The sequence below is a fragment of the Kribbella italica genome, assembly GCF_014205135.1.
Taxonomy (GTDB): domain Bacteria; phylum Actinomycetota; class Actinomycetes; order Propionibacteriales; family Kribbellaceae; genus Kribbella; species Kribbella italica.
In genome coordinates this window covers 5,230,254-5,344,311 of record NZ_JACHMY010000001.1, presented here as the reverse complement: position 1 = coordinate 5,344,311, position 114,058 = coordinate 5,230,254, and the positions used below count along the sequence as shown (strand labels likewise).

The 114,058-nt window shown below is 68.8% G+C and carries 109 protein-coding genes and 3 tRNA genes (1 of these 112 running past the window's edge); 86 read left to right on the top strand and 26 right to left on the bottom strand.

Annotated elements, in window-relative coordinates; genetic code table 11:
* Nucleotides 1-15 precede the first annotated feature (15 nt).
* Nucleotides 16-432, bottom strand: coding sequence for a MarR family winged helix-turn-helix transcriptional regulator (locus tag HDA39_RS24900; protein WP_184798937.1), 417 nt, complete (start codon nt 430-432; stop codon nt 16-18).
* Nucleotides 433-525: 93 nt separating this feature from the next.
* Here HDA39_RS24900 and HDA39_RS24895 point away from each other — a divergent pair, with 93 nt between their 5' ends.
* The gene (locus HDA39_RS24895) at nt 526-1,401 is read left to right on the top strand and encodes an LLM class flavin-dependent oxidoreductase (RefSeq protein ID WP_184798935.1); all 876 of its coding nucleotides are present in this window, start codon (nt 526-528) and stop codon (nt 1,399-1,401) included.
* Between the two features lie 144 nt (nt 1,402-1,545).
* On the opposite strand, the gene HDA39_RS24890 is transcribed toward HDA39_RS24895, so the two are convergent.
* From HDA39_RS24890 to HDA39_RS24880, 3 genes are all read right to left on the bottom strand, one after another.
* Nucleotides 1,546-2,439 carry an aldo/keto reductase gene (locus HDA39_RS24890; protein ID WP_184798933.1) on the bottom strand — a complete coding sequence of 298 codons (894 nt, stop codon included), beginning with the start codon at nt 2,437-2,439 and terminating at the stop codon, nt 1,546-1,548.
* A gap of 9 nt (nt 2,440-2,448) precedes the next feature.
* The gene (locus tag HDA39_RS24885; protein WP_184798931.1) at nt 2,449-3,147 is read right to left on the bottom strand and encodes an RraA family protein; all 699 of its coding nucleotides are present in this window, start codon (nt 3,145-3,147) and stop codon (nt 2,449-2,451) included.
* Between the two features lie 70 nt (nt 3,148-3,217).
* A complete protein-coding gene (locus HDA39_RS24880) occupies nt 3,218-3,748 on the bottom strand; it encodes a P-loop nucleotide/nucleoside kinase family protein (protein ID WP_184806523.1) in 531 nt (176 codons plus the stop codon).
* Between the two features lie 142 nt (nt 3,749-3,890).
* Between HDA39_RS24880 and HDA39_RS24875 the strand changes: the two genes are divergently transcribed.
* Nucleotides 3,891-4,739, top strand: a complete 849-nt coding sequence (locus HDA39_RS24875; RefSeq protein ID WP_184798929.1) for a class I SAM-dependent methyltransferase — start codon at nt 3,891-3,893, stop codon at nt 4,737-4,739.
* 168 nt (nt 4,740-4,907) lie between these two features.
* A complete protein-coding gene (locus HDA39_RS41885) occupies nt 4,908-5,942 on the top strand; it encodes an FG-GAP repeat domain-containing protein (protein ID WP_202893117.1) in 1,035 nt (344 codons plus the stop codon).
* A 48-nt stretch (nt 5,943-5,990) separates the two neighbouring features.
* Here the strand turns inward: HDA39_RS41885 and HDA39_RS24865 are convergent, their stop codons facing one another.
* The 3 genes from HDA39_RS24865 to HDA39_RS24855 are packed head-to-tail and all read right to left on the bottom strand — an operon-like array spanning nt 5,991 to nt 8,252.
* Nucleotides 5,991-6,368 (bottom strand): VOC family protein, encoded by a 378-nt coding sequence (locus HDA39_RS24865; protein ID WP_184798927.1) that lies wholly within the window; start codon nt 6,366-6,368, stop codon nt 5,991-5,993.
* Between the two features lie 10 nt (nt 6,369-6,378).
* Nucleotides 6,379-7,218: a TrmH family RNA methyltransferase gene (locus HDA39_RS24860; RefSeq protein WP_184798925.1), complete on the bottom strand. Its 840-nt coding sequence runs from the start codon at nt 7,216-7,218 to the stop codon at nt 6,379-6,381.
* A 38-nt stretch (nt 7,219-7,256) separates the two neighbouring features.
* Entirely contained in the window at nt 7,257-8,252 is a 996-nt protein-coding gene (locus HDA39_RS24855; protein WP_184798923.1) for a LacI family DNA-binding transcriptional regulator, read from the bottom strand.
* A 138-nt stretch (nt 8,253-8,390) separates the two neighbouring features.
* On the opposite strand from HDA39_RS24855, the gene HDA39_RS24850 reads away from it, so the two are divergent.
* Genes HDA39_RS24850 through HDA39_RS24835 form a run of 4 tightly spaced genes read left to right on the top strand, consistent with a single transcriptional unit; the run spans nt 8,391 to nt 13,220 of the window.
* Complete coding sequence (locus HDA39_RS24850) at nt 8,391-10,205, top strand: glycoside hydrolase family 127 protein (protein ID WP_184798921.1); 1,815 nt, start codon at nt 8,391-8,393, stop codon at nt 10,203-10,205.
* Between the two features lie 2 nt (nt 10,206-10,207).
* Complete coding sequence (locus HDA39_RS24845; protein ID WP_184798919.1) at nt 10,208-11,509, top strand: extracellular solute-binding protein; 1,302 nt, start codon at nt 10,208-10,210, stop codon at nt 11,507-11,509.
* On the top strand, nt 11,506-12,384 hold the full coding sequence (locus HDA39_RS24840; protein ID WP_184798917.1) for a carbohydrate ABC transporter permease: 879 nt from the start codon (nt 11,506-11,508) through the stop codon (nt 12,382-12,384). Before HDA39_RS24845 ends, HDA39_RS24840 begins: the two co-directional genes overlap by 4 nt.
* Nucleotides 12,385-12,386: 2 nt before the next feature.
* Entirely contained in the window at nt 12,387-13,220 is an 834-nt protein-coding gene (locus HDA39_RS24835) for a carbohydrate ABC transporter permease (RefSeq protein WP_184798915.1), read from the top strand.
* A gap of 464 nt (nt 13,221-13,684) precedes the next feature.
* Here the strand turns inward: HDA39_RS24835 and HDA39_RS24830 are convergent, their stop codons facing one another.
* Nucleotides 13,685-14,020 (bottom strand): hypothetical protein, encoded by a 336-nt coding sequence (locus HDA39_RS24830; protein WP_337925880.1) that lies wholly within the window; start codon nt 14,018-14,020, stop codon nt 13,685-13,687.
* 185 nt (nt 14,021-14,205) lie between these two features.
* On the opposite strand from HDA39_RS24830, the gene HDA39_RS24825 reads away from it, so the two are divergent.
* The 5 genes from HDA39_RS24825 to HDA39_RS24800 all read left to right on the top strand — a co-directional run bounded on the left by HDA39_RS24825 (nt 14,206) and on the right by HDA39_RS24800 (nt 18,823).
* Complete coding sequence (locus HDA39_RS24825) at nt 14,206-15,252, top strand: helix-turn-helix domain-containing protein (protein ID WP_202893116.1); 1,047 nt, start codon at nt 14,206-14,208, stop codon at nt 15,250-15,252.
* 62 nt (nt 15,253-15,314) lie between these two features.
* Entirely contained in the window at nt 15,315-15,929 is a 615-nt protein-coding gene (locus tag HDA39_RS24820; RefSeq protein WP_238356139.1) for a YdcF family protein, read from the top strand.
* Between the two features lie 241 nt (nt 15,930-16,170).
* Nucleotides 16,171-16,569: a hypothetical protein gene (locus tag HDA39_RS24815; RefSeq protein ID WP_184798913.1), complete on the top strand. Its 399-nt coding sequence runs from the start codon at nt 16,171-16,173 to the stop codon at nt 16,567-16,569.
* 492 nt (nt 16,570-17,061) lie between these two features.
* A complete protein-coding gene (locus HDA39_RS24805) occupies nt 17,062-17,895 on the top strand; it encodes a type IV toxin-antitoxin system AbiEi family antitoxin domain-containing protein (protein WP_184798911.1) in 834 nt (277 codons plus the stop codon).
* Entirely contained in the window at nt 17,888-18,823 is a 936-nt protein-coding gene (locus HDA39_RS24800; RefSeq protein WP_184798910.1) for a nucleotidyl transferase AbiEii/AbiGii toxin family protein, read from the top strand. Before HDA39_RS24805 ends, HDA39_RS24800 begins: the two co-directional genes overlap by 8 nt.
* Nucleotides 18,824-19,108: 285 nt before the next feature.
* Here the strand turns inward: HDA39_RS24800 and HDA39_RS24795 are convergent, their stop codons facing one another.
* Both HDA39_RS24795 and HDA39_RS24790 read right to left on the bottom strand, forming a co-directional pair.
* Nucleotides 19,109-20,365: a TerC family protein gene (locus tag HDA39_RS24795; protein ID WP_184798908.1), complete on the bottom strand. Its 1,257-nt coding sequence runs from the start codon at nt 20,363-20,365 to the stop codon at nt 19,109-19,111.
* 29 nt (nt 20,366-20,394) lie between these two features.
* Nucleotides 20,395-20,958, bottom strand: coding sequence for a helix-turn-helix domain-containing protein (locus tag HDA39_RS24790; RefSeq protein ID WP_184798906.1), 564 nt, complete (start codon nt 20,956-20,958; stop codon nt 20,395-20,397).
* A gap of 39 nt (nt 20,959-20,997) precedes the next feature.
* Here HDA39_RS24790 and HDA39_RS24785 point away from each other — a divergent pair, with 39 nt between their 5' ends.
* Together HDA39_RS24785 and HDA39_RS24780 are read left to right on the top strand one after the other, a co-directional pair.
* A complete protein-coding gene (locus HDA39_RS24785) occupies nt 20,998-21,522 on the top strand; it encodes a GNAT family N-acetyltransferase (RefSeq protein WP_184798904.1) in 525 nt (174 codons plus the stop codon).
* A gap of 25 nt (nt 21,523-21,547) precedes the next feature.
* Nucleotides 21,548-22,042 (top strand): GNAT family N-acetyltransferase, encoded by a 495-nt coding sequence (locus HDA39_RS24780; protein WP_184798902.1) that lies wholly within the window; start codon nt 21,548-21,550, stop codon nt 22,040-22,042.
* Between the two features lies 1 nt (nt 22,043).
* Here HDA39_RS24780 and HDA39_RS24775 read toward each other — a convergent pair whose 3' ends face one another.
* A complete protein-coding gene (locus HDA39_RS24775) occupies nt 22,044-22,904 on the bottom strand; it encodes a M23 family metallopeptidase (RefSeq protein ID WP_337925879.1) in 861 nt (286 codons plus the stop codon).
* A 568-nt stretch (nt 22,905-23,472) separates the two neighbouring features.
* Between HDA39_RS24775 and HDA39_RS24770 the strand changes: the two genes are divergently transcribed.
* The 14 genes from HDA39_RS24770 (at nt 23,473) to rpmG (ending at nt 35,996) form a co-directional block, all read left to right on the top strand.
* Complete coding sequence (locus HDA39_RS24770; protein WP_337925878.1) at nt 23,473-24,450, top strand: amino acid ABC transporter permease; 978 nt, start codon at nt 23,473-23,475, stop codon at nt 24,448-24,450.
* Between the two features lie 5 nt (nt 24,451-24,455).
* Nucleotides 24,456-25,208: an amino acid ABC transporter ATP-binding protein gene (locus HDA39_RS24765; RefSeq protein ID WP_184798898.1), complete on the top strand. Its 753-nt coding sequence runs from the start codon at nt 24,456-24,458 to the stop codon at nt 25,206-25,208.
* The gene (locus HDA39_RS24760; protein ID WP_184798896.1) at nt 25,208-26,152 is read left to right on the top strand and encodes an ABC transporter substrate-binding protein; all 945 of its coding nucleotides are present in this window, start codon (nt 25,208-25,210) and stop codon (nt 26,150-26,152) included. The genes HDA39_RS24765 and HDA39_RS24760 overlap by 1 nt, the downstream gene beginning before the upstream one ends.
* 9 nt (nt 26,153-26,161) lie before the next feature.
* On the top strand, nt 26,162-27,151 hold the full coding sequence (locus tag HDA39_RS24755; protein WP_184798894.1) for an ABC transporter substrate-binding protein: 990 nt from the start codon (nt 26,162-26,164) through the stop codon (nt 27,149-27,151).
* Nucleotides 27,152-27,163: 12 nt separating this feature from the next.
* Nucleotides 27,164-28,219: an NADPH-dependent FMN reductase gene (gene ssuE, locus HDA39_RS24750; protein WP_184798893.1), complete on the top strand. Its 1,056-nt coding sequence runs from the start codon at nt 27,164-27,166 to the stop codon at nt 28,217-28,219.
* Nucleotides 28,216-29,277: an LLM class flavin-dependent oxidoreductase gene (locus HDA39_RS24745; protein ID WP_184798891.1), complete on the top strand. Its 1,062-nt coding sequence runs from the start codon at nt 28,216-28,218 to the stop codon at nt 29,275-29,277. Before ssuE ends, HDA39_RS24745 begins: the two co-directional genes overlap by 4 nt.
* Nucleotides 29,274-30,590, top strand: coding sequence for an NtaA/DmoA family FMN-dependent monooxygenase (locus tag HDA39_RS24740; RefSeq protein ID WP_184798889.1), 1,317 nt, complete (start codon nt 29,274-29,276; stop codon nt 30,588-30,590). Before HDA39_RS24745 ends, HDA39_RS24740 begins: the two co-directional genes overlap by 4 nt.
* Nucleotides 30,591-30,598: 8 nt before the next feature.
* On the top strand, nt 30,599-32,536 hold the full coding sequence (locus tag HDA39_RS24735; protein ID WP_420488802.1) for an FAD/NAD(P)-binding protein: 1,938 nt from the start codon (nt 30,599-30,601) through the stop codon (nt 32,534-32,536).
* Complete coding sequence (locus HDA39_RS24730) at nt 32,526-33,635, top strand: LLM class flavin-dependent oxidoreductase (protein WP_184798885.1); 1,110 nt, start codon at nt 32,526-32,528, stop codon at nt 33,633-33,635. Before HDA39_RS24735 ends, HDA39_RS24730 begins: the two co-directional genes overlap by 11 nt.
* Nucleotides 33,632-34,390: a DUF1684 domain-containing protein gene (locus HDA39_RS24725; RefSeq protein ID WP_184798883.1), complete on the top strand. Its 759-nt coding sequence runs from the start codon at nt 33,632-33,634 to the stop codon at nt 34,388-34,390. Before HDA39_RS24730 ends, HDA39_RS24725 begins: the two co-directional genes overlap by 4 nt.
* Complete coding sequence (locus HDA39_RS24720; RefSeq protein WP_184798881.1) at nt 34,387-35,430, top strand: LLM class flavin-dependent oxidoreductase; 1,044 nt, start codon at nt 34,387-34,389, stop codon at nt 35,428-35,430. The genes HDA39_RS24725 and HDA39_RS24720 overlap by 4 nt, the downstream gene beginning before the upstream one ends.
* Nucleotides 35,431-35,566: 136 nt before the next feature.
* Nucleotides 35,567-35,639, top strand: a tRNA-Thr gene (locus tag HDA39_RS24715).
* A gap of 50 nt (nt 35,640-35,689) precedes the next feature.
* Nucleotides 35,690-35,763, top strand: a tRNA-Met gene (locus HDA39_RS24710).
* A 65-nt stretch (nt 35,764-35,828) separates the two neighbouring features.
* On the top strand, nt 35,829-35,996 hold the full coding sequence (rpmG, locus tag HDA39_RS24705) for a 50S ribosomal protein L33 (RefSeq protein WP_131361122.1): 168 nt from the start codon (nt 35,829-35,831) through the stop codon (nt 35,994-35,996).
* 60 nt (nt 35,997-36,056) lie between these two features.
* Here the strand turns inward: rpmG and HDA39_RS24700 are convergent, their stop codons facing one another.
* Nucleotides 36,057-36,794: a (2Fe-2S)-binding protein gene (locus tag HDA39_RS24700; RefSeq protein ID WP_184798879.1), complete on the bottom strand. Its 738-nt coding sequence runs from the start codon at nt 36,792-36,794 to the stop codon at nt 36,057-36,059.
* A gap of 100 nt (nt 36,795-36,894) precedes the next feature.
* On the opposite strand from HDA39_RS24700, the gene HDA39_RS24695 reads away from it, so the two are divergent.
* The 9 genes from HDA39_RS24695 to HDA39_RS24655 all read left to right on the top strand — a co-directional run bounded on the left by HDA39_RS24695 (nt 36,895) and on the right by HDA39_RS24655 (nt 47,480).
* Nucleotides 36,895-37,317, top strand: a complete 423-nt coding sequence (locus HDA39_RS24695) for an FAS1-like dehydratase domain-containing protein (protein ID WP_184798877.1) — start codon at nt 36,895-36,897, stop codon at nt 37,315-37,317.
* Complete coding sequence (locus HDA39_RS24690; RefSeq protein ID WP_184798875.1) at nt 37,314-37,721, top strand: MaoC/PaaZ C-terminal domain-containing protein; 408 nt, start codon at nt 37,314-37,316, stop codon at nt 37,719-37,721. The genes HDA39_RS24695 and HDA39_RS24690 overlap by 4 nt, the downstream gene beginning before the upstream one ends.
* Complete coding sequence (locus HDA39_RS24685) at nt 37,718-38,755, top strand: UDP-N-acetylmuramate dehydrogenase (RefSeq protein ID WP_184798873.1); 1,038 nt, start codon at nt 37,718-37,720, stop codon at nt 38,753-38,755. The genes HDA39_RS24690 and HDA39_RS24685 overlap by 4 nt, the downstream gene beginning before the upstream one ends.
* 146 nt (nt 38,756-38,901) lie before the next feature.
* Nucleotides 38,902-40,908, top strand: coding sequence for a PPC domain-containing protein (locus HDA39_RS24680; protein ID WP_184798871.1), 2,007 nt, complete (start codon nt 38,902-38,904; stop codon nt 40,906-40,908).
* A gap of 153 nt (nt 40,909-41,061) precedes the next feature.
* Nucleotides 41,062-42,354, top strand: coding sequence for an ABC transporter substrate-binding protein (locus HDA39_RS24675; RefSeq protein WP_184798869.1), 1,293 nt, complete (start codon nt 41,062-41,064; stop codon nt 42,352-42,354).
* The gene (locus HDA39_RS24670) at nt 42,354-43,283 is read left to right on the top strand and encodes a carbohydrate ABC transporter permease (RefSeq protein WP_184798867.1); all 930 of its coding nucleotides are present in this window, start codon (nt 42,354-42,356) and stop codon (nt 43,281-43,283) included. Before HDA39_RS24675 ends, HDA39_RS24670 begins: the two co-directional genes overlap by 1 nt.
* On the top strand, nt 43,276-44,106 hold the full coding sequence (locus HDA39_RS24665) for a carbohydrate ABC transporter permease (RefSeq protein WP_184798865.1): 831 nt from the start codon (nt 43,276-43,278) through the stop codon (nt 44,104-44,106). Before HDA39_RS24670 ends, HDA39_RS24665 begins: the two co-directional genes overlap by 8 nt.
* Before the next feature lie 112 nt (nt 44,107-44,218).
* A complete protein-coding gene (locus HDA39_RS24660; RefSeq protein WP_184798863.1) occupies nt 44,219-45,106 on the top strand; it encodes a MurR/RpiR family transcriptional regulator in 888 nt (295 codons plus the stop codon).
* A 160-nt stretch (nt 45,107-45,266) separates the two neighbouring features.
* Nucleotides 45,267-47,480: an FAD-dependent oxidoreductase gene (locus tag HDA39_RS24655; protein WP_184798861.1), complete on the top strand. Its 2,214-nt coding sequence runs from the start codon at nt 45,267-45,269 to the stop codon at nt 47,478-47,480.
* A gap of 2,323 nt (nt 47,481-49,803) precedes the next feature.
* On the opposite strand, the gene HDA39_RS24650 is transcribed toward HDA39_RS24655, so the two are convergent.
* A complete protein-coding gene (locus HDA39_RS24650; RefSeq protein ID WP_238356136.1) occupies nt 49,804-51,132 on the bottom strand; it encodes an NsdA family TPR-like regulatory protein in 1,329 nt (442 codons plus the stop codon).
* Nucleotides 51,133-52,555: 1,423 nt separating this feature from the next.
* Between HDA39_RS24650 and HDA39_RS24645 the strand changes: the two genes are divergently transcribed.
* Complete coding sequence (locus HDA39_RS24645; RefSeq protein WP_184798859.1) at nt 52,556-53,065, top strand: hypothetical protein; 510 nt, start codon at nt 52,556-52,558, stop codon at nt 53,063-53,065.
* Nucleotides 53,066-53,142: 77 nt separating this feature from the next.
* Here HDA39_RS24645 and HDA39_RS24640 read toward each other — a convergent pair whose 3' ends face one another.
* The 3 genes from HDA39_RS24640 to HDA39_RS24630 all read right to left on the bottom strand — a co-directional run bounded on the left by HDA39_RS24640 (nt 53,143) and on the right by HDA39_RS24630 (nt 58,023).
* Nucleotides 53,143-54,516 carry a TrpB-like pyridoxal phosphate-dependent enzyme gene (locus HDA39_RS24640; protein WP_184798856.1) on the bottom strand — a complete coding sequence of 458 codons (1,374 nt, stop codon included), beginning with the start codon at nt 54,514-54,516 and terminating at the stop codon, nt 53,143-53,145.
* 1,117 nt (nt 54,517-55,633) lie between these two features.
* Nucleotides 55,634-56,689: an adenosine deaminase gene (locus HDA39_RS24635; protein WP_184798854.1), complete on the bottom strand. Its 1,056-nt coding sequence runs from the start codon at nt 56,687-56,689 to the stop codon at nt 55,634-55,636.
* A gap of 140 nt (nt 56,690-56,829) precedes the next feature.
* Nucleotides 56,830-58,023: a pyridoxal phosphate-dependent aminotransferase gene (locus HDA39_RS24630; protein ID WP_184798853.1), complete on the bottom strand. Its 1,194-nt coding sequence runs from the start codon at nt 58,021-58,023 to the stop codon at nt 56,830-56,832.
* A 280-nt stretch (nt 58,024-58,303) separates the two neighbouring features.
* Here HDA39_RS24630 and HDA39_RS24625 point away from each other — a divergent pair.
* The 5 genes from HDA39_RS24625 (at nt 58,304) to rplA (ending at nt 61,170) form a co-directional block, all read left to right on the top strand.
* Nucleotides 58,304-58,376: transfer RNA gene (locus HDA39_RS24625), tRNA-Trp, on the top strand.
* 55 nt (nt 58,377-58,431) lie between these two features.
* Nucleotides 58,432-58,674, top strand: coding sequence for a preprotein translocase subunit SecE (gene secE / locus HDA39_RS24620; RefSeq protein ID WP_020388149.1), 243 nt, complete (start codon nt 58,432-58,434; stop codon nt 58,672-58,674).
* 347 nt (nt 58,675-59,021) lie between these two features.
* Nucleotides 59,022-59,903 carry a transcription termination/antitermination protein NusG gene (gene nusG, locus HDA39_RS24615; protein ID WP_420488801.1) on the top strand — a complete coding sequence of 294 codons (882 nt, stop codon included), beginning with the start codon at nt 59,022-59,024 and terminating at the stop codon, nt 59,901-59,903.
* A 9-nt stretch (nt 59,904-59,912) separates the two neighbouring features.
* Nucleotides 59,913-60,344, top strand: coding sequence for a 50S ribosomal protein L11 (gene rplK / locus HDA39_RS24610; RefSeq protein ID WP_184798850.1), 432 nt, complete (start codon nt 59,913-59,915; stop codon nt 60,342-60,344).
* Nucleotides 60,345-60,450: 106 nt separating this feature from the next.
* Nucleotides 60,451-61,170: a 50S ribosomal protein L1 gene (rplA, locus tag HDA39_RS24605; RefSeq protein WP_184798848.1), complete on the top strand. Its 720-nt coding sequence runs from the start codon at nt 60,451-60,453 to the stop codon at nt 61,168-61,170.
* A gap of 69 nt (nt 61,171-61,239) precedes the next feature.
* Here the strand turns inward: rplA and HDA39_RS24600 are convergent, their stop codons facing one another.
* A complete protein-coding gene (locus HDA39_RS24600; protein WP_184798846.1) occupies nt 61,240-62,085 on the bottom strand; it encodes a methionyl-tRNA formyltransferase in 846 nt (281 codons plus the stop codon).
* Nucleotides 62,086-62,121: 36 nt separating this feature from the next.
* Complete coding sequence (locus HDA39_RS24595) at nt 62,122-63,150, bottom strand: alpha-hydroxy acid oxidase (protein WP_184798844.1); 1,029 nt, start codon at nt 63,148-63,150, stop codon at nt 62,122-62,124.
* Between the two features lie 215 nt (nt 63,151-63,365).
* On the opposite strand from HDA39_RS24595, the gene srmL reads away from it, so the two are divergent.
* Both srmL and HDA39_RS24585 read left to right on the top strand, forming a co-directional pair.
* Nucleotides 63,366-64,484 carry a PheS-related mystery ligase SrmL gene (srmL, locus tag HDA39_RS24590; protein WP_184798842.1) on the top strand — a complete coding sequence of 373 codons (1,119 nt, stop codon included), beginning with the start codon at nt 63,366-63,368 and terminating at the stop codon, nt 64,482-64,484.
* A 40-nt stretch (nt 64,485-64,524) separates the two neighbouring features.
* Nucleotides 64,525-65,721 carry an MFS transporter gene (locus HDA39_RS24585; RefSeq protein WP_184798840.1) on the top strand — a complete coding sequence of 399 codons (1,197 nt, stop codon included), beginning with the start codon at nt 64,525-64,527 and terminating at the stop codon, nt 65,719-65,721.
* On the opposite strand, the gene HDA39_RS24580 is transcribed toward HDA39_RS24585, so the two are convergent.
* From HDA39_RS24580 to HDA39_RS24565, 4 genes are all read right to left on the bottom strand, one after another.
* A complete protein-coding gene (locus HDA39_RS24580; RefSeq protein ID WP_184798838.1) occupies nt 65,714-67,102 on the bottom strand; it encodes a GntP family permease in 1,389 nt (462 codons plus the stop codon). The two genes, HDA39_RS24585 and HDA39_RS24580, sit on opposite strands and share 8 nt — an antisense overlap.
* 105 nt (nt 67,103-67,207) lie before the next feature.
* On the bottom strand, nt 67,208-67,837 hold the full coding sequence (locus HDA39_RS24575) for a bifunctional 4-hydroxy-2-oxoglutarate aldolase/2-dehydro-3-deoxy-phosphogluconate aldolase (protein ID WP_184798836.1): 630 nt from the start codon (nt 67,835-67,837) through the stop codon (nt 67,208-67,210).
* 158 nt (nt 67,838-67,995) lie between these two features.
* Entirely contained in the window at nt 67,996-69,579 is a 1,584-nt protein-coding gene (locus HDA39_RS24570) for an N-acyl-D-amino-acid deacylase family protein (RefSeq protein ID WP_202893113.1), read from the bottom strand.
* Nucleotides 69,579-70,886: a type III PLP-dependent enzyme domain-containing protein gene (locus tag HDA39_RS24565; protein ID WP_184798834.1), complete on the bottom strand. Its 1,308-nt coding sequence runs from the start codon at nt 70,884-70,886 to the stop codon at nt 69,579-69,581. Before HDA39_RS24565 ends, HDA39_RS24570 begins: the two co-directional genes overlap by 1 nt.
* A gap of 149 nt (nt 70,887-71,035) precedes the next feature.
* On the opposite strand from HDA39_RS24565, the gene HDA39_RS24560 reads away from it, so the two are divergent.
* From HDA39_RS24560 to rplL, 6 genes are all read left to right on the top strand, one after another.
* The gene (locus HDA39_RS24560; RefSeq protein ID WP_184798832.1) at nt 71,036-72,052 is read left to right on the top strand and encodes a sugar kinase; all 1,017 of its coding nucleotides are present in this window, start codon (nt 71,036-71,038) and stop codon (nt 72,050-72,052) included.
* Complete coding sequence (locus HDA39_RS24555; RefSeq protein ID WP_184798830.1) at nt 72,049-72,783, top strand: IclR family transcriptional regulator domain-containing protein; 735 nt, start codon at nt 72,049-72,051, stop codon at nt 72,781-72,783. The genes HDA39_RS24560 and HDA39_RS24555 overlap by 4 nt, the downstream gene beginning before the upstream one ends.
* Before the next feature lie 15 nt (nt 72,784-72,798).
* A complete protein-coding gene (locus HDA39_RS24550) occupies nt 72,799-73,203 on the top strand; it encodes a RidA family protein (RefSeq protein ID WP_184798828.1) in 405 nt (134 codons plus the stop codon).
* A 51-nt stretch (nt 73,204-73,254) separates the two neighbouring features.
* The gene (locus HDA39_RS24545) at nt 73,255-74,442 is read left to right on the top strand and encodes an MFS transporter (RefSeq protein ID WP_184798826.1); all 1,188 of its coding nucleotides are present in this window, start codon (nt 73,255-73,257) and stop codon (nt 74,440-74,442) included.
* 234 nt (nt 74,443-74,676) lie between these two features.
* A complete protein-coding gene (gene rplJ / locus HDA39_RS24540; protein ID WP_184798824.1) occupies nt 74,677-75,300 on the top strand; it encodes a 50S ribosomal protein L10 in 624 nt (207 codons plus the stop codon).
* 67 nt (nt 75,301-75,367) lie between these two features.
* The gene (rplL, locus tag HDA39_RS24535; protein ID WP_184798822.1) at nt 75,368-75,754 is read left to right on the top strand and encodes a 50S ribosomal protein L7/L12; all 387 of its coding nucleotides are present in this window, start codon (nt 75,368-75,370) and stop codon (nt 75,752-75,754) included.
* A 79-nt stretch (nt 75,755-75,833) separates the two neighbouring features.
* Here rplL and HDA39_RS24530 read toward each other — a convergent pair whose 3' ends face one another.
* Both HDA39_RS24530 and HDA39_RS24525 read right to left on the bottom strand, forming a co-directional pair.
* Nucleotides 75,834-76,568 (bottom strand): acyltransferase family protein, encoded by a 735-nt coding sequence (locus HDA39_RS24530; RefSeq protein ID WP_184798820.1) that lies wholly within the window; start codon nt 76,566-76,568, stop codon nt 75,834-75,836.
* Nucleotides 76,565-77,809, bottom strand: a complete 1,245-nt coding sequence (locus HDA39_RS24525; RefSeq protein ID WP_184798817.1) for an acyltransferase family protein — start codon at nt 77,807-77,809, stop codon at nt 76,565-76,567. The genes HDA39_RS24530 and HDA39_RS24525 overlap by 4 nt, the downstream gene beginning before the upstream one ends.
* A 179-nt stretch (nt 77,810-77,988) precedes the next feature.
* Here HDA39_RS24525 and HDA39_RS24520 point away from each other — a divergent pair, with 179 nt between their 5' ends.
* The 14 genes from HDA39_RS24520 (at nt 77,989) to HDA39_RS24455 (ending at nt 97,912) form a co-directional block, all read left to right on the top strand.
* Nucleotides 77,989-78,936 carry an ATP-binding cassette domain-containing protein gene (locus tag HDA39_RS24520; RefSeq protein ID WP_184798815.1) on the top strand — a complete coding sequence of 316 codons (948 nt, stop codon included), beginning with the start codon at nt 77,989-77,991 and terminating at the stop codon, nt 78,934-78,936.
* A complete protein-coding gene (locus HDA39_RS24515) occupies nt 78,933-79,706 on the top strand; it encodes an MlaE family ABC transporter permease (RefSeq protein ID WP_184798813.1) in 774 nt (257 codons plus the stop codon). Before HDA39_RS24520 ends, HDA39_RS24515 begins: the two co-directional genes overlap by 4 nt.
* A gap of 1 nt (nt 79,707) precedes the next feature.
* The gene (locus HDA39_RS24510; RefSeq protein WP_184798811.1) at nt 79,708-80,535 is read left to right on the top strand and encodes an ABC transporter permease; all 828 of its coding nucleotides are present in this window, start codon (nt 79,708-79,710) and stop codon (nt 80,533-80,535) included.
* Nucleotides 80,532-81,851, top strand: coding sequence for an MCE family protein (locus HDA39_RS24505; protein WP_184798808.1), 1,320 nt, complete (start codon nt 80,532-80,534; stop codon nt 81,849-81,851). The genes HDA39_RS24510 and HDA39_RS24505 overlap by 4 nt, the downstream gene beginning before the upstream one ends.
* The gene (locus tag HDA39_RS24500; protein WP_184798806.1) at nt 81,848-82,882 is read left to right on the top strand and encodes an MCE family protein; all 1,035 of its coding nucleotides are present in this window, start codon (nt 81,848-81,850) and stop codon (nt 82,880-82,882) included. The genes HDA39_RS24505 and HDA39_RS24500 overlap by 4 nt, the downstream gene beginning before the upstream one ends.
* Nucleotides 82,879-83,892 (top strand): MCE family protein, encoded by a 1,014-nt coding sequence (locus tag HDA39_RS24495; protein WP_184798804.1) that lies wholly within the window; start codon nt 82,879-82,881, stop codon nt 83,890-83,892. The genes HDA39_RS24500 and HDA39_RS24495 overlap by 4 nt, the downstream gene beginning before the upstream one ends.
* Nucleotides 83,889-85,088: an MCE family protein gene (locus HDA39_RS24490; protein WP_184798803.1), complete on the top strand. Its 1,200-nt coding sequence runs from the start codon at nt 83,889-83,891 to the stop codon at nt 85,086-85,088. The genes HDA39_RS24495 and HDA39_RS24490 overlap by 4 nt, the downstream gene beginning before the upstream one ends.
* Complete coding sequence (locus HDA39_RS24485; protein ID WP_184798801.1) at nt 85,085-86,317, top strand: MCE family protein; 1,233 nt, start codon at nt 85,085-85,087, stop codon at nt 86,315-86,317. Before HDA39_RS24490 ends, HDA39_RS24485 begins: the two co-directional genes overlap by 4 nt.
* Complete coding sequence (locus HDA39_RS24480) at nt 86,314-87,606, top strand: MCE family protein (protein WP_184798799.1); 1,293 nt, start codon at nt 86,314-86,316, stop codon at nt 87,604-87,606. Before HDA39_RS24485 ends, HDA39_RS24480 begins: the two co-directional genes overlap by 4 nt.
* Nucleotides 87,603-88,094 (top strand): hypothetical protein, encoded by a 492-nt coding sequence (locus tag HDA39_RS24475; RefSeq protein WP_337925877.1) that lies wholly within the window; start codon nt 87,603-87,605, stop codon nt 88,092-88,094. Before HDA39_RS24480 ends, HDA39_RS24475 begins: the two co-directional genes overlap by 4 nt.
* Entirely contained in the window at nt 88,094-88,717 is a 624-nt protein-coding gene (locus tag HDA39_RS24470; protein WP_184798797.1) for a hypothetical protein, read from the top strand. The genes HDA39_RS24475 and HDA39_RS24470 overlap by 1 nt, the downstream gene beginning before the upstream one ends.
* 258 nt (nt 88,718-88,975) lie before the next feature.
* On the top strand, nt 88,976-92,461 hold the full coding sequence (gene rpoB, locus HDA39_RS24465) for a DNA-directed RNA polymerase subunit beta (RefSeq protein WP_184798792.1): 3,486 nt from the start codon (nt 88,976-88,978) through the stop codon (nt 92,459-92,461).
* 68 nt (nt 92,462-92,529) lie between these two features.
* The gene (locus HDA39_RS24460; RefSeq protein WP_184798790.1) at nt 92,530-96,390 is read left to right on the top strand and encodes a DNA-directed RNA polymerase subunit beta'; all 3,861 of its coding nucleotides are present in this window, start codon (nt 92,530-92,532) and stop codon (nt 96,388-96,390) included.
* Between the two features lie 223 nt (nt 96,391-96,613).
* Entirely contained in the window at nt 96,614-97,912 is a 1,299-nt protein-coding gene (locus tag HDA39_RS24455; protein WP_184798788.1) for a nuclear transport factor 2 family protein, read from the top strand.
* Nucleotides 97,913-97,978: 66 nt separating this feature from the next.
* Here the strand turns inward: HDA39_RS24455 and HDA39_RS24450 are convergent, their stop codons facing one another.
* Nucleotides 97,979-99,340 carry a DUF1501 domain-containing protein gene (locus tag HDA39_RS24450; protein ID WP_184798786.1) on the bottom strand — a complete coding sequence of 454 codons (1,362 nt, stop codon included), beginning with the start codon at nt 99,338-99,340 and terminating at the stop codon, nt 97,979-97,981.
* 60 nt (nt 99,341-99,400) lie between these two features.
* A complete protein-coding gene (locus tag HDA39_RS24445) occupies nt 99,401-101,176 on the bottom strand; it encodes a DUF1800 family protein (protein WP_184798784.1) in 1,776 nt (591 codons plus the stop codon).
* Between the two features lie 455 nt (nt 101,177-101,631).
* Here HDA39_RS24445 and rpsL point away from each other — a divergent pair, with 455 nt between their 5' ends.
* The 21 genes from rpsL to rplF form a co-directional block, all read left to right on the top strand.
* The gene (gene rpsL, locus HDA39_RS24440) at nt 101,632-102,006 is read left to right on the top strand and encodes a 30S ribosomal protein S12 (protein ID WP_012923692.1); all 375 of its coding nucleotides are present in this window, start codon (nt 101,632-101,634) and stop codon (nt 102,004-102,006) included.
* A complete protein-coding gene (gene rpsG / locus HDA39_RS24435) occupies nt 102,006-102,476 on the top strand; it encodes a 30S ribosomal protein S7 (protein WP_184798782.1) in 471 nt (156 codons plus the stop codon). The genes rpsL and rpsG overlap by 1 nt, the downstream gene beginning before the upstream one ends.
* Before the next feature lie 99 nt (nt 102,477-102,575).
* A complete protein-coding gene (gene fusA / locus HDA39_RS24430; protein WP_202894053.1) occupies nt 102,576-104,657 on the top strand; it encodes an elongation factor G in 2,082 nt (693 codons plus the stop codon).
* A gap of 72 nt (nt 104,658-104,729) precedes the next feature.
* Nucleotides 104,730-105,923 carry an elongation factor Tu gene (gene tuf, locus HDA39_RS24425; RefSeq protein ID WP_184798778.1) on the top strand — a complete coding sequence of 398 codons (1,194 nt, stop codon included), beginning with the start codon at nt 104,730-104,732 and terminating at the stop codon, nt 105,921-105,923.
* Nucleotides 105,924-106,303: 380 nt separating this feature from the next.
* Nucleotides 106,304-106,612 carry a 30S ribosomal protein S10 gene (gene rpsJ / locus HDA39_RS24420; protein WP_012923688.1) on the top strand — a complete coding sequence of 103 codons (309 nt, stop codon included), beginning with the start codon at nt 106,304-106,306 and terminating at the stop codon, nt 106,610-106,612.
* A gap of 14 nt (nt 106,613-106,626) precedes the next feature.
* The gene (gene rplC, locus HDA39_RS24415) at nt 106,627-107,283 is read left to right on the top strand and encodes a 50S ribosomal protein L3 (protein WP_184798776.1); all 657 of its coding nucleotides are present in this window, start codon (nt 106,627-106,629) and stop codon (nt 107,281-107,283) included.
* Nucleotides 107,280-107,975: a 50S ribosomal protein L4 gene (gene rplD, locus HDA39_RS24410; protein WP_184798774.1), complete on the top strand. Its 696-nt coding sequence runs from the start codon at nt 107,280-107,282 to the stop codon at nt 107,973-107,975. Before rplC ends, rplD begins: the two co-directional genes overlap by 4 nt.
* Entirely contained in the window at nt 107,972-108,277 is a 306-nt protein-coding gene (rplW, locus tag HDA39_RS24405; RefSeq protein WP_184798772.1) for a 50S ribosomal protein L23, read from the top strand. The genes rplD and rplW overlap by 4 nt, the downstream gene beginning before the upstream one ends.
* A complete protein-coding gene (gene rplB, locus HDA39_RS24400) occupies nt 108,277-109,110 on the top strand; it encodes a 50S ribosomal protein L2 (RefSeq protein ID WP_184798770.1) in 834 nt (277 codons plus the stop codon). The genes rplW and rplB overlap by 1 nt, the downstream gene beginning before the upstream one ends.
* A 17-nt stretch (nt 109,111-109,127) precedes the next feature.
* On the top strand, nt 109,128-109,409 hold the full coding sequence (gene rpsS, locus HDA39_RS24395; RefSeq protein ID WP_077019233.1) for a 30S ribosomal protein S19: 282 nt from the start codon (nt 109,128-109,130) through the stop codon (nt 109,407-109,409).
* Between the two features lie 51 nt (nt 109,410-109,460).
* Nucleotides 109,461-109,937 carry a 50S ribosomal protein L22 gene (gene rplV, locus HDA39_RS24390; RefSeq protein WP_184798768.1) on the top strand — a complete coding sequence of 159 codons (477 nt, stop codon included), beginning with the start codon at nt 109,461-109,463 and terminating at the stop codon, nt 109,935-109,937.
* Nucleotides 109,937-110,788: a 30S ribosomal protein S3 gene (gene rpsC / locus HDA39_RS24385; RefSeq protein ID WP_184798766.1), complete on the top strand. Its 852-nt coding sequence runs from the start codon at nt 109,937-109,939 to the stop codon at nt 110,786-110,788. Before rplV ends, rpsC begins: the two co-directional genes overlap by 1 nt.
* 3 nt (nt 110,789-110,791) lie before the next feature.
* A complete protein-coding gene (gene rplP, locus HDA39_RS24380) occupies nt 110,792-111,211 on the top strand; it encodes a 50S ribosomal protein L16 (protein ID WP_184798764.1) in 420 nt (139 codons plus the stop codon).
* Entirely contained in the window at nt 111,211-111,507 is a 297-nt protein-coding gene (gene rpmC, locus HDA39_RS24375; RefSeq protein ID WP_184798762.1) for a 50S ribosomal protein L29, read from the top strand. The genes rplP and rpmC overlap by 1 nt, the downstream gene beginning before the upstream one ends.
* A complete protein-coding gene (gene rpsQ, locus HDA39_RS24370; RefSeq protein ID WP_184798760.1) occupies nt 111,504-111,800 on the top strand; it encodes a 30S ribosomal protein S17 in 297 nt (98 codons plus the stop codon). The genes rpmC and rpsQ overlap by 4 nt, the downstream gene beginning before the upstream one ends.
* Nucleotides 111,801-111,906: 106 nt before the next feature.
* Entirely contained in the window at nt 111,907-112,275 is a 369-nt protein-coding gene (gene rplN, locus HDA39_RS24365) for a 50S ribosomal protein L14 (RefSeq protein ID WP_077019238.1), read from the top strand.
* A 1-nt stretch (nt 112,276) separates the two neighbouring features.
* A complete protein-coding gene (rplX, locus tag HDA39_RS24360) occupies nt 112,277-112,684 on the top strand; it encodes a 50S ribosomal protein L24 (RefSeq protein ID WP_184798758.1) in 408 nt (135 codons plus the stop codon).
* Nucleotides 112,684-113,265 carry a 50S ribosomal protein L5 gene (gene rplE / locus HDA39_RS24355; RefSeq protein WP_184798756.1) on the top strand — a complete coding sequence of 194 codons (582 nt, stop codon included), beginning with the start codon at nt 112,684-112,686 and terminating at the stop codon, nt 113,263-113,265. The genes rplX and rplE overlap by 1 nt, the downstream gene beginning before the upstream one ends.
* A 1-nt stretch (nt 113,266) precedes the next feature.
* On the top strand, nt 113,267-113,452 hold the full coding sequence (locus tag HDA39_RS24350) for a type Z 30S ribosomal protein S14 (protein ID WP_012923674.1): 186 nt from the start codon (nt 113,267-113,269) through the stop codon (nt 113,450-113,452).
* A 94-nt stretch (nt 113,453-113,546) separates the two neighbouring features.
* Nucleotides 113,547-113,954, top strand: a complete 408-nt coding sequence (gene rpsH, locus HDA39_RS24345) for a 30S ribosomal protein S8 (RefSeq protein ID WP_184798754.1) — start codon at nt 113,547-113,549, stop codon at nt 113,952-113,954.
* Between the two features lie 27 nt (nt 113,955-113,981).
* On the top strand, nt 113,982-114,058 hold the beginning of the coding sequence (gene rplF / locus HDA39_RS24340; protein ID WP_184798752.1) for a 50S ribosomal protein L6. Its footprint extends 466 nt past the window's final position; 77 of the gene's 543 nt are visible here — the first part of the coding sequence; it begins with the start codon at nt 113,982-113,984; its stop codon lies off the right edge, out of view.

The following is a 114,058-nucleotide window of genomic DNA, read 5'->3' as shown; positions in this document are numbered from 1 at the left end:
TCTCACCTGAGACGCTCAGGACTCAGTGATCACGCCGATCGCCGCGACCACGGCCTTCCGCTGGGTCGCCGGAAGTCCGGCCGTCAGTTCGGCGATCCGATCCGTGTACGCCGTGTGCGCCTGGTGCGCGAGTTCGGTCCCCGGCGCGCTCAGCGCGATCCGGCAGGCCCGTCGATCCGCGGGGTCCGGCTGCCGCTCGACCAGCTCCCGCCGTTCGAGCCGGTCGACCATGCTGGTCAGGCTCGATCGCTCGATGCTCATGATCCGGCTCAGCTCGGTCATGCCGAACGGCCCGGCGAGCAGCACGCAGAGCAGGTGCGCCTGCTGCGGTGTCAGACCGAGCGGCCGGCTCGACTCGGCGTACAGGTCCTGGAGCTTGTGCATCAGCTGGACCAGCGAGCCGACCAGTTCGGTGTCCTGCGCAACGGCCATGCCTCCATCGTAGTCCGCTCCTCGGATTGTCGGGAGAGCTGATATTTCGGTGTACTACTATTTAGATCTACGAACTACTTGGGAGGAACCGCGATGACCGTCAGATTCGGAATCGGTGCCCCGTCGGCGCTGCCCGCGCTGCTCCGCACGGCCGAGCAGGCCGATCGGGACGGGCTCGACCACCTGTCGATCGCCGATCACCCGTACGGCGCTCGCGCGCTCGACGCGTACGCCGCGATCGGGTGGGTGCTGGCGCGGACCGAGCGGATCTCCGGCCTGGTCAACGTCACCAACCTGCCGTTGCGCCCGGCACCGATCCTGGCCCGGACGGCGTCCACGCTGGCCGCGCTGTCCGGCGATCGACTCGTGCTCGGCCTCGGAGCCGGCGGCGCACCTGACCTGATCACCGCGATGGGCGGCCGGCAGCAGACGCCGCGCGAGGCCGTCGACGCGTTCGAGGAGGCGATGGTGCTGATCCGCTCGCTGACCACGGCCGGTCCGGCGGTAACGTCGGCGGGACCGCACTACCCGGTGACGGGGATCCCGCCGGTCGCGGCGCCGGGGCTGCAGATCTGGACGGGCTCCAACGGTCCGCGCTCGCTCGCGGCGACCGGGCGACGGGCGGACGGCTGGATCCCGGGCCACGCGGCGGACTGGCTCAGTTCGGCGTACCGGCAGGCGCGTCCGATCGTCGACGCGGCGGCGCTCGAGGCCGGTCGCAAGCCGTCGGACGTCGCGACGATCTACAACTTCCCGGGCGCGATCACCGACCACCCGCTGGACCGCACCCGCGACGACGAGGGCCGGTGGATCGGCGGATCGGCCGGCCAGTGGGTCGAGGAACTGACCGGCGCGGTACTGGAGCACGGTGCGGCGGGATTCACCTACTTCCCGCGCGGCAGCAACGCGGACGAGCCGGTCCGCTGGGCGCAGGAGATCGTCCCCGCCGTACGCGCCGCGATCTCCTGAGGGGGCGGAACTCGGCCGCAGAGCGCCCCGCGGCTGACGGACGTCCACCACCTTCCAACCTCGCCCGGCCGGGCGCCTTCACGCTCGAGCCCGGCCCGCTCGGGCCGAATTCAGGTGGTTAGAAAGTGGTGGACGTTCACCCCGTCAGCTCAAGGCCGCCAGTTCTTCCGCCGACAGCTCGATCGCGCCCGCTGCGACGTTCTCCTCCAGGTGCTCCGGGTTCCCCGTGCCGGGGATCGCGAGCACGTGCGGCCCCTGGTGCAGCGTCCACGCGAGGCGGATCTGCTGCTCCGACGCGTCCTTGGCCGCGGCGATCCGGCGTACGGCGTCGGAGTGGTCGGTCGTCGCCGTCCCTTCCCGCGAAGGCCCGGCGATCGCGAAGAACGGAACGTACGCGACCCCGCGCTCACCGCAGATCGGCAGGAACGTGTCGTCCTCGCGGTGCGTGTCGAGCGCGTACGAGTTCTGCACGCAGACCACCGGCGCGATCGGCTGCGCCTCGTCCAGGTGGTCCAGCCGGATGTTGGACAGCCCGAGATGCCGGATCAGCCCGGCGTCGACCAGGTCGGCGAGCGCGCCGAAGCGTTCGGCGATCGAGTCCTCGCCCGGCTTTTTGATGATCCGCAGGTTGACCACGTCGAGCGCGTCCTTGCCAAGCTGACGCAGGTTGAGCTCGACCTGCTCGCGCAGTTCGGCTGCTGTCGTCGCCTGGTAGAAACCACGCTCAGCGGCGGATCCCGGCCCGACCTTGGTGGTGATCACCAGGTCCGCCGGGTACGGCGACAACGCCTCGCGGATCAGCTCGTTGGCGTAGCGGACCGGCCCCTCGCCGACCCCCATCGTGCCGCCGGGAGAGGCGTAGAACGCTGCGGTATCGATGTGGTTGACGCCGAGCTCGACGGCCCGGCGCAGCACCCGGATCGCGACGGCGCGATCCGGGTTCGGGGTTGTGCGCATCGCGCCGAACCCCAGTCGGTTGATGGTGAAGTCGCCCAGCTTCCAGGTACCCGCGGCAGCCGCGGAGAGGTTTTCAGGCATCCGCCCACCCTATTCCTCGATCGCGCCACGCTTGGCTCGCAAGTGCGCCCGGAACGTCAGCGTGGGGTCGGCCGCGCGCGCCGTCAGGTACTCGTCGAACCCGACCTGCTCGCGTAACGACGTACCGGCCGCGATCAGGGCCGACTGCCGCCGTTCGGTGTCGCGGATCGACTCCGCCAGCGCGAACAGCTCGTCGACCTGCGCGGCCGGAACGAAGACGATGCCGTCGTCGTCGGCCAGTACGACGTCTTCGTTGCTCACGGCCCATTCCCCGACCGTTGCCGTCGTCAACGCGTCGGCAGGCAACGGATCGAGCCGCAGGGGTCCCGTCGGCAACGACCCGAGGCTGTAGACCGGCAGCCCGATCGCCCGGATGTCGGCCGAGTCCCGATGCAGCCCCCACACCACGAGCCCGGCGAGACCGGCGTTCTTCGCCTCCAGTACGACGAGGTCGCCGACGCAGGCCTCGTCCAGCCGCCCGCCGTTGTCGGCGACGAGGACGTCACCCGGCTCGGCCTGCCCGAACGCCTCCAGGAAGATGTCGACGCTGCCGACGTGCTGAGCCGGAAGCACCCGCCCGGCCAGCCGCCCCGGCAGAGCGGCTGTCAGCCCCACGCACCGCACCGCCACCTTCGCGCGGACACACGCGTCGGCGACGTGCGCCGTGGTCAGTTCGGCGAACCGCGCCGTCAACTCGTCGGGCTTCATCAACTGCCTCCCCAGGGTCGAGCACCGACCCTAATCACGCGATCGATACGCCACCAGATACCCGCCGTACTCAGCGGGCCAAGAAGGTCAGGATCTCCGGCACGTCAGGGGAGTAGCCGTCGCTGGTGTCGACGGTGAGCGTCGGGACCGGCAGCGCGATCGGGTCGAACGACTCGTGCACGGTACGACGCCGCTGTTCGTCGTACTGGCTGTCCTCGTGCGCCGCCCGCGACGGCGTGCTGCCGGAACGAGCGGCCATCCGCGCGAACGCGACCTCGGCGGGGACCATGCAGTGCACGATCCGGAACTCGGCCTGCCCGATCAGCGGCGTCAGCCCGGGCTTCCAGAGCCGGTCCTGGAAGGCGGCCTCGGCAACGACCGACGAACCGCGTCCGACCAGCAGGCCGAGGACGTCGAAGAACGTCGCCAGCGTGCGCATCGTCAGCGGGTCGGACGGCCCGGGAACGAAGTCGGGGGTGGCGTGCGCCATCCCCTCCTTGATCTCGTCCCGGCAGATCGCCGGGCACCCCACGCCCGCCGCGAGCCGGTGGGCCAGCGTCGTCTTGCCGGTTCCCGGCGGTCCACTCACCACGATCACCATCGGAAGCACCGCCGCACCCTAGCGCCTCGGCCGTCCACCTGCTTGTTGCCTGCAGCAATAAAATGTCTCGATATGCAAGACGTAGGGTCTCAAAGAGCAAGATTTACGGTTAGTCTGAGCGGGAGACAAGGGAGTCCACACGATGAGCAACGTCTATACCCACGGCCACCACGAATCCGTTCTCCGGTCACACCGCTGGCGCACCGCCGCGAACTCGGCCGGCTACCTGCTGCCGCGCCTGCGGCCCGGTCTGAGCCTGCTCGACGTCGGCGCCGGTCCCGGCACGATCACCGCCGAGCTGGCCGCGCTGGTCGCGCCCGGCCGGACCACCGCACTCGAGGCGAACGAGTCCGCCCTCGACATCACCCGCGCGACCTTCGCCGAGCGCGGGCTCGCGCCGCGTGCTCCGGGCGACGTCGTCGCGGGGTCGGCCGGCAGCCCGGCGATCGAGGTCGACTTCGTCGTCGGCGACGTGCACCGGCTCGATCTTCCCGACGACTCGTACGACGTCGTGCACGCCCACCAGGTCCTGCAGCACGTCGCCGATCCGGTCCAGGCGCTGCGCGAGATGCGCCGGGTCTGCAAGCCCGGCGGGATCGTCGCGGCGCGCGACTCCGACTACCACGCCTTCACCTGGTACCCGGAGCTGCCGGAGCTCGACGAGTGGATGGAGCTGTACCAGCGGCTGGCCCGCGCCAACCAGGGCGAGCCGGACGCCGGTCGCCGGCTGCTGTCATGGGCCCGCGAGGCTGGGTTCGAGCAGGTCGAGGCGACGGCGAGCAACTGGACCTTCGCGAACGTCGAGGACCGCGACTGGTGGGGTGGGATGTGGGCTGACCGCGTGCTGCAGTCCGCGATGGCCGACCAGGCGCGGGCGTCCGGCGTACCGGAGGCCGCGCTGGAGCGGATCTCGGCCGCTTGGCGGGCCTGGGCCGCGGCGCCGGACGGCTTCCTCAGCCTGCTGCACGGCGAGATCGTCGCGATCGCCTGACCATAACCAAGCGTGATGCGGGTGTCCGCTGGGCAGAAAGTTGCTCACTCGGTGTAACGGTCGGCGCGGACCGTCGATAGAGGGGTGTTGGCGGTACGCCGGCCGGGGGCCCTGGGGAGGGAAGGGCCGGCGCAACGGCCGCCTCTGATGTCCGAGGGGGACAACTTCATGCGTTACAGATCCGCAGCTCTGGGGCTGGCGGTGGCGGCTCTGGCTGCCGTCGGCCTCACCGCACCGGCTTCGGCCCGTACGACGGAGAGTTCGGCCGTCGCCGCCACCAAGGTCGTCACGTCGGCGATCAAGTGGGGGCAGAACGGCGACATCGCCGTCCCGCGCTCGTACGTCGGCGACAGCAAGCTCGAGCTCGCCGTGTTCCGGCCGAGCAACGGGACCTGGTACATCCGCGGCTGGACGAACATCAAGTTCGGCCAGGCGGGGGACATCCCGGTCCCGGCCGACTACAACGGGGACGGCCGCGCCGAGCTCGCCGTGTTCCGCCCGTCCAACGGGTACTGGTACATCCGCGGCGTCGGCCAGTTCGTCTGGGGCCGGGCCGGCGACGTACCGGCCGCGTCGAACTACGTCGGCGACAGCCGCGCCGAGGCCGCCGTCTGGCGCCCGTCGGTGGGCCGCTGGTTCATCCGGGGAGCCGCTCAGATCTCCTGGGGTGCGAACGGCGACATCCCGGCGCCCGCCGACTACGTGGGCGACAGCCACAGCGACCTCGCGGTGTTCCGGCCGTCGCTGGGCCGGTGGTTCATCCGCGGCGCGTCGCAGATCTCGTGGGGTGTGAAGGGTGACGTGCCCGTTCCCGCCAACTTCGTCGGCAGCGCGAAGGCGGAGCTGACCGTCTTCCGCCGGGGCGCGTGGTTCACGCGCGGAGGCAGCACGCTGACCTGGGGCCAGAACGGCGACCGGGCCTACCCGGGCAACTACGCCGGCACAACGGCCACCGACCACACGGTCTGGCGCCCGTCGAACGGGACCTGGTACTTGCGGTACGTGGTCACGGTGAACCCGCCCAAGCCGCCGCCTCCGCCGCCGACCAGGCCGGGCTGCGACCCGTCGTACCCGACGGTGTGCATCAAGCCGCCGCCGCCGGATCTCGACTGCCCGCAGATTCCGTACCGGAACTTCCGGGTCGTCGGCGCTGACCCGCACCGGTTCGACGCGGACAACGACGGGATCGGCTGCGAAAGCTGATCCTTGCCCCAGGCAACCGGCCCCCGAGTAGCAGATCGGGGGCCGGTTTCACTTCCCCGCGAAGACCACCAGATACCCGTCCGGATCCCGCACCCACAACTCCCGATGCCCCGCGTTCGGGTTGTCGTGCACCCCGGTCTGCACCTCCGAGGCAACAACCCGCGACGCCACCGCCTCCAGATCATCCACCGCGAACCACACCGCGAACCCGTTCCCCAACGGCACGTCCGGATCCCCGAAGACCCCGTGATGATGCCCGACCTCCAGCTTGTGCAACTGCAGCACCAACTGCCCGTCGACGTTCACCCGCTCGTACTCCGGCCCGCCGTGCGCACTCGCCCCGCCCAGCACCCCGCAGTACCAAGCACTGCTCTTCTCCACATCGCGCACCGCCAGCAACGGCTGCGGTCTCACCGAAAGCGTCATGCCAACGACGCTAAGCGGTCCCGCCCGCGGAAGTCTTGGACGAATGGGCACGCTGCCGCGAAGCCTCGTACAGCACCGCCGTCGCCGCGTTCGCCGCATTCAGCGAACTGGCCGCCCCACCCATCGGAATCCGCACCAACTCGTCAGCCAGCTCCTTCCACGCCGCCGACAGCCCGGAAGTCTCGTTCCCCACGAGCAGCAACGTCGGCTGCGTGAAGTCGAAGTCGTACACATCCACCGACCCGTGCTCATCGGTGCCCACCACAACAATCGGTACGCCGCCCGCCCGCTGCTCCGCGACCCACTCCATCACCTCACGCTGCGACGGCACCCGCACGGCAGGCAACGCGAACAACGAACCCGTACTGGCCCGCACCGCCTTCGGGTCGTACACATCAGCCGCATGCCCGGTCACGATGAACCCGTCCGCCCCGAACGCGTCCGCCGACCGGATGATCGACCCGATGTTGCCCGGCCCGGTCGGCCGGTCGAACACCACGCCGAGAAACGAACGCCCGACCGCGATCCGCGACAACTCGTCCGGCGGCATCGCCACCACGGCAACGATCTCGGCCTCGGTCTTCTCCGTCAGCTCCGCGAGCAGCTCCGGCTCCATCAGCACCCGCTCGGCCTGCCGCTGACTCTGCAGCAACTCCCGCGCCCACTGCGAGGGCACCCGCGACGCGTCCTGGATCAGCACGTTGACCGTCCACCCGTGCTCGACCGCGAGGCTGATCGGCCGCACGCCCTGAACGATGAACTCGCCGGCGCGCTGCCGCTTGTTGCGATTGCCGAGCAGCGCCTGCCACACCTGGAACCGAGCATTCCGACTACTGACCCGCGTCGCCATAGTGCCCAACAGTACGAGGGGGACTCACGACGGGAGTCTCAGGTCCCGAGCGTCGACTCCCGCGGCACCAGTTCCATCGGCATCGACACCAGTCCCGACGGCGCGGCTCCACCGATCATCTCCAGCAGCAACTGCGCCGTACGCCGCCCCAACTCCTCCAGCCGCAGGTCGACTGTCGTGAGCGGCGGCCGGCTCGCCAGCGCCATCACGCTCCAGTTGTCGAACCCGGTCACCGCGACGTCGTCCGGCACCGCCCGTCCGAGCTCCCGCAGCCGGTCGCACACCCCGCGCGCGATCTGATCGCTTCCGCACGAAATCGCGTCCACCTCACCGGTCCGCAGCAGTACGTCGACCGCGTGCCGCCCCCAGCGCTCACTCCACTCCCCGTGCAGCGGTTCGCCGATCAACGCGTCGCCCGCCGCGGCGACAGTCGCCGCAGCCCGAACCACCGCACTGCGATGCGTCGCCGGCCCGGTCACGTGCGCGATCCGCCGCCGTCCCAGCGACAGCAGATGCCGTACGGCGGACGCAGCCCCGCCGTGATCGTCCATCACCACGGAGGTGCCCGCGGGATCGCTGGACGGACTGAACGCGTAGACCACCGGCATCGGTACGTCGATCGGCGCCCGCGGCTCGGTCCGCCGGCCGGTGACGATGATCCCGTCGACCCGCCGGGCCACCAGGGACTTCAGGTAGTGCGACTCGCGCAGCGCGTCGTCCCGGGTGTCGCACAGCACGAGCGCCATCTCGCCCGCGCTCAACGCGTCCTCGGCGCCGAGCATGATCGGGATGCTGAACCGCCCCGAGCTGTCGGTCGTAATCAGCCCGACCGTGTAGCTGCGCCCCGACGACAGGGCCCGGCCGCGGCTGTCCGGCGTGAAGCCGAGCTGCTCCGCCGCCCGCCGTACGCGCTCGCGGGTCTCCTCGCGGAGCTGGCCGGTGTCGTTGAGCGCCTTGGACGCCGTACTGGTCGAGACGCCGGCCAGGGCGGCGACGTCGGTGATCCGCGGCACGACCGGTCCCCGTGACGCCATCTGCCACCCTCCCAGCATTTCCGGACTTTCCGTCAGAGTACCGGATCGGCACCTTGCGACCCCTTGACCGAGCGTCGAAGGGTCCTTACGGTCGATAAGGAAAACGTGTTCCGTCCGTTTCTGCGAGGAGCCGCTTTGATGCCGAAGGACCAGCTCTCCCCTGCCGCCACCACCCGCGCCGTGCTCCGGCCGATCGGCCTCGGCCGGGCCCGGATCACCGGCGGCTTCTGGTCACCACGCCAGCAACGCAACGCCGAGAACGCGATCCCGCTCGGCCAGGACCAGCTCGAAAGTGCCGGCAACCTGCAGAACCTGCGGCTGGCCGCGGGCATCGGCGAGGGTGAGGCGATCGGTCCGGTCTTCGCCGACTCCGACGTCTACAAGTGGCTCGAGGCCGTCGCCTGGGAGTACGGGCGCAACCCGTCCGAGGACCTGCTCCGCCGCCAGCGCGAACTGACCGCGGTGGTCGCCGGCGCCCAGCGTGACGACGGCTACCTCGACTCGGTCGTGCAGCTGCGCGAAGGCGACCAGGGTCGCTACCAGAAGCTTGTCTGGAGCCACGAGCACTACTGCGCCGGGCACCTGATCCAGGCCGCCGTCGCGCAGGTCCGCTGCACCGGCGACACCGGGCTGCTCGACGTCGCCGTGAAGCTTGCCGATCACCTGGTGAGGACGTTCGGCGACGACGGGATCCGCGACGTCGACGGCCATCCGGTGATCGAGATGGCCCTGGTCGAGCTCTACCGCGAGACCGGTACGGCGGCGTACCTGGACCTCGCGCGCTGGTTCGTCGAGGTGCGCGGTCACGGGATCATCGCCGGCCACGGCCACGAGCCGACGTACTTCTCCGACCGCCGTCCGGTGCGCGAGGCAACGACGGTCGAAGGGCACGCCGTACGGGCCGTGTACCTCGCGGCCGGCGCGGCCGACGTCGCGGTCGAGACCGGTGACACCGAGTTGCTCGAGGCACTCAAAGTCCAGTTCGCGCACATGTGGGACACGAAGACCTACGTCACCGGCGGCCTGGGCGCGCGCTGGGAGGGTGAGGCGTTCGGCGACGAGCACGAGCTGCCGCCGGACCGTGCGTACGCCGAGACCTGCGCCGCGATCGGCGGGATCCAGTGGGCCCATCGGATGCTGCTGGCAACCAATGACGCCTTTTACGCCGACGCACTGGAACGGATGCTCTACAACGGATTCCTCGCCGGTGTCTCGCTCCAGGGCAGCGAGTACTTCTACGTGAATCCCTTGCAGCACAGGGGAAGCGCGCATGCCGACGGCAACCGGAGTCCGGCGCACGGCCGGCGGGGGTGGTTCGACTGCGCATGTTGCCCGCCCAACATCATGCGGACGCTCGCGAGTCTCGACGGCTACCTGGCGACCACCACGGCGGACGGTGTGCAGCTCCACCAGTACGCCGAGTCGGCGATCACCACCGACACCACCGAACTCCACGTGGCAACCACCTACCCCTGGAACGGCACCGTTCGCATCACCATCCCCAAGACCCCACCAACTCCCTGGACCCTCTCCCTCCGCATCCCCACCTGGTGCGAGAACGCCACTGTTGACGGCAAGCCGGTCGACCCCGGCCAGTACGCCGCCATCACCCGAACCTGGTCGCCCGGCGACACCGTCGAGCTGCAACTCCCGCTCACGCCTCGCACTGTCACCGCGGCGCCGCGCGTCGACGCCGTACGAGGTTGTGTCGCGATCGAGCGCGGCCCACTCGTCTACGCCGTCGAACAGGTCGACCAGGACGCGAACGTCGACGACCTCCACCTGCTCGACGCGCCGATCGCGGCCCACCACGAGCCGGACCTGCTCGACGGCGTCACCGTGCTCACCACCCAAGGCCGCGTCGACTCGCCGACGCACATCACGGCCGTCCCGTACTACGCCTGGGCCAATCGCGAGATCGGTGCCATGCGGGTCTGGCTGCCGCGTGGCTGACCATGCTGACCAGGAGGCGATTCCTCGGTACGGCGGCCGCGCTCGCCGGGATCTCGGGCTGCAGCTCGGTCCTGCCTGAGCCGGATGTCGCGGCGCCCGGCTTCGGCACGGGCGCCACCGGGACGGTGAAGGTGTGGTGCAGGGCCGCGACGCAGACCGGTCTGACCAGCCTGGTGGAGAAGTTCAACGCGTCGCAGGACCGGCTGCGGGTAGAGCTGACGCCAGTGCTCGACGCGCAGTACGTGACCAAGCTGGCCACCGCGATCCGCGGCCGCGGCGTACCGGATCTGGTCGACATCGACGACATCAACTCGATGCTGTTCATCTACCGCGACGCGTTCACCGACCTCACCGAAGCGCTGCAGGCGCTGGACTTCCGGGCCAAGCTCAGCCCCGGGCACCTGCGGCTGGCGACCCGCTCCGGGCGTGCGTACGGCGTACCGTACCTGGCCGACAACTCGATGTTCTGGTTCAACACCGAGCTCTGCGACCGCGCGGACGTCGATCCCGACCAGGCGGTCACGTCGTACGACGAACTGCTCGCCGCCGCGCGCCGGCTGCGCAAGCTCGGCGACGACATCTACGCGTGGAGCTTCCCGGCGAACAGCCCCGGCGCCCTCGGGTTCGTCGTCCAGCCGATGGTCTGGGCGGCCGACACCGACCTGATCCGTGGCGAGGTCGGGCAGCAGGAGGGCAACATCGTCGGCAACGACGTCGTCCAGCGGATGCTCGAGCTGCACCGGCAGCTGTGGGTCGACGGACTGGTGCCGAGGGCAAACTTCTCCGACGACGCCTCGCGCTGGGGGAGCGACTTCCGGGCCGGTGCTGTGGGGATCTTCCCGTCGAACTACAGCGTCGTCGTCTCCGGTTCCGACGAAGCCTTCCATGCCAAGGTGACGCCGCGGCTGCTCTCCGGGCCGGACGGCGGGTCGGCGTTCTTCGACGGCGGCGACAACATGTGCATCCCGCGCGGCGCCGAGAACGCGTCCGGTGCGTGGGAGTTCGTCCGGTTCGCTTTGGATCTGCCGCAGCAGAGCGACCTGCCCGCGGGCGGGTACACACCGGTGCGGTCCGACGTCGCGACGCCGGAGTTCGCGAAGAAGTTCCCGCTCGCCACGCTGCCGCTGGAGCGGATCGAGGAGGGCTACGCGCCGACCACCCTGTCGTACAACCTGCTCTACAACCAGCCGGACGGGCCGTGGCTGCAGATGTTCCGCCGGGCCGTGTTCGACGGCGAGCTGGAGGCCGCGATGTCCGAAGCCCAGGAGTCGTACGACCGGATCCTCGCGCAGGGGCAGGCATGAACCGCGCGTCGCTGACCCACCCGCCGCGGACGGGGTTGCTGCTGGTCGCGCCGGCGGTGCTGTTCGTGGGAGTGTTCGTCCTGGTGCCGTTGGGTTTCGCGGTGGTGATCTCGCTGACCAACTGGCCGCTGATCGGTGACGTGCGGTTCAGCGGGGTCAAGAACTACACCGCGATCGTCTCCGACGCGGCGTTCGCCAAGTCCGTGCTGTACACGCTGCTCTACACGGTGATCGTGACCGGCCCGATCCTCGTGCTCGGCTACGCGCTCGCCGTCCTCGTACGACGTAAGCGTCGCGGCTCGACGCTGCTCCGGACGGTCTTCTTCCTGCCGTTCGTGGTCGGCCTGTCGACGCTCAGCTTCGTCACCGTCCTGGAGGCCCAGCCGGAGAGCGGCGCGATCAACATCCTGCTCCGCGGTCTGGGCATCACCGACGGTACGACGGCCTGGCTGGTCGACGGTCCGCTGGCCACCGGGCTGATCTGCGTGCTGGTGATCTGGGGCGTCTCCGGGCTGACGATGATGCTGCTGATGGCCGGGATGCAGGCGATCCCACGCGAGTTCTACGAGTCGTCGGAGCTGGACGGCGCCGGTTGGTGGCAGCAGGAACGCGAGATCACCATCCCGATCCTGCGCCGGACGATCGCGATGGCGGTCATCATCTCGGTCGTCGGCTCGCTGCTCGCGTTCTCGCAGTTCTACATCCTGACCCGCGGCGGACCGGGCACGGACACCACGACGGTCGTCCAGTACATCTACAACCGCGCCTTCGTCCAGCTCCAGCTCGGCGCCGCCACCGCGCTGTCGGTCGTGCTGGTGGTCGTCGTCGGCCTGGTCACCGCGGCGCAGTTCTGGCTGCTCCGGGAGAGGGACTGACGATGCCGCGTCTCAAGAACGTCTTCTACGTCGTCGGCGGCCTCGGCGCGTTGCTGGTCTTCGCCGTACCGTTGCTCTGGGCCCTCTTCCGCTCGGTCCAGCCGAACGACGTGATCGTCGCCGCACCGGACCGCGCGACCTTCTTCCAGCTCACCTGGGACAACTTCCGCACGCTGATCGAGGGCCCGGGCAACCTGTTACGGGCCGTTGGCAACAGTCTGGTCGTTGCCCTCAGCACCGCCGTACTGACCGCTCTCCTCGCAACCCTGGCCGGCTACGGCTTCGCCAAGTTCCGCTTCCGCTCCGGACCGGTCCTGTTCGCGCTGGTGGTCGTGTCGATGATGATCCCGTTCCAGGCGATCCTCACCCCGCTCTACCTGCAACTCAACGTCATGCGCCTCACCGACAGCCTGTTCGGCCTCGTCCTCTTCTACACCACCGTCAACCTCCCCTTCGGCGTCTTCGTCATGCGCAACTCCTTCTCGTCCGTCCCCGCCGAACTCGAAGACTCCGCCCACGTCGACGGCTGCGGCACCCTCCGCATGATCGCCTCGGTCCTCCGCCCCCTGATCACCCCCGGCGCAGCCACCGTCGCCCTCTACGCCTTCCTCGCCGCCTGGACCGAGTTCCTGGGAGCCCTCACCTTCCTCACCAAGGACGAGCTCTACACCCTCCCGGTAGCCCTCGTGAACGTCCAAGCCGGCGCCTACGGCGAAGTCAACTTCGGCTCCCTGGTAGCAGGCTCAGTCATCGCCATGATCCCCTGCGTGGTCTTGTACGTCGGCCTCCAACGCTTCTACGTCACCGGCTTGGCCTCGGGAGCCGTCAAAGGCTGACTTCCCCCACGCGCTGCCACGCACGGGTGAGTGCTTTCTCCCACGCGGTGCTACGCCCGCTCCTTCGTCGCGTGCTCCGCGCCGCTCCCGCCCGCCCGGTTGTGAGTGCGCGTGCTGGCGCCCGCTTCTCGTGCGCGCTGGCGCGCTGAAGTGCCGCGCTATCGCGCGAGCACGCGCTGGCGCGCTGAAGTGCCGCGCTATCGCGCGAGCACGCGCTGGCGCGCTGAAGTGCCGCGCTATCGCGCGAGCACGCGCTACCGCGCAGAGAAGCTCTTCGCCGCTGGCGTCCCACGGGCTTGCCCGGCGATGCGGCCCGGGTGCTCTCCACCGCCCGCTCGTCGTGGAACGGCCGACCCGACGCGCGCAGGGCAACGCCGGACCGGCCGGCCTTCAGGTCCCTGCTCGAGTGGTGAGGCGGCACAGGGCGCGGCACTCGAACAGGGATCGTTCCTGGGCTCCCCGGCTCAGAGGGACGGACTGGCAACGACGACGCGTGCGCCGGTCGTCCGCTCGAAGGTGTCCTTCACGTTGTGTGTCACCGCCAGTGCCGCGAAGTGCAAGCGGCTGGGGATGACGACGGCGGTGACCTCGTAGCGATTCACCGCATCGATCAGAGCCTCGAACGCCGCCGGACTGGTGTCGTTCTCTTCGACGTACACCGTGCCCATCGCAAACCCCTCGGTCCGAGCGAAGGTCTCCAGTTGGTCCTTGATGTCTGCCAACTCGCCGTCGGTCATGAGGAGGTGTTTCAGCACGTACCCGAGCAGCAGGGGCCGGGTGTAGTCGACTGGGCAGGGCACGCGGATCACTCCTTCGGATTGGGTTCGGGATCAGCCTGCGGTGCAGGCCGATTTACCCCAATGACCGGCTGTGGAACTTCCGTGGCACCTGCGCTGCGCACGAGCCTGATTCCTGCTTTGATTGCGGTCGGAGAGGAGTTCGGTGCGGAGCGTCATCACGTGGACTGGGTTCGAGGCCAGGGCATTTGCGTCTGGCCCTGCGGTTCAGCGTGCGCGCATTCGCCGAACACCTCGGAGTCGCGATCCGGACAGTGTCCAAGTGGGAGGCCGCAGGTCTCTCGCGCCAGCCGCGACCGGACATGCAAGCTGCGCTGGACACGGTGCTCGCTCAGGCCGATGCCGAGGCTCGCGCCCGCTTCGAAACTCTTCGGACAAGTGACGGGCAGCCCCGACCGCGACCGCTGACCCGGTGGGACAACGAGTCCTGGGTCGACGACCTGGATCGCGCCCGCCTTTACGCGGATCGGCAGAACTTCGGACTGGCATCTCGCTTGGTCGAGCGGTGGCTGGGGCGTGCGGCTCAGACAGAGCTTGACCAGGCCGGCCTGTACCTCCAAGCGCGTTCTCTGGTGCTCTTGGGCAACCTGCAGCGCGATCAGGGCGAACTCACCGGGCCCGGCTCAGCGAGATCGGCGTACAAGAAGGCGCTTGCTACCTTCGCCGCCCTCAAAGCGGCACCTCGGGTGGGCCAGACCGAACTGCTCCTCACAGTCGTCGCCGAGATGTCGGGCGAGATCGAGCAGTCCGCACGCAGCTACCAGGAACTCGCCGACGACGAGCGTCTCAACCCGCTCGACCGTGCGCGAGCACGGCTCTGGATCGGGACCGCCCTGGCGAAGTCCCCGCAGTTCGGCGACGAGAGGGCCGCTGCCGCACTGGCAGCGATCGGACGTGCGATCGGCGACTTCGAGACCCTGGACGAGCCGGACGAGTGGGGAGTCGCCCATCAGAAGCTCGCATTGGCGCATCTCGCTGCCGGCAATCCGGACACGGCTCATCGCTCGATGGACGTTGCCGTCGCGAACAGCCGCGACGACTCCCCACTGCAGCGCGTCAAACTCGATACTGCTCGCGCGCATATCCTTCTGGCGGACAAAGCGACCCGAGGTAGCGCCGTCGCGCTGTTGGAGCGATCGCGGATCCATGCGATGAAGCACAAACTCATTCATCAAGTCGCCAGCATTGACCGCATCAGAGCCTTGGCCGACAACACCAGCGGGGTACGTCGATGATGGAGGCAAGAATCAACACGCCCGGAAACGTTCCGACGGATGATCAGCTCAAGGATGCCCAGTTGATCTGGGACTACCACCAGATGCACCACCAGCTCAGACCGGTTGACGTCGGTATCGGACTCGGCAGTCACGACCTGGGCGTCGCGACTTTCGCCGCCGACCTCTATCACCGGGGCTTCTTCCCGTCACTCGTCTTCACAGGAGCGACCAGCCGTACGACGGCAGCGCGGTTCCCTCGCGGCGAAGCGGTTCACTACCGCGAACATGCCATCGAACTCGGCGTACCGGACTCTGCGGTGCTGGTCGAACCACGAGCGACCAACACCGGCCAGAACATCGCCTTCACGCGCGAAGTCCTCGCTGACAGGATGGCGTCGGTCGGCTCGGTCCTGCTGATCTCCAAGCCGTACATGGAGCGCAGAGCCTTCGCGACCTGTCAGAAGGTGTGGCCGGAGGTCGAGGCCGTTTGTGCCTCAGAGTCGATCGAGTTCGCCGACTACCTCGACAGCATTGGAGACTCGAGTTTGGTTCTCGACATGCTTGTCGGGGACCTGCAGCGGGTGATCGAGTACCCGGCACTTGGCTTCGCTGTCGAGCAGGTCGTGCCTGATGACGTCAGCGCCGCCTACGGACGCCTGATCGAGGCCGGCTACGTCAGCCGCCTGATCAGGTGAGGTCACAGCAGCCGTTCACACCTGTGCGATTCGCCATCTGAACTGCTTCCACGGCTGTCGACCCTGCATCTAGTCGGGGCATTGGGGACGATGCTGGCCGAAACCAACAGGCCGGCGGCAGGCACCGATCGAGCGCTAGCGAGCGAGAAGTCCGCGCTGGACGACGGTGGCCGGCCACAAGCAAGGCCTCCGATGCGGACAAAAGGTCAAATCGTGCTGGTGACTGTGATGTGGTGAGAGAGTGATCGATGAAGAGTGGGCGGCGGTGCCGAGATCCATCAAGTTGATCGTCTGTGGCGCTGCGGTTGTCTTTTCCTACGGCACTGTCGTGCACGCCGTTGCCATCGCCGACCGTGGACTCGATGCCTACGAGCGGTACCCGATGTGGCTGGCGCTGTACTTCACGCTCTTGGTCGTCTTCGATGCAGTCGCGGCGTTACTTCTGCTGTTGGGCCGGCGCATCGGCCTCGTTCTTGGCTGTGCAGTCCTGGCCACCGACGCCGCAGCGAATGGATACGCCAACTACGTCTTCGATCCGGGCAGCGGTGGCGCTGCTGGCCGGGTCTTCCAAGCTTTCATCACCGTATTGGCGATCGGTCTTCTCACGACAGCGCCACGTGTCTGGCCGTGGCTGCGGTGAATTTGAGGTGCCGAGCGAGCCGTTCTCAAGCGCAGCGCGCCGATGTACCGCGCTACCGCGCGGGTGTACAACAGGAGACGCCTGTTGCGCTGGGTGTGGTTGGGTGCCCGGCTCATGGGCTGATCCCGCAAGCACGTCGTCCCGCAGCTCCGGTCCTAAACCGGCCCATGGCTGACTACTTGCAGGTTTCGGCGGCTACGCCGACGCGTGATGACGCGGTGCGCCTTGCGGGATAGACCGTGAGCTCTGGTCTTGCCGCCGGTGCGCAGGTCGTTGGGCCGGTCATCTCGGTGTTCTGGCACAACGGGGCCTACGGCGAAGGCGCGGAGTGGCAGGTGCTCGAGCACCCGCCGCGCTGAATCCCGCCCCAAAGGCGTCCAGTAGCGCCGGACATGTGCATCGGTCGATCTTGGAAAGTAACATTAGAAGCGGAAGGCGCTTCAAAAGTAACGCCTAGAGTGTTACTATCCAAGTAGTTGGGAGGTGAGACAGATGCTTGCACTAGACGTGTTGGAGACGTTGGAACTACTCGGGTCCGGTCAATGGGGACTGGTGACCACCGCCCAAGCCTCCGAGGTCGGTGTTTCCAAGATGCGGCTGTCGCGGCTCGCCGACCGTGGCACTCTGCAGCGTGTCCGGCATGGCGTCTACTCGCTCCCTTCGGCCGACACAGGGCCACTGCAAGGCCTGCGGGCGGCATGGCTTTCCGCTGGCGGCCGGTCGGCGGCAGATCAGCCGCTGACCGTAGTTTCTGGTGAGTCAGCCGCAGCCGTGCACGGACTAGGTGACCTGCTGCCGGCCAAGTACGAATTCTCTTCTGCGGTGCGTCGGCAAACCACGCAGCCGGACACCCGGTATCGCAAGCGCGATCTGTCCGATGGAGACGTCGTCTGGGTCGAGGGGTTGCCGGTGACCAGTGTTGCGCGGACCGTCGAAGACCTCGCTGCAGGCGGTACCGATTTCGATCACCTCGCGGCTGTGGTCCGTGATGCGTTCACCAAGGGCACCGCTGCCGACCGTCTCGCCCAGGCGCTCGAGCCATCGGCAGACCGCTTCGGATCACCCGATGGTGATGCGCTGCTCGTCGCTCTGCTGGAGACAGCCGGCTACCGACCTGACGCGAGGGTGCTGGAGTTGGTCGCTCCCGATCTGCAGGAGAAGCTTCTCCAAGCGGTCACGCCCCGGCTCGACGATGTCGTCAGTCGGGCTGTTGCCGAACAACTCCGCGAGGTGAGGCGCGAGGCCGCGCGGTATCAGCTGGCGACGCAGAAACACCTGACACCAGATGTCGACCGTCGGCAGAGTAAGGAGGCCGACGATGGCTGAACCTTTGACGCTACTGGAAGCGAGCCGTCTCAGGGTGGCCCTGGGGGCAAGGCTGGCGAACGAGGCCAGAAGTCGCGGCGTCGCGGCCGACCCGGTTCGCAAGCAGTACATCTTCACGATCTTCCTCAGCCGGCTCTTTCAGGACCAGGACGCACCCTGGGTGCTCCTAGGTGGCAACGCCCTGCTGATTCGGATCGGCAGTGGTCGCTTCACTCAAGACATCGACCTGGCTCGCCAGACGGCGTGGGACAGCGCGGAAGCTGCCCTATCGGAACTCCGGCTACTCTCCAGCCGACCGCACCGCGGGGATCCGTTCGAGTTCGACCTGCATTCACTGACCACCAATCGGGAACCCGACGCCTACGGGTACGGTGCGGAAACCGCCAAAGTGAAGGCACGGGCGCTGCTGGGCGGACAGGTGTTCGAGACGTTCAGCATCGACCTCACCACCCGCCGGCATGTTGATGCTCCGGTAGATCAGGTGGCCCTGAAGCCGATTATCGAGCACGAGACTCTGCAGGACCTGCCCTCGGTCCCCACTGTCCCGATCGAGAATCATCTCGCCGACAAGATCTGCGCCCTCTACGAGCGACATGGTCAGAGCGGCGACAAAGCATCGAGCCGGTACCGTGACCTGGCCGACATCGTGCGGATCGTCAGCGCTGTTCCCTTCGATGCTGCACGGCTGGTCACGGTCCTCCAGCGAGAAACCGGTCGACGCCAGATGTCACTGCCTCGCAGCGTCGAGGTGCCCGGTGAGGAATGGGGCGTCGACTTCCCTCGAGCGGCTGCGGAGTTCGCGGAGTATTCACGCGAGTACTGGGATCTGAACGCGGCGCTGAGCTTCTGCGGCGCCTGTCTTGACGAGGTCCTCAACGGCGACCGGGCCAGCGGCACGTGGGATCCGGACCGCAACTCATGGCAGTAGCGAAGTAGGACGCATGGTGCGTGCGGTAGCGCGCACCCCGACCGAAGGCCGGCTGCCCTCGCTGGGCAGCGGTGGCCGTCCACAGGCCGGCCGCTTTCAACGAAGCGCGCCAGCGCGCACTCAAGCGGGCGAAGCACGCGTGCTCGTGCGCCAGCTCGCACTGCCTTCAAAGAAGCGCGTCAGCGCGCACTTGAAGCGGGCGCAAGCACGCGCACCCACCAACGGGCGGGCGGGAGCAGGCGCCGTGCGAGCGCCAGCGAGCCTAGGCGGCTGCGTGGGATGTGCTCAGCTCTTCTGCTGCGGCCCGTAGAGCGGGGTCGGGTCTGGCCCGAGGACCTCGTCGGCGGGGTGTTGGCCGCTGGCGATGGCGGCGTCGTGGCTCAGGGCGGCTCGGCCGCAGAGTTCCAGGAGTTCGGGCTCGTTCTTGACGATCTGTTTGGCTTTGGGGCCGAGTTCGATGATGTGGTCGCGGGACTCGATCAGGCGGCGGTAGATGCGTTCGCGTTCGACGGGGTCGTCGGTGTACTCGGAGTCCAGGTACGCCGTGGCGTCGCGGCGGGCGTTGGCCATGGCGGTTTGGGTTCGGCCTCGGGTGCTGAGGAGGGAGGCGAGGACGGTGATGACCAGGACCACGAGGATGACCAGCAGCGAGAGGCCGGTGCTGATTTCGGCGACCTCGATGTGTTCGCCGTCGTTGATGAACGGGACGTTGTTCTCGTGCAGGGCGTGCAGGACGAGTTTGACGCCGATGAAGCCGAGGATCGCGGCGAGGCCGAAGGACAGGTAGATCAGGCGGTCCAGGAGGCCGTCGAGCAGGAAGTAGAGCTGGCGCAGGCCGAGCAGGCTGAAGGCCGTGGCGGTGAAGACGATGTAGACGTTCTGGGTCAGGCCGAAGATCGCCGGGATCGAGTCCAGGGCGAACATCAGGTCGGTGCCGCCGATCGCGACCATCACCAGCAGCATCGGGGTCATCGCGCGCACGCCGTCCACCACCGTGAACAGCTTGTCGCCGTCGTAGTACTCGGTCGTCCGGAACAGTCGCCGGCTCAGCCGGACGATCACGTTCTGCGCCGAGTGTGACTCCTCGGTCGACGGCCGCAGCATGTTGCCGGCGGTCAGCAGCAGGGCCAGGCCGAACAGGTAGAACACCCAGGCGAACGTGTTGATCAGCGCCGACCCGAGCAGGATGAACCCGGTCCGCGCCACCAGCGAGAACATGATGCCGAACAGCAGCACCTTCTGCTGGTCCTCCCGCGGCACCCGGAAGCTGGTCATGATGATCAGGAAGACGAACAGGTTGTCGACCGACAGCGCCTTCTCGGTCACGTACCCGGCGAAGTACTCCGAGCCCGCCGCGGTCCCGCCGAGGACGAACGTGCCGACGCCGAACAGCAGCGCGATCCCGACGTACACGCTGGACCAGAGCGCGGCCTCGCGCAGTTGCGGCACGTGCGCGCGGCGGACGTGGAAGAAGTAGTCGAAGGCGAGCAGCCCCAGGATGCCGGCGATGGTCAGGATCCAGACCAGCGGTGAAACCTCCATGGACGTACTCAACCACGACCGGACCCCGGTCAGGAACGAGTCTTCACAAGTGCCACGAGATAGCGACAGAGCGCCGCCGAAGGATTGTGGAACGTGGTCGGCGACGGTACGCCGAGCTCGAGGCAGTCACCGGCTTCCAGCTCGTGCACGAGCTCGCCCTCGTGGAAGCGCAGCCGGCCGGCCAGCACCCACAGCTGCTGGGTCTTGAAGATGTACGCGTCGGCCGGGTACGAGACCGAGGCGCCCGGCGGGAGCTCGACCTCGACCAGTTCCAGCGGCGAGTCGGTGCCGGGGGAGACCGCGCGGCGGCGGTAGCCCGTCGCGGGGTCGGTCCACACGGGCTGTTCGGCCGTACGCCGTACGCGATCGCCGTCGGACTGCTCGGCGCGGGCGACCAGCTCCGACAGGGTCATGCCGAGCGCACCGGACAGCCGCCCGAGCAGTACGGCGGTCGGCTGCGCCTCGCCGCGCTCGATCTTGCCGATCATCGCGCGGGAGACGCCGGAGCGCTCGGCCAGCGCGTTCACCGACAGGTCCCGGTCGTGCCGGGCGGCCTGCAGGGTCGCGGCCAGGGAAGCGGAGAGCTGGTCCATGCTTGCCACTATAGCGGCAGCTGTGGCTACTATGGTGGCATGAGGATCAGGGATGCGGTGCCCGAGGAGGACGCGTCCGCCTGTACGGCGATCTACGCGCCGTACGTCCGCGAGACGGCCATCACCTTCGAGGTCGATCCGCCGAGCGAGGCGCAGGTGGTCGAGCGCATCATCGCCGCCCAGAAGAGCCACGCCTGGCTGGTGCTGGAGGACGACGCCGGGCGGATCGTCGGGTACGCGTACGGCGGGCCGATGAAGGAGCGGGCGGCGTACCGGTGGTCGTGCGAGGTGAGCATCTACCTCGAGCTCGGCCGACGTCGTACCGGTGGTGGACGCGCCTTGTACGAAGCCCTCTTCGAGCGCCTGACCGAGCGCGGATTCCGGACGGCGATCGCCGGCATGACGTTGCCGAACGACGCCAGCGTCGGCCTGCACGCCGCCCTCGGCTTCGCGCCGATCGGCACCTACCGCCGGATCGGCTGGAAGAACGGCGCCTGGCACGACGTCGCGTGGACCCAGCGAACGCTCGCCGTCGCCGAGGATCCGCCGGAAGAGACGGTCTGACCTCTCGTCATCTGAAGATGGAGGTGTGAGCGACAAGCGTGTGACCGTACGCCGGGCGGTCGAGGCCGACGAAGCCGCCCTGCTCGAGATCGAGCTGACGGCGTGGGATGCGAGTTCCGGGTTTCCCTCGTTGACCGCGGGCGACCGGACGACCTTCTTCGCCGAACGCTGGGGGCCGGAGGCGTTCATCGTCGCCGAGCTGGACGGGCGCGTGGTGGGCTACATCCGGCTGCAGGAGAAGTACCCGTTCCCCGAAGGTGCGGGCGTGCTGTCGATCAACGGGCTCGCGGTCGCGCTCGACGCGCGCGGGCAGGGCGTCGGGTCGGTGCTGATGGAGGCCGTCGCCGCAGAAGGAAAACGCCGTGGCGCCCGCAAGATCGCCTTGCACGTGCACGGTGTGAACACCGCCGCAAGGCGTCTGTACGAGCGCCACGGTTACGTCGTCGAAGGAACTCACCCACGAGAGTTCCTGATCGACGGCCAGTACGTCGACAGCCTCGACCTGGCCCTGTTCCTCTGAGTTACGGGTTGACCCCGTGGTCCCGCAGCCACGGCTCCGGGTCGACCTGGTCGCTGCCGCCGAGCAGGACCTCGAAGTGCACGTGCGGGCCGGTCGTGTTGCCGGACATCCCGATCGAACCGACCTGGGTCCCGGCCGCGACCACGTCGCCGACGTTCACGGTGAACTCCGACATGTGCCCGTACGACGTGACGGTGCCGTCGCTGTGGCGGACCTTCACCTGACGCCCGTACGCGCCGGCGAACTCCGCCTGGATGACCTCACCCGGCAGCACCGAGCGCACCGGCGTACCCGTCGGGGCAGCGAAGTCGAGGCCGGTGTGGTTGCTGGCCCAGCGGCTGCCGCCCTGCCCGAAGTGCGCGGTCAGGTGGTACCCGGTGGTCGGCAGCGTGATCCGCATCGAGGTCGCGGCGGCGCGCTCCTCGGCTTCGGCCTTGGCCTCCGCCTGCTGCTCGGCCTTCGCCTCGGCGGCGGCCTTCGCGAGAGCCGCGGCCTTCGCGGCGGCGGCTGCCTTGGTCGCGGCGGCGGCCTTCTTCGCAGCGGTCGCCTTGGCGGCGGCCAGCGCGAGCGCACGCCGCTCGGTGATGGTCGCGTTCGCGGCCAGCTGGGCGGCACGGGCCTTGGCGACCTGCGCCGCCTTCGCCTCCTGCGCCGCCTTCTGGGTCGACGACAGCGAGAGCTCGAAGCGGGAGAGGTCACGGGAGCCCAGGTCACGCCGGTCGATCCGAGCGGCGGTGAGGGCCTCGGCCTGCGCCGGGTTGAGCGAGCTGCCGGCCGAGGCCGGGCTCGTCGGGGCGGCGAGGCCGGCGGCGGCGGTGCCGGCCGCGGCGGCCAGTGCCGCGGTCAGGCCGACCAGCTGCACGGCACGCCCGGGGCGTTGCAGGCGAAGCTGACTTCGCCGGGTGGAACGGTGCTTGGCCACCCGACGGGGAGCGACCGGGCGACGAGGTGCCGGCCGTTCTGCTTCCGGCACGTCATGGTGAGGGGACACGGGGAGGGGCCTTCCAAGTCGAGTCGCCGCCACGGAGACCCGCGGCAGCCGACCGCCACGGAACCCGCGGCAGCCCATCGACCATAACGACGAGATCACGGACACCTCAAACGCACGTTGCGACCAGATGACCGAATCTGGCTACGCAGAGCGACCGGCGATCGTCCCGGAGTCGCCTCCGAGCGTGAATCCGACCGGTGGGTAGTTGAACATCGTAGTGACCAGCGTCACGGGCGTCATGGCGCCGACCAGCCCTCCGGATCGGCTATGGAGCGTCCATCATATGAGAACTTAGTCGACCGACTTACTTCACATTCGATACTGGTTTGACGAAGCCGACCGATCTCTACGGCGTCCTCTCTCCGGGGACGTCTGCCGCGCTGTGTCCGCAGGCCGGACACGCGTTCGTTGCCGCCTACCCACCGCCCTGGAGTAGACCGTGTCCCTGAGTCCGTTGACGTCGGCCCGCGCGGCCGACCCCCCTGACGCCGAGCTCCTGGCCGACGCCGACCTCCCGGTCGTCGGCCACCGGCACCCGTGGCGATGGGTCGGCGTCGCCGTCGTCCTCACCCTGCTGGCGATGTTCGTGCACGGCCTGGTCACCAACCCCGGCTGGGACTGGCCGACGTTCTTCGCGTTCTTCACCACCCGGACGGTTCTGTCCGCCCTCTGGGTGACGATCCAGCTGACCGTGTACGGCACGGTGCTCGGCTTCGCGCTCGGCGGCGTGGTCGCCGCGATGCGGCTGTCCGGCAGCCCGTTCCTGCAAGTAGTTGCCTGGGGCTACATCTGGGCGTTCCGCTCGATCCCGCTGATCGTCCAGCTGCTGTTCTGGTTCAACCTGGCCTACCTCTACAACGAGCTCAGCCTGGGCATCCCGTTCGGCCCGGAGTTCGTCAAGTTCAGCACCAACAACCTGTTCGGCCCGCTCGGCGCCGCCGTCCTCGGACTGGCTCTGCACCAGGCCGCGTACGCCGCGGAGATCATCCGCGGCGGCATCGTCTCGGTCGACCAGGGCCAGACCGAGGCGGCGGCCGCGCTGGGTATCCCGCGGCTGCGGCAGTTCTTCCGGATCGTGCTGCCGCAGGCGATGCGGGCGATCCTGCCGAACGGCGCGAACGAGGTGATCAGCCTGTTCAAGGGCACGTCGATCGTGTCGGTGATGGCGATCCCCGAGCTCTTCTACCAGGTCCAGGTGATCTACGGGCGCAACAGCCGGGTCGTGCCTTTGCTGATGGTGGCAACGGTCTGGTACATCGTGCTGACCACGCTGCTGTCGGTCGTCCAGTTCTACGTCGAGCGGCACTTCGCCCGCGGGACGACGCGTGAGCTGCCACCGACCCCGATCCAGCGCGTACGGCGGACGTGGCAGGGCCTGACCGTCCGGGCGGCGGCACGATCGGGGGCCGGCGGATGACCGTGATGGTGGATCTCAAGGGCGTGCACAAGTCGTTCGGCCCGTTGGAAGTGCTCAAGGGCGTCGACCTGGAGGTGAAGGCGGGCACCGTCACGGTGATCCTCGGGCCGTCCGGCTCCGGCAAGTCGACGCTGCTGCGGTCGATCAACCACCTGGAGAAGGTGGACCGCGGCCTGGTCCGGATCGACGGCGAGCTGATCGGCTACCGCCGCCGCGGCAACAAGCTGCACGAGCTGCGTGAGCGGGAGATCCTGCACCAGCGCTCCCAGGTCGGTTTCGTCTTCCAGAACTTCAACCTGTTCGGCCATCTGACGGCGTTGCAGAACGTCGTCGAGGCACCGGTCTCGGCACAACGCCGCAAGCGCAAGGACGTCGAGCCCGAGGCCCGCGCGCTGCTCGAGCGGGTCGGCGTCGGCGACAAGGCCGACGTCTACCCCCGGCAGCTGTCCGGCGGGCAGCAGCAACGGGTCGCGATCGCCCGCGCGCTGGCGCTGCGGCCGAAGGTGTTGCTGTTCGACGAACCGACCAGCGCGCTCGACCCGGAGCTGGTCGGCGAGGTCCTCGACGCGATCTTGGAGCTCGCTCGCGACGGCTCGACGATGGTCGTCGTCACCCACGAGATCGGGTTCGCCCGGGAGATCGCCGACACCGTCGTGTTCATCGACGGCGGCGTGATCGTCGAGTCCGGCCCGCCGTACGACGTCCTGGACAACCCCACCCACGAGCGCACCCGCGCCTTCATCTCCAAGGTCCTGTGATGAGACTCCTGCTCGCGGCCACGGCCGCTGTCGCCACTGTCCTGGTCGCCGGGTGCGGCGCCGAGCCGCAGACCGAGAACGCCGCGGTCTCCGGGGTGAACACCTCCGCCGACCAGCAACGCGTCACCACCACCAAGAACGAGGCGGCCGCCGCGCTGATCCCGGCGAAGGTCCGGGAGCGCGGCACGCTGATCGTCGGCGCCGGCTTCGGCAGCGGCAACCCGCCGCTCGGGTTCCTGGCCGACGACAACAAAACACCGATCGGGATCGAGGTCGACATCGCCCACCTGGTCGCGGGCGCCCTCGGGCTGACGCCGGAGATCCAGGTGACCAGCTGGGAGAACCTGTTCATCGGCCTGGACTCGGCCAAGTACGACGCCGGCTTCTCCAACATCACGGTGACCGAGAAGCGCAAGCAGAAGTACGACTTCGCGACGTACCGCAAGGACGACATCGCGTTCGAGGCCAAGAAGGGCGGCGACTGGAAGGTTGTCGAGGGCAAGGACGTGGCCGGCAAGACGATCGCGGTCGGCTCGGGCACCAACCAGGAGAAGATCCTGGTCGACTGGAACGACGCGAACTCCGAGGCCGGGCTGCCGGCGGCCACGATCAAGTACTTCAACAACCAGCCGGACACCTACTTGGCGCTCAGCTCCGGCCGGATCGACGCCTACCTCGGGCCGAACCCGTCGATCGCGTACCACGTGAAGACCGGCGGGGACACCGAGACGATCGGCAAGTTGTCCGGCGCCGGGCCGTCGCTGCAGGGGCTGATCGCGGCGACGACCAAGAAGGACAGTGGCCTCGCGCCGGCGTACCAGGCGGCGCTGAACGCGGTGATCGCCGACGGCAGCTACGCCAAGGTCCTGGAGCGCTGGAACGTCTCGACCGAGGCGATCGCCAAGTCCGAGCTCAATCCGCCCGGCCTCCCGCTGACGAGCTGAGGAACCACCATGAACAAGAAGACAGCATTCGTTGCCGTGGTCGCCCTGCTGGCGCTGGCCGGCTGCGCGGACCCGGTCACCGAGCCCGCCGCCGGGCCGCCCGCTGCGGGTGGAGCCGCACCGGTCAAGTTCGACACGTCGGCCGACCAGGAGCGGCCGACGCCGGCGAAGGTGGACAGCATCGCGGCGGAACTGCCGGCCGCGATCCGCGAGAGCGGCAAGCTCGTGGTCGGCAGCGGCTCGGCCGGGGGCGGGCTGCCGCCGCTGGGGTTCACGGCCGACGACAACAAGACACCGATCGGTGTCGACATCGACATCGCGCACCTGGTCGCGAGCGTGCTCGGGCTGCAGGTCGAGGTCCAGACCACGAGCTGGGAGAACCTGTTCCTCGGCATCGACTCCGGCAAGTACGCCGTCGGGATCTCGAACATCGGCGTCTCGGAGCTGCGCAAGGAGAAGTACGACTTCGCGACGTACCGGCTCGGTCTGCACGCCTTCGAGGCGAGGAAGGGCTCGGGCCTGACGGTCAAGGAACCGAAGGACATCGCCGGCAAGACGGTCGCGGTCAGCTCCGGCACCCTGCAGGAGGCGATCCTGCTGGACTGGAACAAGCAGAACGTCGCGGCCGGGCTGAAGCCGGCGACGCCGAAGTACTACCAGTCCGCGACCGACTACTACCTGGCGCTGGAGTCCGGCCGGATCGACCTGTACCTGGGGCCGAACCCGACGTCGACGTACCACGTGGCGACGGCCGGCAAGACCGAGATCGTGGGCACGGTCTCGTCCAGCTACCCGGTGCAGGGGCTGGTCGGTGTCACCAGCAAGAAGGGTGCCGGGCTGGCCAAGCCGGTCGCCGACGCGCTGAACGCGGCGATCGCCGACGGCAGCTACGCGAAGGTGCTGGCCAAGTGGGGCCTGCCGGCCGAAGCCGTGCAGAAATCGCTCGTGAACCCGCCCGGCCTTCCCAAGACGGCGCAATCAACGACAGGGCAGAAGTAGAAGGGCTTTTGAATGGCGACCATCGCAACCATTTCGAGCAGTCCCTCTGAGGTTTCCCGCACCGACGCGGTGCTGTCGTACGTGACCAAGCGGCTGCTGAGCCACGGGCACGTGGTGACGCCGATCGTGCTGCGCGATCTCCCGGCCGAGCCGCTGCTGCGCGGGCGGGCCGATGATCCGGCGATCCGCGCGGCGATCGACGTCCTGGCCGCTGCCGATGGCGTGGTGGTGACGACGCCGGTCTATAAGGCGGCGTACTCGGGGCTGTTGAAGGTGTTCCTGGACCTGCTGCCGCAGTACGCGCTGCGCGGCAAGACGGTGTTGCCGCTGGCGACAGGCGGTACGCCGGCGCACGTGCTGGTGATCGACTACGCGCTCCGGCCGGTGCTGACCAGTCTGGGCGCGGGGGCGATCGGGCAGGGGTGGTTCGTGCTGTCGTCGCATGTGCGCCTGTACGACGGCGGCGGGCTGCTGCTCGACCAGGCCGCATCGGCGCCGCTCTACCAGGTGACCGAGGCGTTCCTGTCCACGGTCGAAGGGGTCACTCTCGTGGAGAGCGCGCCGATCCAGACCGCCGCGCTCGAGACTCTGCTCGCGCGGCCCGAGGATCCCGAGGCGGCACCGCTGCTGGCGGATCTGGTCGTCGAGTACAGCACCCGGTACGGCCGGACGAACGAGAACACCCAGCTCACCGAGGTCCCTGCTTCGGACTTCCACCGTGAGCAGGGCGGCGCGTTCGTGCTGCTGCGGCACGGCGGTGAGACCGTCGCGGGCGGCGCGATCCGCCGGTACGACGAGGAGACCGCGGAGGTGAAGCGGATGTGGACGTCGCATTTGCATCGGAGGCAAGGCCTCGGGCGTCGAGTGCTGGAGGAGCTGGAGCGGGCAGCGGGGGAGCTGGGGTATCGGAAGCTTTACCTGACGACCGGGCCGCGTCAGCCTGAGGCGGCGGCGTTGTATCTGTCGGTCGGGTTCGAGCCGCAGTTCGACGTCGAGGCTGATCCGGAGTCGATCGGGCCTCTGCCGTTCGTGAAGGATCTCGGCGTCCGGCTGCAGGTGGCGTCATGAGCTTCCTCATCACTTCAATTGAGATTGACGGTGCGGGTGGGCACCCGGCGGCCTGGCGTGGGTCCGAAGTAGATCCTTCGGCGATCCTCACCGGGGAGCTGGCGCTGCGGGCCGTGCAGCGGGCCGAGGCGGCGGGAGTCGATCTCGCGACGTTCGCCGACGCGTTGGAGGCGCCCGCGGATGTGCCTGAGCGGGTGAGCGCGCGGCTGGACGCGTTGGGGCTGGCGGCGCGGATCGCGCCGGCGACCGAGCGGATCGGGCTGGTGCCGACGATCACGGTGACGCACACCGAGCCGTTCCACGTCCAGGCGTCGGTCGCGACGCTCGACTGGGTGTCGGCCGGCCGGGCGGGGTGGCTGGTCGACGTGTCGTCGTCGGCGGAGGCGGCCGCGGTGATCGGACGACGGTCGCCGGCGGTCGACGCGGAAACGTGGCGCGAGGCCCGGTACGTCGTCGACGTGAGCCGGCGGTTGTGGGACTCGTGGGAGGACGACGCGATCATCCGGGACGCGCCGAGCGGGCGGTTCGTGGACCGGGAGCGGATCCACTACGTCGACTTCGAGAGCCCGTCGTTTGCGGTCAAGGGCCCGTCGATCGTGCCGCGGCCGCCGCAGGGGCATCCGGTGACGGCGCTGCGGGTCTCGTCCGAGGACGCCTTGCAGGCTGCTGGGGACGTGGACCTGGTGTTGTTGCCGGGGGCAAGTGATGTCGAGGCGCGGGTGGCCGCCGTACGGGCTGCTGGTGGTGGGCGGGTGCTGTTGTCGGTCAGTGTGCTGCTGGAGGAGGACGGGGCTTCCGGCGTACGGCGTGCTGAGGGGATGGATCACGTCGGTGGGGTGGCACGGCTCGCGGAGCTGATCGAGGAGTGGGCTGCTTTGGGGATCGACGGCGTGCATCTGCGGCCGGCGTCGTTGGAGCTCGACGTGCCTGTGATCGCTGACGCGTTGCTGCCGTTGCTGCGGGAACGGAAGTTGGTCGGGGCCGCTCGGCCGGGGAGTTTGCGGAGCCGGCTGGGGCTTTCGCGGCCGGCCAATCGGTACGAGGGGAGCCGGCGATGAGCAAGCAGATCCATCTGGCGGCGCACTTCCCGGGCGTGAACAACACGACGGTGTGGTCGGACCCGGAGTCGCGGTCGCAGATCGACTTCGCGTCGTTCCGGAACCTGGCGGAGACCGCGGAGCGCGGGACGTTCGACTTCTTCTTCCTGGCCGAGGGGTTGCGGCTGCGCGAGGTGAAGGGACGGATCCACGACCTCGACGTGGTCGGGCGGCCGGAGTCACTGACCGTACTGAGCGCGCTGGCCGCCGTCACGACGCATCTCGGGCTGGCGGCGACGGTGAACTCGACGTTCAACGAGCCGTACGAGCTGGCCAAGCGGCTGGCGACGCTGGACCACGTGTCCGGCGGGCGCGCGGCGTGGAACGTGGTCACCTCGTGGGACGCGTTCACCGGGGAGAACTTCCGGCGCGGCGGGTACCTCGACAAGGCCGACCGGTACGTCCGGGCGGAGGAGTCGCTGCGGATCGTCCGTTCGTTGTGGGACGCGTGGCGCGACGACGATCTGGTGCTCGACCAGGCCGCCGGGGTTTTCGCCCGTGAAGGCGCTGGGGCCTTCGCGGACGACGGCGACCACTTCACCATCCGGGGCCGGTTCGGACTGCCGCGGTCGCCGCAGGGTCACCCGGTCGTCATCCAGGCCGGCGACAGCGACCAGGGCCGCGACTTCGCTGCCGCCGGCGCTGATGTGATCTTCAGCCGCCATGGTGCGTTCGAGGCCGGACAGACCTTCTACAAGGACGTCAAGTCCCGCCTCCCGCGGCACGGCCGCGCCGAGGACTCGCTGAAGATCATGCCCGCCGTCACGGTGGTCGTCGCCGACACCGACGCCGAGGCCCTAGACAAGGCCCACCACATCCGCGAGCAACAGGTCTCCGGCCCCACCGCGATCGTCCTGGCTGAGTTGTTGTGGGGCCGGGATCTCTCGTCGTACGACCCGGACGGGCCGCTCCCTGCCGATGACCCTGTCGTCGGCTCATCGGTCACCCAAGGCCGAGTCGGCTACAACGACCCGGCGCCCATCGTGGCCGAGTGGAGAGCCCAGGCTGCGGCCAATGGTTGGTCCCTGCGTCAAACAGTCATCAACCAGCAAAACCGCCAAACCTTCGTCGGCAGCCCCACCACGGTCGCCGAGGCCATGAACCACCACGTCCAGGAGAACGCGGCCGATGGGTTTGTCCTAGTTCCGCACCTGACGCCGGGTGGGCTGGACGACTTCGTGGACCGGGTTGTCCCGTTGCTGAGGGAGAGAGGTGTCTTCCGCACGGAGTACGAGAGCACGACACTCCGCGACCACTTGGGGTTGAGGAGATGACGACCACCGTGCCGTCGCGGGCGGGGCAGCACAGCAGCCCAGCCCAGCCACCCGACGTGGGCGAAGCCCACGAGCCCGGGGTGCCGGCGACTGTGGTGTTTGTTGGGGGTGGGCCTCGGACTGTTGGGGTGTTGGAGCGAATGGCGGCCAGTGCTTCGGAGTTGTTGGGGGAGCGGCCGGTGCGGGTGCATGTGGTGGATCCGTATCCGGCGGGCGGAGGGAGGATCTGGCGGCGGGCGCAATCGCGGTTGTTGTGGATGAACTCGATGACCTCCGACGTCACGATCTTCACCGACGAGTCGGTGGAGTGCGAGGGGCCAGTGGTGCCGGGGCCCGCGCTGGATCAGTGGGTGGTGGGGGCGGGAGCCACTGTGCTGGAAGAGGCGGGGATCGAGCCGCCAGGAGCGATGGACTTTCCGCCTCGGTTGGTGCAGGCGGAGTACCTGGCCTGGGTGTGGGACCGCGTGGTCGCGTCGCTGCCGGCGAACGTGGTGGTCGAGACGCATCTCGAGCGAGCCGTCGAGCTGACCGAGAAGAACACGGTGCGGCTGGAGTCCGGCCGTGAGATCCAGGCCGATGTCGTGGTGCTCGCGCTGGGATACCTCGACCGCGAGCTGACGCCGGAAGAAGTTGCCTGGGGCAACGCCGCGACGAAGCACGGACTGACCTACCTCCCGCCGGGCTACACCGCCGACGTCGACCTGTCCGACCTGCGCGCCGGCGAGAACGTCATCGTCCGCGGCCTCGGTCAGGCGTTCATCGACCTGATGGTGCTGCTGACCGAGGGCCGCGGCGGCTGGTACGACGAGTGCTCCGGCCTGCTCACCTACCACCCCAGCGGCAACGAACCGATCCTGTACGCCGGCTCGCGCCGAGGCGTCCCGTACCACGCGAAGCTCGGCTACACCGTCGCCGGCACCACCCCGGTCCCCACCCGCTACCTGACCAAGGAAGCCCTCGACAGCCTCGACGGCCAAGTCCTCGACTACGCGCGCCAGCTCCGCCCACTCATCGACAAGGAGCTCACCTACGCCCACTACCGCCAGCTCTTCACCGCCCACCCCGACCGAACCACCTGGACCTGGGACGAGTTCGCCACGGTCCTCGACCGCACCTTCCCCACCGACGAAGAGTTCCGTACGGCGGTCGCCCGCGCCGTCCCCTCCGAGCACGATCACTTCGACCTGGCCGCCGTCGACCGCCCGCTGGCCGGCGTCGGTTTCACCGACCGCGACCAGCTCGACCAGACCGTCGTCCAGCTGATCGAGAACGACCTGCTCCGGCGGGCCGACCCGCAGTACTCGCCCGACCTCGCCGTCTTCAACGCCCTGCTGGGCGTCTACAGCGTCCTCTCGGTCGCGATCACGGAGGGCCGCCTGTCCGACGAGGACCGCGTCCGTCACGTCGAGACCGAGTGGCACGGCTTCTTCTCGTTCGTCGCCAGCGGCCCGCCGCCGCGTCGCCTGGAAGAGCTTCTCGCCCTGCACCGCGCGGGCCTGGTCAAGTTCACCGGCCCCGACCTGACGGTTGCCCTCGACAACGACCAGTTCGTCGGCCGCAGCCCGGCCGTGCCCGGCGAGCTGCGCGCCCGCGCGTTCGTCGAGGCCCGGCTGCCGCGTCCCGACGTACTGGCCGCGACCGATCCTCTGCTCAGAGGCCTGCTCGGCAACGGCTTGCTGGCCGCGGACGAGCTGATCGCCGGAGACGGTACGAGTCTCGGCGGCGGCCAGCTCAAGGCCGACAGCCACTGCCGCGCGATCCGCGCCGACGGAACGGTCCACCCGGAACTGTTCCTGCTCGGCCCGTCGGTGTCCGGCTCGGCCGGATCGTCCGGCTTCTCCCGCCCGTACTTCAACGGCCCCGGCTTCCGCCAGAACGACGCGGTCGCCCGGCGCCTGCTCCAGCTCCTGACCACCTCGACGAAAGCAGGTCACCATGGCAGTTGAGTTCCTCGGCATCGCCGGTACGAACCCGGCCAGCGAGGTCACCCCGCGGACCGGCGGCCCGCTCGACCTCGAGTACACGAGCAAGCTCGCCAGAGCCCACGAGGACAACGGCTGGGACCGGATCCTGTTCGCCTACCACTCCGGCTCGCCCGATCCGTCGACGGTCGCGGCGTACGTCGCGACGCGGACCGAGCGGATCAACCTGGTCGTGGCGCACCGGCCCAACGTCGCCTACCCGACGCTGACCGCGAAGACCTTCGCCACCTTGGACCACATCAGCAACGGCCGGTTCGAGGTGCACGTGATCACCGGCGGCTCGACCGCCGACCAGGCCGCCGAGGGGGACTTCCTGCCCAAGGACGACCGGTACGGGCGCACGCGCGAGTTCATCCAGATCCTCAAGCAGGCCTGGACGTCGGACGAGCGGTTCGACTTCGCCGGTCAGCACTACCAGTTCGAGCAGTTCGTGGCCGACATCAAGCCGCTGCAGCAGCCGCGGCCGCGGATCTCCTTCGGCGGTTCGTCGGCCGCGGCGTACGCCGTCGGAGCCGCGGAGGCGGACATCTTCGCGCTCTGGGGCGAACCGCTGGATGGGACCAAGGAGCAGTTGGCGACGATCGACGCGGAGGCGGCGAAGGCTGGGCGCGTGGATCGCCCGACGATCCAGATCGCGTTCCGGCCGATCCTCGCGCCGACCGAGGAGCTGGCCTGGGAGAAGGCGGAGAGCATCCTCGGCCGGATCAAGGACGTCCAGGCGGGGACGACGAACCGCCGCCGCGACCCGAGCAAGACTCCCGAGAACGCCGGATCGCGGCGTCTCCTCGCGGCGGTCGACGCGGGCGAACGCCACGACCGCGCCCTGTGGACCGCGCCGACCGGCCTGACCGGCGGAGGCGGCAACTCCACGGCCTTGGTCGGTACGCCGGAGACGGTCGCCGCCGCGCTGCTCGACTACTACGACCTGGGTGTCCGGATCTTCTCCGCCCGCGGGTACGACATCTACGACGACGCGATCGACTTCGGCCGGTACGTGATTCCGCTGGTGAGAGAAGAAGTAGCCCATCGCGAGAGTAGTAGCAGGCAGGAGTTGGCTTCATGACCGTCACGACCCAGGAGGACTGGCACACCGCCCGCGAGCAGGAGCTCGCCACCAAGTACGGCTGGCTCACCGTCTCCGCCTTCGACTGGCTGACCGACTCACCGGCCCGCGTCCCCGGCCTGCCCGGTACGTGGTGGACAGCCGACGGTCAAGCGCACGTCCGCGCAGGCGGCGAGCTGACGCTCCACGGCGACCCACTGGTCGGTACGACGTCAGCCGGCGTACCGGAAGGCGCATCACTCAGCTGGCTCCTGTACGGCGAGGTCCTGGTCGAGCTGCTGGTCAGGGACGGCAGGTACGCCCTCCGCCAGCGTGACCCCTCAGCAGCGACCAGGACGAGCTTCACCGGAGTCCCGACCTACCCGGTCGACCCGGCCTGGGTGGTCACCGGCCACTACACGCCCTACAACCAGGCCGAGCAGGCTGAGGTCGACACGGCCCGGCCCGACCTACGCGCCAAGCTGAAGCTGGTTGGTGCGGTCCACCTGGCACTCGGCGACACGGCGTACGAGCTGGCCGTGACCGCCGGTGGGGACGGCCGGCTCAACCTGGCGTTCTCTGACGAGACCAGTGAGCCGGGCGCCTGGCGCACGCTGACCGCAGGCGAGGTGCAGCGCGACGGCTCCGTCCTGGTCGACTTCAACCGGGCGATCAACCCGCCGTCCGCGTTCACCGCCCACGGCATCTGCCCGGCGCCCCCACCAGGCAACCGGCTGGCTCTACCTGTCACAGCAGGTGAGAAGAGGCCGCGGTGAAGTTCTGTACCTACACCCTGATCGACAACTCACCCGACCCGATCACCGGGCAGCAGCTCTCGACGTACGAGCGGTTCCAGCACGTGGTGAAGCAGGCGCAGTGGGCCGAGGAGCTGGGCTTCGACGGGTACGGCGTGGGGGAGCGGCACGCGCAGCGCTTCATCTCCTCGTCGCCGCCGGTGGTGCTCGCCTACATCGCCGCGGCGACCAGCCGGATCCGGCTGCTGACGACAGTGACCGTGCTGTCGCTGCTGGACCCCGTCCGGGTTGCCGAGGACTACGCGACGCTGGACCAGCTCTCCGGTGGCCGGCTGGATATCATCATCGGCAAGGGCAACGACCCGGACCAGAACGCGCTGTTCGGCTACGACCTGGACGGGCAGTGGGACCGGAACAGGGAGAAGTACGAGTTGCTCCGGCGGCTGCTGCGGGCGACAGGGGTGAGCTGGACCGGGCAGTACCGGCCGGACCTGGTCGACGCGACCACCCAGCCCAGACCGCTCCAGCAGCCGAGTATCCCGATCTGGCACGGCTCGGCCAGCTCCACGGAGTCCACCGAGCTGGCGGCCAAGTGGGGCGAGCCGCTGTTCTCCGCGAACGGCTTCCACCCGATGGAGAAGTACGCCGGCCTCATCCGGCACTACCGCGAGCGCTGGGCGGCGTACGGGCACGACCCGGCCGACGCGGTGGTCGGGGCCGGGTTCAACGGGCTCTACGTCCGGAAGAACTCGCAGGACGCCGTCGAGGGGTACCGGCCGATCTTCGACGCGTTCATGGACTCGCCAGGGGCCAAGCACAACCAGCTGCCGTTCCGGACGCTGGAGGAGTTCCTGGCCGGTGGGTCGGTGCTGGTCGGGTCGCCGGAGGAGGTGATCGACAAGTTCGGGCGCTACCAGGAGGCGTTCGGGCACGAGCTGTCCGGCGTCTCGCTGGAGGTCCCGGGCCTGCCGGACGCGGAGAACCGGGCCTCGGTCGAGAGCTTCGTCACAGACGTCCTGCCGGTCCTCCGGGCGACGTACCCGAGCCGGGTCTGGAACTGACGAAATCGACCCGTAATTTGGTCGGAAGCACTCCCGGGACCCGGTATGATTCTCTGGTCGGACAGAGGCGGAACTACACCTCCGGCCCTCGATTTCACATCGGGGCCAGGGACCGTGTAATCTCTCTCCTCGGCCCGCCCCTTTAGCTCAGTCGGCAGAGCGTCTCCATGGTAAGGAGAAGGTCTACGGTTCGATTCCGTAAAGGGGCTCTGAGAAACGCTGCGTCACCCGGTTCGCCGGGTGGGGCGACGGACTCTCTGGCGGGGTAGCTCAGGTGGTTAGAGCACACGGCTCATAATCGTGGTGTCGCGGGTTCGACTCCCGCCCCCGCTACCCACCAAACGGCAATGTGTGAGCGCGGCCCGACCGGGACGCGCTCCTGAGAAGAAGAGGCAGCAGTGGCCAAGTCAACGGACATCCGCCCGAAGATCACGCTGGCGTGCACCGTCTGCAAAGAGCGCAACTACATCACCAAGAAGAACCGGCGCAACAACCCGGACCGCCTGGAGATGAAGAAGTACTGCGCTCGCTGCAACGACCACACCGACCACCGCGAGACCCGCTGACCTTCAGCAGACTTCGCGTCGGGGCCGCTCTGGACACCAGAGCGGCCCCTTCGTTGTGCCTTACACGGTGATGATCGGCCGGCCGGCCTCGTACGCCGCCAGCCGCTCCTCCCGCGGCGTCAGGCAGCACGAGCCGCACACCGTCTCAGCACCCTTGTCGCTCGTGTAGTACAGACAGCACGTGTTCCGCAGGTACACGAGCTTCCCGCCGGCCTCGGTGACCTCCCCGAGCCTGGCCAGCCCGCCGGGCGCCTTCGCGACGAACGTCTCCCACCGCTCCAGCAGATGCTTCGGCGACACCGCCTCCTGCTCTCGCGTCGCCGCGCAGAACCCCATCGCGCACCCCGCCGCGACTCCTCCGTGCAGCTGCCGCAGCCCGGCCCGCGTACGACGGTGCAGCTCGGCCGAGAGCGGGAGCAGGTGCTGCGTCAGCACCACGTCGTACAGGGTGTGCAGCCCGCCGGGCAGGAAGGTGGCGGAGCGAATCGTGACCTCGGCCAGGCCGTGGCCGTCTTGCGGGCGGACCCAGAGGTTCTCCGGCCGGATGTCGAGCACCCGGCCCTCCAGCGCCCACAGCAGCAGTGCGGTCGCGGGCGCGCGTCCGGCGTAGAAGGACATCAGGCTGAGCGCGTTCGCGTGCGCGGACGTGTGTCCGCTGGCGTCGTGGTCGCGTTTCAGCAGCTCGGTCAGCTCCGGGCTGTCCGGCTCGAGAACGCGGTCCACCCGCAACCACTCCGAACCGCTCGGCGCCCCGATCCGGAGCGCGTAGCGGGGTGCGTACCGGCTCAGTGCCGCCACTGCCGTCACAGTTGTGCCCTTCCTGCCTCAGATCCCCAGTGATCTTCGCGGAGTGGGTGGCGGCACCCGCCCGCCCATACTGCCAGTAGGGTTACTGGCCATGACGATCGACGCCACGATGGTCGGCCGGAGCTACACGGCCGCCGAGACCTACCAGGTCGGCCGGGAGAAGATCCGGGAGTTCGCCGCCGCGATCGGGGACACCAACCCGGCGTACGCCGGTGACGACGCGGTGGCACCGCCGACGTTCGCGTTCGTGCTGAGCGCGCCCGCCCTCGACCTGCTGCTCGCGGACCCGGAGCTCGGGCTGCGGCTGGACCGGATCGTGCACGGCGCGCAGAAGTTCAACTACGTCCGCCCGATCAAGGCCGGGGACGCGGTGGGCGCCACGGCGACCATCACCACGGTCCGCAAGGCCGGTGACGTCGAGGTGATCATGTACGAGACCGTCCTGACCAGCGGCGACGGCGAGCAGCTCGCCACCTCGACCGCCACCGTCACGCACAACCGGGCGGACGCATGACCAGCGTCGAGGTCGGCACCGAGCTGCCGGCGCTGACCGTGACCTTCCGGCGCGAGGACCTGGTCCGGTACGCCGGTGCGAGCGGCGACTTCAACCCGATCCACTGGAGCGACCGGATGGCGGCCGCGCTCGGCCTGCCCGGCGTGATCGCGCACGGCATGCTGACGATGGCCTCGGCCGCGCGGGTGGTGACGGACTGGCTGGACGACCCGGCCGACCTGGTCGAGTACGGCGTCCGCTTCACCAAGCCGATCGTCGTACCGGACGACGACAAGGGCGCCACGGTGACGTTCTCGGCGAAGGTCGACAAGGTGGCCGACGGCCACGCCGAGATCGACATCACCGCGCTGGCCGGCGAGGAGAAGGTCCTCGGCCGGGCGCGAGCGGTCGTGCGGGTCCGGTGAACTCTCAGCAGACGACGGATCCGCGGCTGGCCGACCTGACCACGCTGCGGATCGGCGGACCGGCCGACAAGCTGGTCGAGGTGACGACGGAGGCCGAGCTGGTCGACGTCGTCCGGACGGCGGACGCGGCCAAGGAGCCGGTCCTGCTGCTCAGCGGCGGCAGCAACGTCGTGATCGGTGACGAGGGCTTCCGCGGCACGGTCGTGAAGATCGCGACCAAGGGGATCACGGTCGACGCCGACGCGTGCTCCGGCGCGATGATCCATCTGCAGGCCGGCGAGGACTGGGACACCGTCGTCCAGCGCGCGATCGCCGAGGAGTGGGTCGGGCTGGAGTCGATGTCCGGCATCCCGGGCCTGACCGGGTCCACCCCGGTGCAGAACGTCGGCGCGTACGGCCACGAGGTGTCGGAGTCGATCGCCTCGGTCCGCGTCTGGGACCGCGTCGAGAACGAGCTCCGCACGATCTTCGCCGCCGACTGCGGCTTCGCGTACCGGACCTCCCGCTTCAAGGCCGACCCGAGCCGGTACGTCGTACTGGAGGTCGCCTTCCAGCTGAAGCTCGGCAACCTGTCCGCCCCGATCGAGTACGCCGAGCTCGCCCGCGTCCTCGACGTGGAGCCCGGTTCGCGCGCCCCGATGACGGACGTCCGCGAGGCCGTCCTCACGCTGCGCCGCAGCAAGGGCATGGTCCTCGACGCCGAGGACCACGACACGTGGAGTGCGGGCTCGTTCTTCACCAACCCGTTGCTCGACGCCACAGCCGACGTACCGGCCGGTGCGCCGCAGTGGCCGCAGCCCGACGGCCGCGTCAAGACCAGCGCCGCCTGGCTGATCGAGCACGCCGGCATCTCCAAGGGCTTCGCGATCGGCAACGCGGCGGTCTCCTCCAAGCACACCCTCGCCCTCACCAACCAGGGCGGCGCGACCGCCAAGGAACTGCTCGCCCTCGCCGCCCACGTGCGCGGTCAGGTCCAGCACGCCTTCAACATCACCCTCGTGAACGAGCCGGTCCTGGTGAACTGCTCGCTCTGACCGGTTCGCCCCGTCTTCACTGTCCGTAACGGGCGGTGTCGACGTCTTCACAGACCGTAGAGGCTGTGCTTAGGGTGCTCCCACGCTCGGGGAATGGCTCGCGGGTCAGCCGGCTCGTGGGTAGTGGGGCTACGGGAGGAACACAGATGCATGCGCAGCTGAAACGCGCCCTGATCGGGATGTCGGGGTTGGCGCTGGTCGCCGGCGCCGCCGGTCAGGGGATCGCTGGAGGGTCGGACGCGACGGAGCAGGTGACACCGCTGGAGAAGGCCGCTCTGCAGGCCGGGGTCCAGCTGGCACCGAAGTCCAGCAAGGCGCCGACCGCGGTGGTGGGCGGCAAGCAAGTCGCCGTACCGAACCCGTACCTGGCGAACACGCCGGACGCGACCGCCACCGACTGGTCGTACTGGCACACCCTGATGGATGCCAAGGGCAAGCAACGGGCCAAGAGCAGCGGCCTGGCCGCCAAGACCAAGGCGGCCGGCAAGCCACTGCCGTCTCCTTTGCTGTACGACGAGCAGGAGCCGGACGCGATCTCCGGGGCGAACGACTCCCAGGCCGCCGCCGAGCCGGTGAACGGCTTCGGGACCGGCGCCAACCAGAACCCGCGGCTGCGCATCCTCGGCACGATGCCGAACCTCGCGCCGAGCCAGGTCACCATCCCGGCCGGTACCGAGGACAACGGCGCGATCCCGCTGGCCACCGAGACCGGAATCGGCGTCAACAAGGGCGCTGCCATCACCACCGCGACCCTCGGCGACGGACCGCACGGCCCGAGCGGCGACGGAACCAACGACTTCGACTTCTACAAGGTGACCGCCAACGCCGGCGGTCTGACGCTGAAGGTGAGCACCGAAGGCACCGTCGGCACCGACACCGTGGTCGGCGTCTACACCCCGGCCGGTGAGCTGATCGCCTCCGACGACGACAGCGGCGCGGGCGTCACCAGCCTGCTCACCTTCGACCTGCCGGCCGTGGGCGACTACTACGTCCTGGTCGCCGGCTTCAGCCTGGCCGGTCCGTTCCCGGCCGACCCGAACGACTCCGGCTCAGGCCTGGGTGGCGGCGACACCGGCAACTACCAGGTCGCCCTGTCGGTAGCCCAGGTCGACAAGGACTACTACGCGGTCAAGCTGAAGAAGGGCGACGTCCTCGGTGGCAGCGTGACCGGTTCGGCGTCCCGGCTGGTCGTGCACCGCGTCGACGGCAGCCAAGGCGTCGGGTCGGAGCAGGACGCCTCCAGCCTCTACCCGGTGACCTCGCCGCTGCCCGGCGGCGGCAACGCCGTCTTCGCGTACGTCGCGGAGGAGGCCGGCTGGTACGCCGTGTCGGTCGAGGCCGGGGTCGGCAACTACGACGCCACGGTCGAGGCCTACCGTCCCGGCTCCGAGGTGGACAAGAAGCAGCAGACGATCTTCCTCGACTTCGACGGCGCCCGGGTGAACACGGCGATCTTCGGTGGTCCGGGTGTTCGCACCCTGTCGCCGTTCTCCGCGTTCGTCGCCCGCTGGGGGCTGCCCCGGACGGCCGAGAGCCAGTTGATCACCAGGATCACCGCGACGGTGACCGAGAACATCAAGCAGGACCTGATCGCGAAGGGCCTGAACCCGAACGTCCAGGTCAAGGTGCTGAACAGCCGCGACCACGCCGACCCGTTCGGCCAGGAGAACGTCTCCCGGGTGATCGTCGGCGGCACCATCGCGGAGTCGGGTATCGACACGATCGGGATCGCCCAGACCATCGACCCCGGCAACTTCGGCCACGAAGAGAGCGCGCTGGCGCTGCTCGACGTGCTGTCCGACCCGGCCAACGGGTTCGGTGACCCGTCGATCAACAGCTACCTGCCGGCCGGCGCGCCGGCGGCCCAGAAGATCAAGTTCGTCTCCCAGGTCGTCGCCAACGTGGTCTCCCACGAGACCGGCCACTTCGTCGGCAGCTACCACGTCGACCAGTTCAACACGACGTACAACCTGATGGACCAGGGCGGCAACTTCCCGCTGCTCTACGGTGTCGGTCCGGACGGCCTCGGCGGCACCGCCGACGACGTCGACGTGGACTTCGGCGAGGACACCTACAACCCCAACGAAGGCTTCACCGGCCTCGAGGACACCCTCAACAACACCGCCTGGGCCTTCACCAAGCCCAAGGGCTGACCCGCTGATCGCGGTGCTTCCGCCACTCGGGCCGGCCACCCGGGTGGCGAAGTACCATCCAGCGCTCTGAAAAAGATTTGCACAAAGGGTTGGCAGGAAGAGGCAATCTGGATAATGTCTTGCAGCAATCCACGGTGAGGGGTTGGTGTGAGGATGCGGAACGAGTTGTCCCGGCGTGGGTTTCTCGCCGGGGTGGGTGCGGTGGCGGCGGCTGCGGCGGGGTGTTCGTCGTCGAGCGGCGCGAAGTCGAGTGTGCTGCAGGTGTGGGGTGGGGTGCCGGCGGCGTCGGGGCCGCAGAAGGTGGTCGACGCGTTCCAGGCGAAGTTCCCGCAGTACCAGGTGAACTACACGCGGTTCGTCAACGACGACCGGGGGAACCTGAAGCTCGACACCGCCCTGCAGGGTGGGATCGACATCGACGTGTACTTCACCTACGCGCAGGAGAATCTCGCGCTGCGGGCCGGGTCCGGACTGGCGGCGGACCTGACCGAGCGGGTCCAGGCCGACCCGGAGCTGAAGGTGTTCCTGGACACCGACCAGCCGCGGGCGTTCCTCGACGACGGCCGGATCAAGGCGCTGGCGACCGCGCGGGAGCCGTACTTCGTGCTGTTCAACGAGACGCTCCGCGAACAGGCCGGCGTCGAGCTCCCGCAGGCCTGGACGATCGAGGACTACCGCGCGACGGCCAAGCAGCTGACCACCGCGCAGACCTACGGCTGCTACACGATCCCCGACGTCCCGCGGATCAAGCTCGGCCCGAACTACTGGTACGACGGCGACCGCTCGAACTTCGGCGACCCGCACTTCGAGCAGGCGTTCGCGCTCGGCCGGGAGATGATCGAGGAAGGGTCGGCCTTCCCCTGGCGCGAGGTGCTCGCCCGCCACCTCGCGGCGTACCAGCAGAACTCGTTCCTGCAGCAGGAGTTCCACCTCTGGTCGACCGCGCCGTTCAACCTGCGGTACCTGTACGACGCGAAGAAGTACCCGCACGACTTCAAGGTCGCCTTCGCGCCACCGCCGACCGTGGACGGCGGTGACTGGAACGGCGGTTCGTACAACAACTTCGTGATGGTCAACCCGAAGTCCCCGAAGGCCGACGCGGCCTGGGAGTTCGTGAAGTTCTGGCTCACCGAGGGCTCCGGCCCGATGCTGGCCGGCGGCAAGCTGCCCACGCTCGGCAACGTCACCGACGACCAGATGATCACCGGCGTGCTCGGCAAGGAACCGGACAAGTACTTCGACGTCGACTCGTTCCGCCGGGTCGTGCTTGGTGCCGAGCCGAAGCTGGCCACCGACACCCGGCTGGCCGGCTTCCCCGAGATCAGCCTCGCCCACGGCCAGCAGCGCGACCTGTGCTGGCTGGGCGAGAAGGCCCCCGGCCCTGCGATCCGCGACGTCCGCCGGCTGGCCGACGCCGCGATCGCCCGTACCGAGAGGAGCTCGTGATGGTCTCCGCCACCGTCACCGCGGCCCCGGCCGTGCGGACCGAGAAGCAGCCGGGGATCAGCCCGCGCGGCTGGATCGGCTTCCTGTTCATCGCGCCCAACCTGCTCGGGGTGGTCGCGTTCACGCTGATCCCGCTGATCAGCGTGATCCTGCTCGCCTTCACCGACTGGAACCTGGTCTCCGGCTTCGGCGGCATCAGCTTCGCCGGCCTGGACAACTTCGTGGCCATCGCCAAGGACCCCGGCTTCTGGAACGCCGTCGGCCTGACCTTCGTGTACGTCGGGGTGAGCGTGCCGCTGACCGTCGTACTGGGCCTGGCGCTCGGCATCGCGCTCAACCGGCCGTTGCCCGGTCGCGCCATCCTGCGGGCGATCTTCTTCCTGCCGTACATCGTCAACACGGTCGCGATCGGCATGACCTGGCTGATGCTGATGAACCCGAAGGCCGGCCTGGTCAACCAGGTGCTCGGCGCCTTCGGCCTCGAGCCCGGCTGGTTCGCCTCGTCGCACTGGGCGCTGCCGGCGCTGATCGTGATGGCGGTCTGGGGTGGCGTCGGCTACTGCTCGCTGATCTACCTGTCCGCGCTGCAGGACGCGCCGAAGCAGCTGTACGAGGCGGCCGACATCGACGGCGCCGGGATGTGGGCGAAGTTCCGCACGATCACCTGGCCGTCGTTGCTGCCGACAACGATCTTCCTGCTGGTCATGCTGATCATCGGGGCCTCGCAGGGGTTCGGCCTGATCGCGCTGATCACCGCCGGCGGTCCGGGCGACGCGACCACGACGATCTCGTACTACATGTACCAGACCGGCTTCCAGTTCTACCGGTTCGGCTATGCCTCGGCGATCGGCCTGGTGACGTTCGCCGGCGTACTGGTCCTGACGCTGCTGACCTGGCGCGCCCAGCGAGGGAGGGCTCTGCATGAGTAAGCTCTATCTTCCAAAAAAGTGGGCTTGGGGAATCCCTTTGTGGATCCTGGCGCTGGCCTTCCTGGCGCCGTTCGCGTGGATGGTCTCGACTGCTTTGAAGGCCGACATCGACGCGTACAAGATCCCGATGCAGTGGATCCCGGACCCGTTCCAGTGGGACAACTTCAAGACCGTGCTGGTCGGCGAGACCTCGGTGCTGCCGGCGTTCGGCCGGTCCGTCTTCGTCGCCGTCCTGCGGGTCGCGGGTGAGCTGCTGACCGCGACGATGGCCGGCTACGCCTTCGCCCGGATGACGTTCAAAGGCCGCGACAAGCTGTTCCTGCTCTACCTCGCGACCGCGATCATCCCGGCCCAGCTGCTGCTCGTGCCGCGGTTCATCTACTTCCAGCAGCTCGGCCTGTACGACACGCTGTGGGCGCTGATCCTGCCCGGCATGTTCACCGTGCTCGGCACGTTCCTGATGCGCCAGTTCTTCGTCGCCCAGCCGGCCGAGTTCGCCGAGGCGGCCCGGATGGACGGCGCGAACGAGTGGCAGATCTTCCGCCGGATCTACCTGCCGCTGGCCACGCCCGTGCTCAGCGCGCTCGGCATCCTCGCGTTCGTCTGGTCCTGGAACGACTACGAGACGCCGCTGGTGCTGATCAGCAGCCCCGAGCACTTCACGTTGCCGCTCGGGCTGACCAACTTCGTCGACGAGCAGGGCGCGATCGCGCCCGGGCTGACGATGGCCGCCTCGGTGGTCTCGATCGTGCCGGTGCTGCTCGTGTTCGTCCTGCTGCAACGCCGCTTCATCGCCGCGATGACCCATACGGGAATCAAGTGAGCAGGGAGTCCTCGGTGAAGGGGTGTGCGGCCGACCTCGACGCATCTGTGGATGCTCGGCGACACCGACGGGATCGCGAGTGCCCAGTTCGTCTGTACGTGATGATCGCGGGATGGGAAACGACGTGGACAGAGCTGGTACCCCGAGCCCGTTGCAGCTGGCGAAGCGCGCGCTGCCTGACCTGAACGGCGCGATGCTGCGGGTCGCCGAGCAGATCCTGGCGAACCCGGACGACGTCGCGCGCGGCTCGATCACCAAGCTGGCCGAGGCCGCACGGACCTCGGCCGCGACGGTGACGCGGCTGTCCACGCAGCTCGGGTTCGCCGGGTACCCGGCGCTGCGGGCCGCGCTCGCGATGGAGGTCGGGCGCGGTCTGGAGGCCGGCTGGGCCAGCGACATCGGGCTCGCGATCGGCCCGGCGGACCCGCCCGACCAGGTGCTCAACGTGCTGGCCTCGACGCAGGCCAACGCGCTGCGCAACGCGCTCGCGACGATCGACCTGAACGCCGCGACCCGGGTCGCGGACGCGATCGCGGGCGCCCGGCGTACGCACATCTACGGGGAGTGGGGCGACGCGATCCCGGCCCGCGAGCTGTACATCCGGTTGCTGCGGATCGGCATCCCGGTCTGGTTCTTCGACGGTCCGCAGTCCGCGCAGATCGCCGGCGGGCTGCTCGGCCCGGGCGACGTCGCGCTGGTCGTCACGCGGTCCGGCACCGATCCGACGACCTTGGACTTCGTCCGCCGCTCGACCGCGCAGGGCGCGCTGTCGGTCGCGATCACGGGCGTGGTCGCGTCACCGGTCGGGGAACTGGCCGACATCACCTTCGACACCGGTACGCCGGTCGGCGGCACCTGGACCGAGTTCTTCGCCGGCCGCGCCAGCGACACGTTGACCGCGGGGCTGCTGTTCGTCCTGGTCGCGCAGCGCGTGCCCGACCACCTCACCGCCAACCACCCGAACGGGCCGGGGCAGCCCGTCGTACACCCCGACTTGTAGCCGCCCGCCGCCCTCGCTCCTGGACCACCCACTCCAAGTACCGACCCCCGTCCCGGCCTTGAACCTCGAATCCAGCCCCACCCACTCCAAGTACCGGCCCCCGCCTCAGTCCGCCTCCGATCAGGTTGCCCGCCACAAGCAGACACCGAAAGGTTTCCCCATGCAGCAGCTCGACGTCCACACCGATCTGACCGTGGTCGGCGGCGGTCTGGCCGGCGTCTGTGCCGCGATCGCCGCCGCCCGCCAGGGCCGCACGGTCGCACTCGTGCAGAACCGCCCGGTCCTCGGCGGCAACTCCAGCAGCGAGGTCCGCGTCTGGGTCTGCGGCGCGACCGCGCACGGCGTACAGCACTTCGCGCGCGAGACCGGGATCATGGGCGAGCTGTTCGTCGAGAACCAGTACCGCAACCCGCAGGGCAACCCGTACTACTGGGACCTCGTCGTCCTCGAAGCCGTTCGCGCCGAGCCGAACATCCAGCTGTGGCTCAACACCGACGTCCGCACCGTCGACGCCGCCGACGGCGAGATCCGCTCGGTGACCGGCTGGCAGATGGGCGCGGAGAAGGAGATCACCTTCCACAGCCCGGCGTACGCCGACTGCTCGGGCGACGGACTGATCGGTTTCCTGGCGGGTGCCGAGTTCCGCACCGGGCGCGAGCCGCGGTCGGCGTACGACGAGTCGTGGGCCCCGGAGGTGCCGGACGACAACACGCTCGGCAGCACGATCCTCTTCTACACCAAGGATGCCGGCGAGCCGGTGCGGTTCGTGCCGCCGTCGTTCGCCCGCGACATCACCCAGACATCGATCCCGGAACGGCGGATCATCCGGACCGACGCCTACGGGTGTGCGTACTGGTGGATCGAGTGGGGCGGTTCGCTCGACGTCGTCGACGACAACGAGGCGATCCGCGACGAGCTGCAGGCCGCGGTGTACGGGATCTGGGACCACATCAAGAACTCGGGGCGCTTCGACGCGGACCACCTGACGCTGGAGTGGATCGGGGCGGTGCCGGGCAAGCGGGAGTACCGGCGGTTCGTCGGCGACCACGTGCTCACGCAGCACGACGTACTGGAACAGCGTCTGTTCGACGACCGGGTCGCCTTCGGCGGCTGGTCGATCGATCTGCACCCGCCCGGCGGGATGTACGCGACCGAGCGCGGGTCGAAGCACTGGCACCCGGACGGGAACTACCACATCCCGCTGCGCTCGCTGTACTCGCGCAACGTGCGCAACCTGTGGATGGCGGGGCGCAACATCTCCGCGAGCCATGTGGCGTTCGGTACGACGCGCGTGATGGCGACCTGTGCGGTGCTCGGCGAGGCGGTCGGCGTGGCCGCTTCGGTTGCCTTGGGCAATGACCTGACACCCCGGGCGTTGGCCGTCGAACACTTCGACCTGGTCCGCAACGCCCTGCACCGCGCCGACGCGTCGGTTCTCGGCGTGACCGACACCGATCCGGCCAACCTCGCGCTGTCCGCCACCGCCGAAGCTTCGTCCACCCTCCGCCGCCTGGCCGTCGAGGTCTCGGACGGCTCGCTCGCGCTCGACGCGGACCTCGCGATGGTCCTCCCCGTCGATCCTTCGCTGGACGGCCTTGAGTTCCTGGTGGACGCCGCCGAGGCCACCACTCTCACCGTCGAACTCCACGACCCCCTGAAACCCCAGAACTACCTCCCTCTAGCCCTTCTCTCGTCCGCCTCCGTCGAAGTCCCCGCCGGCGAAAAGCGCTGGGTCTCCGTCCCCCTCTCCTGGCACCCCTCTGTGCCCAGCAACGCGGTCGTAGTCCTGAAGGCCAACCCCGCAGTCGCCGTCCACACCGCTGCCAGTGCTCTCCCCGGCACCCTCTGCTTCTCCCACCGAGACCCCGAACCCGACGAGCAGTACACCGAACAGTTCCGCTCCTGGAAACACATCCTCCCGCGCGCCGGCCTCTGCTACCGCGCCGGCGAATCCAACGCCTACTCCGCGTCGAAGGTCATCGGCGGCTACTCCCGCCCGTACGGCGGCCCCAACCTCTGGTCCTCCGAAGACCTCGCCTGGGACCCGACGCCCACCATTACCCTCACCTGGCCATCACCGGTCGAGGTCACCGAGGTGGTCGTCGTACTGGACGACGACGTCGAAGAGGACCTGATCAACCTCCACCACCACCGCACGCCGTACGAAATCCTCCCGACGCTGCTGCGCGACTACTCCCTCGAGTACCGAACCCCCGACGGCACCTGGCACCCGCTGACCACCACCCTCTCGAACCGCCGCCGCCTCAACCACCATCCGCTCCCCGCCCCCACCTCCCTATCGGCCCTCCGCCTAACAGCCACCGCAACCAACGGCACCCCCCGAGCCCACGTGAACTCAATCCGCGCCTACTAACCGGCCCCTGCGTCAACAGCCGACCCGAGCAAGCCGACCTCCGCACCACCAACCGCCGCCTCAACCGCCGAATCCACCGCCAGCCGCGTACTCACCACCCGCCCACCACCTACTCCCCCCCCCCGATCGGCCGACCCGCCGACGCCCGGCCCGCCCGCCCCGCGGACCTACACGCTCGGCCCACAAACCGACCCACCGGCCCGCCGACCCGTTGGCCCGCCCGACCCACCAACTCACCGGCCCGCCGCCCTTCCCTCCCCACCCACCTGCCCAGCGTTTGCCCCTCCGCCCACCGAGACCTCACCCTGGCGTGCAGGCCAGACCGGACCTGCACCACTCACCAACCCCCAGCACCGACTCCGCCCACCGCTCACCCCCGCCGGTCTGAGCCCAAGCCCCAACGGTTACTGAGTGCTGCACGTTCGCCTTCGCCGCAAAGATCTCGCCCCGCCGCTCTACGACCAACCCGCCCGCACCCCGGCGCCCGCAACCCGGCCCCCGCACCCGGCTCCCGCAACCCGGCCCTCGCGCCCGGCTCCCGCACCCCGGGCGCCCGCACCTGGGCACCCGGCCCCGCACCCCGGGCACCCGCACCCGGACACCAGGCCCCGGGCCTCGCACCAGGGTCCCCGCACCCCGGGCATCAGCACCGGGCACCCGAGCCCGGGGCACCGCACCCGCCCCGTCCGCAACCCGCCCTCGCAGCCGGGCACCGCACCCGGCCTTGCGCCTCCGCACTCCGGCCCTCGCACCCGGACACCCGCGCCCAGGCCTCAGCACCCGGGCACCGCGCCCGGGCCCCCGCACGCGGCACTGCACTCGGGCACCGCGCCGGCGCACCGCACCCGGACGCGGCACTCGGGCCCCGCACACCGGCACTCGGACATCCGCCCGGGCAACGATCCGAACGGCGGGTTGCGCTCTCGATCGCGGCTGCGGACAGTGCGATCGCGCCCCGGCACCCGCGCCCCGGCACCCGCACCCGGGCGCCGCGCCCATGCAGCGCGCCGGGCACCACGCACCCGGGCCCAGTACCCGGGCACCACACCAGGGCACCCGCACCAAGCACCCGGACACCCGCACCCAGGCCCCCGCACACCGGCACCCGCACCCAGGCACCCGAAAGCCGGGGCGCCCGCACCCGGGCACCGCACCCGGCCCCAGCACCCGGGCACCTGCGCCAAGCACCCGGGCACCACGCACCCGGCCCCAGCACCCGGGCACCTGCGCCAAGCACCCGGGCACCACGCACCCGGCCCCAGCACCCGGGCACCTGCGCCGAGCACCCGGGCAATCGGGCACCCGCACCCCGGGCGCCCGCACCCGGGCACCGCGCCCAGGCACCACGCACCCGGCCCCAGCACCCGGGCACCTGCGCCAAGCACCCGGGCAATCGGGCACCCGCACCCCGGGCGCCCGCACCCGGGCACCGTGCCCAGGCACCACGCACCCGGCCCCAGCACCCGGGCACCCGCACCCGGCCCCAGCACCCGGGCACCCGCACCCCGGGCGCCCGCACCGGGGCACCGTGCCCAGGCACCACGCACCCGGCCCCAGCACCCGGGCACCCGCACCCGGCCCCAGCACCCGGGCACCCGCACCCCGGCCCCCGCACCGGACACCCACCCCCGGCACTCACCTGGGGAGCGGTACGGCCCGATGCCGGTCGCGGGCACCAGGCTTGCCAGTGGCATGCCGATGTCTTGTCGAGAACGCGCAGCCGCCGTTGGCGCTCGAGTAGTTGGTGACCGGATGTCTGGGCCGCGATGAGACCGACCCTGCGGTGACGCCAGGGTGCGGCGGTCTGGATTAAGCGCCGATTCGGCCGAGCAGGTGCGGGCGGCGGAGATGCGACGCGGCACGGGGAGAGAACTTGGCTGAGTGGCGTCGGGTGGGATGCGACCCACGGAGATGGAACGGAAGGTCTTGGCCAAACGCCGTGGGCGGTGGAGATGCGGCGCATGGACGGAACGGGACGACTTTGGCCGAGCGGTGGTGGCGGCGACGCGCGGGGCTGGGCGGCCTTGGCTGGGCGGCATGGGCGGTGGAGATGCGACACGTAGGGCTTGCGCGGGACGATCGTGGTCCGAGCGGCCTTGGCGGTGGAGTGGCAACGCGGGGCGGGGACCTTGGGCGCCCGCGGGGTGCCAGATGGAACGTCCGGGCCGGGCCGGCGGCGCCGTCGATCGTCGATGGGCGTCAGGCACTTGAGCCCGGTCTGTCGCCGCGTGGTGTGGGCGGTGGAGGCGCGGCCCCTCGGGGTTGGGCACGGACCTGCCCGACGGGCTGCCCGAGGCCGGGCGATCACTGGGGTCCTGGGGGATCAGGCAGTGTCGGCTAGTGGCTCGGGTTGGGGGCGTTTGGGGAGGCGGAGGAAGGTTCGGGTGGCTACGTGGATCTGGGCGGCGAGGGCTTCGCCGGTGTACCTGTCGGTGCGGGTCATGGCGCTGATTTCGCTGATGCGGTGGATCAGCGGGCGGACGCGGAACTCGATCGGGGTGTCGAGGACGGGCTTGAGGGACTCGAGGGCGCCATCGAGCTCGCCGAGTTCGAGGTGGGCTTTGACCTGCTGGAGGCGGACCATCCGTTCGGCGCCGGCGTTGCGTTTGGAGTCGGGGGCGCGTTCGAAGAGCGCGGTGCTGTGTTCGGCGCAGGACAGGGTCTCGCGGGCTTGGCCCAGGGCTAGGTGGGCGTCCGACCAGAGACCTTCGGCCCGCGCCGGGGTGCAGAGGAGGAAACCGAAGAGCTCCTGGCCGCCGGGCGGTGCGGAGATTCGCTGGGCGTCGGCGAGCGCCGTACGGGCTTGGTCGATGCGGCCCGCGCGGGCGAGGTCGACCGCGAGAGCGCTGGAGAGGAAGAGCTTGGACGAGCCGACGGCGTGCCGCAGTCCGGACTCGGCGTACTCGGCGGCGCGGGTGAAGTCGTCCTGCCAGAACGCGGCGGTGTGCTGCGTGGCGCGCACCCACGCGCGCAGGTCACCGTGGTCGGCGGCTTCGGCGCAGGCCCACGCCGTACGGGTGTGGTTCTCGGCGAGGTCGGGGCGGCCGAGGTCGACCGACATCCAGCCGAGGATGGTGAGCGCCCAGCCGGCCGCGGAGTACAGATCGCGGGTCTGCGTCGGTGACTGGCGCCCGGCGAGCAGCTCGAAGGCGCGGTCGCGGATCGCGCGGGTCCGCAGGAACAGGCCCTTGGTCGGTACGCGCAGGTACTGCCGGCAGACCCGGTCGATGTCGGCCTGTAACTGCTCGACGGTCAGTTCGCCGACGTTCGAGGTCTCCGCGAGCGGCAGGATCGAGACCGACTCGTCGGCCGTCCGGACCATCTCGTCGTCCAGCCCGACCATCGACGAGATGCTCGTGTCGAGCTCACCCAGCCCCGGCCGACTCCCCGGAGAGAAGCCGAGCTCGTTGTCCGTAGCAACGTTCAGGATCTGCCGCAGCCCGGCCCGGTACGCCGCACCCGGCCAGCGCACGACACCGCGTTCGAGCTTGGCGATGTAGTGCCCGTCCAGGTCGTACTCGATCCCGGTCGTCTCCCACAACCATCCACAGACCGCCTCGGCGAGCTCGCCCCTGGACATGTGCTCGCCCGGCGCCCGCCGCGACGGCGTCCGCTCGCGGGCATCCCGCAACAATCCGTTCACCTCCGACATGCCCGCAACTGTAGGAGCGCGACCACGCTCGGTGACCACGAAAACCACCCCTGTGGACGAACTGCCCCACGATGCCCCAACCTGCCCCGCCCATCTGCCCCACAATGCCCCGCGCACCTGCCCCAGCAGGCGATCGGACGGCCCCCCGACCCGTGGCCCTCGACCGAGCGCGGCCCCAACGGCCATCGTTGATACGGCGGGGCTTCCGGTCTTACCCACGACACATCCGGTCATCCCACGACGAATCACATTCGACCCACGCCTCCACACGATCCCCCCGCGACACCCCTGCACGCACAGCTCGGCGACGATCCCCGGGGCATGCTCGCAATCTGTCCCCTTGGCACGTGGGGAAGCCGCTCGATCTGCCCGGGCAGCCTGACCGAGCTGATGCTGACCACCGCGCAACTGCCCCACCGAGTGCTTGGTGCGGCCGTCAGCAGTCATCCTCATGCCCGCCGAACCCCGGATGCCGTCAGCTGCGAGCCGAAGCCGGGCCCGGGTACAGGTGGCGAGGCCAGTAGAACGGGCGGCCGCAGCGGGCCGCCTACCCGCAGCGCCCAGCTCGTCCCGGCGAGTGCCCGGCACCACCGCCAGGGCCCTGTCGGTCCAGGCGAACCTGGTACAGCCGTCAGGAGTCTTGCCGGAGCCCCGACATGCCGCGGATGCCGTCAGCTGCGAGCCGCAGCCGGCCTGGGTGCAGGTGGTGAGGCCAGCAGGACCGGCGACCACGGGCGACCGCTCAACCGCAGCGCCCAGTCGGTGCGACTTCCGGCGTACCGGCAGGTCCGGGCCGGTCAGCCGCAGGGGACCAGCTGGTTCCGACGAGTGCCTGGGTGCGACCGTCAGGAGTCATGCCCGAGCCCAATCGCACCCGGACGCCGTCACCTGCTAGCCGAAGGCTGCCTGGGTGCGGGTGGTGAGGCCAACAGAACTGGCGGCCCCACGGCCGGTCACCTGCAGCGCCCGGCTGATCAGCGCGGGGCCTAGCTGGTCCCGGCAGGTGTGGCGTGGGCGAGGGCTGCTTCCGTGGGCTCGCGAGCGAAGGTAGCGGCCGGCATCACGTGGACGGCCGGGAGCGACAAAGAAGCTGCACGAGGTCCCGCCGGAGGAGCATGCGGCGGCCGTCCGCAGTGCGCGGCTTGCCTAGGAGCGACGCACCACTGTGCGCGGTTCACGGTTGCCGGGGCGTGGGGCATGCGGATCCCAGGGGTGTGGGGCAGACGGGCTCTCAAGGGGTTGTGGGTCAGGCAGCTCCCGCGGTGTGAGGCAGGCGCCGGGGCGGGTCGGTTGGTGGTCGGCTCTGGGTGGTTTGGGCGTGGGGATTTGGGCGGGGGCGTGCGGTCCTCGTTCTCGACATTGGCGTTTGGTGTGGGGGCTGGTGCTCATGGGGGACGGGGGGCTAGGCCGATAGGCTGGTGGGGTGCCGGAGGAAGCGATTACGACGCTGCGGGCCGAGTTGGGTGGGTTTGGGCGGGCGGAGGTCGGGTTCGCTTTGCTGGAGACCTTTTTGCAGGTGGCGGGGGCCTGGGGGGTTGAGGCGGTGCTGGATCCGCGGCGGTTGGTGCTGCCGGACGAGATGACCGACGACCGGGCTCTGGTGCAGGGGCTGATTGAAGAGTCGGCGCGGTGGCCGGTGGAGAAGTGGGGGCCGTTCACTGTGCATGAGCGGCGGTTTGCGCTGGACGATGATCAGGCTCGGTGGGACTTCACGCGGCTGGCCTACTGCTCGTCGGCCGCGACGGTGTGGAGCCGGGGGCGGAGTACGACGTACTTCGAGGTGGTGGATCACCACCGGGCGACGTACTGGTTGCCGGACTCTCTCAAGGAGCAGTACTTCGCGACGTTGGAAGCGAAGCGGTGGGAGATTCCGGAGAGCTGGTTGGCCGCGCCTCCGAAGACGCCCAAGCCTTGGTGGAAGCGCGGCCGGTGAGCTTCTCCCGCGCGGGTCGGAGACGGCCGCGCGGGAGGCTCGCGCGTGGGCTGGAGGTGGCCGGCGGGAGATCGCTGTCAGTTCACGGCGGGGAGTTTCTCGAGGGCTGCGGCGACTGAGGCCTGGAGGTCGGCGTCGTCCCAGGCGCGGTCGGTGATCGCGCCGGACAGGTAGGCGTCGTACGCTGCGAGGTCCAGGTGGCCGTGGCCGCAGAGGGCGGTGAGGATGACCTTCTCCTCGCCGGACTCCTTGCAGCGTTGGGCTTCCTCGATCGCGGCGGCGAGCGCGTGGGTCGGCTCGGGTGCGGGGACGATGCCCTCGGTGCGGGCGAACAGGACGCCGGCGGCGAAGCACTCGGACTGCGGTTTGGCGATCGCCTCGATCTCGCCGGTCTCGTACAGGTGGCTGATCAGCGGGCTCATCCCGTGGTACCGCAGGCCGCCGGCATGGATCGGGTCCGGGACGAAGTCGTGGCCGAGGGTGTGCATCTTCATCAGCGGCGTCATGCCGAGGGTGTCGCCGAAGTCGTACGCGTAGGCGCCCTGGGTCAGCGTCGGGCAGGCCTCGGGCTCGACCGCGCGGATCACCGGGGACAGCCGCCCGGCCCACTTCTCGCGGAGGAACGGGAACGCCAGGCCGCCGAAGTTCGAGCCGCCGCCGGTGCAGCCGACGATCACGTCGGGAGTCTCGCCGACCATCGCGAGCTGCATCAACGCTTCCTCGCCGATGATCGTCTGGTGCAGGAGGACGTGGTTGAGCACCGAGCCGAGTGCGTAGTGCACGGACTCGTCCTGAACGGCCATCTCGACGGCTTCGCTGATCGCGATCCCGAGCGAACCGGTCGACGCCGGGTCCTCGGCGAGGATCTTGCGGCCGGCCTCGGTCAGTTCCGACGGGCTCGGGTGCACGGTCGCGCCGAACACCTTCATCATCGCGCGGCGGTACGGCTTCTGGTCGTACGACGCTCGGACCTGCCAGACCTCGCACTCCAGCCCGTACTGCGCGCAGGCGAACGCGAGCGCGGTGCCCCACTGGCCGGCGCCGGTCTCGGTGGTCAGCTTCCGGATGCCGGCCTTGGCGTTGTAGTACGCCTGGGGGACGGCTGTGTTCGGTTTGTGCGAGCCGGCGGGGGAGACGCCTTCGTACTTGTAGTAGATCCTGGCTGGAGTGTCGAGTGCTTTCTCCAGGCGGTGCGCGCGGTAGAGCGGGCTGGGGCGCCAGAGCCTGTAGACGTCGAGGACCTCACCAGGGATGTCGACGTACTGGTCCTGCGAGACCTCCTGCAGGATCAGGTCCATCGGGAACAACGGTGCGAGGTCCTCGGGGCCGATCGGCTGCCCGGTCCCCGGATGCAGCACTGCCGGCGGGGGTGTGGGCAGGTCGTGCAGCACGTTGTACCACCGGGTCGGCATCTCGTCCTCGGGCAACAGGATCTTCGTCGGCGTCGTCATGCAAGCAAAGTTAGAGCCGCGGGGGGTGTTCGGCAATGAACTGAACCGGCACTTGGTCGGCACTCTTCAGGACGTTTGTGCGCTGAAGGAACCGACGGCTTTTCGACAGCAAGCGACCGGTGGTCTCTTGGCGAGACCAGAACGGGGGCGGGGAGTCGCTGGGGTGGAGGTTGGCTGTCATGCGGCCGGGGATGTCGGCGATGGTTGAGGTCGCGGCGGCCGGAGGGAATACAGAGAGGGCTCGGGTCTGCAGGGGGCGGGTTCCGGGCTGCTGCCGTTGGGGGTTGGGGGCTGGGGGCGGCGGTGGTCGAGGTGGCGGGCGCGGCCGTTGAGGCCGGCGCCAAGCCGGTGTGGGTGGGGCCAGGCCGGTGTTGGGTGGAGCCAGGCCGGTGTGGGTGGGGCCGGGCTGGTGTGGGTGGGGGCCAGGCCGTTGGGCCGGCGCCAAGCCGGTGTGGGTGGAGCCGGGCCGGTGTGGGTGGGGCCGGGCCGGTGTGGGTGGGGCCGGGCCGGTGTGGATGGGGCCGGGCCGGTGTGGGTGGCGCCAGCCGGTGTGGGTGGGGCCAGGCCAGTGCGGGTGGGCCAGGCCCCGTGCGGGTGAGGCCGGGCCGTTGGGGCCGGCGCCGAGCCGGTGCGGGTGGGGCTGAGCTGGTGTGGGTGGGGCCGGGCCGGCGTGGGTGCGACCGGGCCGGTGTGGGTGGAGCCAGGCCGTTGGGGCTGGCGCCAGGCCAGTGTGGTTGGGGTCGGGCCGGTGTGGTTGGGGTCGGGCCGGTGTGGGTGGGGCCAAGCCGTTGGGGCCGACGACAAGCCGGTGTGGGTGGGGCCAAGCCGTTGGGGCCGGCGCCGAGCCGGTGTGGGTGGGGCTGGGCCGGTGTGGGTGGGGCCGGGCCGTTGGGCCGGCGCCGGGCCGGTGTGGACGGGGCCGAGCCGGTGTGGGTGGGGCCAGGTCGGTGTGGGTCGCGCCAGCCGGTGTGGGTGGGGCCGGGCCGGCGTGAGTGGGGGCCAGGCCAGTGCGGTGGACCAGGCCCCGTGCGGGTGGGGCCGGGCCGTTGGGGCCGGCGCCGAGCTGGTGTGGGTGGAGCCTGGTGGTGGTTCGGTGGCGCGGCGGGCTTGGAGGGGGCTAGTGCGTCGCGGCAGGTGTGGCGGGGGTTGCGCCGAGGTCGGCACCGAGCCAGGTGTCGATGTCGGAGAGCAGGGTTTTTTGGATGTCGGCGGGGGCTGTGGAGGCCAGGACCGAGCCTCGGGCCAGGTTGGCCAGTTCGGGGTCGGTGAAGGCGTGGACGGTGCGGGCGGTTTCGTACTGTTCGGCGAGGCGGGAGCCGAACAGTAGAGGGTCGTCGGCGCCTAGGGCTATGCGGGCGCCGGCCTCGTAGAGCTGTCTCAGGGGGACGTCTTCGGGGCGTTCGTAGACGCCTAGGGAGACGTTGGAGGCCGGGCAGACTTCGAGGGCTACCTGGGCGTCGACGATGCGTTTGAGGAGGTCGGGGTCTTCTACCGAGCGGACGCCGTGGCCGATGCGGCCGGCGCCCAGTTCGTCGAGGCAGGTGCGGACGGTGGCGGGGCCGCAGAGTTCGCCGCCGTGGGGTGCGGCCAGGAGGCCGGCGTTGCGGGCGATGCGGAAGGCGGCCGCGAACTCGGAGGTGGTGCCGCGGCGTTCGTCGTTGGACAGGCCGAAGCCGACGACGCCTCGGCCGACGTACTGGGACGCGAGGCGGGCCAGGGTGCGGGCGTCGAGGGGATGTCGGGTGCGGTTGGCGGCGATCACGACCTGGACGTCGATGCCGGTCGTAGCGGCCGCGTCGCGGGCGGCGTCGAGGACCAGGTCGGTGAACTCGGTGATGCCGTGGAAGCGGTTCGCGTAGCCGGACGGGTCGACCTGGATCTCGAGCCAGCGGGAGCCGTCCGCGGCGTCGTCCTCGGCGGCCTCGCGGACCAGGCGGCGTACGTCGTCCTCGGTCCTGAGCACCGAGCGGGCGATGTCGTACAGCCGCTGGAAGCGGAACCAGCCGCGCTCGTCGGCGGCGGACAGGTCCGGCGGCCAGTCGGTGCGGAGCGCGTCGGGGAGCCGGACGCCGTGCTTGTCGGCCAGCTCGACCAGGGTGAGGTGACGCATCGACCCGGAGAAGTGCAGATGCAGATGGGTTTTCGGCAGCAGCCGAAGGTCGCGTGGCGCCATCACAGAAGGTTACCGACAGCTTGCGGAATCCAGGAAACCGGGCGGTCCCGGGACGGCCGGGTGAAGAGCAGTGTGGACCGGCCGGGAAGGCGGACGGCCCGCTGGACGCGGTGTCCGGCGGGCCGTCGTACGAGTGGGATTCAGCTGAGGAGCTTGGCGATTCGGGCGACGCCTTCGGTGAGGTCGTCGTCGCCGAGGGCGTAGGACAGGCGCAGGTAGCCGGGGGCGCCGAAGGCCTCGCCCGGTACGACGGCCACCTCGGCCTCGTCGAGGATGATTCCGGCCAGCTCGGCCGAGGTGGTGGGGGCGCGGCCGTTGATCTCCTTGCCGAGCACGCCCTTGACCGACGGGTAGGCGTAGAACGCGCCGGTCGGCTCCGGGCACTCGACGCCGGGGATCTCGTTCAGCATCGACACCATCAGCTTGCGGCGCCGGTCGAACGCGGTCTTCATCTCGTCGACCGCCGACAGGTCACCGGTCAGCGCGGCGATCGCGGCCCGCTGGGCGACGTTGTTCACGTTCGAGGTCTGGTGCGACTGCAGGTTGGTCGCGGCCTTGATGACGTCCTTCGGGCCGATCATCCAGCCGACCCGCCAGCCGGTCATCGCGTACGTCTTGGCGACGCCGTTCAGTACGACGGTCTGGTCGGCGATCTCCGGGACCGCGACCGGCAGCGAGGTGAACTTCGTGTCGCCGTAGGTCAGGTGCTCGTAGATCTCGTCGGTGATCACCCAGATGCCGTGCTCCAGCGCCCAGCGGCCGATCGCCTCGATCGCCTCGGGGGTGTCCACCGCGCCGGTCGGGTTCGACGGGGAGCAGAACAGCAGCGCCTTGGTCTTCTCGGTCCGGGCCGCCTCGAGCTGCTCGACGGTGACCAGGTAGTTCTGGCTCTCGTCGGCCAGCACCTCGACCGGGACGCCCCCGGCCAGCTGGATGGTCTCCGGGTACGTCGTCCAGTACGGCGCCGGCAGCAGCACCTCGTCGCCCGGGTCGAGCAGCGTCGCGAACGTGTTGTAGACCGCGTGCTTGCCGCCGTTGGTCACCAGGACCTGGGCCGCCTCGATCTCGTAGCCGGAGTCCCGCTTGGTCTTCTCGACGATCGCCTGCTTGAGCTCGGGCAGGCCACCGGCCGGGCTGTAGCGGTGGTTCTTCGGATCGCGGGCGGCCTCGACGGCCGCTTCGACGATGTAGCCGGGCGTCGGGAAGTCCGGTTCGCCGGCGCCGAAGCCGATCACCGGGCGACCGGCCGCCTTGAGCGCCTTCGCCTTGGCGTCGACCGCCAGCGTGGCCGACTCGGAGATTGCACCAATCCGTGCAGAGATGCGGGAAGCCATACCCCCATCCTGGCACCACCGCCACCGTGGTGACATCCGGGTATCGGTTGGTGACACCGCGAGCGGCCGCGGGCCGGGAACCATCGCGGGGTGGGTGGCGTTTGTACCCGGTGAAGGCTGTAAGGTTCTGCTCGCGGTACGGCGCCCGGTGGGGTCGTGGCGGGGCAGGCCTCAGTTCGACCAGGTGGCTTCCACCCCGTACACTCTTCTAGTCCGGGCGTAGATGGCCCTGATCCGGCATGCCCGAGATCAGGTCAGCGGCGTCCGGGAGAGATTGCAGAGGGCACTAGCTCAACTGGCAGAGCATCGGTCTCCAAAACCGAAGGTTGGGGGTTCAAGTCCCTCGTGCCCTGCAACTCCTGACCGGCGCAGGGCCGGTCAGGCCGCCGCTAGCGAAAGAGGTAGGTCGTGACGGAGACGCGCACCCCGGCACCGTCCGGCGCCGGCAAGCCTGCGGAGAGCAAGTCGGGAAACCGGCTGCTGCGGTTCTACCGCCAGGTGGTCGCCGAGCTCCGCAAGGTCGTCTGGCCGACGCGCAAGCAGCTCTCCACCTACTTCGTGGTCGTGCTGACCTTCGTGGTGTTCGTCATCGCGATCGTGTCGGTGCTCGACCTCGCCTTCGGCTGGGCGATGTTCAAGATCTTCGGCTGACCGCCTCCGCCGTAGCGATCCACCGCGGTCCTCCGAGCTGACCGCCACAGACAACACCCGATGCAGAGATGACGGAGTACAACGTGTCCGAGCGTGACGACGAGGTCCTCGACTACGAGGACGACATCGACTTGTCCGCTGGCGCCGACGACGATGACGACGTCGAGCTGGATCTTGATCTCGACCTGGACCTCGACGACGATGACGACGACGTCGTGATCGCCGATGACGACGACGACCCGTTCGCGGAGGTCAACGACAAGGCGGAGGCCGAGTACGCCGCCGACGACGAGGCCGAGGACGGCGACGCCGACGAGGACGACTCCGACGACGAGCCGGTGGTGATCGTGGCCGCGGCCGACGACGCCGAGGACGCCGAGGTGGTCACCGCCGCCGACGTCGACGACGCGACCGACGAGCTGGCGGCCGAGACCGCCGAGACCGCGCCGGACGAGACCACCGAGCAGGTCGAGGACGACGCGGTCGTCTTCTCCGCCGGTGACGACGACGCTGACGAGGACGACGACGCCGAGGCCGCCGTACCGGCTGCCGCCGCGGACGACGCCGGCTCCGACGAGGCCGAGGAAGAGGCCGAGCCGGAGGAGCCGGGCGACCCGCTGGAGGAGCTGCGCGCCACGCTGCGCTCGCAGATCGGCGACTGGTACGTGGTGCACACGTACTCGGGGATGGAGAACCGGGTCAAGTCGAACCTGGAGAACCGGATCACCTCCCTGAACATGGAGGACTACATCTTCGAGATCGTCGTGCCGACCGAAGAGGTCGCCGAGATCAAGAACGGGCAGCGCCGGATGGTCAAGCGCACCGTGCTCCCCGGCTACGTGCTGGTCCGGATGGACCTGACCGACGAGTCCTGGTCGACCGTGCGGCACACGCCGTCGGTGACCGGCTTCGTCGGCAACAGCCAGAAGCCGGTACCGCTCAGCCTCGAAGAGGTCGAGAAGATGCTCGCTCCGGCCGTCGTGGCGGCGGCCGAGGCGGCGGCTGCCGAGACCGGTGCCGCACCCACCAAGACCGCGGCCAAGAAGAAGGTCGAGGTCGCCGACTTCGGTGTGGGCGACTCGGTCATGGTCGTCGACGGGCCGTTCGCGACCCTGCACGCCACGATCACGGAGATCAATGCCGACGCCCAGCGGATCAAGGCGCTGGTGGAGATCTTCGGCCGGGAAACCCCGGTGGAACTCAGCTTCAGCCAGATCCAGAAAGTCTAAGGACCCGAAATGCCTCCCAAGAAGAAGATCGCTGCCCTGGTCAAGGTGCAGCTGCAAGCCGGTGCCGCGACGCCGGCACCGCCGGTCGGTACCGCTCTCGGTCCGCACGGCGTCAACATCATGGAGTTCTGCAAGGCGTACAACGCCCAGACAGAGTCCATGCGTGGCAACGTCGTACCGGTCGAGATCACGATCTACGAAGACCGGTCCTTCACCTTCGTCACCAAGACGCCGCCGGCGCCGGAGATGATCAAGAAGGCGGCAGGCCTGCAGAAGGGCTCGCCGGTCCCGCACAAGGAGAAGGTCGGCAAGATCACCAAGGACCAGGTCCGCGAGATCGCCACCACCAAGATGCCGGACCTGAACGCCCGCGACATCGACGCCGCGATGAAGATCATCGAGGGCACCGCCCGCTCGATGGGCGTCACCGTCGACAAGTGAGCCGTCCGGCTCTCTAGCACCCCCAGCAGTTGTGGAAGGACGACGAAGGTCGCCCGCCACCACCACAACGGACGCGACCGAGCGTCCGCACACAGGAGAACAAGCAATGGCACAGCGCAGCAAGGCTTACCGCACCATCGCGGAGAAGATCGACTTCGATCACCTCTACACCCCGCTCGAGGCGATCAAGCTCGCCAAGGAAGCGGCCGGCAGCAAGAAGTTCAACTCGACGCTCGACGTCGCGATGCGCCTCGGGGTCGACCCCCGCAAGGCCGACCAGATGGTGCGCGGCACCGTCAACCTTCCGCACGGCACCGGCAAGACGGCACGGGTCCTCGTCTTCGCCACCGGTGAGAAGGCCGAGGCCGCCAAGGCCGCCGGCGCCGACTTCGTCGGTGACGACGACCTGATCAAGAAGGTGACCGACGGCTGGCTCGACTTCGACGCCGTCGTCGCCACCCCCGACCTGATGGGCAAGGTCGGCCGCCTGGGCCGCGTGCTCGGACCGCGTGGTCTGATGCCGAACCCGAAGACCGGAACGGTCACCCCGGACGTGACGAAGGCTGTCACGGACATCAAGGGCGGCAAGATCGAGTTCCGGGTCGACCGGCACGCGAACCTGCACTTCATCATCGGCAAGGGCTCGTTCGACGAGACCCAGCTGGTGGAGAACTACAGCGCCGCGCTGGAGGAGATTCTCCGGCTGAAGCCCTCCAGCTCCAAGGGCCGCTACATCAAGAAGACCGTCATCTCGACCACGATGGGTCCGGGCGTCCAGGTGGACCCCAACATCACCCGCAACATGCTGGGCGAGGACGACGCCTGAGCTTCGGCTCACCCGTAGCACCCGAAAGGCCCCGGTCAGTCGACCGGGGCCTTTCGCTGTCCCCGAGGTTCAGGCGTGCGCGGCCGTCAGCCGGAGCGCGGCGTCGGCGGTCCGGACGGTGAAGCCGTCGGCGTGCGACGCCACGATGCTTCCCGGAGTGCCGGCGGTCGCCTCGGCCGGCTCGGTCCGGGCGACGAGGTACTCGGTGCCGTCGAGGCGGACGAGCGCCCGCACCGCGGTGATGTTGAGCGCCGCGGCCTTTCGCCGTACGACGGACGCCGGCTCGGTGAGATCGAGGACGTACTCCTCGGGCGTGAACGCCGGAGCCTGGGTGGCCTTCGACGGATCCTGGAGCTCACCGCGATCGCCGGCGACGGCCCGCGGGACGGCTTCGTCCAGGCAGGCGGTGAGCAGGATCCGCCACGACTCCATCAACGGGCCGCCGTTGAGATCGGCGGGCAGCGGCATCGAGCGCTGAGCCAGCACCGCGCCGGTGTCGAAACCGGGCTCGGTCCGGTGAACGCTGACCGCGACCTCGTCGGCTCCTTCGTAGATGAGCCGCTGCGGGTTCGGGCCGCGGCCGGCCGGGAGCGGCGAGGGGTGGCAGTTCAGCGCGCCGTACCGCGGGAGCTTCAGCACCTCGTCCGGGATCAGCCGGGGGAACGCCGCGGAGATGATCAGGTCCGGCTCCAGCGCCTCGATCACCGGAGCGGCGACCCCGCGCAGCTTCTTCGTCACCAGCACGTCGAGCTCCGGCGGCACGCTCGCGACCAGCGGCGGCGCCGTGGCGTCGTACCGCTCACCGCCGGCCGGGAGGGTGACGAGCAGGACGATCTCGTGGCCGTTCCGGGCCGCCCACTCCGAGACGACTCGGTAGCCGGCCTGGAAGGTGTTCAGGGTGACGATGCGCAGCATGGCTCAATGGTTGCACCGCGGTGCTCGCAGTTGGGCTCAGCTGATGAGGTCGGGGGTGAGGTGCTCCGGACCGGGGACGCCGACCAGGGTGAGGGCGTGGGCGAACTCGGCGTACAGGTCGGTGAGGAGGCGGGTGACGCCGGGCGAGCTGCCGACGGTGAGGGCCCAGAGGGCCGGGCGGCCGACGAAGACGGCGCGGGCGCCGAGGGCGAGGGCCGTGAGGACGTGCTCGCCGCGACGGATGCCGCCGTCGACGTACACCTCGGTGTTGGTGCCGGCGACGGCCTGGACGACCTCGGGCAGCGCGTGCGCCGTGGCGATCGCCCCGTCGAGCTGACGGCCGCCGTGGTTGGAGACGATCAGGCCGGCGGCGCCCGCGTCGACGCAGCGGCGGGCGTCGTCGCCGCGGAGCACGCCCTTCACCACCACCGGCAGGCCTGTGGACGAGCCGAGCCAGTCGATCACGTCAGGCGTGAGGTCGTCGGCCTTGGCCAGGTCGTCGTCGGAGTACGCCGATTCGTCGACGTTCGCGCGCAGGTGCCCCGGCTGCACGAGATCCCACACCGTCTGGCCCTCGTCCTCCTTGCGGCCGACGACCGGCGTGTCAGCAGTCAGTACGACGGCCCGCGCGCCCGCCGCCACGGCCGCGTCGAGCATCTGCCGGGTGTAGTCGCGGTTGCGCGTCACGTAGATCTGCAGCCACCACGGGGCTCCGGCCGCGCCGATCTCCGCGTACGTCGTCCCGGCGTTGCTCGAGACGCCGAGCACCGATCCGGCCGCCGCGACGCCGGCCGACATCGCGGCCTCGCCGTCGGGGTCGGCCTGCCGTTGCATCGTCGTCGGCGCGACCAGGACGGGTCCGGCGACGGGGGTCCCGAGCACCGTCGTACCGGTGCTGATCGTGGACACGTCAGTGAGGACCCGCGGACGGAACCGGTACGACGACCAGGCGTCGACCGCCTCGCCGACACTCAGTCCGCCGGCCGAGCCCTGGCGGAAGTATCTGTGCACCGGCTCCGGCAGCTTCTCCGCCGCGGCCGCTTCCAACCCGTCGATCCATCGCATGGGCCGATCCTCGCACCCCTGGGGATATCCGCGGGCGCCATTTCCGCGAGCCCGGTAAAGTAGTGGGCATGCAGCAGCACGGGCAGCGATTTCCGCGCCCCGGCCGGCACAGCGGTGCCGACGGGGTGGGCCGCTGCTGCGTTCTCTCCCTGAGGTGACCGCGGCCGGTCGGGGTGTGCGTTCCCCCCGCACCTGCTCACCTCAGGAGAACTCCCATGGCTGTCCTCACCACCTCTGAACTGCACGCTGCCCTGGCCCTGCGCGACCTCACCGATCCCGCCCAGGGTCCGCACGCGCTCCAGCTGATCGTCGACTCGATCCGGGCGGCGCTCGGCCGGGCCTGGCCGTACACCGAGACCTGGATCCGGCGCGACCACCCGGTCGTGCCGCTCGCCGACAACTACGACAACCTCGGGTACGCCGCCGGCGCGGTCACCCGCGACGCTCGCTACACCCGCTACGCCTCGGCCGGCGAGGTCCTGCGCAGCCATACCTCGGCGATGATCCCGCCGGCGCTGCGCGAGCTCGCCCGTTCCGAGTCGTCCGACGTGCTGATGATCTGCGCCGGGATCTGCTACCGCCGCGACTCGGTCGACTGGCAGCACACCGGTACGCCGCACCAGCTGGACCTGTGGCGGATCAGCCGCGACGTCCCGCTGGGTGAGCCCGAGCTCGAGGCGATGATCGAGCGGCTCGTCACGACGGTCCTGCCCGGCCAGACCTACCGGACCGTGCCGGCCGTCCACCCGTACACGACGCACGGGCGGCAGATCGACGTCCTGCTCGACGACCAGTGGATCGAGATCGGCGAGTGCGGGGTCGCGGCGCCCGCCGTACTGCGGCGCGCCGGTCTCGACGAGCGCTGGACCGGGCTCGCGATGGGGCCCGGGCTCGACCGGCTGATGATGTTGCGCAAGGGCATTCGCGACATCCGCCTGCTCCGGTCGACGGATCCGCGGGTGGCCGGCCAGATGCTGGATCTCCAGCCGTACAAGGCGGTCTCGGCGATGCCCGCGGTCCGCCGGGACCTGTCGGTGGTCGTCGGCGCGGACACCGATCTGTCTCCGGAGCTGCTGGGCGATCGGGTGCGTGCTGCGCTGGGTGAGGCGGCCGATGCTGCCGAGTCGGCCGAGGTCGTCCAGGAGACGGCGTACGAGCGGCTGCCGGAGAGCGCTCGTACTCGGCTCCAGCTCACGCCCGGGCAGCGGAACGTGCTGGTCAGGCTGGTCCTTCGCCCGGTCGACCACACGCTGACCGATGCCGAGGCCAACCAGTTGCGCGACCAGGTCTACGCGGAGTTGCACGAAGGAGCAGTAGTGGAGCTGATCGGCTAGATCCGTTGACAGCGGTGTCGTGCGTCAGGAGGATCGCTGGATGGCCGGGCCAGAACCGCAGCACCCGGCGATCTCCCTGACGCCGTACGTGTACGGCGGCATCATCGGCGTCTACACCGGCCGTGAACTGCTGGCCTCGATCATGGCTCCGCTGTCGCGGGAGATCGGCCTGAGCACGTTCCAGGTCGGGCTGATCCTGTCGACGTCCGCGCTGACGATCATCCTGATCAGCCCGTTCTGGGGACGCAAGGTGACCGGGTGGGGCCATCGCCCGGTGCTGATCTCGTCGGTCTTCGGGGCGTCGTTCGGGCTGCTCGGGTTCGCCGTGGTCGCCCATCTCGGCCTGCTCGGGATCCTGCCCGCCGCGGTGACGTTCGCGCTGGCGCTGCTGCTCCGCGGCGTCCTGTACGGCGTCGCCGGCGCCGCGACGCCGATCGCCACGCAGTCGTACGTCGTCGCGATGACGACCGATCGGCGGTCGCGGGTCCGGGCGTTCGCGATGATCGGCGCGTCGTTCGGGATCGCGGGGGTGGTCGGGCCGTCGCTCGGTGGACTGCTGGCGCTGCAAGGGCTGTTGGTGCCGCTGTACGTTCCGCCGCTCCTGCTCGCCGCGATCGGCGGCGTGCTGTGGTTCAAGCTGCGGGTGACGACGCCGGTGGTCGCACCGCCGGACGTCAAGCCGGGGAGACTGAGCCCGCTGGATCCGCGGATCCGGTCGTTCCTCGCGATCGGGTTCGTGCTGTTCTCGACGCTGAGCATCCAGGGGGTGCTGCTGGGGTTCGTGCTGCAGGATCGGCTCGGGCTGAGCGCCGAGGCGACCGCGCGGTCGAGCGGTCTGGCGTTTCTTGCCTCGGGTGTGGCCTCGCTGGTCGGGCAGGTGTTCTTCGTACGGCGGCTCGCGTGGCCGCCGGCCTGGTTGCTGCGGTGTGGCCTGCCGCTGGTGCTGAGTGGATTCGTCGTGCTGGCGTTCGCGGGGAACTTCGCCGTGATCGTGGCGGCGACGGCGCTGGTCGGCTTCGGGTATGCCTTCGCCATTCCGGGGTACTCGGCGGGGCCGACCCTGGTGGTGGAGGATCACGAGCAGGGCGGAGTGGCCGGGCTGACGAACGCGGTCAACGGGGTGGCGGCGATCGTGGGACCGACCACCGCCACCGCGTTGTACGGCGTGTCGGAGACTGCTCCCTATCTTGTCGGTGCGGGTCTGTTGCTGGTCGCCTTGATGCAGCGGGTCAGATGACGGCCCAGAGCACCGCGGCCATGCCGAAGCCGACGAGAGACAGGACTGTTTCCAGGACCGACCAGGTCAGCAGGGTCTCCTTGACGGTCATGTTGAAGTACTTGGCGACGATCCAGAAGCCGCCGTCGTTCACGTGGCTGAGGATGATCGACCCGGCGCAGATGGCCGCGGCGATCAGCGCCAGGTGAGCCTGGGAGTAGCCGTCGGCGGTGAGTAGCGGGCCGACGATGCCGCCGGTCGTGACGATGGCGACCGTCGCCGAGCCCTGGGCGATCCGGAGTCCGCAGGAGATGACGTACGCCAGCAGGAGGACGGGGAGGCCCGCACTGGACAGGCTCTTGGCGAGCGCTGCTCCGACTCCGGTGGCCGAGATGACCGCGCCGAAGAAGGCACCGGCGCCGACGACGAGCAGGATCATGCCGACCGGCTTGAGGGAGTTGCTGCTGAGTTCGCTGAACTCGGCGTTCGTCATGCCGCGGCGTACGCCGAGCAGGTAGTAGGCGAGCAGTACGGCGATGAGCAGTGCGACGGCCGGGTTGCCGAGGAAGGTGAGGACGCTGAGCAGGTCGCGGTCCGGATCGAGGATCAGAGTGCCGAAGGTGGCACCGAGGATCAGGACCAGGGGGAGCACGATGACGCTCATGACCAGGGCCAGTGAGGGCTCGGGGCGGGACTCCTCTTCCTCGACCACGTAGTCGGCGGGGACGCTGACGGGGACGCGCGGGGCGATGTAGAGCGGCCAGAGGATGCCGGCGACGGCGAACGCGGGCAGGCCGCAGGCGAGACCGATGATGATCAGCCAGCCCATGTCGACGTGCAGCAGCCCGGCGACCGCGGTCGGGCCGGGGTGCGGGGGCAGGAACGCGTGGGTCATCGAGAGCCCGGCGAGCACCGGGAGCGCGTAGAGGACGAGTGACTTGCCGCCGCGTTTCGCCGCGACGTACACGAGCGGGGCGAGGACGAAGATGCCGATGTCGAAGAAGACGGGGATTCCGAAGATCAGCCCTACCAGGCCCATCGCGACCGGCGTACCCTTCGGCCCGAACAATTTCAGCAGGCGCCGGCTGAGGACGTCGGCGCCGCCGGAGCGTTCGAGCAGCGCGCCGAGCACCGTGCCGAGGCCGATGATCACGGCGATGTGGCCGAGGATGCCGCCGAAGCCCTTCTCCAGCAGGGAATCGCTGGACTTGAGCGCCGTACCGACGATCGTGCGGACGTTCAGGCCGGCCGCCAGCGCCAGGAAGAGGCTGGTGGCGAGCAGTGAGATGAACGGTTCGAGCTTGACCTTGATGATCAGGAACAGCAGCAGCGCGATCGCTACCACGCACAGCAGCAGCAACCCGGGGGTGCTGGTGTGCAGCCAGTCGACGGCTCCGGACATGGGGGACTCCGAGGGGTGGGAGGGACTGCGGCCGGGACGCCGCAGTACGGGGTGGTGCGGGTACGACGGGGTTGGGCGTCGTACGAGGTGGTGCGGGAGCCGGGGTCAGCTCAGGGCGGCGCAGAAGGCCTTGGCCTTGGCGGTGATGTCGGACCAGTTGCCGGCGGCAACGTCGGCGGGGGAGACGACGTCGGTGCCGGCGCTGACCGCGAGTGCGCCGGCGTCGAGGAACGCGCGGGCGTTGCCTGCGTTGACGCCGCCGGAGGGCACGAGCGGGGTACCGGGGAACGGGCCGCTGAGGTCCTTCAGGTACTTCGGGCCGAACTGGTGCGCCGGGAAGATCTTCACCGCGTCCGCGCCGAGGGCGACGGCGGTCATCACCTCGGAGGGGGTGAGGGAGCCGAGCACGATCGGTACGCCGGCCTCGTGCGCGGCGGCGACGATGGCGGCGGCTTCGGGACCCTGGCCGGGGGTGACGAGGAACTTCGCGCCGGCTTCGACGGCTGTCCTCGCCTGCGCCTCGGTTTGCACGGTGCCGGCGCCGACGACCGCACCGGTGTCGCCGGAGGCGGCACGCTCGAGGTGCTTCGGGAGGTCGGGGGTGGTGAAGGTCAGCTCGATCACGTGGATGCCGCCGGCAACGAGCGCCGAGCAGAGATCGCGGGCGTCGCCGATCTCCGGGGCGCGGACGACGCTCAGCACGCGGTCGGTGCGGAGGAGGTCGAGGGTGGTCATGCGGGTCCTTTCGTGGGGGCGGGTTCGGGGAGGGCTTGTCAGGGGGAGACGAGTTGGGGGAGGGGCTGGGGCGGGGGTCGGTACTTGGAGTGGGGGTGCGGTGGGGCTGGGGGGTGCGGTCAGGTGGTGGGGCCCGGGGGGAGGGCTGGGCGGTGGGGTCAGGCGGCCGGCGTACGGCGTACTGCTCGGCCGGGGAGGGCGTCCGTGCGGACGCCGTTGTCGATGACTGGTTCGCCGGCGACGAAGACCCAGGGGATGCCTTGGGCCTGTTGGCGGGGGTTGGCGAAGGTGGCGGTGTCCTTGACGGTTGCGGGGTCGAAGAGGACGAGGTCGGCGTGGTAGCCCTCGCGGATCAGGCCTCGGTCGGTCAGGCCGAGGCGGCGGGCGGGGCGGCCGGTGAGGTGGTGGATGCAGTCGGCCAGGTCGAGGACGCCGAGGTCGCGGACGTAGTGGGCGAGGTAGCGCGGGAAGGTGCCCCAGGCGCGCGGGTGGGGTTTGCCGCCGACGAGGATCGCGTCCGAGCCGCCCGTGTGGGTCGGGTGCTGCATGATCGCCCGCACGTTCTCCTCGTGGCCGACGTGCTGGAGGATCGTGGTGGCGAGGTTGTCGCGGACGAGCAGGTCGAAGTAGACCCAGGACGGCGGCTGGTCGATGCCCGCGGCGATCTCGGCGACCGTGTGGCCGACGGCGCCGGCGAGTTCGGGGTTCTTGACGCCACCGATCTCGATGGTGTTCCAGTCGGTGACGCAGCCGTGGCAGCCGTCGGTGCCGACCTGCTCGAGTTCGTGGGTGATGCGGTCGCGGTCCTGCGGGTCCTGCAGGCGGGCGAGCAGCGCGTCGGGGCCGCCCTCGGCGGTCCAGCTGGGGAGGATCGCGGCGAGAGTTGTTGCCCCGGGCAAGTAGGGGTAGGTGTCGGTGGTGATGTCGACGCCTTGCGCCAGACCGTCGTCGATCATCCGCAGGAGGTCGACGCCGCGGCCGCGGTTGGGCTCGAAGTTCATCGTGGCGTGGGTGAGGTGGAGGGCGCAGCCGGAACGCTGGGCGACGTCGATCATCTCGCCGTACGCGTCGAGGGCGTTCTTGCCGTACGAGCGCTGGTGCGGGCTGTAGTAGCCGCCGTACTCGGCGACGACCTTGCACAGCTCGACGAGTTCGTCGGTGGTCGCGAACATGCCGGGGGTGTAGGTCAGGCCACTGCTCATCCCGACCGCGCCTTGCTGCAGTCCTTCGGCGAGGAGGCGCTTCATCTCGTCCAGCTCGGCCTTTGTGGCGGGGCGGTTCTCGGTGCCGACGACCATCATTCGCAGGGTGCCTTGGGGGACCAGGTACGCCGCGTTGCAGGCGATGCCTTGGTCGAGCCGGGCGAGGTATCCCTCGACCGAGTCCCATGAGAAGTCGAACTCGTCCGGCTCGCCGTTCCACCCGGCGATCTGCCGGCGTACGGCCGCGCGGGTCGGATCGTCGATCGGCGCGAAGGAGAGGCCGTCCTGCCCGAGGACCTCCAAGGTGACGCCCTGACTGACCTTCGCGGTGTGATCCGGGTTGGCGAGAATCTGCAGGTCGGAGTGCGCATGCATGTCGATGAACCCAGGCGAGAGAACGAGCCCAGAAGCATCAATTGTTCTTTCAGTTGGTGCTGCTGTTCCTATGACGGTGATGCGGCCGTCGTCGATGGTGACGTCTGACGTGTACGCCGGTGACCCGGTGCCGTCGAGGACTTTGGCGTTCTTGATCTGGAGCATCAGAAGAACGTCCTCACCAGGTCGACGACGACCGGGTCGGGGGCGTCGGGGTCGTCGATGACGGGGATCAGGCGCCACTTGTCGAAGGCGGTGCAGGGGTGGGAGAGGCCTACTCGGAGCTCGTCGCCGATGACGACCGGGGGGTTGCCTTCGAACCTCAGGAAGCCGTGCTGGTCGTTGAGTTTGGTGACGGTCAGGTCCGTGAGCGGGGTGGGGGGCTCGCCCTCGACGCGGGGGCGGAGGAGCTGGGGTTCGGGCATGCCCTCGTCGAAGGGGAGGTCTCGTTTGCCGGCGTCGAAGATGGCCAGGCCTGGTTCCGGTTGGGAGGTGATGCGGACCCAGCCGTGCATGGACGGGATCAGGCGGTCGCCGTCGGTGCGGGGCGCGGAGCCGAGCGGGGAGATCTGGCGGTAGTAGCCGTCGTCGTGGGCGATGTAGGCACCCGAGCGGAGGACGACGCGGGCGCCGGTGGAGGACAGCGGGCCGAGGACCTTGGCGACCTGTTCGAAGTACGCGCTGCCGCCGGCGCTGACTACCGGGGTGATGTCCGCCGGGTAGAGGTCGGTGAGCTGGGTGTGGGCGTCGGCCAGGGACTGCAGGTACGCGCGGACGTGTTCGAGGCCGGCCTCGTCGGCGCCGTGGGCGATGGCGCCTTCGTACCCAGCGACGCCGGCCAGGCGGAGGGTGGACGCCTCGGTGACAGCTCGAGCGACGGCGAGGGCGGTCTCGGCATCCCGAGCGCCGGTGCGACCTCCAGCCCCACCGATCTCGACCAGTACGTCGAGCGGCCGCGCGTCCGCGCCGACGTGTGCGGAACGCGCGGCCTCCAGCTGCTCGACGGTCCGTACGGAGTCGGCCCAGACGAGGACCTCGAACGACGGATCGGCGGCGAGCTGGTCGGCGATCCAGCGGAGCTGCAGCGGGGAGATCACGGCGTTGGCGACCATCACCCGGCGTACGCCGAACGCCCGGGCGACGCCGAGCTGGAACCCGTTGGCGAGCGTGATCGCCCACGCGCCGGCGTCGAGCTGTGCGGCCCACAGCGCGGGCGCCATCGTGGTCTTGCCGTGCGGCGCGAGCTCGACGCCGTGCTCGGCGCACCAGCGGGCCAGCGTCGCGAGGTTGTGCTCCATCCCGGGGCCGGACAGCGTCAGCAACGGGGTCGGCAGCTGGGACAGGCGCGGCCGGTCGGCGAGGATCTCGCGGACGGTCCGGCCCCACCACGCCGGAGGGAGCGCCTTGTCCTGCCAACTCACCGGCTGGTCCGCCAGGGCTGCGACCGCGGCTGCGTCGTAGGAAGCTGACATCGGCTGGTTCCTCCAGGAGTCCGGGAACTTCTGCGGACGTAAGGGGCCACGCTTGTTGCGCACTGCGCAATGAGCGTTGCGTATTCTGACCACTCGGTTGTAGCATCGCGCCAGAACTCCCGTCAACGGACTGCGAGAGAGGACACCCGATGGCCGACCTGGTGCCCCGCGCGATCTGTCTTGGTGAGGCGATGATCATGCTCGCCGCCGATACCGGTGCCCCGTTGGAGGAGGTCGAGACGTTCCGCCGTTCGGTCGGTGGTGCCGAGTGCAACGTCGCCGGCGGACTGGCCGCGCTCGGCATCCCGACCGGCTGGATCTCGCGGCTCGGTGCCGACGGGTTCGGGCGGTACGTGCTGCAGGATCTCCGCGATCGTGGCGTCGAGGTCGGCGGGGTCGAGGACGATCCGGGCCGGCCGACCGGGCTGTACGTGAAGCACACGCTCGCCGGGCGCACCCGGATGCACTACTACCGTTCCGGCTCGGCGGCGTCGGCGATGGATGCGGATTTCCTGGATCGGCCGGCGGTGCGGAATCGGCTAGTTGGTGCCGAGTTGGTCCATACGACGGGGATCACGGCGGCGCTGTCCGAGGAGACCGCGGGGATGCTCGATCGGCTTGCGGCGTTGAGAGACTCTCTCGGATTCATGCTGAGTGTCGATCTCAACTGGCGGCCCGCGCTCTGGAGAGGCAAGGATCCGGCGCCGTTGTGGCGGTTGCTGCGAGCGGCGGATGTGGTGCTGATCGGCGCGGACGAGGCGATGCTGTTCGCCGGGACCGGCGACCCGGCCGAGCTGCGCCGGCTGTTGGGGCCTAGGGCAACAATCGTGGTGAAGTCGGACGCGCACGTGGCGCTGGCGCTGGAGCCGGGGGAGAACGGTGAGGTCGCCCGCGATCGCCGTACGGAAGTCCCCGCACTCACCGTCGACGTCGTTGAGCCCGTCGGCGCGGGCGATGCCTTCGCGGCCGGCTTCCTGGCGGCGACCCTGCAGGGCCTCCCGATGGAGCAGCGACTGCGCTCCGGACACCTGAGCGCGGCGGCCGTCCTCACAGTCCCCGACGACCACGCCGAACCTCCGGAACCATCACTGCGGCAGGCGTTGCTGCAGTGCCCGGCCGAGGAGTGGGCCGGGACCCGGATCGGCCCGGCAGGGGTGATGGTGTGAGCCAGAGTCTGGGCCGTGCCCTGCAGATCCTGGTCAGCCTCGGGGAGGGCGATCGCTCGCTCGACCAGCTGGCGACCGAGCTCGACGTGCACAAGACGACCGTGCTCCGCCTGCTGCGCACGATGGAGGCCGAGCGGTTCGTACGCCGTGACGAAGCGCATCGCTACCGCCTCGGCTCCCGGCTGTTCTCCCTCGCCGACGCGTCCCGCGAGCAGCACGTCGTACGGGACGTCGCCGCGCCGCACCTGCGCAAGCTGAACCAGCGGACCGGCCAGACCGTGCACCTGGCGGCGTACGAGAACGGGCAGGTCATCTACATCGACAAGCTCGACAGCGTGCAGTCGGTCCGGATGTACTCGCAGGTCGGCGTTCCGGCGGCGCTGCACTGCACCGCGGTCGGCAAGGTGCTGCTCGCGGCCCAGCCGAAGCGGCAGCGCGAGGCGTTGCTCGCGACGATCGAGTACCACCAGTACACGCCGAACACGATCACCGGGTCGGACCAGCTGCGTGACGAGCTGGACAAGGTCCGGGACCAGGGCTGGTCGCACGACCGGGCCGAGCACGAGTCCTTCATCAACTGCATCGGCGCCCCGGTCACCGAACGCTCCGGCCGCGTCGTCGGCGCGGTCTCGGTCTCGGCTCCGGACGTGCTGCTCAACTACGACCAGGTCCTGGAGCTCCTGCCCGACCTGCTCGCGACCACTGCTGCCATCGGCAACGACTACCACTAGAGAGGCCTTCACCTGATGTCCGACAAGACCGTCGTCTCCACCACCGACGCGCCCGCCCCGATGCCCGTGTTCTCCCAGGGAGTCCGCAAGGGCAACATCCTGCAGGTGTCCGGCCAGGGCTCGGTCGACCCGGCGACCGGTGCGTTCGTCCACGAGGGCGACGTGAAGGCGCAGACCACCCGCGTACTGCAGAACATCGAGGCGATCCTGAAGGCCGGCGGCGCGAGCATCGACGACGTCGTGATGCTGCGCGTCTACCTCACGTCGCGCGACCTGTTCGTCCCGATGAACGAGGCGTACGCCGAGTTCGTCGGCGAGCGCACCCCGAGCGGCGTGCTGCCGTCACGGACCACCGTCTTCACCGGTCTGCCGCTGGAGCAGATGCTGGTCGAGATCGACGCGCTGGCCGTACTGTCTTAAGGAGCAGTACCGCCGTCTCATCCATTGGTTGAAGGTGGGACGATAGGCGGGATGGCCGATCCCGTCAGTCTCTGGACGATCGCCCCCTCGGTCTACCTGCCGGCGTTGCTGTACGGCATCGGCCAGGGGGCGATCGCTCCCGTTGTCGCACTCTCGGCGCGGGACCTGGGTGCTTCGATCGCGGTCGCCGGTCTGGTCGTCGCGGCGGCCGGTGTCGGCCAGGTGATCGGCGACATCCCCGCGGGCACACTGACCACCCGCATCGGCGAACGCCGCGCGATGCTTCTCGCGACCGTGCTCGTCTCGATCGCACTCGCCGCCTGCCTCGTCGTACCGAACGTCTGGGGTCTCGCCGTCGCGATCGGCGCCACCGGTCTGGCCGGCTCGGTCTGGGGACTGGCCCGGCAGGCCTACCTGAGCGAAGCCGTCCCGCTGGAGCTGCGCGCCAGGGCCCTGTCGACGCTGGGCGGCGTCCAGCGAATCGGTTCGTTCATCGGCCCGTTCCTCGGCGCCTTCGTGATGCGCTTCCTCGGCACCGACGGCGCGTACTGGGTCCACCTCGTCGCCGCCGCGCTGGCGTGCGTCGTACTGCTGAGCCTTCCCGACATCGAGTCCGTACGCCGGAACCGCCTGGCCCGGCCCGTCGTCGTCCAGTCCACTCGCGCCGTGATCCGCGAGCACCTCCCAGTACTCCGGACGCTCGGCGTCGGCGCGCTGCTCGTCGGCGCGGTCCGGGCATCGCGGCAGGTGGTGGTCCCGCTCTGGGCCGAGCACATCGGGTTGGACCCGCAGACCACCAGCCTGATCTTCGGCGTCTCCGGCGCCGTCGACATGTTGCTGTTCTACCCGGCGGGCTCGGTGATGGACCGGTTCGGGCGCAAGTGGGTCGCCGTACCGTCGATGACCGTGCTCGGCCTGGCGCACCTGTTGCTCCCGTTCACGCACTCCGCGGGCACGCTGACCGCCGTCGCGCTGGTGATGGGCGTCGGCAACGGCCTCGGCGCCGGCGTGATCATGACGCTCGGCGCGGACGCGTCACCACCGGTCGGGCGGGCGCAGTTCCTCGGCGCGTTCCGGCTCTTCGCGGACTCCGGCAGCGCGGCCGGGCCGTTCCTGCTGTCGGCCGTCACCGCGATCAGCGCGCTGGCCCCGGCGATCGTGGTGATGGGCCTGACCGGCTGGGCGGCCGCGCTGGCGATGAAACGCTGGATCCCACCCCGTCCACAGCCCGTGGAGTAACCGATTTGGTGGGACACGCGCACCCGGTTACTCTTGACACTGCCGAAGACCGCTGGTTGTCGCTCCCGAGCGACTGAAGGTCCCACGAAGGTGGGCGGCCCGCGCAGGTTGACTTGGAAGTGACAGCTTCGTTTGTTCACGCCCTTGCGCCTGCGCAAGGGCGTTTTCGTTTTGTGGGTCGGCGGTGTGGCAGACAAGTCCAACTCTGTCGGAAGACAGAGCGGAAGGAGACCCATGGCGAGGCCGGACAAGGCCGCCGACGTCGCAGAGCTCACTGAGAACTTCAAGAGCTCCAACGGCGCCGTGCTGACCGAGTACCGCGGACTCACCGTGGCGCAGCTGCGGGACCTCCGCACTACGCTCGGTGACGACGTGAACTACGCCGTGGTGAAGAACACGCTGACCAAGATCGCGGCCAAGGACGCCGGAGTGGAGTCGTTCGACTCGCTCCTGCAGGGTCCGTCGGCCATCGCCTTCGTCAAGGGCGACCCGGTGGTCGCGGCCAAGGGACTGCGTGACTTCGCCAAGGCCAATCCCCTTCTCGTCATCAAGGGCGGTGTGCTGGACGGTAAGGCACTCGGTCCCGACGAGATCAACAAGCTCGCTGACCTGGAGTCGCGTGAGGTCCTCCTCGCGAAGCTCGCAGGTGCGATGAAGGCGGCTCCGCAGCAAGCGGTGTCGCTGTTCGCTGCTCCGCTGTCGCAGGCCGCGCGCCTGTTCGCGGCGCTGCAGGACAAGCTGCCGGCCGAGGCCGCCCCCGTGGCGGACGAGGCTCCGGCTGCCGAAGCGGTGCAGGACGCACCCGCCGACGCACCTGCCGAGGCGAGCACCGAGGAGACCGCGTCAGCTGACAGCTGACCCGTTCGAATCACGCAACACCCCATTCAGTGATCACCCAGTTAGACGTTTAGGAAGGACCGCCACCATGGCGAAGCTCAGCACCGAAGAGCTGCTCGGCCAGTTCAAGGACCTGACCCTGCTCGAGCTCTCGGAGTTCGTAAAGGCGTTCGAGGAGGAGTTCGGCGTGACCGCCGCTGCTCCCGTTGCCGTCGCCGCCGCCCCGGGCGCCCCGGGCGCCCCGGCCGAAGAGGCCTTCGAGCAGGACGAGTTCGACGTCGTCCTGGAGTCGGCCGGCGACAAGAAGATCCAGGTCATCAAGGAGGTGCGTGGCCTCACGAGCCTCGGCCTGAAGGAGGCCAAGGACCTCGTCGAGAGCGCGCCGAAGGCCATCCTGGAGAAGGTCGACAAGGCTGCCGCGGAGAAGGCCAAGGAGGCCCTCGAGGGCGCCGGGGCCACCGTCACCGTCAAGTGACCTGTGCGGCTGCGTAGTTGACGGCCGCACACCCCAGCAGTAGAACGAAGGGCGGTTCCCGCGAGGGAGCCGCCCTTCGTCACGTCCGGTGGTCGAGGCGGCGCGCGAGATCGAGCAGTGCGCGGCGAGCCGGTACGCCGACGTACCGGTGGGCGCCCTCGGCGGTCAGGACGACGAGGCCGATCCAGCCCAGGGCGAGCAGCGCGTTGGAGATCGTGCCCGCGTGGACCGGGCCGAAGCCGTGCAGGACCAGGGTCTGCAGCAGGAAGAGCGGGTAACCGATCACACCGAGCCGGACCAGGAACGGACGCGCCAGCCAGGTGAGCGGCGGCAGGCGACGGACGGTCTTGCCGAGGACGAAGGCCAGCGGCCGGTTGAGCAGTGGGAACGCGACGTAGAAGAGGACGAGCGCACCGACGAACCAGGTCTGGTCGGTCCACACGTCTCGGACCCAGTCACCGCCGTTCAGCATGCCGAGCAGCAGGACGACCAGTCCGACGACCAGGTACAGCGGAACGATCCGAGCCACCCGGGCCGCGGCGTACCGGCCGATGACGCGCCGGCCGGAGGTGTAGGACAGGCCTGGGTAGTTGTAGGTCAGCACGAACGCCGACAGCACGAAGAAGAAGACGACAGCCACCGACGCCGTCAGATCGACCAGGTCCTTCAGGTACACCGGCGCTCCGCGCCAGACGCCGACCGTCGACGCGACGACCGCGAGCCCGGCCAGGCCGCGCAGGCCGGTGACGTCGAGCAGCTCGGGCCGCGGGTGTGAGAGGGCGGCGCCTTCGGTGACCGATGTGAGACCGCTCACGCTGAGACTCCCGACGTCGTACGCTCAGTGACCGCCGGACGCGACCGCGGGACCAGCCGAAGGACGAAGCGCCGGGCGGGCACCTCGATCAGCCGGTGCGCGCCCTCACCGATCAGCAGGCACAATCCCGCGACCACCAGCACTCCGGCGTACACCGCCCAGGTCGCCGGCTGATCGAGCATGCTGCCGCGGTCCTTGCCGAGGAAGGACAGCAGCGGTCGATGCGTCAGATAGACCGCGTAGCTGGCAGTACCCAGCGTGACCAGAGCCCGCGTCGCGAAGAACCGCGACAGCCAAGCGCCAGGCGCGGCCGCCAGCGCCAGCAGCAGTACGGCGAACGGCACCGTCCACATCGCGCCGTAGAACGCGGGCAGCATCCACCGCGCGTGCGAAGGCCCGGCCGCGGCGACCACGAGCACCACCACGACGCAGGCCGCCTGCACCCATCCGGCAACGCGCGTCCGCAGCTTGAACCCGCGCAGCAGCAGGAACGCCAGCGACACCCCGATCACGAACTCCGACAGCCGCGGCAACGGGTTCCGGTAGAGCCAGCGATGCCCGGACGACGGGTCCTTCACCGACAGGAACGCCCAGCCCTCGGCCGTGAACAGCGCGACCAGGAACACCTGGACGGCGAACGCGAAGGCGATCAGCCCGAGCAGCCCGGCCACCCCGAACCGCTTGGACAGCAAGGCGACCAGCGGCACGAGGAACGGGAACACGGCGTACAGGAACAGCTCGACGCAGATCGACCAGCCGGGCGGGTTGTAGCTGGCCTGGCCGATCGCGTAGTCGCCCGACCAGGCCTGGATCGCGAGCAGGTGCCGCCACAGCGATTCCTGCGGTACGCCGTGCGCCGCGCGCTGCAGCACCAGATAGAGCAGCACGACCCAGTACAGCGGCATCACCCGCGCGATCCGCGCGACGTAGAACCGCCACAGCCGGCCCGGCGACGCGACCGTCAGCGTCGAGTAGTTCCAGGCCAGCACGAGGCCGGACAGCATGAAGAACAAGGGGACGCCGATGTACCCGGACTGGATGAGATTGCGTAACGGTTCGGGAGCAGAATCCGGTAACCCGATGTGATGAAGCACTACGGCGAGTGCTGCGGCGGCCCGGACTCCGGTCAGCGCTAGGATCTCCGAGCGCGGATGCGGGAGCTGGTCTCCGTGCTGCGGCGAGGTGATACCTTGCGGCGGCCTGCGCCGCAGCCGGTGCAACCAGGTAGCTGACCGCGACACGGGGTTCCTCCGGCAACTGAACGCTTCGATGTGGCACAGGACTGTACCCACAGAGTTGTCATCACTTGACAGACAGGGGTTACAGAAAAGCGTACTCGTGCGTAACCTAGGGCACCGCGCCCTCGTTGAGCCGATGGATCGTCGTCGGGCGGGGGCCAAATTTCCCGTGAGGAGGACCGGTGGGCGTAGAAGTCCGCGTCGAAGGACTCACGAAATCCTTCGGCAAGCAGCTGATCTGGGGCGACGTGTCCCTGACGCTGCCGGCCGGTGAGATCTGCGTGATGCTGGGTCCTTCCGGCACCGGGAAGTCCGTATTCCTCAAGACGCTGATCGGTCTGCTCAAGCCGGACAAGGGTCACGTCTTCATCGAGGGCACCGACATCGCCACCTGCTCCGAGCGTGAGCTGTACGACGTGCGCCGGCTGTTCGGGGTGCTGTTCCAGGACGGCGCGATGTTCGGCTCGATGAACCTGTACGACAACGTCGCCTTCCCGCTGCGCGAGCACACCAAGAAGTCCGAGTCCGACATCCGCTCCATCGTGATGGAGAAGATGGAGATGGTCGGCCTGGTCGGCGCGGAGAAGAAGCTGCCCGGCGAGATCTCCGGCGGGATGCGCAAGCGGGCCGGCCTGGCCCGCGCGCTGGTGCTCGATCCGGCGATCCTGCTGGTCGACGAGCCCGACTCCGGTCTGGACCCGGTCCGCACCTCGTTCCTGAACCAGGTGATGATCGACCTCAACGAGGCCTTCGGCGCGACCTTCCTGATCGTCACCCACGACGTGAACACGGCCCGCACGGTGCCGGACAACATCGGCATGCTCTACCACAAGCACCTGGCGATGTTCGGCCCGCGGGAGATGCTGCTGTCCAGCGAGGAGCCGGTGGTCCGGCAGTTCCTGAACGCGCAGATGATCGGCCCGATCGGCATGTCGGAAGAGAAGGACGCCGAGGAGCTGGCGGCCGAGGCCGACCAGGAGCTCCCGCCGTTGCCGCCGATCCCGCTGCAGCAGCTGCCCAGCAGCGGTATGCTCCGCCCGACGCAGCGCCCGCCGGGCGAGTGGTGCCGGGAGAACGGAGTGACACCGCCCCCGGGTTCCTTCGACTCCGCCGCGGTGGGGGCCCGGTGACTGCTTCGGCCACCGCCCCGCTGAAGGCCGCCGGCTCGTTGTTCGCCTTCACCCTGGACACCGCCCGGGCGTCGGTGCGCCGGCCGTTCCAGCTGCGCGAGTTCCTCCAGCAGGCCTGGTTCGTGGCCAGTGTGACGATCATCCCGACCGCGCTGGTGGCGATCCCGTTCGGTGCGGTGATCGCGCTGCAGGTCGGCGGGCTGATCAAGCAGTTCGGCGCGCAGGCGTTCACCGGTTCGGCCGCCGTCCTGGCCGTCGTCCGGGAGGCCTCGCCGATCGCGACCGCGCTGCTGATCGCGGGCGCCGGTGGTTCGGCGATCTGCGCGGACCTCGGATCCCGCAAGATCCGCGAGGAACTCGACGCGATGATGGTTCTCGGCATCGATCCCATCCAGCGCCTGGTCGTCCCGCGGGTGCTGGCGACGATGCTGGTCGCCTTCTTCCTCAACGGGTTCGTCAGCGTCGTCGGCGTGATGGGCGGCTACGTCTTCAACGTCGTCCTGCAGGACGGCACCCCAGGCTCCTACATCGCCAGCTTCACCGCGCTCGCCCACCTGCCCGACCTGTGGCAGGGCCAGGCCAAGGCGCTGGTGTTCGGCTTCATCGCGGCCGTCGTCGCGTCGTACAAGGGGATGAACGCCGGCGGCGGGCCGAAGGGCGTCGGGGACGCGGTGAACCAGTCGGTCGTGATCACCTTCATGCTGCTGTTCGTCGCGAACTTCTCGATGACCGCGATCTACTTCCAGCTCGTCCCGCCGAAGGGGGCCTGACGTGTCGGCCCTGGACGTGCTGATCAAGAAGCCGCTGAACTCGCTCGACCGGCTCGGCGAGCAACTGGCCTTCTACATCAAGGCTCTGGCCTGGTCGGGCAAGTCGATCACCCGCTACCGCAAGGAGATCCTCCGCCTGCTGGCCGAGGTGACACTGGGCAGCGGCGCGCTCGCGGTGATCGGCGGGACCGTCGGCGTGATCACGTTCCTGGCCTTCTTCACCGGCACCGAGGTCGGCCTGCAGGGGTACTCGGCGCTCAACCAGATCGGCACCTCGGCGTTCGCCGGCTTCGTCAGCGCGTACATCAACACCCGCGAGATCGGCCCGCTGATCGCCGGGATCGCGCTGGCCGCGACGGTCGGCTGCGGGTTCACCGCGCAGCTCGGCGCGATGCGGATCAGCGAGGAGATCGACGCGCTCGAGGTGATGGCGATCCCGTCGCTGCCGTTCCTGGTCACCACCCGGATCATCGCCGGGCTGATCGCCGTCGTGCCCTTGTACGTCGTGGGCCTGCTCTCGTCGTACTTCGCCACCCGGCTCACGGTGACCCAGTTCTACGGGCAGAGTACGGGCACGTACGACCACTACTTCCATCTGTTCCTACCACCCGGCGACGTGCTCTGGTCGTTCGGCAAGGTGCTCGTCTTCGCCGTCCTGGTGATCCTCGTGCACTGCTACCACGGGTACCACGCGACCGGCGGCCCGGCCGGCGTCGGCGTCGCGGTCGGTCGCGCGGTCCGGACCTCGATCGTGGTGATCAACGTGGTCGACCTGCTGCTGTCGATGGCGATCTGGGGTACGACGACCACTGTGAGGTTGGCCGGATGACCAGACGAGTGCTCGGCGTTGCGTTCATCGGCGTGCTCTGTTTCCTGCTCTGGCTGACCTACGCCTTCTACGCCAAGGTGTTCACCGACACCGTCGAGGTCCGGCTGAAGACCAGCCACATCGGCCTGCAGCTGAACACGCACGCCGACGTGAAGCTGCGCGGCATCATCGTCGGCGAGGTCCGGTCGGTCTCCACCGACGGCGACGAGGCGACGGTGAACCTGTCGCTGAAGCCCGAGCAGGTCCAGGAGATCTCGGCCGCGGTCAGCGCCCGGATCCTGCCCAAGACACTGTTCGGCGAGAAGTACGTCGCGCTGGTGCCGCCGCCCGACAGCGAGGACACCGGGCACATCAAGGCCGGTGACGTGATCGCCCGGGACAAGACCGCGGTCGGCATCGAGATCGAGAAGGTGCTGAACGACGCGCTCCCGCTGCTCCAGGCGGTCGACCCGGCCGACCTGAACGCCACGCTGAACACGCTGGCCACCGCGCTCGAGGGCCGCGGGACCGAGATCGCCGAGACGCTGACCCAGCTCGACGGCTACCTGAAGAAGCTGAACCCGAGCGTCCCGAAGCTGATGGAGGCGCTGACCAAGCTGACCCAGGTCTCCCAGCTGTACGGCGACGTGACGCCCGACCTGGTCCGGGTCCTGCGCAACCTCACCATCACCGGCAACACCGTGGTGGAGAAGGAGCAGCAGCTGCAGAAGTTCTTCACCGACGTGCAGACCCTGTCCGGGACGGCGAACGGCTTCCTGCGCGAGAACGAGGACCGCGTGATCCGGCTCGGCGAGGTGAGCAAGCCGGTGCTCGACCTGCTCGAGCGGTACTCGCCGGAGTTCCCCTGTTTCCTCAAGGTGATGACCGACACCGTCCCGATCCTGAGCGACACGTTCCGCGGCGGCGCGCTGCACATCAACCTCGAGCTGATCACCAACCAGCCCACGCCGTACCAGCCGAACGAGCTGCCGGCGTACAAGGACAAGCGCGGGCCGACCTGTGTGGGCAAGAACTACAGCCATCCGGGGGAGAAGCCGGGGCCGTACACCCAGGACAACCCGGCGCCGTACATCACCGGTGAGGACGGCGTGATCGGCGACCACAACAAGCTCGAACGGTTCCCGCTGAACCTGCAGCTCAACCGGGCCGCCCCCGGGTACCTGCTGGACACCGGCGGAGCCGGTACGCCGGCCGAGCAGAAGGTGGTCAACTCCTTCGCCGGTCCGGCGATGGGCGTCCCGGCGGGCGACGTACCGGATCTGACCACGCTGATGATCGGCCCGCTGGTCCGCGGAGGGCAGGTGAACCTCAAGTGAAGATCCTGGACAAGAAGACCTCGATCGACAGTGTGAAGCTGGCGATCTTCGTGGTCGTGACGACGGTGGCGACCGCGCTGCTGGCGGTGACGATCGGCAACATCAGCTTCACGCCGACCACGAAGTACAAGGCGGTCTTCACCGATGTCGTCGGCCTGAACAAGGGCGACGACATCCGGATCGCCGGCGTCCGGGTCGGCCAGGTGGACAAGATCGCGCTCAAGGACGACTCGCTCGCACTGATCACCTTCAGCGTCGACTCCAAACAGGTGCTCGACACCGGCACCCGGGCGACACTGCGCTACCGCAACCTGGTCGGCAACCGCTACATCGCGCTGACCGAGGGCGTCGGCGGCGGTCAGCGGATGAAGGAGAACGAGACCATCGACAAGGACCGGACCGCTCCGGCCCTGGACCTGTCGGTGCTGTTCAACGGGTTCAAGCCGTTGTTCACCGCGCTCACCCCGGCCGACGTGAACCAGTTCGCCTTCGAGGTGATCAAGGTCCTGCAGGGCGAGGGCGGCACGATCGAGAGTCTGCTGGCCCGGACGGCGTCGCTGACCACCACGCTGGCCGACGCCGACCAGGTGGTCGGCGACCTGATCACCAACCTGACCTCGACGCTGCAGATCGTGTCGCAGCGCCAGCAGAACTTCTCCCAGTTGCTGATCAACCTGCAGCAGTTCATCACCGGCCTGAGCAAGGACATCCAGCCGATCCTCGGGTCGCTCGGCTCGATCAACTCGCTGAACAACAAGACGGCCGGCCTGCTGCAGCAGACCCGGGTGCCGATCAAGGCCGACCTCGACCGGCTCCGGCAGATCTCCACCACCCTGGACGACACCCAGGCGATCTGGGTCAAGACGCTGCAGAAGATGCCGGCCAAGCTGAACACGCTGACCCGGACCGCGTCGTACGGCTCCTGGTTCAACTTCTTCCTCTGCGGCTTCGACGGCAACGTCACGCTGCCGACCGGGACCCGCATCCCGGTCTCGTACGACAACAACTCGGCGAGGTGCGACCAGCGGTGAAACCGTTCCGCGAGCAGAACCAGCTGACCATCGGCGTGGTCGGCCTGACCGTGATCGGGCTGATCATGCTGGCCGCGTTCAAGGCCCAGGACCTGCCGCTGATCGGCGGCGGCACGAAGTACTCCGCGCAGTTCTCCGAGGCCGGCGGGCTGAAGAAGAACGACGAGATCCGGGTGGCCGGCGTCCGGGTCGGGCAGGTGCGTGGGGTCGAGCTGGAGGGCACCCACGTCCGGGTCGACTTCGTCGTCGACCGCGGCGTGAAGCTCGGTGAGCAGACCGGCGCCGAGATGAAGATCAAGACGCTGCTCGGCCAGAAGTACCTCAAGCTCAACCCGGCCGGTGGCGGCGAGCTGAAGGAAGGCTCGGAGATCCCGCTGGCGCGGACGGTCGCGGCGTACGACGTGGTGGACGCGTTCACCGATCTGGCCAACACCACCGAGCGGATCGACACCGCCCAGCTGGCCCGGGCCCTGGACACCTTGTCGACCACCTTCAAGAACACGCCGGAGGAGGTGAAGGCGTCGCTGAACGGGCTGTCCCGGCTGTCGCGGAACGTGGCCAAGCGGGACGAGGAGCTGAAGACCCTGCTCAAGCACTCCGACACCGTCACCAAGGTCCTGGCCGACCGCAACAAAGAGCTGATCAAGCTGATGAAGGACGGCAACACCGTGTTCCAGGCCGTGCAGGCCCGGCGCGCGCTGGTCCACCAGTTGCTGGTCTCGACGCAGAAACTGTCCGCGCAGGTGACCGCGCTGGTCCGGGAGAACCGCAAGGACCTGGCACCGACCCTGCAGAAGGTGAACGCGGTGCTCGCGATCCTGCTGAAGAACCAGAACGCCCTGGACGCCAGCATCAAGGGCCTGGCGCCGTACGCGCGGGTCTTCACCAACACGCTCGGCACCGGCCCGTGGTTCGACACCTACGTGCAGAACCTCGCGCCGGTCCCGGAGATCCCGCTGCCGCCGCTCATCCCGGGGCTGCCGCCGATCCTGGGCGGTGGTGGACGGTGAAGCTGGCGTCGTTCTCGCGGCTGATCGCGATCGGTGTGGTCCTGGTGGTCCTCGCCGTCAGCGTCGTGTCCTTGTGGCCGAACCCGGAGCGCGTCAGCGCCACGGCGTACTTCCCGCGCGCGGTCAGCGTCTACCCGGGCTCCGACGTCCGGATCCTCGGCATCAAGGTCGGCGAGATCGAGAGCGTCACACCGGCCGGGCGGACCGTCCGGGTGAAGTTCTGGTGGGAGGCCGAGCACAAGGTGCCGGCCGGGGCCAAGGCGGTCATCGCGTCGCCGTCGATCGTTGCCGACCGCTACATCCAGCTGACCCCGGCGTACTCCAAGGGCGACGTGATGGCCGACGGGGCGCAGATCCCGCTCGAGCGCACCGCCGTACCGCTGGAGCTGGACCAGATCTACCAGAGCCTGAACGACCTGTCGGTCGCGCTCGGTCCGAAGGGCGCCAACGACCAGGGCGCGCTGTCGCGGCTGCTGGACGTCTCGGCCGCGAACCTGAACGGCCAGGGTGCCAAGCTCAACCAGACCATCACCGACGTGTCGAAGCTGTCCCAGACGCTGGCGGGCAACTCCAAGAGCCTGTTCGCGACCGTCCGGCAGTTGCAGACGTTCGTGTCCTCGCTGGCCGCGAACGACGCGCTGGTGAAGCAGTTCAACACCAACTTCGCCGCGACCTCGACGACGCTGGCCGGTGAGCGCAAGGACCTGGCCGCCGCGCTGAACCTGCTGGCCACCGCGCTCGGCGAGGTCGCGTCGTTCGTCAAGGACAACCGGGCGCTGCTGAAGACCACGATCTCCGGCGCGACCGACATCTCCCAGATCCTGGTCAAGGAGAAGGCCGCCCTGGCCGAGATCATCGACACCGCGCCGCTCGGCCTGGGCAACCTGGCCCGCGTCTACAACCCGCAGTTCGGCACGCTGGACCAGCGGATCAACCTGGCCCAGCTGGACGACCCGGCGACGTTCATCTGCTCGCTGCTGATCCAGGCCAACCAGCCGCTGTCCGCGTGCTCGGCGCTCAAGCCGATCTTCGACGCGCTGCCGAAGCTGCCGCTGCTCAGCCAGCTCACCGGTGGCGCTCCGGCCAGCGGCGGCCCGGCCGGTACGCCGTGGGCGCCGGCTCCCGCGCCCAAGCTGCCGACGCCGGACCCGGTCGACCCGTCGCTCGGCGGGCTGTTCCCGGGGGGCACGCGATGAGACGGCGTACGGCGTTCGTGGCGGGCGTGGTCGCGATGGCGACCTTGCTGTCCGGATGCGACTTCAGCGTCTACTCGCTGCCGCTGCCCGGTGGCGCCAAGATCAAGGGGCCGTCGTACACGGTGACGGTGGAGTTCACCGACGTGCTCGACCTGGTCCCGAAGTCGACGGTCAAGGTGGACGACGTCACCGTCGGCACGGTGGAGAAGGTCTGGCTGGACGGGTTCGTGGCGAAGGTCCGGGTCAAGCTGCCGAAGAGCCTGGAGCTGCCCGACAACGCCCGCGCGACGATCCGCCAGACCAGCCTGCTGGGCGAGAAGTTCGTCTCGCTCGCGCCGCCCGGCGGCACCGAGAAGCCGCGCGGCAAGCTGGAGAACGGCGAACTCATCCCGCTGTCGCGGACCACCAGCAACGTCGAGGTCGAGGAAGTCCTGTCGGCCCTGTCGCTGCTGCTCAACGGCGGTGGCGTGGCCCAGCTGCAGATCATCACCCAGGAGCTGAACAAGGCCCTGACCGGCAACGAGCCGGCGATTCGCAGCGTGCTCACGCAGCTGAACACCTTCGTCGGCACGCTGGACACGAACCGGCAGAAGATCGTCACCGCGATCACCGCGGTCGACGCGCTGGCCAAGAAGCTGAACGCGCAGAAGGCGACGCTGGCCACGGCGATCGACTCGCTGCCGAAGTCGATCAAGACCCTCGACCAGCAGCGTGCCGCCCTGGTGAAGACGCTGCAGGCGCTGGCGACCCTGGGCAACACCGCGACCCGGGTGATCACCGCGTCACAGAAGGACCTGGTCGCCAACCTGAAGTCGCTGTACCCGGTGCTGACCAAGCTGGCCGAGGCGGGGGAGAACCTGCCCAAGTCGCTGGAGCTCCTGCTCACCTACCCGTTCCCCGACGCCGCGGCGGACGCCGTACAGGGTGACTTCACGAACCTGGTGATCACGCTGGACGTCGACACCCAGAAGGCGTTGAAGGGCCTGCTCGGGCTGAACCTGCCGACTGTCGGCCCGACCGCGCTGCCGACGGCGAACCTCAGCCTGCCGTTCCGCAACTCGCCCAAGTTCCCGCCGAAGTCGGGCGGCCTGCCGCCGTTGCCACTGCCGACCGGTACGGCGACCAGCTGCATCACGCTGCTCGGTCTCCCGGTCTGCACGCCGACGCTGAACCGCCCGGCCTTCGACCCCGACCTGGCCAAGGCCCTGATGCCGGGGATGGTCAAATGATCTCCAAGACCGTCCGGATCCAGCTGATGGTGTTCCTGCTGATCACCGTCGTCGGCATCGCGTACGTCGGCGGCAAGTACGCCCAGGTCGACCAGTTGCTGTTCGACGACGACTACACGGTCAGCGCGAGCTTCGCCGAGTCCGGCGGCATCTTCAGCGGCGCCGAGGTCACGTACCGCGGCCAGCCGGTCGGCCGGGTCGGCGAGCTGACGCTGCTCGACGACGGTGTCGAGGTCGACCTGGACATCGAGAAGAAGCAGAAGATCCCGAACGACCTGGTCGCCGTGGTGGCCAACCGGTCCGCGATCGGCGAGCAGTACGTCGACCTGCAGCCGCGCCGCGACGGCGGCCCGTTCCTGCAGGACAACTCCAAGATCGCCCGGGCCGACACCGCCCTGCCGATCGACACCACCGAGCTGCTGCTGAACCTCGACCAGCTGGTGAACTCGGTCGACAAGACCAGCCTGAAGACCACGGTCAAAGAACTCGGCGACGCGCTGCGCGGCAAGGGCAGCGACCTGCAGAGGATCATCGACAGCTCCGGGCTGCTGATCGACGACGCCGACGCGAACATCGCCCAGACGATCAAGCTGATCAACGACGGCAACACCGTGCTGGCCACCCAGGTCGCCAGCGGCGACGCGATCCGGACCTGGGCGAAGAACCTCGCCCTGCTGTCCGACACGCTGGTCAGCTCCGACTCCGACCTGCGCTCCGTGATCGACCAGGGCTCGGGCGCCTCGCAGCAGCTGACCGGACTGATCTCCGAGAACCGGGCCAACATCGCCGTGCTGCTCGGTAACCTGCTGACGGTGAGCCAACTGACCGCCGTCCGGCTGGACGCCGTCGAGCAGCTGCTGGTGGTCTACCCGGCGGTGTCGATGGGCGGGTACGTCGTACCGGGCAAGGACAAGGGGACCGGGCACTACGACGCGCACTTCGGTCTGGTGCTCGGCTTCTCACCACCGGCCTGCCGGGCCGGCTACAACGGGACGGACAAGCGGGTGCCGCAGGACACGACCGAGAAGCAGGCCAACACCAAGGCCTCGTGCACGGCCGGGCCGACCACCGGTCAGAACGTGCGTGGTGCGCAGAACAAGCCGGCGCCGTCGTCGCGCGACGGGCTGAACCGGCCCGGGTACGGCGTCGGCTACGACCCGTCGACCGGCGCGGCCGGCGGTACCGGCGGGATGCCCGAGCTGGTGCTCGGGTCGACCGGCGGGCAGGCCGACTACCTGGGCTCGGACTCCTGGAAGGCCCTCATCCTCGGACCGGTGACCGCGAAGTGAGGTCCGGGAAGGGGTCGCTGGTTCTGGCGTGGGCGCTGAGCGTGCTGCTGATCGTCGCCCTGGGCGCGGTGACGGTGTCCGTGCTGGCGCTGCGCAAGCAGGAAGTGCGCGACGAGGACCGGGTGGGGGCGATGCGCGCCGCCCGGCAGCTGGCGCTGGACTTCACGACGTACAAGTACGACAGCTGGGACGCCGACGCTTCTCGGGTGCTGAACGACTCGACAGGTCAGTTCAAGGAGGAGTTCCAGGCCGGCTCGAACTCGGTGAAGACCGAGGTGGTGGCGAACAAGGCGACCTCCAAGGGTGACGTGAAGGAGGCCGCGGTGGTGTCGAACGACAAGGACTCCGCGCAGGTGCTGGTGATCGTGAACGCCGTCGTGACCAACACCGCCGCCAAGGACGGGGTCGAGCGCCGCTACCGGATCAAGCTCGACCTGGTCCGCGACGCGGACCGCTGGCTCACCGCGGACCTCCAGGTGGTCGGCTGATGCCCCGCAAGATCGCCGGCCAGCGCCGCCGTGAACGCCCGATCACTCTCGGTGTTCAGAAGGAGTTCGAAGAACTGGCGGTTGAGAAGAAGGACGAAGCTGCTCGAGTCGTAGAGCCCGAAGCTCCGGCCCGCACGACCCGTGGACTGAGTTTCCTTCTGACGGTCGGTCTGTCCGTGGTGATCGTGCTCGTGCTGGCGCTTGGTGGGGTCCTCGGGCTCAAGGCGTGGCGCGGGCAGCAGGCCGAGGACGCTCGGGGCCAGGCGGTGAACGCGGGCCGGGCGGCGGCCGAGACGGCGCTGAGCTACGACTACCGGACGCTCGACAAGAGCTTCGCCGCCGCGCGCGGCACGATGACACCGGAGTTCGCGGGCAAGTTCGACGAAACGGCGAAGGTGGCCGGCGAGCTGGCGACCAAGACGAAGGCGACGGTGCGGGCCGAGGTGCGCGAGGTCGGCGTCCGGGACGGCGACGCCGACCGCGTGACGCTGGTGATTTTCGTCAACCAGACCACCACCAGCACGATCACGCAGGGTAAACCCCGGGTCGATCTGAACCGGACCCGCTTCACGATGGTCCGAAACGGCTCGCGATGGCTGGTCCAGGAGATCGCCGGACTGTAGTCTGCTGGTGACTTCAGGCTTGCATCGTCCGGACAAGCTCGCGGGTGTCTTCCCGCTCGAGATCCCGGGTCGGTTCTTGACTGAGTGGGTGGTCCGACGGCATAGTGTTGGACCCCATTGGACAGCCTTGTCCAGATCGGGTAGCCTATTGCTTTGCGCTGCCTTTACTCCTCACCCTGGCTCAGGTCAAGACTTGACTAGGGGAGTTCGGCATGCGCTCCCAGCACCGAAGTTTGCGAGCCCGTGGAAGGACGCCCCTTGGTCGCCTCGCGCAACCCCCAGTCCGACAGCATCACCGACGTTTCCGGCTCACCACGCCGCATCTCCTTCGCCAAGATCTCCGAGCCTCTCGAGGTGCCGGACCTTTTGGCGTTGCAGGTGGACAGTTTCGACTGGCTGGTCGGCAACGAAACCTGGCAAGGCCGAGTGGCCGCCGCCGAGGCCGAGGGACGGACCGAGCTGTCCGGCCCGTCCGGCCTGGAAGAGATCTTCGAGGAGATCTCCCCGATCGAGGACTTCAGCGGCACCATGTCGCTGTCGTTCCGCGACCACCGTTTCGAGCCGCCGAAGAACACGGTCGACGAGTGCAAGGAGCGCGACGTCACCTACTCGGCGCCGCTGTTCGTCACCGCCGAGTTCATGAACAACGAGACCGGCGAGATCAAGAGCCAGACCGTCTTCATGGGCGACTTCCCGCTGATGACGCGCAAGGGCACCTTCGTGATCAACGGCACCGAGCGTGTCGTGGTGTCCCAGCTGGTCCGCTCGCCCGGTGTGTACTTCGAGCGCACGCCGGACAAGACGTCCGACAAGGACATCTTCACCGCCAAGATCATCCCGTCGCGCGGCGCGTGGCTGGAGTTCGAGGTCGACAAGCGTGACCTGGTCGGCGTACGGCTGGACCGCAAGCGCAAGCAGAACGTCACCGTGCTGCTCAAGGCGCTCGGCTGGACCGACGCGCAGATCCTCGAGGAGTTCGGCGAGTACGAGTCGATCCGCCTCACCCTGGAGAAGGACCACACCTCCGGGCAGGACGACGCGCTGCTGGACATCTACCGCAAGCTGCGCCCCGGCGAACCGCCGACGCGCGAGGCCGCGCAGGCGCTGCTGGACAACTACTACTTCAACGGCAAGCGCTACGACCTGGCCAAGGTCGGCCGGTACAAGATCAACAAGAAGCTCGGCCGTGACGAGCAGCACGACACCGCGGTGCTGACGATCAACGACATCGTCGCCACGATCAAGTACCTGGTCGCGCTGCACGAGGGCAAGACCGAGCTGGACGCGCCGCAGGGCGAGATCGTCGTCGAAGAGGACGACATCGACCACTTCGGCAACCGCCGGCTGCGCACCGTCGGCGAGCTGATCCAGAACCAGCTCCGGACCGGCCTGGCCCGGATGGAGCGCGTGGTCCGCGAGCGGATGACGACCCAGGACGTCGAGGCGATCACGCCGCAGACCCTGATCAACATCCGTCCCGTGGTGGCGGCGCTGAAGGAGTTCTTCGGAACCTCCCAGCTGTCGCAGTTCATGGACCAGACGAACCCGATCGCGGGTCTGACCCACAAGCGCCGCCTGTCGGCGCTGGGCCCGGGTGGTCTGTCGCGTGAGCGGGCCGGCTTCGAGGTCCGTGACGTGCACCCGTCCCACTACGGCCGGATGTGCCCGATCGAGACCCCGGAAGGCCCGAACATCGGCCTGATCGGCTCGCTCGCGACGTACGGCCGGGTGAACCCGTTCGGCTTCGTCGAGACGCCGTACCGCAAGGTCGTCGACGGCCGGGTCACCGACCAGGTCGACTACCTGACCGCGGACGAGGAGGACCGGTTCGTCATCGCTCAGGCCAACGCGGCCCTGACCGACGACGACGTGTTCGCCGAGGACCGGGTGCTGGTCCGCCGGCGCCACGGTGAGGTCGAGCTCGTGCTGGTCGAGGACGTCGACTACATGGACGTCAGCCCGCGCCAGATGGTGTCGGTCGCGACCGCGATGATCCCGTTCCTCGAGCACGACGACGCCAACCGCGCCCTGATGGGCTCCAACATGCAGCGCCAGGCCGTTCCGCTGATCACCGCGGACGCTCCCCTGGTCGGGACCGGCATGGAGTTCCGCGGAGCGGTCGACGCCGGTGACGTGCTGGTGTCGGACAAGGCGGGTGTGGTCAAGGAGGTCTCGGCCGACCTGATCGAGATCGCCGCCGACGACGGCACGTACCAGACCTACCGGCTGGCCAAGTTCCGTCGCTCGAACCAGGGCACCTGCATCAACCAGCGTCCGCTGGTCGACGCCGGGCAGCGGGTCGAGATCGGTTCGCCGCTGGCCGACGGTCCGTGCACCGACGAGGGCGAGATGGCCCTCGGCCGGAACCTGCTCGTGGCGTTCATGCCGTGGGAGGGTCACAACTACGAGGACGCGATCATCCTCAGCCAGCGCGTCGTGCAGCAGGACCTGCTGACCTCGATCCACATCGAGGAGCACGAGGTCGACGCCCGCGACACCAAGCTGGGCCCGGAGGAGATCACCCGCGACATCCCCAACGTCTCCGACGAGATGCTGGCGGACCTGGACGAGCGCGGCATCATCCGGATCGGCGCCGAGGTCACCACCGGTGACATCCTGGTCGGGAAGGTCACGCCCAAGGGCGAGACCGAGCTGACCCCGGAGGAGCGGCTGCTGCGCGCGATCTTCGGTGAGAAGGCCCGCGAGGTGCGCGACACCTCGCTGAAGGTCCCGCACGGCGAGAACGGCACCGTCATCGGCGTCCGCGTCTTCGACCGCGACAACGGCGACGAGCTGCCGCCGGGCGTGAACCAGCTGGTCCGCGTGTACGTCGCGCAGAAGCGCAAGATCTCGGTCGGCGACAAGCTCGCCGGACGCCACGGCAACAAGGGCGTCATCTCCAAGATCCTGCCGGTCGAGGACATGCCGTTCATGGCGGACGGCACCCAGGTCGACATCATCCTGAACCCGCTGGGCGTGCCCGGCCGGATGAACGTCGGTCAGGTCCTCGAGACGCACCTGGGCTGGGTCGCCAGCCGCGGCTGGAAGGTCGACCCGGACAGCTCGGAGGAGTGGGCGCAGCGACTGATCAAGATCGGCGCCGGCGAGGCCGAGCCGATGACGAACGTCGCCACCCCGGTCTTCGACGGCGCGCGCGAGGAAGAGGTCACCGGCCTGCTCGGCTCGACCCTGCCGAACCGTGACGGCGACCGGATGGTCGACAGCACCGGCAAGACGCGGCTGTTCGACGGCCGTTCGGGTGAGCCTTTCCCGGCACCGGTCGGGGTCGGCTACATGTACATGCTGAAGCTGCACCACCTGGTGGACGACAAGATCCACGCCCGCTCGACCGGCCCGTACTCGATGATCACGCAGCAGCCGCTGGGTGGTAAGGCGCAGTTCGGTGGTCAGCGGTTCGGCGAGATGGAGGTGTGGGCCCTCGAGGCCTACGGTGCCGCCTTCGCGCTGCAGGAGTTGCTGACGATCAAGTCGGACGACGTGGTCGGCCGGGTCAAGGTGTACGAAGCGATCGTCAAGGGCGAGAACATCCCGGAGCCGGGTATCCCGGAGTCCTTCAAGGTTCTGGTCAAGGAAATGCAGTCCCTGTGTCTGAACGTTGAGGTGCTCTCGTCCGACGGAAGCCGGGTCGAGATGCGCGACAGCGAAGAGGATGTCTTCCGCGCTGCGGAGGAACTGGGAATCGACCTGTCCCGGCGTGAGCCGAACAGCGTCGAGGAGGTCTGAGCGGGTTGCCGCTTTCGATCAACAGTCAACTCACTCAGACAGCTTCAACTTTCAGGAGATAACACATCGTGCTCGACGTGAACTTCTTCGACGAGCTTCGGATCGGCCTGGCGACTGCGGATGAGATCCGCCAGTGGTCGCACGGCGAGGTCAAGAAGCCCGAGACGATCAACTACCGGACGCTCAAGCCGGAGCGTGACGGTCTGTTCTGCGAGAAGATCTTCGGTCCCACCCGGGACTGGGAGTGCTACTGCGGTAAGTACAAGCGCGTTCGGTTCAAGGGCATCATCTGTGAGCGGTGTGGCGTAGAGGTCACCCGCCAGAAGGTGCGCCGCGAGCGGATGGGCCACATCGAGCTGGCCGCGCCGGTCACCCACATCTGGTACTTCAAGGGTGTCCCGTCGCGACTGGGCTACCTGCTCGACCTCGCCCCGAAGGACCTGGAGAAGGTCATCTACTTCGCGGCGTACATGATCACCGACGTCGACGACGAGGCGCGGCACCGCGACCTCGCGTCGTTGGAGGGCCGGACCGACGTCGAGCGCAAGCAGCTCGAGAACCGGCGCGACAACGACATCGAGACCCGGATGAAGAAGCTGGAGGAGGACCTGGCGCAGCTCGAGGCCGAGGGCGCCAAGGCCGACGTCCGGCGCAAGGTCAAGGAAGGCGCCGAGCGTGAGGTCAAGCAGCTGCGCGACCGCGCGCAGCGCGAGATCGACCGCCTCGACGAGGTCTGGACCCGGTTCAAGAACCTGAAGGTCCAGGACCTCGAGGGCGACGAGATCCTCTACCGCGCCATGAAGGAGCGGTTCGGCAAGTACTTCGAGGGCGCGATGGGTGCGGCCGCGATCCAGCGCCGGCTGCAGACCTTCGACCTGAAGGCCGAGGCCGACAACCTGCGCGAGACGATCAAGACCGGCAAGGGCCAGCGCAAGACCCGCGCCCTGAAGCGGCTCAAGGTCGTCACCGCGTTCCTGGCCACCAACAACAGCCCGATGGGCATGGTCCTGGACTGCGTCCCGGTCATCCCGCCGGACCTGCGGCCGATGGTCCAGCTCGACGGTGGCCGGTTCGCCACCTCGGACCTGAACGACCTGTACCGCCGGGTGATCAACCGGAACAACCGGCTCAAGCGGCTGCTCGACCTGGGCGCTCCGGAGATCATCGTCAACAACGAGAAGCGGATGCTGCAGGAGGCCGTCGACGCGCTGTTCGACAACGGCCGTCGTGGCCGTCCGGTCACCGGCCCGGGCAACCGGCCGCTGAAGTCGCTGTCCGACATGCTCAAGGGCAAGCAGGGTCGTTTCCGTCAGAACCTGCTCGGCAAGCGCGTCGACTACTCCGGCCGTTCGGTCATCGTGGTCGGCCCGCAGCTGAAGCTGCACCAGTGCGGTCTGCCGAAGGCGATGGCGCTGGAGCTGTTCAAGCCGTTCGTGATGAAGCGGCTGGTCGACCTCAACCACGCGCAGAACATCAAGTCCGCCAAGCGGATGGTCGAGCGTCAGCGCGCCCAGGTCTGGGACGTGCTGGAAGAGGTCATCACCGAGCACCCGGTCCTGCTGAACCGTGCACCTACGCTGCACCGGCTCGGCATCCAGGCGTTCGAGCCCCAGCTGATCGAGGGCAAGGCGATCCAGATCCACCCGCTCGTCTGCTCCGCGTTCAACGCGGACTTCGACGGTGACCAGATGGCGGTGCACCTGCCGCTGTCGGCCGAGGCCCAGGCCGAGGCGCGGATCCTGATGCTGTCGACCAACAACATCCTGAAGCCGGCCGACGGCCGTCCGGTCACGATGCCGACGCAGGACATGATCATCGGCATCTACTTCCTGACGATGCTGAAGGACGGCGTCACGGGTGAGGGCCGGGCGTTCGGCTCCGTGGCCGAGGCGCTGATGGCCTTCGACCGCAACGAGCTGTCGCTGCAGGCGAAGATCACGCTGCGCCTCGACGAGGCCGCCGCACCCGACGGCGCGCTCGCGCTGCCGAACGGTGGGTTCTCGCTGGAGACGACGCTGGGTCGCGCCCTGTTCAACGAGGCGCTGCCGGCCGACTACACCTTCGTGGACGCCGAGGTCGGCAAGAAGCAGCTGGGCTCGATCGTCAACGACCTGGCCGAGCGCTACTCCAAGGTCCAGGTCGCCAACTGCCTGGACGCGCTGAAGGACCTCGGTTTCCGCTGGGCCACCCGCTCGGGTGTCACGGTGTCGATCGACGACTTCAGCACGCCGCCGTCGAAGCCCGAGATCATGGCGCGCTACGAGTCGCAGGCCGAGAAGGTCCAGAAGCAGTTCGAGCGGGGTCTGATCACCTCGTCCGAGCGGCGTCAGGAACTGATCGAGATCTGGACCGGAGCCAACGCCGAGGTCGGCAAGGCGATGGAGGAGAACTTCGAGAAGGCCAACCCGATCTGGATGATGGTCCACTCGGGTGCCCGAGGCAACATGATGCAGATCCGGCAGATCGCCGGTATGCGTGGCCTGGTGGCCAACCCGAAGGGCGAGATCATCGCCCGGCCGATCAAGTCCAACTTCCGCGAGGGCCTGTCGGTGGTCGAGTACTTCATCGCCACCCACGGTGCGCGGAAGGGCCTGGCCGACACCGCGCTGCGGACCGCCGACTCCGGGTACCTGACCCGTCGTCTGGTGGACGTCTCGCAGGACGTCATCATCCGCGAGGAGGACTGCGGCACCGAGCGCGGTCTGCCCAAGCAGATCGGTGAGAAGGGCCCGGACGGCAAGGTCGTGCACGCCGAGAACGTCGAGACCAGCGCCTACGCACGGACGCTGGCCACCGATGTCGAGGGTGCCAACGGCAAGGTCGTCCTGACCGCGGGCAGCGACCTGGGCGACGTGTCCATCGCCGCTCTGGTCGAGGCCGGTGTCGAGGTCGTCAAGGTCCGCTCCGTGCTGACCTGTGACGCCAAGACGGGGACCTGCGCGAAGTGCTACGGCCGTTCGCTGGCGACCGGTAAGACGGTCGACATCGGTGAGGCCGTCGGCATCATCGCGGCGCAGTCCATCGGTGAGCCGGGGACGCAGCTGACGATGCGGACCTTCCACACCGGTGGTGTCGCGGGTGATGACATCACCCACGGTCTGCCGCGAGTGGTCGAGCTCTTCGAGGCCCGCCAGCCCAAGGGCAAGGCGCCGATCGGCGAAGCGGCCGGCCGGATCGCGATCGAGGACACCGACAAGACCCGGAAGCTGGTGCTCACCCCGGACGACGGTTCCGAGGAGGTCGCCTACCCGGTGTCGAAGCGGGCCCGGCTGCTGATCGAGGACGGTCAGCACGTCGAGGTCGGTCAGCAGCTGACGCAGGGTACGCCCGACCCGCAGGAGGTTCTGCGGATCCTGGGTGTGCGCAAGGCGCAGGAGCACCTGGTCGACGAGGTCCAGGCCGTGTACCGGTCGCAGGGTGTGGCCATCCACGACAAGCACATCGAGATCATCGTCCGGCAGATGCTGCGCCGGGTCACGGTGATCGAGTCCGGCGAGGCGAACCTGCTGCCGGGTGAGCTGGCCGACCGGATCATGTTCGAGGCGGAGAACCGCCGCGTCGTGGCCGAGGGCGGTACGCCGGCCTCGGGTCGTCCGGTGCTGATGGGTATCACCAAGGCGTCGCTCGCGACCGAGTCGTGGCTGTCGGCCGCCTCCTTCCAGGAGACGACCCGGGTCCTGACCGAGGCCGCGATCCACGGCAAGTCCGACTCGCTGGTCGGTCTGAAGGAGAACGTCATCATCGGAAAGCTGATCCCGGCGGGTACCGGTATGGACCGTTACCGCAACATCCGGGTGGAGCCCACCGAGGAGGCGAAGGCCGCGATGTACTCGATGGTCGGCTACGAGTCGTACGACTACGACTTCGGCCCGTCCGCCGGGCAGTCGGTCCCGCTGGACGACTTCGACCTCGGTTCGTACCAGAACTGAGCCGAAGCACCACACACCGCCGAGGGCGGCACTCCCACCTGGGGGTGCCGCCCTCGCGGCGTTTCCGGGGTCCGGCCGGTACGGCGTACCGGTGCGAACGGGCGCTGTTCGTACGGCGTACCGAGGGCATCTCAAACGCTTGTCCGCGGTCGTTTTCGGCGTGTCGGAGAAGCCTCGCGGGGTGGCGGCTGCAAGTGTCCGCGGGATAGGCCAAGATGACTCCATGACGGATCTCCCGCCCTATCTGCGGCCCTTTGTTCTGCCGGTCGCCGACGCCGGGGAGGTGCGGGTGGAAAGGGTCGGTCACGTCGACCTCTACCACCCCGCCGGCACTGCCCGGACGGGCGCGATTCTCTTGGTGCACGGGGGTCCCATGCCGGCCGACCTCGAGGTGCTGCCTCGGGAGTGGCCGGTGTTCCAGGGATACGCGACCGCGGCTGCACAGCGCGGTCTGGTGGCTGCTGTGGTCGAGCACGGGCTGATCCGTGGGCTCGACCAGCTGCTCACCGCAGCCGACGACGTGGAGGCCGCCGTCGGTGTACTGCGGGCCGACCCGCGGGTGGATCCGGGGCGCGTCGCGCTCTGGTTCTTCTCGGGGGGCGGACTGCTCGCGGGGGAATGGCTGGACAGCCGGCCGGACTGGCTGCGCTGCCTGATGCTGACCTACCCGATGCTCGCCACACCGCCCGGTGTCGACGAACTGGTCAACGCTGCCGAAGTGATCGGCAAACAGAAGGACAAGGACCTGCCGGTGCTGCTGACGAGGGTCGGCCGCGAGCGCGCCGAGCTCGCCGGTCCGGTCGCGGAGTTCGTCTCCGCCGGCGGTGCCGCGCTGGACATCATCGACGTACCGAAAGGGCAACACGGCTTCGACATGCTCGACCACACCGAAGAATCCCGCGCCGCGGTCACCAAGGCGCTGGACTGGGCCATCGCCCACCTGGGCGAAGACCCCACCGCGACCTCCACTCTCCCGATCCCGACGCCGACCGAGACTTCGAAGGTGAGCCCCGCCGGCTCCCCGGCGAAGAAGACCACCACTGCACCGAGGAGGCCCACCCCGGCTCCGAAGGCAGCAGCAGTAGTAGAAACTGCCAAGAGCCCCACTCCTACACCAGTTGCCGAGAAGTCCTCCACCTCCATTCCGTCAGTGGCGCCTGATCTGACGGCCGTGGTGGCTACCGCCTTCTCCTTCGAGACCCCGGCGACCCGGGTGGTCGAGCGGGAGCACGCGACGTACGCGGCGCACGATCTCGAGGCGTTCCTCGCGTTGTACTCGCCGACCGCTCAGTTGCAGTTCGCGGACGGGGCCGTACTGCGCGGCCGGCGGTCGCTGCGCGAGTACTACCAGCCGCTGTTCGACGCCGGGAAGTGCAAGACCGAGCTGCAGCAGCGGATGATGCTGGGGGAGTGGGTGGTGGAGCAGTCCGTCCGCCACGACACCGACCAGGGTCCGGTGCCGACGATCGTGATGTACCGCGTGCAGGACGGGCTGATCGTCGAGGTCCGCTTCCTTGCCTGACGACCTGCACACCGGCGCCGGCCATCACTGGTCGGCGCCGGTGGTCGTGCCGGTCGGGTGACCCTCCTAGGTCATGATCCCCAAGGACTTGGCCTTCCAGCCCGGGAACACCTTGCTCGCCTGCGCTGAGCTCAGTCCGAGCCGGCCCATCACGACGTCCGACAGCACATCGCGGTAGTCGTTCGTCCCCGGCACGTCGCCCTGGTCCAGGACCTTCGACTCCAGGCCCTCCCACTTGCCGTGCACGCCGCCCTTGACCCGGCCGCCGAGCACCAGCGTGACCCCGCCGTGCCCGTGGTCAGCGCCGCTGTTGCCGTTCTGCTCCACCCGCCGGCCGAACTCGCTCATCGTCACGACCGTCGTGTTCTCGAGCTCCGGCCCCAGCTCGGCGGTGAAGGCCGCCAACCCCTCGGCCACCGTCTTCAGCGTCCTGGTCAGATCACCGCCGTCGACGTTCCCGATGTCGGTGTGCATGTCCCACCCACCAAGGTCCACCGCAGCCACCCGCACTCCCGCCTTGTTGCGGATCAACGTGGCCAGCGTCGCCAGCGACGAGCCGAACTCACCCTCGGGATAACCACGGTCCTTCGGCTCGGTCTGGATCGCCTGCTGGTAGCTCTGCGCCTTCGCCGACGCCTGCAGAGCAGCAAGCCCTTGTACGCCGAGTGGATGGTCGAGCCCGGTGTAGAGCGTCTCCAGCGCCTTCAGCGTCTGCGGCGCGACCCCGTCGATCCCCTTGACGCCGAAGTCCTTCAGCGACGTCAGCATCACCGGATTCGTCGGCCCGAGCAGCGACCGCGTCATCCGTGCACCGATCCCGAGCCCGCGGAACGTCGTACCAGGGCCCAGCTGTGCGATCACCCGGTCGAGCCAGCCCGACTGCACCGACGACCGCGCGGCCCCACCCCGTTCGAGACAGTCCTGCGCCTGGAAGTGGCTGCGGGTCAGGTCGGGCGTCGACACCGCCGGTACGGCGGCCAGCCGGCCCGACGTGATCAGCGGCGTCAACGGCGCCATCGCCGGATGCAGCCCGAAGTCCCGGCCGAAGCCGATCAGCGAAGCACCCCGTACGGCGATGCCCGGCCGGGCCTTCAGCAGTTGGGGATCGTCGGCCGGGACGAGGACCGAGAGCCCGTCCATCCCACCGCGCAGGAAGATCACCACCAACGTGCCGGTCGACGCGGCGCCCGGCGCGGCCCACGAGATGCGCGTCGTCACCAGCTGGTCGGCGACGGCGGCAACGCCGACACCGAGCCCGCCGGCGAGCAGCCGGCGTCGCGTGAACCCGTGGCTCCACTTCTCCCGCCGCTCGTCCTCTTCGGTGGCGACAGCGGTGGCCTGTGCTCGAACGGCGGCGTCGGTGGGCGTCGGCCCGAGCCGCTGCCAGTCGGGGCAGTCGGGATGCAGTGAGGAAAGGGTCTGTTCCATCGAGCAGGACTCCTACGAAGAGAACGGTCCGGCCGCAGGGGCGGCGCGGCCGGACCAAGATCAGCGGGCGAGGAACTGAGGAGAGTCGAGAACCAGGGCGACGACGTGGCCTGCTTGCCACTCCATCCGGCCCTGGTCGACGCGCGACGTGGTCTTGGCGCCGACGAACGTGGCCAGGGCGCTGCGCTGACGGGAGTTCGGGCGCTGCCCGATCAGCCGCAGGCCGAGCCGGTCGAACCACTCGCGGTAGGTGTCGCCGGACTTCGGCTGCAGGTCGGCGGGAAGCTTCTCGCGCTTCAGGCCGTCCCACCAGCCGCACGAAAGAGCCCGGTGCGACGACCAGCGCTCCAGCATCTGGCCGGCTGACGACCAGGCCGGCGCGACGTCCGGGTAGCCGTTCGGCGACGGCCAGGCCAGCGGCGCGTGGCCGAGGTTGTTCAGCTGCCAGTACATGGCTTCGAGGCCCTTGCCGGTGGTCGGCCCGAACGGCAGGTCGAGCGCGCGGGCGGTTCCGACGACGTCCTCGAGCGGCCGTTTTGTCTTGCGTCCCAGGGAGTTCCAGAACTCACCGCTGCGGAACAGTGCGGTCAGGACCGGCAGGATCGCCGTGTTGTTGCGCAGGTAGATCTGCGCCAGCCGGGCGACCAGCGCCGGCGGCGGCACGTCGTCGACGAACCGTACAACGAGCTTGCGTGCGATCGTCTTCGCCGTCGACGGATGCTTGGCCAGGTAGTCGAGGTACTTGTCGCCGAGCGCCAGCCCGCCCTTGGCGGAGGTATTGGCGGAGGACCAGTCGAGCACCTTCACGCGGCCGGTCCGGTGGCGCTCCGGCTTGTAGTCGAACTCGCCGTCGTCGTTCGAGCCGCGACCACTCAGGACGTACGCGCTGCTGCGCATGTCCTTCTCGGTGTACCCGGAGGAGACGCCGACGGTGTGCAGCTCGAGCAGCTCGCGGCCGAGGTTCTCGTTGACGCTCTCCCGGGTGGAGGTGTCGTTGTCGAGGAAGTGCAGCATCGCCGGGTGCCGCATCGCCGCCTTGAGCATGTCGGCGTACCGGCCGAAGGCGTGCTTGCGGATCACGGCGGCCGCGTAGTGCGGCGCGACGTCCCAGCCGCGGTCGGACGGGGTGGCGACGTGCAGGTGGTTGGAGAAGACGTCGACGACCACCTCGAACAGTTGCCGCCGGCCGAACACCTGCCGGCCGAGCGTGGCGAAGCCGGTCTGGAACATCGCGTCCCAGGAGTACTGCCCGATCGACCGTCGTACCGTCGCCACGTCGGCACCGGCGAGCTTGAAGGCCCGCCAGGCCTCGTCACCGGCCGGGTCCTTCGTGGTCGGCGACAGCTGAGCCGCAAGCCAGCGGTCGATCCCCAGCTTCGCAAGGCTCGCCACGTCCGACGGGCTCGGGCCGAACGTGACCCGGTTGAGCAGATGCCGCTGGGCCTGGGCGCTGGTCAGCGGTCCGGTCTTGTCGACCAGCAGGCCCGGTACGACGCGTCCGGCCTTGGCCGCCTCGGCGAAACCGGCGTAGTCGCGGGTGGAGCCGGTCTGGGCGGGCTGCTTCGGCCGCTGGTCGCCGGCGACGTAGCTGGAGTCCCGGTCGTCCTCCTGGGTCGCCAGAGCCGGGCGCTCGGCAACGGCCGACCTGCTGGGCGACGTACCGGATCTTTCGGGCGCACCGGGTGCCGCGGCGACTCGCTCGCTCAGACTGCCCCGCCGGGACAGGAGCTCGGCACCCAGCCCGCCGGCGGCCAGTACGCCGGCGACGGTGCCGATCGCGGCTCGTCTGACGACGGGGGAGGAGTCGGGGGAAGGAGGGACAGGGTCGTGATCCACAAAGTGCTCCAGGGCGGCGGAACGGCGTACAGATGGATCCCCGTTACCAGGCTGTTACACCTGATGGGCGTGACTATGCCGCAGCGATCGAGCGCTCCCAACGGGTGGCGGAGGAGATTTACCGCGATCACACATTCACGATCGTGATGGCGCCTGGGGATACTGGCTTGGACGACGTCCGGAGTCCGGTAGACTGATAGGGCGGCCTAGTCCCCTTGCCGCACGGTGGTCTGTTTTGACCGTGCATGGGGCAGCCGCTAGTCTTAACGATCGTGCCCGGGTCATCCTGGGCCGTCATGCGTGCCCCTCGTTTCGCGGGTTTGCGCGCGTGGCACGGGACTTCTGCCGACAGTCAGAAAGATTACGGCTCCGGTACGCCCGTGCGCACGCGACACACCCGACCGCGGGGGTCAGGCGCGCAGGAACTGACCGGACGACAGAAAGAGACCTACGCGGTGCCCACCATTCAGCAGCTGGTCCGCAAGGGCCGCCAGGACAAGGTGTCGAAGAACAAGACGCCGGCCCTGAAGGGTTCTCCTCAGCGTCGTGGTGTTTGCACGCGCGTTTACACGACCACCCCGAAGAAGCCGAACTCGGCGCTTCGCAAGGTTGCCCGTGTCCGCCTCACCAGCGGCATCGAGGTCACCGCCTACATCCCGGGTGTCGGCCACAACCTGCAGGAGCACTCGATCGTGCTCGTCCGCGGCGGCCGTGTGAAGGACCTTCCCGGTGTCCGGTACAAGATCATTCGCGGTTCGCTCGACACCCAGGGTGTGAAGAACCGCAAGCAGGCTCGCAGCCGGTACGGCGCGAAGAAGGAGAAGAGCTAATGCCGCGTAAGGGTCCCGCCCCGAAGCGGCCGGTCATCATCGACCCGGTCTACGGTTCGCCGCTGGTCACCCAGTTGATCTCCAAGATCCTGGTGGACGGCAAGAAGCAGATCGCGCAGAGCATCGTCTACACGGCGCTCGAGGGCACCCGGACGAAGACCGGCACCGACCCCGTCATCACGCTGAAGCGCGCGCTGGACAACGTGAAGCCCAGCATCGAGGTGAAGAGCCGCCGCGTCGGTGGTGCCACCTACCAGGTGCCGATCGAGGTCAAGCCGAACCGCTCGACCACGCTCGCCCTGCGCTGGCTCACCTCGTACTCCCGTGCGCGTCGCGAGAAGACCATGGGAGAGCGCCTGATGAACGAGATCCTGGATGCGTCCAACGGTCTCGGCGCGTCGGTGAAGCGTCGCGAGGACACGCACAAGATGGCCGAAGCCAACAAGGCTTTCGCCCACTACCGCTGGTGACGCGGGGCCCGCACCGGGCCCCAGTTCACTCTTTCTAGGCACGACAGAATCGAGAGGTAGACCACCGAGGTGGCCGTACAAATCACCACCGACCTGAGCATGGTGCGCAACATCGGCATCATGGCCCACATCGACGCCGGCAAGACGACGACGACCGAGCGGATCCTCTTCTACACCGGTATCACCTACAAGATCGGTGAGGTCCACGACGGCGCCGCCACGATGGACTGGATGGAGCAGGAGCAGGAGCGCGGCATCACCATCACGTCCGCCGCGACGACCTGCACCTGGAAAGACCACACCATCAACATCATCGACACCCCCGGGCACGTCGACTTCACCGTCGAGGTGGAGCGCTCGCTGCGCGTCCTCGACGGCGCCGTCGCGGTGTTCGACGGTGTCGCCGGTGTCGAGCCGCAGTCCGAGACCGTGTGGCGCCAGGCGGACCGGTACGGTGTACCGCGGATCTGCTTCGTCAACAAGCTGGACCGCACCGGCGCGGAGTTCATGCGCTGCGTCGACATGATCGTCGACCGGCTGGCCGCCGTGCCGCTGGTGCTGCAGCTGCCGATCGGTGCCGAGGCCGACTTCATCGGCGTCGTCGACCTGGTCGGCATGCGGGCGCTGACCTGGCGCGGTGAGACCACGATGGGTGAGGACTACACCGTCGAGGAGATCCCCGCCACGCACACCGAGCTGGCCGCGCTGTGGCGCGACAAGCTGATCGAGACGCTGGCCGAGGCCGACGACGAGATCATGGAGCTGTACCTGGAGGGCGACGAGCCCACCCAGGAGCAGCTGGTCGCGGCCATCCGCCGCGCGACCATCGCCAGCAAGCTGACCCCGGTGCTGACCGGTACGGCGTTCAAGAACAAGGGCGTGCAGCCCCTGCTCGACGCGATCAACGCCTACCTGCCGAGCCCGCTCGACGTGCCCGACATCGAGGGCCACGACGTCAAGGACGAGTCCGTCGTCGTCAGCCGCAAGCCGGCCGACGAGGAGCCGTTCTCTGCGCTGGCGTACAAGATCGCGGCCGACCCGCACCTGGGCAAGCTGACCTTCATCCGGGTGTACTCGGGCAAGCTCGAGACCGGCACCCAGGTCCTGAACCCCACCAAGGGGCGCAAGGAGCGGATCGGCAAGATCTACCGGATGCACGCGAACAAGCGTGAGGAGATCGCGTCGGTCGGCGCCGGCCACATCGTCGCCGTGATGGGTCTGAAGGACACCACCACCGGCGAGACGCTGTGCGACCCGGCCAAGCCGATCATCCTGGAGTCGATGCAGTTCCCGGCTCCGGTCATCTCGGTCGCCATCGAGCCCAAGTCGAAGGCCGACCAGGAGAAGCTCGGCGTCGCGATCCAGCGCCTGGCCGACGAGGACCCGACCTTCCAGGTCCGGACCGACGAGGACACGGGCCAGACGATCATCGCCGGTATGGGGGAGCTCCACCTGGAGATCCTGGTCGACCGGATGAAGCGCGAGTTCCGCGTCGAGGCCAACGTCGGCAAGCCCCAGGTCGCCTACCGCGAGACGATCAAGAAGAAGGTCGAGAAGGTCGACTACACGCACAAGAAGCAGACCGGTGGTTCGGGTCAGTTCGCGCGTGTGATCATCAACATCGAGCCGACCGCCGTCGAGGCCGGAGGTGAGGGCGGGTACGAGTTCGTCAACGCCGTCACCGGTGGCCGGATCCCGCGGGAGTACATCCCGTCGGTGGACGAGGGCGCGCAGGAAGCGATGGAGTTCGGCGTACTGGCCGGCTACCCGATGGTCGACATCAAGGTCACGCTGACCGACGGTGCCTACCACGACGTCGACTCCTCCGAGCTCGCCTTCAAGATCGCCGGTTCGATGGCCTTCAAGGACGCGGCCCGCCGCGCCACGCCGGTCATCCTCGAGCCGATGTTCGCAGTCGAGGTGATCACTCCCGAGGACTACATGGGTGAAGTGATCGGCGACCTCAACTCGCGCCGTGGCCAGATCCAGTCGATGGACGAGGGCCCCGGTGGCAGCCGGGCCATCAAGGCGACGGTGCCGTTGTCCGAGATGTTCGGGTACGTCGGTGACCTGCGGTCGAAGACCCAGGGCCGCGCGTCGTACTCGATGCAGTTCGATTCCTACGCCGAGGTTCCGAAGAACGTGGCGGAAGAGATCATCAAGAAGGCCCGCGGCGAGTAATCTCGCCCCGGACCAACCAACCCACAGCGCGTCGGCGTACGGCGTAAGTCAACATTTTCCAGGAGGGCCCCAGTGGCTAAGGCGAAGTTCGAGCGGACTAAGCCGCACGTCAACATCGGCACCATCGGTCACATCGACCACGGTAAGACCACTCTTACCGCGGCGATCACCAAGGTGCTGCACGACAAGTACCCGACTCTGAACGAGGCCTCGGCCTTCGATCAGATCGACAAGGCGCCGGAAGAGCGCCAGCGCGGTATCACCATCTCGATCGCGCACGTCGAGTACCAGACCGAGGCCCGGCACTACGCCCACGTCGACTGCCCGGGACACGCGGACTACATCAAGAACATGATCACCGGCGCGGCCCAGATGGACGGCGCGATCCTGGTTGTCGCCGCCACCGACGGCCCGATGCCCCAGACGCGTGAGCACGTGCTGCTCGCCCGTCAGGTCGGCGTGCCGGCGATGGTCGTCGCCCTGAACAAGTGCGACATGGTCGACGACGAGGAGATCCTGGAGCTCGTCGAGCTCGAGGTCCGCGAGCTGCTCTCGGACCAGGAGTTCGACGGCGACAACGCGCCGATCGTCCGCGTCGCCGCTCACCCGGCGCTGCAGGGCGACGCCAAGTGGGGCGAGTCGATCATCGAGCTGATGACCGCGGTCGACGAGTACATCCCGCAGCCGGAGCGCGAGATCGACAAGCCGTTCCTGATGCCGGTGGAGGACGTCTTCACCATCACGGGTCGCGGTACGGTCATCACCGGCCGGATCGAGCGCGGCGTGGTCAAGGTCAACGAGACCGTCGACCTGATCGGCATCCGCGAGGCCAAGCAGACCACCACGGTCACCGGCATCGAGATGTTCCGCAAGCTGCTCGACGAGGGCCAGGCCGGTGAGAACGTCGGTCTGCTGCTCCGTGGTACGAAGCGCGAGGACGTCGAGCGCGGCATGGTCGTGATCAAGCCGGGCACGACCACCCCGCACACCAACTTCGACGCGTCGGTCTACATCCTGTCGAAGGAGGAGGGCGGCCGCCACACGCCGTTCTTCCAGAACTACCGCCCGCAGTTCTACTTCCGCACCACGGACGTCACCGGCGTCGTCACGCTGCCCGAGGGCACCGAGATGGTCATGCCGGGCGACAACACCGACATGTCGGTCGAGCTGATCCAGCCGATCGCCATGGAAGAGGGCCTGAAGTTCGCGATCCGGGAAGGTGGCCGTACCGTCGGCGCCGGCCGGGTCACCAAGATCATCAAGTGATCTCACGAGGTCCGCGAGGGCTCGCACGCTGAGCCCCGCGGACCTCTGCTTTGTGCCTGATCCGGCACTCAGGTGGTGCCGGATCCAGGCATGAGGCCACTCGATTGGCATTCCGGTGCCGATCTCTGGCACACTATTCAGGTTGCTCAGGCGAGGCCGCCGGGGCGCGCCCCAGACCGTTTCAGGGTCTGGCAGGTCGCGCCGGACCGGAGACCATGCCGAGGTTCGGTCCGAGACCGAATCCCGATCTCCACTGCTGGGTAGATCCGTCAGGGTCGAAGAGTCGTGACTGGCGCACGTATGCGCCCGGTGCACGACACACCCGACCTCGGGGGTCGGAGCAACGCAACGAAGACGATAGAGAAGGACGAAGCGAAGCGATGGCGGGACAGAAGATCCGCATCCGGCTGAAGGCCTACGACCACGAGGTCATCGACAGCTCGGCGCGCAAGATTGTCGACACGGTGACGCGTACTGGTGCGAAGGTTGCTGGCCCGGTGCCGTTGCCGACGGAAAAGAACGTGTTCTGCGTCATCCGCTCGCCGCACAAGTACAAGGACAGCCGCGAGCACTTCGAGATGCGCACCCACAAGCGGCTCATCGACATCATCGACCCCACGCCGAAGACCGTCGACTCGCTGATGCGGCTCGACCTCCCGGCCGGTGTCGACATCGAGATCAAGCTCTGAGGGAACGCTGACCTATGAGCAAGCAGAAGAACACGCGAGGGCTGCTGGGCACCAAGCTCGGCATGACCCAGACCTGGGACGAGAACAACCGAGTCGTTCCCGTCACCGTGATCCAGGCCGGTCCGTGCGTGGTGACCGAGGTTCGCACCTCGTCCACCCACGGCTACGACGGTCTGCAGATCGCGTTCGGCGACATCGACCCGCGCAAGGTGACCAAGCCCCTGCGCGGCCACTTCGACAAGGCCGGTGTGACCCCGCGCCGGCACCTGCTGGAGCTGCGTACCGCTGACGCCAGCGAGTACACGCTGGGCCAGGAGATCAAGGCCGAGGCCTTCGAGGCCGGCGAGATCGTCGACGTCTCCGCCACCAGCAAGGGCAAGGGCTTCGCCGGTGTCATGAAGCGGCACGGTTTCCACGGCCTGCGCGCCACCCACGGTGTGCACAAGAAGCACCGCTCGCCGGGTTCCATCGGCGGCTGCGCCACCCCGGGCCGGGTTTTCAAGGGCATGAAGATGTCCGGACGGATGGGCCACGAGCAGGTGACCACGCAGAACGTCAAGGTGCACGCCATCGACGTCGAGCGCGGCCTGATCCTGATCAAGGGCGCTGTCCCCGGCCCCAAGGGCGGCCTCGTGCTGATCCGCAACGCCGCGAAGGGAGCGAGCAAGTGAGCACCGTCGACGTGACCGTCGTCAAGGGCGACAAGGTCAGCAAGAAGGGCTCCGTCGAGCTCCCGGCCGAGCTGTTCGACGTCCAGGTGAACATCCCGCTGATCCACCAGGTCGTGGTGGCCCAGCTGGCCGCTGCGCGCCAGGGCACCCACAAGGTGAAGACCCGCGCCGAGGTCTCCGGTGGTGGCGCCAAGCCGTACCGCCAGAAGGGCACCGGCCGCGCTCGCCAGGGTTCGACCCGGGCGCCGCAGTTCACCGGTGGTGGCGTCGTGCACGGCCCGACCCCGCGCGACTACAGCCAGCGGACCCCGAAGAAGATGATCGCCGCCGCCCTGCGCGGTGCGCTCTCGGACCGGGCCCGTGACGGCCGCGTCTTCGTGGTCGAGCAGTTCGTGGACGGCGACGTGCCGTCGACCAAGGCGGCGCTGAAGGTGCTGGCCGAGGTCACCGAGCACGTGAAGGTGCTGGTCGTCGTCGACCGCGCCGACGAGCTGACCTGGGTGAGCCTGCGCAACGTGCCGACCGTGCACCTGATCGCCGCCGACCAGCTGAACGCGTACGACGTGCTCTGCAGCGACGCGGTGGTCTACACCAAGGCAGCGCTGGAGGCCTTCGTCGCCGGCGCGCCCAAGGGCAAGTCCGTCAAGGCTGTCGCGACGTCGACCGAAGCCGAGCAGGAGGTAGAAGCATGAGCCACGGAGTCAACAAGGACCCGCGGGACGTGCTGCTGCGGCCGGTCGTGAGCGAGAAGAGCTACGGCCTGCTGGACGAGCAGAAGTACACGTTCGAGGTCGCACCGGACGCCAACAAGACCGAGATCAAGCTCGCGGTCGAGAAGGTGTTCAAGGTCCGCGTGACCAGCGTCAACACACTGAACCGCAAGGGCAAGCGCCGCCGCACCCGTGCCGGCTGGGGCAAGCGCCCGGACACCAAGCGAGCGATCGTCAGCCTGTCCGGCGACGACCGCATCGACATCTTCGGAGGCCAGTCGTAATGGGTATCCGCAAATACAAGCCGACAACGCCGGGCCGTCGTGGCTCGAGCGTGGCCGACTTCGTCGAGCTCACCCGTTCGACCCCTGAGAAGTCCCTGCTCCGCCCGCTGCCGAAGAAGGGTGGCCGGAACAACTCCGGCAAGATCACCACCCGGCACCACGGTGGCGGTCACAAGCGGGCGTACCGCCTGATCGACTTCAAGCGGTACGACAAGGACGGCGTCCCGGCGAAGGTGGCCGAGATCGAGTACGACCCGAACCGCACCGCGCGGATCGCGCTGCTGCACTACGTCGACGGGGAGAAGCGCTACATCCTCGCCCCGTCGAACCTGAAGCAGGGCACGATCATCGAGAACGGTCCGGCCGCCGACATCAAGGTGGGCAACAACCTGCCGCTGCGCAACATCCCGGTCGGCTCCACGGTGCACGCCGTCGAGCTGCGCCCGGGTGGCGGCGCCAAGATGGCCCGTTCCGCCGGTGCCAGCGTTCAGCTGGTCGCCAAGGAGGGCCGGATGGCCACCCTGCGGATGCCGTCCGGCGAGGTCCGGATGGTCGACGTGCGCTGCCGCGCCACCCTCGGTGAGGTGGGCAACGGCGAGCAGTCGAACATCAACTGGGGCAAGGCGGGCCGGATGCGCTGGAAGGGCAAGCGCCCGACCGTCCGCGGTGTCGCGATGAACCCGGTCGACCACCCGCACGGTGGTGGTGAGGGCAAGACCTCGGGTGGACGCCACCCGGTGTCCCCGTGGGGTCAGCCTGAGGGCCGGACCCGCACCCGCAAGGAAAGCGACCGCATGATCGTCCGGCGCCGCAAGGCCGGCAAGAAGCGCTGATAGGGAGCCGGACAGAAATGCCACGCAGCCTCAAGAAAGGCCCGTTCGTCGACCACCACCTGCTCAAGAAGGTGGAGGTGCAGAACGAGAAGGGCACCAAGAACGTGATCAAGACCTGGTCCCGCCGGTCGATGATCATTCCCGACATGATCGGCCACACGCTCGCGGTGCACGACGGCCGCAAGCACGTGCCCGTGTTCGTGACGGACGCGATGGTCGGGCACAAGCTCGGCGAGTTCGCCCCGACCCGCACGTTCAAGGGTCACGAGAAGGACGACCGGAAGTCACGGCGTCGCTGACCTCTGGTCAGTTGACGACGCGCAAGCAACCTACGGAGAGATTCGAACATCATGAGCGTTCAAGAGCGTAGGGCCGTCAGTGCCCGCCGCGAGAGCCTGCTGGGCGACGAGCCCGGGGCCTTCGCGGTCGCGCGCTTCGTCCGCGTGACGCCGATGAAGGCGCGTCGCGTGCTGGACCTGGTGCGTGGGATGGGTATCGACAACGCCCTCGCCACTCTGAAGTTCGCCCCGCAGGCCGCTGCCGCGACCGTGTACAAGGTCGTCGACAGCGCCGCGGCGAACGCCGAGGGCACCGAGCACCTGAGCCGCGCCGACCTGGTCGTGGTGAAGGCCTTCGTGGACGAGGGACCGACGCTGAAGCGTCACCGTCCCCGTGCACAGGGCCGGGCCACCCGGATCGACAAGCGGACCAGCCACATCACCGTGGTGGTCGGCCCGCGGGCCGAGGAAGAGACCGCCAAGCCGGCGGCCGATGCCAAGAAGGCCACGGGCAAGAAGGCCGCTGAGAAGAAGGGCAGGACCCGCTAGTGGGCCAGAAGGTAAACCCGCACGGGTTCCGCCTCGGTATCAGCACGGACCACAAGAGCCGCTGGTACGCCGACAAGCTGTACAAGGACTACGTCGGCGAGGACGTCAAGATCCGCCGTCTGCTGAGCAAGGGCATGGAGCGCGCCGGCATCTCCCGCGTGGAGATCGAGCGCACCCGTGACCGCGTTCGGGTCGACATCCACACCGCCCGTCCGGGCATCGTCATCGGCCGCCGCGGCGCCGAGGCGGACCGGATCCGGGGCAGCCTCGAGGAGCTCACCGGCAAGCAGGTGCAGCTGAACATCCTCGAGGTCAAGAACGCCGAGGTCGACGCGCAGCTGGTCGCCCAGGGTGTGGCCGAGCAGCTGTCCGGCCGCGTGGCGTTCCGCCGCGCGATGCGCAAGGCGATGCAGACCACCATGCGTGGCGGCGCCCTGGGCATCCGGATCCAGTGCTCCGGCCGGCTCGGTGGCGCGGAGATGTCGCGCTCGGAGTTCTACCGCGAGGGCCGGGTTCCCCTGCACACCCTGCGTGCGGACGTCGACTACGGCTTCTACGAGGCCCGGACGACCTTCGGCCGGATCGGTGTGAAGGTCTGGATCTACAAGGGTGACGTGTCCGGCTCCCGCGCCGAGCGCGAGGCGCAGGCCGCGGCCCGCGCCGCGAACCAGCAGCGTCGTCCGGCTCGCCGTGACGACCGCGGCGGTCGCGGTGGCGAGCGCGGCGGTGACCGTGGCGGACGTCGCGACGACCGTCGTGACGGCGGCGCCCGTAACGAGGCCCCGAAGGCGGAGGCCACCACTGCTCCGGCCGCGGACAAGCCGGCCGAGACGACCGGAACGGAGAGCTGAACCGTGCTCATCCCCCGTAAGGTCAAGCACCGCAAGCAGCACCACCCCAAGCGCACCGGCGCGGCCAAGGGTGGCACCACGCTGGCCTTCGGTGACTTCGGCATCCAGGCGCTGGAGAGCCACTACGTCACCAACCGGCAGATCGAGTCGGCGCGTATCGCGATGACCCGGCACATCAAGCGTGGCGGAAAGGTCTGGATCAACATCTACCCGGACCGCCCGCTGACCAAGAAGCCGGCCGAGACCCGGATGGGTTCCGGTAAGGGTTCGCCGGAGTGGTGGATCGCCAACGTCAAGTCGGGCCGCGTGATGTTCGAGCTGTCCGGTGTCGACGAGCAGACCGCTCGCGAGGCGATGCGCCGCGCGATTCACAAGTTGCCGATGAAGTGCAAATTCATCACCCGAGAGGCAGGTGAGAACTGATGGCTACCCTGACCGCCGCCGAGCTGCGGAACCTGGGCAAGGACGAGCTGCTGAGCAAGCTCGGCGAAGCCAAGGAGGAGCTGTTCAACCTCCGGTTCCAGGCCGCCACGGGTCAGCTGGAGTCCCACGGCCGGCTGCGCGCCGTCCGTAAGGACATCGCCCGCATCTACACGGTGCTGACCGAGCGTGCGCTCGGCATCACCGAAGAGGTGGACGCTCCGGTCGCCGCAGCCGAGGCCGAGACCGAGGCCGACGAGACCGCGGACGACAGCGAGAAGGCTGGGAGCAAGGCATGACCGAGAACACAGCGAAGGACGAGACCGTGAGCACGACCGAGGCGCGCGGCGCACGTAAGACCCGTGAGGGTCTGGTGCTGAGCGACAAGATGGACAAGACCGTCACCGTCGAGGTCGAGGACCGGGTCAAGCACAAGCTGTACGGCAAGGTCATCCGTCGCACCCGCAAGCTCAAGGCGCACGACGAGCAGAACGCCGCCGGCATCGGCGACCGGGTCCTCCTGATGGAGACCCGTCCGCTGTCGGCGACCAAGCGGTGGCGCATCGTCGAGATCCTCGAGAAGGCCAAGTAATCAAGGCCTCGAGGTCACGGCATCGCCCAGCTGTACCCAATCGAAATTATTCGTTCCGCAAGGCTCACGTGAGTGAGAACCAGCGAGACAACCAGGAGATCAACAGATGATCCAGCAGGAGTCGCGACTGAAGGTCGCCGACAACACGGGTGCGAAGGAAATTCTTTGCATCCGCGTGCTCGGTGGCTCCGGTCGGCGCTACGCCGGTGTCGGGGACACGATCGTCGCCACCGTCAAGGACGCGATCCCGGGTGGTGGCGTGAAGAAGGGTGACGTCGTCAAGGCTGTCATCGTGCGAACCGTGAAGGAGCGCCGGCGTCCGGACGGCTCCTACATCCGCTTCGACGAGAACGCCGCCGTCATCCTCAAGGCCGACGGCGAGCCGCGCGGGACCCGCATCTTCGGGCCGGTCGGCCGGGAGCTGCGCGAGAAGCGCTTCATGAAGATCATCTCGCTCGCTCCGGAGGTGCTCTGACATGGCAGACAAGTCCGTAGGCAAGGGGCAGCGCAAGCTGCACGTGAAGAAGGGTGACCTCGTCCGCGTGGTCACCGGCAAGTCCAAGGGACTCGAGGGCAAGATCATCTCGGTCCAGCCCGACGACGAGCTGGTCATCGTCGAAGGCGTGAACCGGGTCAAGAAGCACACCAAGGTGCAGCAGGCCCAGCGCGGCGGCACGACGGGTGGCATCGTCACCCAGGAAGCCCCGATCCACGTCTCCAACGTGATGCTCCTGGTCGAGGTCGACAAGGACGGCAAGAAGCAGAAGGTGACCACCCGCGTCGGGTACAACCGCGTCGAGGTGCAGAAGCGGCGCCCGGACGGTTCGACGTACACCGGTTTCCGGAGCGTCCGGATCGCTCGGCGTACCGGCGAGGAGATCTGATGAGTGCGACAGCGACCGAGGCTGCGACCGACCGGGTCCAGCCGCGGATGAAGACCAAGTACCGCGAAGAGATCGTCGGGCAGCTGCAGGAGCAGTTCAAGTTCGACAACGTCATGCAGGTGCCCGGGCTCACCAAGATCGTGGTGAACATGGGTGTCGGCGAGGCGGCTCGCGACTCCAAGCTGATCGACGGCGCGATCAAGGACCTGGCCGCGATCACCGGCCAGAAGCCGCAGGTCACCAAGGCCCGCAAGTCGATCGCGCAGTTCAAGCTGCGCGAGGGGATGCCGATCGGCGCCCACGTGACGCTGCGCGGCGACCGGATGTGGGAGTTCCTGGACCGGCTGCTGGCGCTCGCGCTGCCCCGGATCCGCGACTTCCGCGGCCTGTCCCCGAAGCAGTTCGACGGCAACGGGAACTACACCTTCGGTCTGACCGAGCAGGTCATGTTCCACGAGATCAACCAGGACAAGATCGATCGTGTCCGGGGCATGGACATCACCGTGGTGACCAGCGCCAAGAACGACGACGAGGGGCGCGCGCTGCTGCGGCAGCTCGGCTTCCCGTTCAAGGAGAACTGACGTGGCGAAGACAGCACTCAAGGTCAAGCAGGCCCGGAAGCCGAAGTTCGCGGTGCGTGGCTACACGCGCTGCCAGCGGTGCGGCCGGCCGAAGGCGGTCTTCCGCAAGTTCGGCCTGTGCCGGATCTGCCTGCGGGAGATGGCGCACCGGGGCGAGCTGCCCGGCGTGACCAAGTCCAGCTGGTGACCGAGCTCTTCAGCACCGAACTTTTCTCCACCCACCATCTAGTCACCGTAGGTCGCCGGCCGGCGAAACCACGGCGGGAAAGAGGCCCCAGGCCATGACGATGACCGACCCGATCGCAGACATGCTGACGCGTCTGCGCAACGCCAACCAGGCGTACCACGAGTCGACCTCGATGCCGTACAGCAAGATCAAGCAGGGCATCGCCGACATCCTGCAGCAGGAGGGTTACATCTCCTCCTACCAGGTCGAGGAGCCCAAGGAGGGCGCCGTCGGCAAGACCCTGATCGTCGACCTGAAGTTCGGGCCGAGCCGGGAGCGCTCCATCGCGGGCGTGCGCCGGATCAGCAAGCCGGGACTGCGGGTCTACGCGAAGTCGACCAACCTGCCGAAGGTGCTGGGAGGCCTGGGCGTCGCGATCATCTCGACGTCGCAGGGTCTGCTCACGGACCGGCAGGCCAAGAACAAGGGCGTTGGCGGGGAAGTCCTCGCCTACGTCTGGTGACGAAGAACCGGAAGGAGGACCACATTCATGTCTCGCATCGGTAAGCTCCCGATCTCGGTCCCGTCCGGCGTCGACGTCACGATCGACGGCCAGACGGTCACCGT

Bases quoted from the DNA above. Each gene is read 5' to 3' on its own strand.
- HDA39_RS24580 (WP_184798838.1), bottom strand. From the start codon at position 67,102: ATGTCCGGAGCCGTCGACTGGCTGCACACCAGCACCCCCGGGTTGCTG.
- rpsG (WP_184798782.1), top strand. From the start codon at position 102,006: ATGCCGCGTAAGGGTCCCGCCCCGAAGCGGCCGGTCATCATCGACCCG.
- HDA39_RS24755 (WP_184798894.1), top strand. From the start codon at position 26,162: ATGAACAAGAAGACAGCATTCGTTGCCGTGGTCGCCCTGCTGGCGCTG.
- rplC (WP_184798776.1), top strand. From the start codon at position 106,627: ATGAGCAAGCAGAAGAACACGCGAGGGCTGCTGGGCACCAAGCTCGGC.
- HDA39_RS24570 (WP_202893113.1), bottom strand. From the start codon at position 69,579: ATGCTCCAGATCAAGAACGCCAAAGTCCTCGACGGCACCGGGTCACCG.
- HDA39_RS24790 (WP_184798906.1), bottom strand. From the start codon at position 20,958: ATGGACCAGCTCTCCGCTTCCCTGGCCGCGACCCTGCAGGCCGCCCGG.
- HDA39_RS24835 (WP_184798915.1), top strand. From the start codon at position 12,387: ATGCCGCGTCTCAAGAACGTCTTCTACGTCGTCGGCGGCCTCGGCGCG.
- HDA39_RS24800 (WP_184798910.1), top strand. From the start codon at position 17,888: ATGGCTGAACCTTTGACGCTACTGGAAGCGAGCCGTCTCAGGGTGGCC.
- HDA39_RS24640 (WP_184798856.1), bottom strand. From the start codon at position 54,516: ATGACGACGCCGACGAAGATCCTGTTGCCCGAGGACGAGATGCCGACC.
- rplL (WP_184798822.1), top strand. From the start codon at position 75,368: ATGGCGAAGCTCAGCACCGAAGAGCTGCTCGGCCAGTTCAAGGACCTG.
- rplB (WP_184798770.1), top strand. From the start codon at position 108,277: ATGGGTATCCGCAAATACAAGCCGACAACGCCGGGCCGTCGTGGCTCG.
- rplJ (WP_184798824.1), top strand. From the start codon at position 74,677: ATGGCGAGGCCGGACAAGGCCGCCGACGTCGCAGAGCTCACTGAGAAC.
- HDA39_RS24880 (WP_184806523.1), bottom strand. From the start codon at position 3,748: ATGGTGATCGTGGTGAGTGGACCGCCGGGAACCGGCAAGACGACGCTG.
- HDA39_RS24565 (WP_184798834.1), bottom strand. From the start codon at position 70,886: ATGTCAGCTTCCTACGACGCAGCCGCGGTCGCAGCCCTGGCGGACCAG.
- rplX (WP_184798758.1), top strand. From the start codon at position 112,277: ATGGCAGACAAGTCCGTAGGCAAGGGGCAGCGCAAGCTGCACGTGAAG.
- HDA39_RS24575 (WP_184798836.1), bottom strand. From the start codon at position 67,837: ATGACCACCCTCGACCTCCTCCGCACCGACCGCGTGCTGAGCGTCGTC.
- HDA39_RS24785 (WP_184798904.1), top strand. From the start codon at position 20,998: ATGAGGATCAGGGATGCGGTGCCCGAGGAGGACGCGTCCGCCTGTACG.
- HDA39_RS24875 (WP_184798929.1), top strand. From the start codon at position 3,891: ATGAGCAACGTCTATACCCACGGCCACCACGAATCCGTTCTCCGGTCA.
- HDA39_RS24585 (WP_184798840.1), top strand. From the start codon at position 64,525: ATGGCCGGGCCAGAACCGCAGCACCCGGCGATCTCCCTGACGCCGTAC.
- HDA39_RS24650 (WP_238356136.1), bottom strand. From the start codon at position 51,132: ATGTCGGAGGTGAACGGATTGTTGCGGGATGCCCGCGAGCGGACGCCG.
- rplW (WP_184798772.1), top strand. From the start codon at position 107,972: ATGAGCCACGGAGTCAACAAGGACCCGCGGGACGTGCTGCTGCGGCCG.
- HDA39_RS24665 (WP_184798865.1), top strand. From the start codon at position 43,276: ATGAGTAAGCTCTATCTTCCAAAAAAGTGGGCTTGGGGAATCCCTTTG.
- HDA39_RS24550 (WP_184798828.1), top strand. From the start codon at position 72,799: ATGTCCGACAAGACCGTCGTCTCCACCACCGACGCGCCCGCCCCGATG.
- HDA39_RS24855 (WP_184798923.1), bottom strand. From the start codon at position 8,252: ATGGCGTCACGGGGACCGGTCGTGCCGCGGATCACCGACGTCGCCGCC.
- HDA39_RS24865 (WP_184798927.1), bottom strand. From the start codon at position 6,368: ATGACGCTTTCGGTGAGACCGCAGCCGTTGCTGGCGGTGCGCGATGTG.
- HDA39_RS24560 (WP_184798832.1), top strand. From the start codon at position 71,036: ATGGCCGACCTGGTGCCCCGCGCGATCTGTCTTGGTGAGGCGATGATC.
- srmL (WP_184798842.1), top strand. From the start codon at position 63,366: ATGGCTGTCCTCACCACCTCTGAACTGCACGCTGCCCTGGCCCTGCGC.
- HDA39_RS24635 (WP_184798854.1), bottom strand. From the start codon at position 56,689: ATGGCGCCACGCGACCTTCGGCTGCTGCCGAAAACCCATCTGCATCTG.
- HDA39_RS24745 (WP_184798891.1), top strand. From the start codon at position 28,216: ATGAGCTTCCTCATCACTTCAATTGAGATTGACGGTGCGGGTGGGCAC.
- HDA39_RS24730 (WP_184798885.1), top strand. From the start codon at position 32,526: ATGGCAGTTGAGTTCCTCGGCATCGCCGGTACGAACCCGGCCAGCGAG.
- ssuE (WP_184798893.1), top strand. From the start codon at position 27,164: ATGGCGACCATCGCAACCATTTCGAGCAGTCCCTCTGAGGTTTCCCGC.
- HDA39_RS24725 (WP_184798883.1), top strand. From the start codon at position 33,632: ATGACCGTCACGACCCAGGAGGACTGGCACACCGCCCGCGAGCAGGAG.
- fusA (WP_202894053.1), top strand. From the start codon at position 102,576: ATGGTGCGCAACATCGGCATCATGGCCCACATCGACGCCGGCAAGACG.
- HDA39_RS24850 (WP_184798921.1), top strand. From the start codon at position 8,391: ATGCCGAAGGACCAGCTCTCCCCTGCCGCCACCACCCGCGCCGTGCTC.
- HDA39_RS24885 (WP_184798931.1), bottom strand. From the start codon at position 3,147: ATGAAGCCCGACGAGTTGACGGCGCGGTTCGCCGAACTGACCACGGCG.
- HDA39_RS24630 (WP_184798853.1), bottom strand. From the start codon at position 58,023: ATGGCTTCCCGCATCTCTGCACGGATTGGTGCAATCTCCGAGTCGGCC.
- HDA39_RS24860 (WP_184798925.1), bottom strand. From the start codon at position 7,218: ATGGCGACGCGGGTCAGTAGTCGGAATGCTCGGTTCCAGGTGTGGCAG.
- HDA39_RS24670 (WP_184798867.1), top strand. From the start codon at position 42,354: ATGGTCTCCGCCACCGTCACCGCGGCCCCGGCCGTGCGGACCGAGAAG.
- rpsS (WP_077019233.1), top strand. From the start codon at position 109,128: ATGCCACGCAGCCTCAAGAAAGGCCCGTTCGTCGACCACCACCTGCTC.
- rplN (WP_077019238.1), top strand. From the start codon at position 111,907: ATGATCCAGCAGGAGTCGCGACTGAAGGTCGCCGACAACACGGGTGCG.
- rplE (WP_184798756.1), top strand. From the start codon at position 112,684: ATGAGTGCGACAGCGACCGAGGCTGCGACCGACCGGGTCCAGCCGCGG.
- rpsJ (WP_012923688.1), top strand. From the start codon at position 106,304: ATGGCGGGACAGAAGATCCGCATCCGGCTGAAGGCCTACGACCACGAG.
- HDA39_RS24690 (WP_184798875.1), top strand. From the start codon at position 37,314: ATGACCAGCGTCGAGGTCGGCACCGAGCTGCCGGCGCTGACCGTGACC.
- rplK (WP_184798850.1), top strand. From the start codon at position 59,913: ATGCCTCCCAAGAAGAAGATCGCTGCCCTGGTCAAGGTGCAGCTGCAA.
- HDA39_RS24805 (WP_184798911.1), top strand. From the start codon at position 17,062: ATGCTTGCACTAGACGTGTTGGAGACGTTGGAACTACTCGGGTCCGGT.
- HDA39_RS24795 (WP_184798908.1), bottom strand. From the start codon at position 20,365: ATGGAGGTTTCACCGCTGGTCTGGATCCTGACCATCGCCGGCATCCTG.
- HDA39_RS24480 (WP_184798799.1), top strand. From the start codon at position 86,314: ATGATCTCCAAGACCGTCCGGATCCAGCTGATGGTGTTCCTGCTGATC.
- rpsH (WP_184798754.1), top strand. From the start codon at position 113,547: ATGACGATGACCGACCCGATCGCAGACATGCTGACGCGTCTGCGCAAC.
- HDA39_RS24845 (WP_184798919.1), top strand. From the start codon at position 10,208: ATGCTGACCAGGAGGCGATTCCTCGGTACGGCGGCCGCGCTCGCCGGG.
- HDA39_RS24485 (WP_184798801.1), top strand. From the start codon at position 85,085: ATGAGACGGCGTACGGCGTTCGTGGCGGGCGTGGTCGCGATGGCGACC.
- rplA (WP_184798848.1), top strand. From the start codon at position 60,451: ATGGCACAGCGCAGCAAGGCTTACCGCACCATCGCGGAGAAGATCGAC.
- HDA39_RS24900 (WP_184798937.1), bottom strand. From the start codon at position 432: ATGGCCGTTGCGCAGGACACCGAACTGGTCGGCTCGCTGGTCCAGCTG.
- HDA39_RS24545 (WP_184798826.1), top strand. From the start codon at position 73,255: ATGGCCGATCCCGTCAGTCTCTGGACGATCGCCCCCTCGGTCTACCTG.
- HDA39_RS24455 (WP_184798788.1), top strand. From the start codon at position 96,614: ATGACGGATCTCCCGCCCTATCTGCGGCCCTTTGTTCTGCCGGTCGCC.
- HDA39_RS24655 (WP_184798861.1), top strand. From the start codon at position 45,267: ATGCAGCAGCTCGACGTCCACACCGATCTGACCGTGGTCGGCGGCGGT.
- HDA39_RS24470 (WP_184798797.1), top strand. From the start codon at position 88,094: ATGCCCCGCAAGATCGCCGGCCAGCGCCGCCGTGAACGCCCGATCACT.
- HDA39_RS24505 (WP_184798808.1), top strand. From the start codon at position 80,532: ATGACCAGACGAGTGCTCGGCGTTGCGTTCATCGGCGTGCTCTGTTTC.
- HDA39_RS24600 (WP_184798846.1), bottom strand. From the start codon at position 62,085: ATGCTGCGCATCGTCACCCTGAACACCTTCCAGGCCGGCTACCGAGTC.
- HDA39_RS24740 (WP_184798889.1), top strand. From the start codon at position 29,274: ATGAGCAAGCAGATCCATCTGGCGGCGCACTTCCCGGGCGTGAACAAC.
- rplV (WP_184798768.1), top strand. From the start codon at position 109,461: ATGAGCGTTCAAGAGCGTAGGGCCGTCAGTGCCCGCCGCGAGAGCCTG.
- HDA39_RS24895 (WP_184798935.1), top strand. From the start codon at position 526: ATGACCGTCAGATTCGGAATCGGTGCCCCGTCGGCGCTGCCCGCGCTG.
- HDA39_RS24695 (WP_184798877.1), top strand. From the start codon at position 36,895: ATGACGATCGACGCCACGATGGTCGGCCGGAGCTACACGGCCGCCGAG.
- HDA39_RS24840 (WP_184798917.1), top strand. From the start codon at position 11,506: ATGAACCGCGCGTCGCTGACCCACCCGCCGCGGACGGGGTTGCTGCTG.
- HDA39_RS24760 (WP_184798896.1), top strand. From the start codon at position 25,208: ATGAGACTCCTGCTCGCGGCCACGGCCGCTGTCGCCACTGTCCTGGTC.
- HDA39_RS24765 (WP_184798898.1), top strand. From the start codon at position 24,456: ATGGTGGATCTCAAGGGCGTGCACAAGTCGTTCGGCCCGTTGGAAGTG.
- HDA39_RS24595 (WP_184798844.1), bottom strand. From the start codon at position 63,150: ATGCGATGGATCGACGGGTTGGAAGCGGCCGCGGCGGAGAAGCTGCCG.
- HDA39_RS24680 (WP_184798871.1), top strand. From the start codon at position 38,902: ATGCATGCGCAGCTGAAACGCGCCCTGATCGGGATGTCGGGGTTGGCG.
- HDA39_RS24660 (WP_184798863.1), top strand. From the start codon at position 44,219: ATGGGAAACGACGTGGACAGAGCTGGTACCCCGAGCCCGTTGCAGCTG.
- HDA39_RS24450 (WP_184798786.1), bottom strand. From the start codon at position 99,340: ATGGAACAGACCCTTTCCTCACTGCATCCCGACTGCCCCGACTGGCAG.
- rpsQ (WP_184798760.1), top strand. From the start codon at position 111,504: ATGACCGAGAACACAGCGAAGGACGAGACCGTGAGCACGACCGAGGCG.
- rpmC (WP_184798762.1), top strand. From the start codon at position 111,211: ATGGCTACCCTGACCGCCGCCGAGCTGCGGAACCTGGGCAAGGACGAG.
- HDA39_RS24890 (WP_184798933.1), bottom strand. From the start codon at position 2,439: ATGCCTGAAAACCTCTCCGCGGCTGCCGCGGGTACCTGGAAGCTGGGC.
- HDA39_RS41885 (WP_202893117.1), top strand. From the start codon at position 4,908: ATGCGTTACAGATCCGCAGCTCTGGGGCTGGCGGTGGCGGCTCTGGCT.
- HDA39_RS24675 (WP_184798869.1), top strand. From the start codon at position 41,062: ATGCGGAACGAGTTGTCCCGGCGTGGGTTTCTCGCCGGGGTGGGTGCG.